The organism is Bdellovibrionales bacterium, from assembly GCA_018266295.1.
Taxonomy (GTDB): domain Bacteria; phylum Bdellovibrionota; class Bdellovibrionia; order Bdellovibrionales; family Bdellovibrionaceae; genus JACMRP01.
The window spans coordinates 571660-685526 of record JAFEAQ010000011.1; the positions used below are offsets into that span (position 1 = coordinate 571660).

124 protein-coding genes (2 of these 124 only partly in view) are annotated in these 113867 nt (G+C 48.2%); 55 read left to right on the forward strand and 69 right to left on the reverse strand.

All coding sequences use genetic code 11. The annotated features are described in order from the left end of the window. From JSU04_11480 to JSU04_11495, 4 genes are all read right to left on the reverse strand, one after another. Positions 1-461, reverse strand: the 5' portion of a protein-coding gene (locus JSU04_11480; protein MBS1970922.1) for a M56 family metallopeptidase. The gene continues 547 nt to the left of window position 1, outside the view; 461 of the gene's 1008 nt are visible here — the first part of the coding sequence; its start codon is at positions 459-461; its stop codon lies beyond the left edge, outside the window. Next, complete coding sequence (locus JSU04_11485) at positions 461-850, reverse strand: BlaI/MecI/CopY family transcriptional regulator (GenBank protein ID MBS1970923.1); 390 nt, start codon at positions 848-850, stop codon at positions 461-463. The genes JSU04_11480 and JSU04_11485 overlap by 1 nt, the downstream gene beginning before the upstream one ends. Before the next feature lie 123 nt (positions 851-973). Beyond that, positions 974-2011 carry an aminoglycoside phosphotransferase family protein gene (locus JSU04_11490; protein ID MBS1970924.1) on the reverse strand — a complete coding sequence of 346 codons (1038 nt, stop codon included), beginning with the start codon at positions 2009-2011 and terminating at the stop codon, positions 974-976. A 134-nt stretch (positions 2012-2145) separates the two neighbouring features. Beyond that, entirely contained in the window at positions 2146-2331 is a 186-nt protein-coding gene (locus tag JSU04_11495; GenBank protein MBS1970925.1) for a hypothetical protein, read from the reverse strand. A 111-nt stretch (positions 2332-2442) separates the two neighbouring features. Here JSU04_11495 and JSU04_11500 point away from each other — a divergent pair, with 111 nt between their 5' ends. The 5 genes from JSU04_11500 to JSU04_11520 all read left to right on the forward strand — a co-directional run bounded on the left by JSU04_11500 (position 2443) and on the right by JSU04_11520 (position 7996). After that, positions 2443-3225, forward strand: coding sequence for a helix-turn-helix transcriptional regulator (locus tag JSU04_11500; protein MBS1970926.1), 783 nt, complete (start codon positions 2443-2445; stop codon positions 3223-3225). A gap of 198 nt (positions 3226-3423) precedes the next feature. Then, a complete protein-coding gene (locus tag JSU04_11505) occupies positions 3424-4185 on the forward strand; it encodes a TIGR02147 family protein (GenBank protein ID MBS1970927.1) in 762 nt (253 codons plus the stop codon). Beyond that, on the forward strand, positions 4182-5402 hold the full coding sequence (locus JSU04_11510) for a hypothetical protein (protein MBS1970928.1): 1221 nt from the start codon (positions 4182-4184) through the stop codon (positions 5400-5402). The genes JSU04_11505 and JSU04_11510 overlap by 4 nt, the downstream gene beginning before the upstream one ends. 133 nt (positions 5403-5535) lie before the next feature. Next, positions 5536-6600 (forward strand): hypothetical protein, encoded by a 1065-nt coding sequence (locus JSU04_11515; protein ID MBS1970929.1) that lies wholly within the window; start codon positions 5536-5538, stop codon positions 6598-6600. 25 nt (positions 6601-6625) lie between these two features. Continuing rightward, the gene (locus tag JSU04_11520; GenBank protein MBS1970930.1) at positions 6626-7996 is read left to right on the forward strand and encodes a hypothetical protein; all 1371 of its coding nucleotides are present in this window, start codon (positions 6626-6628) and stop codon (positions 7994-7996) included. 50 nt (positions 7997-8046) lie between these two features. Here the strand turns inward: JSU04_11520 and JSU04_11525 are convergent, their stop codons facing one another. The 3 genes from JSU04_11525 to JSU04_11535 are packed head-to-tail and all read right to left on the reverse strand — an operon-like array spanning position 8047 to position 10890. After that, positions 8047-8838 (reverse strand): carboxymuconolactone decarboxylase family protein, encoded by a 792-nt coding sequence (locus tag JSU04_11525; protein ID MBS1970931.1) that lies wholly within the window; start codon positions 8836-8838, stop codon positions 8047-8049. Positions 8839-8849: 11 nt separating this feature from the next. After that, positions 8850-9830 carry an aldo/keto reductase gene (locus JSU04_11530; protein MBS1970932.1) on the reverse strand — a complete coding sequence of 327 codons (981 nt, stop codon included), beginning with the start codon at positions 9828-9830 and terminating at the stop codon, positions 8850-8852. A gap of 13 nt (positions 9831-9843) precedes the next feature. Beyond that, on the reverse strand, positions 9844-10890 hold the full coding sequence (locus JSU04_11535; protein ID MBS1970933.1) for an NAD(P)-dependent alcohol dehydrogenase: 1047 nt from the start codon (positions 10888-10890) through the stop codon (positions 9844-9846). 192 nt (positions 10891-11082) lie between these two features. Between JSU04_11535 and JSU04_11540 the strand changes: the two genes are divergently transcribed. Continuing rightward, complete coding sequence (locus tag JSU04_11540) at positions 11083-11976, forward strand: LysR family transcriptional regulator (protein ID MBS1970934.1); 894 nt, start codon at positions 11083-11085, stop codon at positions 11974-11976. A 1-nt stretch (position 11977) separates the two neighbouring features. Here the strand turns inward: JSU04_11540 and JSU04_11545 are convergent, their stop codons facing one another. Further along, entirely contained in the window at positions 11978-12481 is a 504-nt protein-coding gene (locus tag JSU04_11545) for a hypothetical protein (GenBank protein MBS1970935.1), read from the reverse strand. Between the two features lie 106 nt (positions 12482-12587). Between JSU04_11545 and JSU04_11550 the strand changes: the two genes are divergently transcribed. Next, positions 12588-14921 (forward strand): phosphoenolpyruvate carboxylase, encoded by a 2334-nt coding sequence (locus JSU04_11550; protein MBS1970936.1) that lies wholly within the window; start codon positions 12588-12590, stop codon positions 14919-14921. A gap of 8 nt (positions 14922-14929) precedes the next feature. Here JSU04_11550 and JSU04_11555 read toward each other — a convergent pair whose 3' ends face one another. Beyond that, complete coding sequence (locus tag JSU04_11555) at positions 14930-15781, reverse strand: SDR family oxidoreductase (GenBank protein ID MBS1970937.1); 852 nt, start codon at positions 15779-15781, stop codon at positions 14930-14932. A 104-nt stretch (positions 15782-15885) separates the two neighbouring features. On the opposite strand from JSU04_11555, the gene JSU04_11560 reads away from it, so the two are divergent. The 4 genes from JSU04_11560 to JSU04_11575 all read left to right on the forward strand — a co-directional run bounded on the left by JSU04_11560 (position 15886) and on the right by JSU04_11575 (position 19128). Beyond that, entirely contained in the window at positions 15886-16776 is an 891-nt protein-coding gene (locus tag JSU04_11560; protein ID MBS1970938.1) for a LysR family transcriptional regulator, read from the forward strand. A 210-nt stretch (positions 16777-16986) separates the two neighbouring features. Further along, on the forward strand, positions 16987-17817 hold the full coding sequence (locus JSU04_11565; protein MBS1970939.1) for an endonuclease/exonuclease/phosphatase family protein: 831 nt from the start codon (positions 16987-16989) through the stop codon (positions 17815-17817). A 309-nt stretch (positions 17818-18126) separates the two neighbouring features. Further along, complete coding sequence (locus JSU04_11570) at positions 18127-18504, forward strand: hypothetical protein (protein MBS1970940.1); 378 nt, start codon at positions 18127-18129, stop codon at positions 18502-18504. 141 nt (positions 18505-18645) lie between these two features. Then, entirely contained in the window at positions 18646-19128 is a 483-nt protein-coding gene (locus JSU04_11575; GenBank protein MBS1970941.1) for an Hsp20/alpha crystallin family protein, read from the forward strand. 69 nt (positions 19129-19197) lie between these two features. Here the strand turns inward: JSU04_11575 and JSU04_11580 are convergent, their stop codons facing one another. The 10 genes from JSU04_11580 to JSU04_11625 all read right to left on the reverse strand — a co-directional run bounded on the left by JSU04_11580 (position 19198) and on the right by JSU04_11625 (position 29756). Next, a complete protein-coding gene (locus tag JSU04_11580) occupies positions 19198-19581 on the reverse strand; it encodes a response regulator (GenBank protein ID MBS1970942.1) in 384 nt (127 codons plus the stop codon). Further along, positions 19578-20798: a PAS domain-containing sensor histidine kinase gene (locus JSU04_11585; protein ID MBS1970943.1), complete on the reverse strand. Its 1221-nt coding sequence runs from the start codon at positions 20796-20798 to the stop codon at positions 19578-19580. Before JSU04_11585 ends, JSU04_11580 begins: the two co-directional genes overlap by 4 nt. Positions 20799-20865: 67 nt before the next feature. Then, positions 20866-21390 (reverse strand): cysteine hydrolase, encoded by a 525-nt coding sequence (locus tag JSU04_11590; protein ID MBS1970944.1) that lies wholly within the window; start codon positions 21388-21390, stop codon positions 20866-20868. A gap of 39 nt (positions 21391-21429) precedes the next feature. Beyond that, a complete protein-coding gene (locus JSU04_11595; GenBank protein MBS1970945.1) occupies positions 21430-24228 on the reverse strand; it encodes a hypothetical protein in 2799 nt (932 codons plus the stop codon). 84 nt (positions 24229-24312) lie between these two features. Further along, on the reverse strand, positions 24313-25704 hold the full coding sequence (locus tag JSU04_11600; protein MBS1970946.1) for a DUF1254 domain-containing protein: 1392 nt from the start codon (positions 25702-25704) through the stop codon (positions 24313-24315). A gap of 187 nt (positions 25705-25891) precedes the next feature. Next, the gene (locus JSU04_11605) at positions 25892-26440 is read right to left on the reverse strand and encodes a DUF4142 domain-containing protein (GenBank protein MBS1970947.1); all 549 of its coding nucleotides are present in this window, start codon (positions 26438-26440) and stop codon (positions 25892-25894) included. Positions 26441-26594: 154 nt separating this feature from the next. Further along, entirely contained in the window at positions 26595-27629 is a 1035-nt protein-coding gene (locus JSU04_11610; GenBank protein ID MBS1970948.1) for a hypothetical protein, read from the reverse strand. Next, positions 27626-28420, reverse strand: a complete 795-nt coding sequence (locus tag JSU04_11615) for a TIGR02147 family protein (GenBank protein ID MBS1970949.1) — start codon at positions 28418-28420, stop codon at positions 27626-27628. Before JSU04_11615 ends, JSU04_11610 begins: the two co-directional genes overlap by 4 nt. Positions 28421-28498: 78 nt before the next feature. Next, positions 28499-29347 (reverse strand): hypothetical protein, encoded by an 849-nt coding sequence (locus JSU04_11620; protein MBS1970950.1) that lies wholly within the window; start codon positions 29345-29347, stop codon positions 28499-28501. 103 nt (positions 29348-29450) lie between these two features. Beyond that, complete coding sequence (locus tag JSU04_11625; GenBank protein ID MBS1970951.1) at positions 29451-29756, reverse strand: helix-turn-helix transcriptional regulator; 306 nt, start codon at positions 29754-29756, stop codon at positions 29451-29453. Positions 29757-29852: 96 nt separating this feature from the next. Here JSU04_11625 and JSU04_11630 point away from each other — a divergent pair, with 96 nt between their 5' ends. Genes JSU04_11630 through JSU04_11645 form a run of 4 tightly spaced genes read left to right on the forward strand, consistent with a single transcriptional unit; the run spans position 29853 to position 32258 of the window. Next, a complete protein-coding gene (locus JSU04_11630; GenBank protein ID MBS1970952.1) occupies positions 29853-31109 on the forward strand; it encodes an MFS transporter in 1257 nt (418 codons plus the stop codon). 40 nt (positions 31110-31149) lie between these two features. After that, entirely contained in the window at positions 31150-31542 is a 393-nt protein-coding gene (locus tag JSU04_11635) for a VOC family protein (GenBank protein MBS1970953.1), read from the forward strand. A 7-nt stretch (positions 31543-31549) separates the two neighbouring features. After that, positions 31550-31933 carry a DUF3565 domain-containing protein gene (locus JSU04_11640; protein MBS1970954.1) on the forward strand — a complete coding sequence of 128 codons (384 nt, stop codon included), beginning with the start codon at positions 31550-31552 and terminating at the stop codon, positions 31931-31933. Between the two features lie 46 nt (positions 31934-31979). Next, a complete protein-coding gene (locus JSU04_11645; protein MBS1970955.1) occupies positions 31980-32258 on the forward strand; it encodes a hypothetical protein in 279 nt (92 codons plus the stop codon). 134 nt (positions 32259-32392) lie between these two features. Here JSU04_11645 and JSU04_11650 read toward each other — a convergent pair whose 3' ends face one another. The 9 genes from JSU04_11650 to JSU04_11690 all read right to left on the reverse strand — a co-directional run bounded on the left by JSU04_11650 (position 32393) and on the right by JSU04_11690 (position 42433). Further along, positions 32393-33289, reverse strand: coding sequence for an IS1 family transposase (locus tag JSU04_11650; protein MBS1970956.1), 897 nt, complete (start codon positions 33287-33289; stop codon positions 32393-32395). A gap of 52 nt (positions 33290-33341) precedes the next feature. Then, positions 33342-34184: a hypothetical protein gene (locus JSU04_11655; GenBank protein MBS1970957.1), complete on the reverse strand. Its 843-nt coding sequence runs from the start codon at positions 34182-34184 to the stop codon at positions 33342-33344. A gap of 98 nt (positions 34185-34282) precedes the next feature. Further along, positions 34283-35806, reverse strand: coding sequence for a hypothetical protein (locus tag JSU04_11660; GenBank protein ID MBS1970958.1), 1524 nt, complete (start codon positions 35804-35806; stop codon positions 34283-34285). Positions 35807-36009: 203 nt separating this feature from the next. Beyond that, a complete protein-coding gene (locus JSU04_11665) occupies positions 36010-36363 on the reverse strand; it encodes a hypothetical protein (GenBank protein ID MBS1970959.1) in 354 nt (117 codons plus the stop codon). A 115-nt stretch (positions 36364-36478) separates the two neighbouring features. Further along, on the reverse strand, positions 36479-37945 hold the full coding sequence (locus JSU04_11670) for a lytic transglycosylase domain-containing protein (GenBank protein ID MBS1970960.1): 1467 nt from the start codon (positions 37943-37945) through the stop codon (positions 36479-36481). A 195-nt stretch (positions 37946-38140) separates the two neighbouring features. Further along, the gene (locus JSU04_11675) at positions 38141-39286 is read right to left on the reverse strand and encodes a patatin-like phospholipase family protein (GenBank protein ID MBS1970961.1); all 1146 of its coding nucleotides are present in this window, start codon (positions 39284-39286) and stop codon (positions 38141-38143) included. Between the two features lie 10 nt (positions 39287-39296). Beyond that, the gene (locus tag JSU04_11680; protein ID MBS1970962.1) at positions 39297-39776 is read right to left on the reverse strand and encodes a peroxiredoxin; all 480 of its coding nucleotides are present in this window, start codon (positions 39774-39776) and stop codon (positions 39297-39299) included. Between the two features lie 110 nt (positions 39777-39886). Continuing rightward, positions 39887-42028 carry an FUSC family protein gene (locus JSU04_11685; GenBank protein MBS1970963.1) on the reverse strand — a complete coding sequence of 714 codons (2142 nt, stop codon included), beginning with the start codon at positions 42026-42028 and terminating at the stop codon, positions 39887-39889. Positions 42029-42103: 75 nt separating this feature from the next. Then, a complete protein-coding gene (locus JSU04_11690; protein ID MBS1970964.1) occupies positions 42104-42433 on the reverse strand; it encodes a DUF1904 domain-containing protein in 330 nt (109 codons plus the stop codon). A 104-nt stretch (positions 42434-42537) separates the two neighbouring features. Here JSU04_11690 and JSU04_11695 point away from each other — a divergent pair, with 104 nt between their 5' ends. Together JSU04_11695 and JSU04_11700 are read left to right on the forward strand one after the other, a co-directional pair. After that, positions 42538-43107, forward strand: coding sequence for a hypothetical protein (locus tag JSU04_11695; protein ID MBS1970965.1), 570 nt, complete (start codon positions 42538-42540; stop codon positions 43105-43107). A gap of 91 nt (positions 43108-43198) precedes the next feature. After that, entirely contained in the window at positions 43199-43705 is a 507-nt protein-coding gene (locus JSU04_11700) for a hypothetical protein (protein MBS1970966.1), read from the forward strand. 2 nt (positions 43706-43707) lie between these two features. On the opposite strand, the gene JSU04_11705 is transcribed toward JSU04_11700, so the two are convergent. Continuing rightward, positions 43708-43956: a BON domain-containing protein gene (locus tag JSU04_11705; GenBank protein ID MBS1970967.1), complete on the reverse strand. Its 249-nt coding sequence runs from the start codon at positions 43954-43956 to the stop codon at positions 43708-43710. Between the two features lie 154 nt (positions 43957-44110). On the opposite strand from JSU04_11705, the gene lysM reads away from it, so the two are divergent. Continuing rightward, on the forward strand, positions 44111-44584 hold the full coding sequence (gene lysM / locus JSU04_11710; GenBank protein MBS1970968.1) for a peptidoglycan-binding protein LysM: 474 nt from the start codon (positions 44111-44113) through the stop codon (positions 44582-44584). Positions 44585-44706: 122 nt separating this feature from the next. Next, on the forward strand, positions 44707-45045 hold the full coding sequence (locus tag JSU04_11715; protein MBS1970969.1) for a hypothetical protein: 339 nt from the start codon (positions 44707-44709) through the stop codon (positions 45043-45045). Between the two features lie 36 nt (positions 45046-45081). Here the strand turns inward: JSU04_11715 and mtgA are convergent, their stop codons facing one another. Genes mtgA through ybaK form a run of 3 tightly spaced genes read right to left on the reverse strand, consistent with a single transcriptional unit; the run spans position 45082 to position 46795 of the window. Further along, positions 45082-45819: a monofunctional biosynthetic peptidoglycan transglycosylase gene (mtgA, locus tag JSU04_11720; GenBank protein MBS1970970.1), complete on the reverse strand. Its 738-nt coding sequence runs from the start codon at positions 45817-45819 to the stop codon at positions 45082-45084. Between the two features lie 17 nt (positions 45820-45836). Continuing rightward, on the reverse strand, positions 45837-46286 hold the full coding sequence (locus JSU04_11725) for a hypothetical protein (GenBank protein ID MBS1970971.1): 450 nt from the start codon (positions 46284-46286) through the stop codon (positions 45837-45839). A gap of 17 nt (positions 46287-46303) precedes the next feature. Further along, the gene (ybaK, locus tag JSU04_11730; GenBank protein ID MBS1970972.1) at positions 46304-46795 is read right to left on the reverse strand and encodes a Cys-tRNA(Pro) deacylase; all 492 of its coding nucleotides are present in this window, start codon (positions 46793-46795) and stop codon (positions 46304-46306) included. Between the two features lie 114 nt (positions 46796-46909). On the opposite strand from ybaK, the gene JSU04_11735 reads away from it, so the two are divergent. From JSU04_11735 to JSU04_11745, 3 genes are all read left to right on the forward strand, one after another. Next, the gene (locus JSU04_11735; protein ID MBS1970973.1) at positions 46910-47272 is read left to right on the forward strand and encodes a hypothetical protein; all 363 of its coding nucleotides are present in this window, start codon (positions 46910-46912) and stop codon (positions 47270-47272) included. A gap of 82 nt (positions 47273-47354) precedes the next feature. Beyond that, the gene (locus JSU04_11740) at positions 47355-47786 is read left to right on the forward strand and encodes a hypothetical protein (GenBank protein MBS1970974.1); all 432 of its coding nucleotides are present in this window, start codon (positions 47355-47357) and stop codon (positions 47784-47786) included. 80 nt (positions 47787-47866) lie between these two features. Further along, the gene (locus JSU04_11745) at positions 47867-48280 is read left to right on the forward strand and encodes a CBS domain-containing protein (protein MBS1970975.1); all 414 of its coding nucleotides are present in this window, start codon (positions 47867-47869) and stop codon (positions 48278-48280) included. A gap of 68 nt (positions 48281-48348) precedes the next feature. On the opposite strand, the gene JSU04_11750 is transcribed toward JSU04_11745, so the two are convergent. After that, positions 48349-49281 carry a hypothetical protein gene (locus JSU04_11750; protein ID MBS1970976.1) on the reverse strand — a complete coding sequence of 311 codons (933 nt, stop codon included), beginning with the start codon at positions 49279-49281 and terminating at the stop codon, positions 48349-48351. A 139-nt stretch (positions 49282-49420) separates the two neighbouring features. Here JSU04_11750 and JSU04_11755 point away from each other — a divergent pair, with 139 nt between their 5' ends. Beyond that, entirely contained in the window at positions 49421-49909 is a 489-nt protein-coding gene (locus JSU04_11755) for a hypothetical protein (protein MBS1970977.1), read from the forward strand. Here JSU04_11755 and JSU04_11760 read toward each other — a convergent pair. Further along, positions 49889-50548 (reverse strand): hypothetical protein, encoded by a 660-nt coding sequence (locus tag JSU04_11760; GenBank protein ID MBS1970978.1) that lies wholly within the window; start codon positions 50546-50548, stop codon positions 49889-49891. The two genes, JSU04_11755 and JSU04_11760, sit on opposite strands and share 21 nt — an antisense overlap. A 94-nt stretch (positions 50549-50642) precedes the next feature. Between JSU04_11760 and JSU04_11765 the strand changes: the two genes are divergently transcribed. The 4 genes from JSU04_11765 to JSU04_11780 all read left to right on the forward strand — a co-directional run bounded on the left by JSU04_11765 (position 50643) and on the right by JSU04_11780 (position 55187). Further along, on the forward strand, positions 50643-52112 hold the full coding sequence (locus JSU04_11765) for a lipase maturation factor family protein (GenBank protein MBS1970979.1): 1470 nt from the start codon (positions 50643-50645) through the stop codon (positions 52110-52112). 142 nt (positions 52113-52254) lie between these two features. Next, complete coding sequence (locus JSU04_11770; protein ID MBS1970980.1) at positions 52255-52392, forward strand: hypothetical protein; 138 nt, start codon at positions 52255-52257, stop codon at positions 52390-52392. Continuing rightward, complete coding sequence (locus tag JSU04_11775; GenBank protein MBS1970981.1) at positions 52386-53594, forward strand: DUF2817 domain-containing protein; 1209 nt, start codon at positions 52386-52388, stop codon at positions 53592-53594. Before JSU04_11770 ends, JSU04_11775 begins: the two co-directional genes overlap by 7 nt. A gap of 21 nt (positions 53595-53615) precedes the next feature. Beyond that, a complete protein-coding gene (locus JSU04_11780) occupies positions 53616-55187 on the forward strand; it encodes a glycosyltransferase family 39 protein (protein MBS1970982.1) in 1572 nt (523 codons plus the stop codon). A 51-nt stretch (positions 55188-55238) separates the two neighbouring features. Here JSU04_11780 and JSU04_11785 read toward each other — a convergent pair whose 3' ends face one another. Continuing rightward, on the reverse strand, positions 55239-55778 hold the full coding sequence (locus JSU04_11785; protein ID MBS1970983.1) for a DUF3465 domain-containing protein: 540 nt from the start codon (positions 55776-55778) through the stop codon (positions 55239-55241). 303 nt (positions 55779-56081) lie between these two features. On the opposite strand from JSU04_11785, the gene JSU04_11790 reads away from it, so the two are divergent. The 3 genes from JSU04_11790 to JSU04_11800 all read left to right on the forward strand — a co-directional run bounded on the left by JSU04_11790 (position 56082) and on the right by JSU04_11800 (position 57839). Continuing rightward, on the forward strand, positions 56082-56372 hold the full coding sequence (locus JSU04_11790) for a hypothetical protein (protein MBS1970984.1): 291 nt from the start codon (positions 56082-56084) through the stop codon (positions 56370-56372). 178 nt (positions 56373-56550) lie between these two features. Next, positions 56551-57252: a YqcI/YcgG family protein gene (locus tag JSU04_11795; protein MBS1970985.1), complete on the forward strand. Its 702-nt coding sequence runs from the start codon at positions 56551-56553 to the stop codon at positions 57250-57252. Beyond that, positions 57249-57839 (forward strand): urea carboxylase-associated family protein, encoded by a 591-nt coding sequence (locus JSU04_11800; protein ID MBS1970986.1) that lies wholly within the window; start codon positions 57249-57251, stop codon positions 57837-57839. The genes JSU04_11795 and JSU04_11800 overlap by 4 nt, the downstream gene beginning before the upstream one ends. Positions 57840-57854: 15 nt before the next feature. On the opposite strand, the gene JSU04_11805 is transcribed toward JSU04_11800, so the two are convergent. The 3 genes from JSU04_11805 to greB form a co-directional block, all read right to left on the reverse strand. Further along, on the reverse strand, positions 57855-58412 hold the full coding sequence (locus tag JSU04_11805) for a GNAT family N-acetyltransferase (protein MBS1970987.1): 558 nt from the start codon (positions 58410-58412) through the stop codon (positions 57855-57857). Positions 58413-58464: 52 nt separating this feature from the next. Then, positions 58465-59376, reverse strand: a complete 912-nt coding sequence (locus JSU04_11810) for an HNH endonuclease (GenBank protein MBS1970988.1) — start codon at positions 59374-59376, stop codon at positions 58465-58467. Between the two features lie 453 nt (positions 59377-59829). Continuing rightward, positions 59830-60306, reverse strand: a complete 477-nt coding sequence (gene greB / locus JSU04_11815) for a transcription elongation factor GreB (GenBank protein MBS1970989.1) — start codon at positions 60304-60306, stop codon at positions 59830-59832. Positions 60307-60631: 325 nt separating this feature from the next. Between greB and JSU04_11820 the strand changes: the two genes are divergently transcribed. The 4 genes from JSU04_11820 to JSU04_11835 all read left to right on the forward strand — a co-directional run bounded on the left by JSU04_11820 (position 60632) and on the right by JSU04_11835 (position 66625). Next, positions 60632-62476, forward strand: coding sequence for a FecR domain-containing protein (locus tag JSU04_11820; protein ID MBS1970990.1), 1845 nt, complete (start codon positions 60632-60634; stop codon positions 62474-62476). Further along, positions 62476-64101 carry a hypothetical protein gene (locus JSU04_11825; GenBank protein ID MBS1970991.1) on the forward strand — a complete coding sequence of 542 codons (1626 nt, stop codon included), beginning with the start codon at positions 62476-62478 and terminating at the stop codon, positions 64099-64101. Before JSU04_11820 ends, JSU04_11825 begins: the two co-directional genes overlap by 1 nt. Before the next feature lie 12 nt (positions 64102-64113). After that, entirely contained in the window at positions 64114-65943 is a 1830-nt protein-coding gene (locus JSU04_11830) for a HAMP domain-containing protein (GenBank protein MBS1970992.1), read from the forward strand. A 64-nt stretch (positions 65944-66007) separates the two neighbouring features. After that, positions 66008-66625, forward strand: coding sequence for a glutathione S-transferase family protein (locus JSU04_11835; GenBank protein ID MBS1970993.1), 618 nt, complete (start codon positions 66008-66010; stop codon positions 66623-66625). Here JSU04_11835 and JSU04_11840 read toward each other — a convergent pair whose 3' ends face one another. The 4 genes from JSU04_11840 to JSU04_11855 form a co-directional block, all read right to left on the reverse strand. Then, entirely contained in the window at positions 66626-67300 is a 675-nt protein-coding gene (locus tag JSU04_11840) for a hypothetical protein (GenBank protein MBS1970994.1), read from the reverse strand. A 175-nt stretch (positions 67301-67475) separates the two neighbouring features. After that, complete coding sequence (locus JSU04_11845; GenBank protein ID MBS1970995.1) at positions 67476-68741, reverse strand: ABC transporter permease; 1266 nt, start codon at positions 68739-68741, stop codon at positions 67476-67478. A 3-nt stretch (positions 68742-68744) separates the two neighbouring features. Beyond that, positions 68745-69437 (reverse strand): ABC transporter ATP-binding protein, encoded by a 693-nt coding sequence (locus tag JSU04_11850; GenBank protein MBS1970996.1) that lies wholly within the window; start codon positions 69435-69437, stop codon positions 68745-68747. Between the two features lie 6 nt (positions 69438-69443). Beyond that, positions 69444-69893: a DUF3299 domain-containing protein gene (locus JSU04_11855; protein ID MBS1970997.1), complete on the reverse strand. Its 450-nt coding sequence runs from the start codon at positions 69891-69893 to the stop codon at positions 69444-69446. 186 nt (positions 69894-70079) lie between these two features. Between JSU04_11855 and JSU04_11860 the strand changes: the two genes are divergently transcribed. Next, the gene (locus JSU04_11860; protein ID MBS1970998.1) at positions 70080-71327 is read left to right on the forward strand and encodes a histidine--tRNA ligase; all 1248 of its coding nucleotides are present in this window, start codon (positions 70080-70082) and stop codon (positions 71325-71327) included. Here the strand turns inward: JSU04_11860 and JSU04_11865 are convergent. From JSU04_11865 to lgt, 4 genes are all read right to left on the reverse strand, one after another. After that, positions 71324-72319 carry a hypothetical protein gene (locus JSU04_11865; protein ID MBS1970999.1) on the reverse strand — a complete coding sequence of 332 codons (996 nt, stop codon included), beginning with the start codon at positions 72317-72319 and terminating at the stop codon, positions 71324-71326. The two genes, JSU04_11860 and JSU04_11865, sit on opposite strands and share 4 nt — an antisense overlap. After that, entirely contained in the window at positions 72316-73161 is an 846-nt protein-coding gene (locus JSU04_11870; GenBank protein MBS1971000.1) for a TIGR02147 family protein, read from the reverse strand. Before JSU04_11870 ends, JSU04_11865 begins: the two co-directional genes overlap by 4 nt. 22 nt (positions 73162-73183) lie before the next feature. Beyond that, the gene (locus tag JSU04_11875) at positions 73184-74206 is read right to left on the reverse strand and encodes a hypothetical protein (protein MBS1971001.1); all 1023 of its coding nucleotides are present in this window, start codon (positions 74204-74206) and stop codon (positions 73184-73186) included. A gap of 220 nt (positions 74207-74426) precedes the next feature. Beyond that, positions 74427-75488 carry a prolipoprotein diacylglyceryl transferase gene (lgt, locus tag JSU04_11880; GenBank protein MBS1971002.1) on the reverse strand — a complete coding sequence of 354 codons (1062 nt, stop codon included), beginning with the start codon at positions 75486-75488 and terminating at the stop codon, positions 74427-74429. 121 nt (positions 75489-75609) lie between these two features. Between lgt and JSU04_11885 the strand changes: the two genes are divergently transcribed. Continuing rightward, positions 75610-76341, forward strand: coding sequence for a hypothetical protein (locus JSU04_11885; GenBank protein MBS1971003.1), 732 nt, complete (start codon positions 75610-75612; stop codon positions 76339-76341). On the opposite strand, the gene JSU04_11890 is transcribed toward JSU04_11885, so the two are convergent. From JSU04_11890 to JSU04_11910, 5 genes are all read right to left on the reverse strand, one after another. Next, positions 76338-77285, reverse strand: a complete 948-nt coding sequence (locus tag JSU04_11890) for a hypothetical protein (GenBank protein MBS1971004.1) — start codon at positions 77283-77285, stop codon at positions 76338-76340. The two genes, JSU04_11885 and JSU04_11890, sit on opposite strands and share 4 nt — an antisense overlap. A 3-nt stretch (positions 77286-77288) precedes the next feature. Then, on the reverse strand, positions 77289-77849 hold the full coding sequence (locus JSU04_11895) for a LemA family protein (protein ID MBS1971005.1): 561 nt from the start codon (positions 77847-77849) through the stop codon (positions 77289-77291). Between the two features lie 87 nt (positions 77850-77936). Beyond that, the gene (locus JSU04_11900) at positions 77937-78500 is read right to left on the reverse strand and encodes a hypothetical protein (protein ID MBS1971006.1); all 564 of its coding nucleotides are present in this window, start codon (positions 78498-78500) and stop codon (positions 77937-77939) included. After that, complete coding sequence (locus JSU04_11905; GenBank protein MBS1971007.1) at positions 78497-79546, reverse strand: hypothetical protein; 1050 nt, start codon at positions 79544-79546, stop codon at positions 78497-78499. The genes JSU04_11900 and JSU04_11905 overlap by 4 nt, the downstream gene beginning before the upstream one ends. Then, on the reverse strand, positions 79543-80388 hold the full coding sequence (locus tag JSU04_11910) for a hypothetical protein (protein MBS1971008.1): 846 nt from the start codon (positions 80386-80388) through the stop codon (positions 79543-79545). Before JSU04_11910 ends, JSU04_11905 begins: the two co-directional genes overlap by 4 nt. Before the next feature lie 201 nt (positions 80389-80589). Between JSU04_11910 and JSU04_11915 the strand changes: the two genes are divergently transcribed. Further along, a complete protein-coding gene (locus JSU04_11915) occupies positions 80590-81210 on the forward strand; it encodes a response regulator (GenBank protein MBS1971009.1) in 621 nt (206 codons plus the stop codon). Between the two features lie 28 nt (positions 81211-81238). Here JSU04_11915 and JSU04_11920 read toward each other — a convergent pair whose 3' ends face one another. Further along, positions 81239-81724, reverse strand: a complete 486-nt coding sequence (locus JSU04_11920; protein ID MBS1971010.1) for a hypothetical protein — start codon at positions 81722-81724, stop codon at positions 81239-81241. A 196-nt stretch (positions 81725-81920) separates the two neighbouring features. On the opposite strand from JSU04_11920, the gene JSU04_11925 reads away from it, so the two are divergent. After that, entirely contained in the window at positions 81921-82916 is a 996-nt protein-coding gene (locus JSU04_11925; GenBank protein MBS1971011.1) for a tetratricopeptide repeat protein, read from the forward strand. A gap of 153 nt (positions 82917-83069) precedes the next feature. Here the strand turns inward: JSU04_11925 and JSU04_11930 are convergent, their stop codons facing one another. The 4 genes from JSU04_11930 to JSU04_11945 form a co-directional block, all read right to left on the reverse strand. Continuing rightward, entirely contained in the window at positions 83070-83813 is a 744-nt protein-coding gene (locus JSU04_11930; protein MBS1971012.1) for a hypothetical protein, read from the reverse strand. Positions 83814-83941: 128 nt separating this feature from the next. Continuing rightward, on the reverse strand, positions 83942-84505 hold the full coding sequence (locus JSU04_11935; GenBank protein ID MBS1971013.1) for a hypothetical protein: 564 nt from the start codon (positions 84503-84505) through the stop codon (positions 83942-83944). Positions 84506-84561: 56 nt separating this feature from the next. Continuing rightward, positions 84562-85776, reverse strand: a complete 1215-nt coding sequence (locus JSU04_11940) for a methyltransferase domain-containing protein (protein ID MBS1971014.1) — start codon at positions 85774-85776, stop codon at positions 84562-84564. After that, entirely contained in the window at positions 85770-86417 is a 648-nt protein-coding gene (locus tag JSU04_11945) for a hypothetical protein (protein MBS1971015.1), read from the reverse strand. Before JSU04_11945 ends, JSU04_11940 begins: the two co-directional genes overlap by 7 nt. Before the next feature lie 162 nt (positions 86418-86579). Between JSU04_11945 and nrdR the strand changes: the two genes are divergently transcribed. Genes nrdR through JSU04_11970 form a run of 5 tightly spaced genes read left to right on the forward strand, consistent with a single transcriptional unit; the run spans position 86580 to position 89338 of the window. Beyond that, positions 86580-87146, forward strand: coding sequence for a transcriptional repressor NrdR (gene nrdR, locus JSU04_11950; protein MBS1971016.1), 567 nt, complete (start codon positions 86580-86582; stop codon positions 87144-87146). Continuing rightward, entirely contained in the window at positions 87097-87492 is a 396-nt protein-coding gene (gene nusB / locus JSU04_11955) for a transcription antitermination factor NusB (protein ID MBS1971017.1), read from the forward strand. The genes nrdR and nusB overlap by 50 nt, the downstream gene beginning before the upstream one ends. Further along, positions 87492-87938 (forward strand): hypothetical protein, encoded by a 447-nt coding sequence (locus JSU04_11960; GenBank protein ID MBS1971018.1) that lies wholly within the window; start codon positions 87492-87494, stop codon positions 87936-87938. Before nusB ends, JSU04_11960 begins: the two co-directional genes overlap by 1 nt. A 27-nt stretch (positions 87939-87965) precedes the next feature. After that, positions 87966-88502, forward strand: coding sequence for a GTP cyclohydrolase (locus JSU04_11965; protein MBS1971019.1), 537 nt, complete (start codon positions 87966-87968; stop codon positions 88500-88502). After that, complete coding sequence (locus JSU04_11970) at positions 88499-89338, forward strand: kinase/pyrophosphorylase (protein ID MBS1971020.1); 840 nt, start codon at positions 88499-88501, stop codon at positions 89336-89338. The genes JSU04_11965 and JSU04_11970 overlap by 4 nt, the downstream gene beginning before the upstream one ends. A gap of 19 nt (positions 89339-89357) precedes the next feature. Here the strand turns inward: JSU04_11970 and JSU04_11975 are convergent, their stop codons facing one another. After that, entirely contained in the window at positions 89358-90356 is a 999-nt protein-coding gene (locus JSU04_11975; GenBank protein MBS1971021.1) for a hypothetical protein, read from the reverse strand. A 151-nt stretch (positions 90357-90507) separates the two neighbouring features. Between JSU04_11975 and JSU04_11980 the strand changes: the two genes are divergently transcribed. Beyond that, positions 90508-91332: a TIGR02147 family protein gene (locus JSU04_11980; protein ID MBS1971022.1), complete on the forward strand. Its 825-nt coding sequence runs from the start codon at positions 90508-90510 to the stop codon at positions 91330-91332. A gap of 8 nt (positions 91333-91340) precedes the next feature. On the opposite strand, the gene JSU04_11985 is transcribed toward JSU04_11980, so the two are convergent. Beyond that, complete coding sequence (locus JSU04_11985; GenBank protein MBS1971023.1) at positions 91341-91844, reverse strand: hypothetical protein; 504 nt, start codon at positions 91842-91844, stop codon at positions 91341-91343. Between the two features lie 207 nt (positions 91845-92051). Here JSU04_11985 and JSU04_11990 point away from each other — a divergent pair, with 207 nt between their 5' ends. From JSU04_11990 to JSU04_12005, 4 genes are read left to right on the forward strand one after another with little or no spacing between them, the layout of a single operon-like run. Then, positions 92052-93572, forward strand: coding sequence for a hypothetical protein (locus JSU04_11990; GenBank protein ID MBS1971024.1), 1521 nt, complete (start codon positions 92052-92054; stop codon positions 93570-93572). A 14-nt stretch (positions 93573-93586) separates the two neighbouring features. Next, positions 93587-94939: a hypothetical protein gene (locus JSU04_11995; GenBank protein ID MBS1971025.1), complete on the forward strand. Its 1353-nt coding sequence runs from the start codon at positions 93587-93589 to the stop codon at positions 94937-94939. A gap of 10 nt (positions 94940-94949) precedes the next feature. After that, the gene (locus JSU04_12000; GenBank protein MBS1971026.1) at positions 94950-96071 is read left to right on the forward strand and encodes a hypothetical protein; all 1122 of its coding nucleotides are present in this window, start codon (positions 94950-94952) and stop codon (positions 96069-96071) included. Next, a complete protein-coding gene (locus tag JSU04_12005; GenBank protein MBS1971027.1) occupies positions 96068-97084 on the forward strand; it encodes a hypothetical protein in 1017 nt (338 codons plus the stop codon). The genes JSU04_12000 and JSU04_12005 overlap by 4 nt, the downstream gene beginning before the upstream one ends. Here the strand turns inward: JSU04_12005 and JSU04_12010 are convergent. Next, positions 97081-97986, reverse strand: coding sequence for a LysR family transcriptional regulator (locus tag JSU04_12010; protein MBS1971028.1), 906 nt, complete (start codon positions 97984-97986; stop codon positions 97081-97083). The two genes, JSU04_12005 and JSU04_12010, sit on opposite strands and share 4 nt — an antisense overlap. Positions 97987-98056: 70 nt before the next feature. Between JSU04_12010 and JSU04_12015 the strand changes: the two genes are divergently transcribed. Both JSU04_12015 and JSU04_12020 read left to right on the forward strand, forming a co-directional pair. Then, positions 98057-98782 carry a hypothetical protein gene (locus JSU04_12015; GenBank protein MBS1971029.1) on the forward strand — a complete coding sequence of 242 codons (726 nt, stop codon included), beginning with the start codon at positions 98057-98059 and terminating at the stop codon, positions 98780-98782. Between the two features lie 156 nt (positions 98783-98938). Beyond that, positions 98939-100045 carry a hypothetical protein gene (locus tag JSU04_12020; protein ID MBS1971030.1) on the forward strand — a complete coding sequence of 369 codons (1107 nt, stop codon included), beginning with the start codon at positions 98939-98941 and terminating at the stop codon, positions 100043-100045. Between the two features lie 61 nt (positions 100046-100106). Here the strand turns inward: JSU04_12020 and JSU04_12025 are convergent, their stop codons facing one another. From JSU04_12025 to JSU04_12035, 3 genes are all read right to left on the reverse strand, one after another. Continuing rightward, positions 100107-101537, reverse strand: coding sequence for an insulinase family protein (locus JSU04_12025; protein MBS1971031.1), 1431 nt, complete (start codon positions 101535-101537; stop codon positions 100107-100109). 3 nt (positions 101538-101540) lie between these two features. Beyond that, complete coding sequence (locus JSU04_12030) at positions 101541-102872, reverse strand: insulinase family protein (GenBank protein ID MBS1971032.1); 1332 nt, start codon at positions 102870-102872, stop codon at positions 101541-101543. Positions 102873-102982: 110 nt separating this feature from the next. Next, positions 102983-103498, reverse strand: a complete 516-nt coding sequence (locus JSU04_12035) for a flagellar basal body-associated FliL family protein (GenBank protein ID MBS1971033.1) — start codon at positions 103496-103498, stop codon at positions 102983-102985. Positions 103499-103671: 173 nt separating this feature from the next. On the opposite strand from JSU04_12035, the gene JSU04_12040 reads away from it, so the two are divergent. The 3 genes from JSU04_12040 to JSU04_12050 all read left to right on the forward strand — a co-directional run bounded on the left by JSU04_12040 (position 103672) and on the right by JSU04_12050 (position 105973). Then, complete coding sequence (locus tag JSU04_12040) at positions 103672-104700, forward strand: L,D-transpeptidase family protein (protein ID MBS1971034.1); 1029 nt, start codon at positions 103672-103674, stop codon at positions 104698-104700. Between the two features lie 72 nt (positions 104701-104772). Beyond that, on the forward strand, positions 104773-105330 hold the full coding sequence (locus JSU04_12045; GenBank protein ID MBS1971035.1) for a hypothetical protein: 558 nt from the start codon (positions 104773-104775) through the stop codon (positions 105328-105330). A 100-nt stretch (positions 105331-105430) separates the two neighbouring features. Continuing rightward, the gene (locus tag JSU04_12050) at positions 105431-105973 is read left to right on the forward strand and encodes a hypothetical protein (protein ID MBS1971036.1); all 543 of its coding nucleotides are present in this window, start codon (positions 105431-105433) and stop codon (positions 105971-105973) included. A gap of 80 nt (positions 105974-106053) precedes the next feature. Here the strand turns inward: JSU04_12050 and JSU04_12055 are convergent, their stop codons facing one another. The 5 genes from JSU04_12055 to JSU04_12075 form a co-directional block, all read right to left on the reverse strand. Next, the gene (locus JSU04_12055; protein ID MBS1971037.1) at positions 106054-106233 is read right to left on the reverse strand and encodes a hypothetical protein; all 180 of its coding nucleotides are present in this window, start codon (positions 106231-106233) and stop codon (positions 106054-106056) included. A gap of 39 nt (positions 106234-106272) precedes the next feature. Continuing rightward, positions 106273-107013 (reverse strand): rhomboid family intramembrane serine protease, encoded by a 741-nt coding sequence (locus tag JSU04_12060; protein MBS1971038.1) that lies wholly within the window; start codon positions 107011-107013, stop codon positions 106273-106275. A 30-nt stretch (positions 107014-107043) separates the two neighbouring features. Next, entirely contained in the window at positions 107044-107538 is a 495-nt protein-coding gene (locus JSU04_12065; protein MBS1971039.1) for an HIT domain-containing protein, read from the reverse strand. A 123-nt stretch (positions 107539-107661) separates the two neighbouring features. Continuing rightward, on the reverse strand, positions 107662-108636 hold the full coding sequence (gene sppA, locus JSU04_12070; GenBank protein ID MBS1971040.1) for a signal peptide peptidase SppA: 975 nt from the start codon (positions 108634-108636) through the stop codon (positions 107662-107664). Positions 108637-108727: 91 nt separating this feature from the next. Continuing rightward, complete coding sequence (locus JSU04_12075) at positions 108728-110524, reverse strand: 30S ribosomal protein S1 (GenBank protein ID MBS1971041.1); 1797 nt, start codon at positions 110522-110524, stop codon at positions 108728-108730. A gap of 221 nt (positions 110525-110745) precedes the next feature. Here JSU04_12075 and JSU04_12080 point away from each other — a divergent pair, with 221 nt between their 5' ends. Then, positions 110746-111999 carry a hypothetical protein gene (locus tag JSU04_12080; GenBank protein ID MBS1971042.1) on the forward strand — a complete coding sequence of 418 codons (1254 nt, stop codon included), beginning with the start codon at positions 110746-110748 and terminating at the stop codon, positions 111997-111999. Positions 112000-112008: 9 nt separating this feature from the next. Further along, a complete protein-coding gene (locus JSU04_12085) occupies positions 112009-112365 on the forward strand; it encodes a phage holin family protein (GenBank protein MBS1971043.1) in 357 nt (118 codons plus the stop codon). A 7-nt stretch (positions 112366-112372) separates the two neighbouring features. Here the strand turns inward: JSU04_12085 and JSU04_12090 are convergent, their stop codons facing one another. Next, positions 112373-113104, reverse strand: a complete 732-nt coding sequence (locus JSU04_12090) for a L,D-transpeptidase (protein ID MBS1971044.1) — start codon at positions 113102-113104, stop codon at positions 112373-112375. A 328-nt stretch (positions 113105-113432) separates the two neighbouring features. Next, positions 113433-113867 carry the 3' portion of a (d)CMP kinase gene (locus tag JSU04_12095; GenBank protein MBS1971045.1) on the reverse strand. 219 nt of this gene lie beyond the right edge of the window, so 435 of the gene's 654 nt are visible here — the last part of the coding sequence; its start codon lies off the right edge, out of view; it ends in the stop codon at positions 113433-113435.

Sequence of the window (113867 nt, forward strand, 5' to 3'; positions counted from 1 at the left end):
ACTGGCAATAGGATGCGCGGGCTTAAGAAACCAAAACTTGCCGGAGCGAGAGAGTCATCGACTCGCAAGTATTCGCTTTCTTGACTGAGGGTGGATTTTTTCAAAAATCGCTGAAATCGCGCTATACGAATAAAATCCACGGCGCTGAAAGCGACAACTCCGACCAACCAAACAAGAGCCACGATTCTTGTGACACCAAAAGATCCCTGCGCAGAAGCAAAACTTCCGAAACAGCTGTCTTGAATATCCTGATCCACACTTAAAAGAAGGACCGTTCCTAGAATCATCGTTCCTAAGACCGTGACCAGAGAGATACGGGCCACTTTATTGTAAAGCCCGCCGGAGATTCTTCTTAAAAAAGGTTGCAGCAACAAGAACACGCCAAAGATGATGACTGAAGAAACAGAGGTGATGATTAAAAGTTTCCAGAGGAAGTCTGAGAAAGTTGCAAGAGAAGGCATTAGCGAGCTCCCTTCTTCTTATCAAATTCTTTTACAATATCGCGGAGCTTTTCGATTTCTTCCGCCGACAAACCTTTGGCACCCGCGAAGTGATTCAGCAACGGAGTCAGTGATCCGCCCAGCGTGCGCTCAACAAATTCAGCGACTTTGCCCTTCATCACAGTTTCGGCTTCGATTTTTTCTGAATATATAAAGATGCCGTCAACTTTATTGCGGGCGAGATAACCTTTTTTACGAAGGCGCTCCATCACCGTCAAAATCGTCGTGCGGGCCAGACCCTTTTGCTTTTCAAAATACTCAGCCACATCGCGAACCGAAACCTCTCCTTGTTGAGAGATGTACCGAAGGATCTGGGTTTCTTGCTCGCCTAAACTAGGAAGGTTCTTCACGCACACTCCTTGACTACACTTGTAGTTTATAGAAACTACAGCTGTAGTCAAGAATGAGGATTAGCAATCCAGACTTGAGACAGTCCGGATTGCTAAGTGGTTGATTTGATTGAATGACGCTCCCTAGATCACAGTCACCTGACGGAAGAAGGCCGCAGCAATAGCAGCCCTTCCGCCATCGGATGTCAGCGACAATTTCCCTGCGGCAAACTGCGCGAAGCACTCCGACAGTGTCAGTGGGGAGTTCACATCCACCGTTTGCAGGTCTTTGATCAAACTCAAAAACAAAGCTCCATAGACGACGCGCGAATAGTTCCGCAGCGCCTGAAGAGTCTGCTGTTTTTCAGCGCTGAAATTTTCTGCCGTTGTTCCATCCAGAGCCGCCGCCATCGATATCACCGCGACGTCCGGCAGGCTTAAGAAGTTACTCAGCGTTGCCAAATCCATATAGGGATGATCGAGCTTTGAAACTTCCCAGTCGACAAACCATAAACGCACCTCGTCCCAGAGGACATTGGCAGGGTTTAAATCTCCGTGACTGAATACTCGACGGCGATCCGCGGTCATGGCTTCGCCCGCTTTATGGATGTACTTCACAAAGTCCGACGCCCCCACCGGAAAGCCAGGCCGTTGATATTGCGAAAGCCACACCTGCCGGCCCGCAAGGACTGAGTCTTCGGCTGCCGGCAGAGCATAGGGCTGCATTTGCAAAGTCCGAAGATTCTGCACGAGGCTTTTAAAAACCAGCGGCCGCTTTGCCGGATCCATCAAGGCCGAACCGAAATGTGGGCCTTCGATTTGTACGGTCAAAATGGCTTTTTCTTGCTCGTCGACGTGAAGAAGCCGAGGCGCGACTCCGCAACCCGAGGCTAAACGATAATTCGCGAGCGACGTCGTCCAATCGGCGGGCGAATGCGCGTGAAAGCGCACGACGAACTTTCCTTTTTCGGCTTTTACCGCAAAGACAGCGGCGCCCGACATGCCTAATGTCAACGGGGTTACGTTTTCCACCTTGCCACAGATGTCTGTGGGGCAGATTTTCAATGGATCAAATGAAGAGTTCACGAGGATCTCCTTTGGTTTTGTTGCCATCCCGCTATCGGCAACCAAAAGAGTTGAATCTATCGAAAGATACGGAGTGAGCTTCTCTTTGACGGGCAAGGCACCTCCGCGGCACCTAGATCTTGAGTATAGCTAAACCCGGGAAGATTCTCAAGCCCCTGTCTCAAAGGATCTAGAAAATAAAGAGCCGGCTTTTTGAGAATGAGAGATAAAAACCGGCTCTTTAGAAAGCACTACTTTGCAAGAGTTCCTGCAAGGATCTGATGGACGATCGCAATAGGATCGCCGCTGCCAATGCCGCCATTGCCGCCACCGCACTCTGCTGGCTTCGGCTTACTGCAAACACATGGATTGCAGGCTGCGCTTGCAGCCTGACCGACCAAGATCGATGCCATCACTGCTAGAATCATTTTTGTCATAAAAATCCCCCTTTTGATAAAAACAGGAATAATTCACTTTGACCCCTTCATGAACCCGTTTTATGAAAGGGTCAAATTTTGACCCTCCGGACCCCAGAATGAGGCCCTTTTATGAAGATCGAAGAAGCAAAAATCAAAAACAGCCTCAAAGGCCTGATGAAACAGCAAGGCATCCAGTATAACGATTTGGCGAAAACTCTTCGCGTATCAACTGCCACTGTCAAACGACGCTTGAATAAAGGAGAACTCAGCATCTCAGAACTCAGTGAAATTGCCTCGTGCCTGGGGACTTCGTTTTATGAACTCATCGAAATAAGCAAGCAGAACACTCAAGAGGCCTACTTGTTTTCCGAAGAACAAGAAAAGCTCTTTGCCGGTGATTTGAGTTACATGATGCTATTTAGATCCATCCTCATGGGTCTTAATTTCACTCAGCTAAAGAGCGAATTGAATTTAAAAGAATCTGACCTGCGCAAAAAATTGCGCCGCCTCGAAGAGGTCGAATTGATTCAGCTCATGTCGCGGGACCGGATTTCATTGCTGGCGCGCTTTCCGTTTAAATGGCGCGAAGATGGTCTTCTGCAAAAGGCCTACTACCAAATGAATCTGCAATCGATTTTTAGCTATATCGCCAGCAATTATAAATCCTCGACCTACAACGAAGAGACCGGCTCCCTGTGCAAGCCCTTTGAGTTTTTACTCACCGCCAATCACAAAAAAGACTTTTCGCGGGACCTGATGGAGATTTTAAAGAAGTATCAAAATCTGTCCCTTATGGAAATCAACGCCAAAAGCAACAAGGCCGCGGCGGTTTCAGGGATTCTGCAACTGGATCAATTCTCGGTCTGGAATGTTGAAAACTCAAAATCAGGGCCCTTCTCGAGTTCTCGGTGAATTTTATAGCGCTAACAAATGTGGAGCTTTGAAGTAAATCGAACAGAGTATCGGAAATAAAAGATACACTTTTGCCACGTTCTCCTGCGCTCAGGAGAACGTAGACACCAAATATTCCACAAATATTTCTCTGGTACGGCAGAAACTATTTGCCGCGCTTTTCCGTTAACGCAAAGATTTCGCAGGGGGATTCTTATCATGACCAGTCCGTTGGAAGTATTGCTTAAAAAGAAACTCAAAGACATTCAGACGAAAAACACCCGTTTTTCAATGCGCTCGCTGGCCGCAAAGATTGGTATTTCCCCGGGAGCTCTCGGCGACCTGATGAAGGGCAAACGTGCGCTCAGTGATTTCTATGCAGAAAAGATCGCTGCGGGTCTTCATTTGAAAGAAGAGGAAAGAAAAGCCCTCTTTGCTGCCGTCACGACCCGTTCACGCAAGTTCGGCAAACAAAAAATCCTCGCCGAGAATGAGTTCAGCATGATCACCGACTGGGAAAACTATGCCATTTTGAATCTGATGAAAACCAAAGATTTTCGTAGCGATGTAGCCTGGATCGCCGAACGCTTGGCTATTCCCGAGAGCCAAGTTAAAAAATCGGTAAAAGTGATGATGGATTTAGATTTGATTATCTCTCGCCAAGGCGAGTGGATACGAAATCACAACAGCATTTCCACCACGCGAGAAATTCCAAGTCGCTATATTGTTGAGGCTCATAAAAAAGACCTTTTGAAGGCCATCGAAATGTTAGAGAAAACTCCTCTGTCGGCCCGCTCCTACACTTCGATTACGATGCCAATAAATACCGCTAAGATCGAGGAAGCTCGCAAATTGATCCGCAAGTTTCGCCGTAACCTGTGCCTCCTGATGGAAACAGGGCCAAAAGATGAAGTTTATAATCTGAATATTCAACTTTACCCTGTGACCAAATTACAATCGAACGAAGGAAAAAGATTATGAAAACTCTGGTTTTGGCAATTCTCACTCTGTCCTTTTGCCACGCCTGGGCCATCGGTGACGAAAAAGAAAACGGCGGCGATGTCATTGTCTGTGGAACCGGCGATTCCAGCAGCTACGAACTACTGGATCTCTACGAGGCCAAAGCTCTTCATCGTCTAGACCTGGTACCGCCACAGGGCACGGCGCTAGCTGACATTTTTGAACAAAGGATGAAAGCACTCGAAGGAATCGATGCGACCCGTGCGGCTCTTTACCGAGGATACATGGCAAGCTTCATGGCTGAAGCGCGTTTTGTTCCTAACAGCGATTTCACCGACATTCCTGACGAAGGCTTCAAAGCTCCCCCGGCCGGATGCACTCTGCGCCAGATCGTCGTTCAATACGATATTCCAACTCCGGATGGTGTGCGCTATATGGTGAATCAAGATCTTTGGAGCCATCTTGATGAAGAAAATCGTGCGGGCTTGCTGATTCATGAATTTATGTACCGTGAAGGCCGCTTTGCTCAAAACAACTTCCGCACCTCTTCGGGAGTTCGATATTTCAATGCCCTAGTTCACTCAACGAAAATAGCTCGATTGAGCCTGCAGGAATATATCGTTGAGATGCGCGCCATTGGTTACCAAGAAGTCGTGGTTCAAGCAGAGCCCGTTGTTCTCTTCGTCTGGAACGCAGACAAACCTCAAAAGATCGTGCAGGACATCGAATTTCATACAAACGGTAAAGTTGCAAAAGCGACGTTAGCAAACCATTTCTTTCTTCCGGGTGTGAGCAAAGACGAAATCACTTGTCACAAAGCCATCACCGACGAGCACAGTATCTACTTCTTTGAGTCCGGCAATATCGCGACTATACATATTGGCTGCGGCGACGTGGCCTATAGCTTTAAGTCAGGTGACGTCAGCGGATTCAGCTTTGGTTCTACTTTTACCTATGACGATGCCGGACATATTTACAATATATTTACCGAGAATAGTCAGGCTGCGATTTTTAGATACTGGTCTTCAAAAGTTCATATCAGCGGGATGCTGTTCGAGAAACCGAGTTTTGCTTCCGTGACGTTCTATGAAAATGGCCTGCCCTCAATGGTCGAAACCAGCACCACGAAGCATTGGTTTTACGAAAAAAATCAGCAAAGTCAGTGGCAGAGTTTTGTTCCGCAATATGGCCGCGTGATGCTCACTCCTGACGGTGATATTCAGACAGCCGCTCATTAAGTTTCGCTCGTTATCAAGAGTTCCGCTCCCCGAGCGGAGCTTTTCGTTCCCCGCAAATCTGCCTGGTACGAAACCACTGTCTAGAATTGAGTCAGTCCCTTCTCTCTAAAATGTTTCTAGCTATCCTAGATGCATGATCACTAAAACAAGTTTACTTCCTCTGTACATCACCTTGTGCGCCCTCTTTGTTGCTGTCGACTCCTCGGCGGCGATGATTCCCATGGCCTTCTGGCGTCCGCAAGTTCTCCATACAGTTACTTTGACGTCGGGAACCTCTTGGACAGTTCCTACGGACTGGAACAACGGCAATAACTCCATCGAATGCATCGGTGGTGGCGGTGGCGGCGGCGGCGGCAATGTCGATGGCGGCGCAGGTGGCGGCGGCGGCGGAGCTTACGCCAAAGTCAATAATATTGGACTCACTCCTGGAAATCTTGTTTCCTACCAAATCGGTAGCGGCGGCAATGGCGCTGCGGGCTCCGCTGCCGGCGCAAACACAGGCGGTGCCGGTGGCGACACATGGTTTGGTACGACATCGACTGTCCTGGCTAAAGGCGGTGGCGGAGGCTTCGCACTTCTTGCAAATGGCACCAGTGGCGGCGGAGCCGGCGGAAGTGCCGCCAGCAGTGTCGGCACACTCGCCTATTCAGGCGGCAGCGGCGGAAATGAAATTCTCACCTCGGGCACCACCACAGATGGTGGCGGTGGCGGCGGCGGAGCGGCCGGGCCCCTTGGCAATGGCGGTAACGGCGGCCAAGGAGTCAGCAGCGGCGAAGGTGCGGGCGGTGGCGGCGGTAACGGCGGAGGCACGAATGGCAGTACCGCCACCAACGACAACGGCGCCGCTGGAGGAAAAAATCAAGCAGGCTCTGGCAATGGAGCGGGCGGAACCTCGGTCACTAAAACCGGCAGTGCCGGCACGAATGGCGGCGGCGGTGGCGGTGGCTACGGCGTCTGGAATGGCGCTTCGACTGGGTATGCCGGCGGCGCAGGAGGCGCAGGCACGGACCTTCTTGCAACGGCAGGAAGCGGCGGCGGCGGAGGTGGCGGTGGCGGCACCAACGGCACCGATGGAGCGGGCGGCGCCGGAGGAAACTACGGAGCCGGTGGTGGTGGTGGCGGCGGTGTCGGTTCGACTAAAGGAACCGGCGGCAACGGTGCACCTGGCGTGATCGTTATTAAATATTATTCTTACTAGATCTTACAACTGAGGGGGACCTTCGATGAAGCAACTGATTTTCACTTTAGCTCTGCTTGCCAGTGCTAGCACGGCTTCTGCAGCCAAAGTTTCTAAAATGGTGATCCTGTCTAAAGCACAGTCAATCCCGCTGGGGCAATGTTCCGGCGCAGTCAACGTTCAGTCACAAAGCAGTGCCTCGGTTGCGACGGCCGTTACTAAGGACACTCTGATTTATTTCACAGGTTCGAGTAAATCGCTCAAGTTTTATGCCGATGCAACCTGCTCCATCGCCGTTTCAAAAATCACCCTGCGCTCAGGAAAGAGCCAAGCTAACTTTTATTTTAAAGGCCTCACGGCAGGCGCACAAACAGTGATCGTCGCGACGATGAATTACATGGATGATCGCCAATCGGCCAATATTCTCAGCTCGGCAGCACCGACGCCGGCTCCATCGATGACACCGGCACCGACGGCAACTCCGGCTCCTGTGGCGACGCCGGCGCCGACGCCAACTCCCGCATCTACTCCTACTCCTGCCGCTCCGGTCACAGCAGGACGCTCGGTCCCCTCACCGCTTTATGGCGTGACTCTTGATGACGTGTCGAATGTCTCAGCCCAAGTAACATCGTTGCAATCGCTGGCGCAAATGCCAACGACACGTGTGGTGTTTGATGGCGGCGTGAATCCGTCTTATTACACCGGTCCGGTTCAAAAACTGCGTTCGGTCTCATATATCATGGGACAGATTCTTGATTCGACAGAAATGGGTAAACTCACGGTAGCTCAGTATCAGCAGCGCACCCAAAGCTATGTCGATGCGATGAGCAGTCAAGTCGACATTTGGGAAATCGGTAACGAAGTCAACGGTGGCTGGCTCAGCGCAAATACTCAAGCACAAATCCGCGCGGCTTATAATATTGTGACGGCCGCCAAAGGCGCTACGGCTGTGACTTTCTTCTATGAAGGCGAACCCACGGATGCGAAAAACTGTATCGATAAAGCCAACACTGGCAATGATATGTTCACTTGGATTCGCACCAACTTCCAGCTGGACTTGCCACCTGAGCAGCGCAATCCAGAAAACGAAAAAGTTCGCCTAGGTCTGACTTATGCTCTGATTAGTTGGTATCCGCAGCAATGCAACGATATTCAACCGAATTGGTCTCAGATCTATGCCAAGCTCGCAGAGATTTTTCCGAATTCAAAAGTGGGCTTTGGCGAGATCGGTACCGAAAGCCCCCAAAATGGCTCGGCCTATGAAGTGAACCTGATCAAGCAATTCTATCCGATGGCGAAAACCACGCAAATGCCTGCAAGCTATATCGGTGGTTACTTCTGGTGGTACTATGCTGAAGAGATGGTGCCGTCGACGAAGACGCCGCTCTTTAATATTCTGAACGACGCAATCAAATAGCGCTCCCTCCATATGCGGGTTGCCATGGTGGCGCCCGCTTATGGATCTTTTCACCCAGGGTCTATGCTCGGAGCCAATTCATTGACACAAGTAATGGCATTCAGAGTTCTCGGATATCCCACCCACGGCAGAAGCTGAGTGATCACGTTCAGCAGGACTCCCCGGTCATTGCCGACGTTGAGATTACCGCGAACATGCCCTTTGATTTGCCCTTCAGTCCCGCCCATCGCAATAAGAATTGCTAAAGTCACAAGCTCACGGTGTTTAAGGTCTAAGCCTTTACGCGTATAGAAATCTCCGAAGCAATGCCCTGATAGAAATCTTTGAATGTGCATAAGGTCTCTGGGCGAATTCACATACATTTGATCAATCGCCGACGACCCGAAGATCTCTTTTTGTGTCGCAAGACCTTTATCAAATCGTGTTTCACGCGTCGTCGTTGATTGTCCTTCGATTGGCAGCTGAATTTTTCTATTAGCAAAAATCTCATTCGTCGCATGCAAGAAATCAAAAGCCTTCGCCATGCCAACGTAGGCGGTTGCTTGATAGAGAATCTCTTTGATGGCAACCGGAGTGACACCCGCATTGAGTGCCGCCCCTATCATGATTTTGTACTCAGACAGAGCCCCGCTGCCAATGGTTGAAGCGACTATCACCATGATCCGCGTCTGCTCGTCGATTTGGCTGAGTTCAAGAACATCATCAAAAGCCCAGTTATCGAAAATCGCAATCAACTCAGGATCCGTTTCTTTCAAAACCGACTTATAGTTTGGAAACATTGCTTCGTGATTTCTGTGAGCAGCCGCTGTCAGCTGCTCACTGGGACGTGGACTTGAACTCATAGCTCACCTACCTAACGGTCAATGCGTTTTTGTAAATTCTCTGGGTAACGTTCGCCCTTCACTTCGAGTTTTGCAGCCGCTGTGTTAATGGCCTCAAGCTCTGTAGGACTGAGTACGACATTGATGGCTGCCGTGTTTTCTTTCACGCGAGAGATCTTTGTCGTTCCAGGAATCGGCACGATCCATGGCTTTTGTGCCAAGACCCACGCCAAAGCCACTTGCGCTGTCGTCGCTTTCTTTTCTGCTGCTACTCGTCCCAGCAAATCAACAAAGGCGTGGTTCACGGCAAGGTTCTCGGGCTGAAAGCGCGGAACGATATTGCGGAAGTCCCCCGTACCGAACTTCGTATCAGCCGACATTTTTCCTGTCAGGAAACCTTTACCGAGAGGACTAAACGGCACAAAGCCAATGCCAAGCTCTTCAAGAACCGGCAGGATCTTCTCTTCAGGTTCACGCCACCAGAGAGAGTACTCGCTCTGAAGCGCTGTCACCGATTGCACCGCATGGGCTTTACGGATATTGGCAACGCCTGCTTCAGAAAGACCAAAGTGTTTTACTTTGCCCTCTTTGATGAGATCGCGAACAGTTCCCGCGACATCTTCCATCGGCACGTTTTTATCCACTCGGTGCTGATAAAATAAATCAATCGCATCAACGCGAAGGCGCTTTAATGAGGCCTCGCACACCTTGCGGATTTGCTCCGGTCGGCTGTCGGTTTCACTCCAAGCATCATGTTTAAATCCGAATTTTGTCGCAATGACGACTTTGCCTTTATAGGGGGCAAGGGCTTCACCTACGACTTCTTCATTCACAAAAGGTCCATACACCTCGGCGGTATCAAAGAACGTGACACCTTCATTGTAAGCAGCTTGAATCACTTTGATCGCATCTGCTTTTTCGAGTTTTTCGGCATAGCCAAAGCTGAGGCCCATACAGCCAAAGCCGATGGCAGAAACTTCAAGACCGGATTTTCCTAATTTTCGCTTTTGCATACTCTGCTCCTTGTTAAATTTGCCCCATATCCATCACGAAACGATAACGAACATCGCTTTTCAGCACGCGCTCGTAAGCTTCGTTGACGAGGCTCGGTTTGATCACTTCGATTTCCGGAGTGATCTTATGTTCGGCGCAGAAATCCAGCATTTCTTGCGTCTCTTTAATAGAACCAATCACCGACCCCGCATAATTTCTTCTCATCATAATGAGCGGAAACGGATGAATCGAAAGCGGCTTCTCGGGCGCGCCAACGGAGACCATCGTTCCATCCATCTTAAGCAAACTGAAATAACTAGCCATATCAAGCTCTGACGATGAGACCGTGTTAATGATCAAGTCAAAAGTCAGCGCATTCTGCTGAAACACGTCGGGAGTTTTTGTCAGAAGAAATTTGTGGGCCCCCAATTTCTGAGCATCTTCACGCTTGCTTTCGGAATGACTCAGTACTGTCACTTCAGTTCCCAGGGCGGCTGCGATTTTGACTCCCATATGACCAAGACCACCGAGGCCCATGATGCCGACTTTTTTGCCTGGTCCCGCCTTCCAGTGAGTCAGTGGCGAATACAAAGTAATGCCCGCACACAAAAGGGGCGCCGCCTTCTCCAGTGGCAAAGAGTCCGGAATTCTCAAAACGAAGTCCTCATTCACAACAATCACATTCGAGTATCCGCCTTGCGTGATTGCCGAGCCGTCTCGCTCCTGCGAACCATAAGTCATGGTGTTACCGGGGATGCAGTACTGTTCAAGTTCTTGCTTGCAATGGTCACACTCACGGCAAGAATCCACCATGCAACCAACGCCTACATGATCACCGACTTTATATTTTTTGACACTCGAACCGACGGCACGGACGACACCCGCAATTTCATGACCAGGCACCATCGGGAAGGCAGAACCAAATCCCCACTCATCGCGAGTCATGTGAATGTCTGAGTGGCAAATGCCACAGTACTTAATATCGATCACCACGTCGTGTGGTTTTGGATCGCGTCTCTCGAATGAATACGGTGTCAGAGGCGCCTTTGCTTTTGGGGCTGCCATGCCTTTTGCTTGGATCATGATTTACTCCTGGGTGGAAAGGATTCGATTCCCAAAGCATACGCCGAAGATCTTCTAAGAAATACGCCCTCTGGCTTCACGTACTTTGAAGCTCAGCTTCATAATGGTCCCGCATTGCGACGTTTAAATTAATATTATTGTTACGCTCCTCTGGGGTTTGGAGTACAAAAGACCTAAGAGGTGCTCAAAATGGATAAAGATCGCTTAAATGGGCTGATCGCCCTCAAACTCGTCGCTGAAAAAAGAAACTTCTCAAGTGCGGCTGCAGAACTCGATGTTTCGCCCTCCGCGGTCAGTCAGATGATCCGCCAGCTTGAAAGCAAACTCGGCGTCACTCTGCTGGTGCGGACGACTCGTACGACGAGCCTCACGGAAGCGGGTCAAAGATTTCTAACGCAAATGGGGCCCGCGCTTGAGCAAATCCTTGTGACGATGGATGAGATCAGCACTCTGGGGACAAAACCCTCGGGGCTGCTCCGTTTAAATATGCCACGGGCGATTTATCCGGTGTATCTTGCGCCGATTATTTCAAGCTTCACAAAAAAATATCCCGACGTCACTTTGGAGCTCTTCTTTGAAGACGTCGCTTCGGATGTGTTTGAGCAGGGCTTTGATGCCGGCATTCGCCTGTCTGATATTTTAGCCAAGGACATGGTCGCAACCAAACTTTATGGACCGGTGAAGTTTATCACCGCGGCCTCGCCCAAATACCTCGATAAAGTGGGACGGCCCAAGCACCCGAAGGATCTTCTCAGTCACAACTGCATTCGCATCCGTCTGGGCAGTGGCCTCTATGACCGCTGGGAGTTTGAACACAAAGGCAAAGACTTCCAAGTGCAAGTGAAGGGCTCGCTGATTTTCAGTGATTCTCTTTTAATGGTGGATGCCGCAGTCGATGGTCATGGGGTTATCTATGCCAGTGAAGACATCATTCGCGACAAAGTGAAGTCCGGAAAGCTCGAAGTTATTCTCAGTCCGTATGCCGCTGAGAGCGAAGGGTTTTACCTGTATTATCCGAATCGCGAGCAAATGTTACCAAAACTGCGCGCCTTTATCGATCACATCAAAGCGCAAAGCCGCTAATTTATTTTTTAGGTTTACTCACCATCGCGAGAAGAAATTTATTCTCGCGTTTTTTATCGGTCTTCACCGCTTTGGGGGCCGCTTTCTTTTTCGGTTTTGCCTCCGCCGTCTTTTCTTTTGGTGGAGCTTTGAATTTCACCGGAGTTCCCAGCAGCGGATTGTGCTTATTGATCTCGCGAATCATCTGACGGACTTCTTCTTCGAAGGAATCGGTGTTGGCCGGAATATAGAGCCAGTCTCTGTTCGCCGGATGATTTTCTAAGAACGAGTACTTCAGGAAAAAGGCACTTTGTTTTTTATACTCAATCGGAAAGATCGCACCATTCCAGATTTCAAAAGGATAGACGACACCCTTGTGTTCATTGGTGCCATTGCGTTCCTCGACCAAAATGAGAACCATTTTCTGATCCATGAAATACGCCATACCACCATGCTTAGGGATGGCCTCGAGCCCCGGCGGCAAAAGTTCTTCAATCCAGTAGAGGTTGTCTAAAATCTCGTTCATAGTTTCTTCCCAGAAAGAATCTAGCAAACTCCCTGGACCAGAGCTATCCAAAAAACTTCGCATGACGGCCTCCGCACCTCGGCGTTATAAAATGAATGGAGGTCCTATGATTGCCGATCTATCCCCTGTGTTACGACATCTCGTGAAAGAAACCGTCGCCCTCTTCGGCGAGGTCTTACAGCAGAAGGTCGGCCCGCAGAAATTTCAGCGCATCGAGAAGCTCCGCCAAACCATGGAGTCCCTGCGCGGCCGTGAGCGAGCCACCGAGTTTAAAACGCTTCAGCGCACCTATCAGCAGCTTGCAAAAGTCAGCGCCCAGGAAAAACTCGAAATCGCCCAGGCCTTTGCGCTGATGCTTGAAGTGATGAACACCTGTGAGAATGCTTATCGGAGCTTCCGCATTCGTGAACGCACGCTGACTCAGCCGCTTCTTTCTGAAAACAAACCTGAATCTATTATCTTCGTTCTGACAGCCCACCCCACCGAGGCCCGGGCGCCACAGAATATTTTGATCTTTCATCATGTCCTGGGTGTTCTCACTGAGGTGCTGTCGCGGCCCCACACCGAGCTGCAAGACAATGATCGCAGGATCTTGCGCCATCTCTTTGCAGTGGCTTGGGATACATCGATGGTGCGTACGCATAAGCCCCAAGTGCGCGACGAGGCGGAGCATATCTTTTCGACTCTGCTACGGGATGAAGCTCTCTGTCCCCTGCTCCGGGCGCGCCGCGAGCTTGCGCCGATTTTTGTGCGCAGTTGGGTCGGCGGCGACAAAGACGGCCATCCCGGAGTGAATGAGAAAGTCTTTCGCGAAAGCCTGCAGGTTTCACGCCGTAAGATTCTGATTTTTATTCATAAGCGCCTGCATTCGGTTTTGCAGATCCTTGAGGGTTCGCACTTCGCGGAACTTAAAGACCGCATTCATCAATTCAACAAACTTCTTCGCAGCATCGAGCACGTCCGCAGTGGTGATGGCGGCCGGGTGGTGAAAGCTGATAAAGCTCTGCAAAGCTTGATAGCGCTCTACACGAAAACCCTCGGCAGTGTTCATCCGGAACTCGAGGAAGTTCGCGGGCTGCTAGAGATGTTTCCGGCCCTGGTAGTACCGCTTGAGTTCCGTGAATCTTCGGACCTCTTGATGTCGAGTCCCACAGGCCGTGGCCTTGCCATAGATCGGATGTTAAAGACGCTGGCGCAGATCTCCCGCGGCGGAAAGCCACGCTATTATGTCGGTGAATTCATTATCAGCATGGCGGATACGATAGATCATGTGAAAACGGCGGCCTTTCTTGTGAAAAAGAATCTGGGGGCTCTTTACCTCCCGATCGTGCCGCTCTTTGAACAAGCCCATGCGCAAGACAAAGCTGTCGTCATTGCTGGCGAAATACTGCAAGATCGCGAGCTTCATCATGCGCTAAAAAAATACTGGAACAATCATCTCGAGATCATGCTCGGCTATTCGGATAGCTCCAAAGAAAGCGGCGTCCTGCCGAGTCGCCTCAAAGTGGCAGAGACCATGTATGCGCTGGACGATTTCTGCCGGAAGAAAAAAATCCAAGCGCAATTCTTTCAAGGCTCCGGTGGCAGCAGCGATCGTGGCGGTGGAACGATCGAAGAGCAAACCTCGTGGTGGTCTTCATCGTCTTTGAAAAACTACAAAGTCACTACTCAAGGTGAAATGGTTGAGCGCAGTCTGGCCAACTCGGAGATCACTTGGGGGCAGATTGAAAAGATCGCTTATCACGCCGGTCAGTGGAAGAAAGCCGAAAAAAGAAAACTCATCAAAGTCCAAGCGGTGGATGAATTCGCCGGAAAAGTCGCGCGCCACTATGAATCGCAAGTCGCCTCCGCTGGTTTTTTGCGCGTGGTTGAAAAGGCAACGCCCTACAGTTTTTTAAGCCTGATTAAAATCGGCTCGCGCCCGACAAAACGCTCGACCTCGGTTTCCGTCGCGGGCCTTCGCGCGATTCCGTGGATCATGTGCTGGACCCAAACTCGCATTCTCTTCCCGGTGTGGTGGGGCATCGGCAGCGCCTGGGACGAATCCAGTCCCGCAGAGCGCCGGGTGCTGAAGCACGCCTACAAAACTCATCCGGTTTTTAAAACTTATATGAATGTGCTAGGTTTGACGCTGGCGAAATCAGAGCTAGCTGTGTGGAAAATGTATCTCGAGGAAAGTGCGCTCAGCCGCGATGAAAAGACTCAGGCTTGGCAAGACTTCTCCGCTGAACACGACAAAGCCTGTCGCTGTGCCGTGGCCGTTCTTGGTACAAAAGATTTCCTCAGACATCGTGCCTGGCTGGATGAATCCATCCGGCTTCGCTCACCCATGATTCATCCGCTCAATTTATTGCAAATCCTTGCAATGAAAAACAAAGACGCCAATCTCCTACGAATCACCGTCGCGGGGATCTCCAGTGGCATGATGGCCACTGGATAAGCTCAATGCTATTTCAGCGACACCTTCACGACGTCCGCAAGGGGCGTCGTCTTTCTGCCGATGAGCTCGCTGAGCTCGTGGCCTTCGTGATAAAGACCGCCCACCGCCGCTGCCGCATCGGACTGGGCGAGCACTCCGGCAAAGCCCTCAGGCAATCCCACCTTCGTCAGAAAGGCCTTGTAGTCCGCCTCGGGCAGATTGTTGTACTTCACAGATTTTCCGGATTGTTTGGCGATTTCAGCCGCAAGCTCCGTGAGGCTGTAACTTGTATCTCCTGCCAACTCATAGATCGCTTTTGGTTTTTCCATCGTCATGACTTTCGCCGCTGCTTCGGCATAATCCTGACGAGCCGCTGACGAGATTCGTCCGTCTTTCACAGCTCCGAAAACAGCGCCGTGCTCGACCGCTGATTTTGCCGACATCGTGTAGTTCTCGGTGTACCAGCCGTTACGGAGGAAGCTATACGGGATGCCGCTGTCTTTAATCATTTGCTCAGTGGCTTTGTGCTCTTCGGCCAAAACCAGGTTCGAGGTGTCGGCACGAAGAATGCTCGTGTAAGCAATGAGTTTTAATTTTCCGTATTTTTTCGCGGCATCGATCACAGTCTTATGCTGCTTCAAGCGCGAGCCGACTTCGTTTGCCGAAATCAGTAAGAGCTTATCCACGCCAGTAAGAGCCGCGGACCAAGATTCGGGATTGTTGTAGTCCGCCACGCGCACCTGCACTCCGAGGTCTTTTAAGCCCTGAGCTTTTTGCGGGTTTCTGACGGCGGCGATAATTTGATTTGCTGGTACTTTTTTAAGTAGTGATTGAATGACTAATTGGCCAAGCTGACCTGTGGCACCGGTGACGAGAATCATAGACGAACTCCTTTTAAACGTTTCTAGTTCGTCCTCAGTATAGTTTCTTATTTCGTAGCAATATATCCCTTTATAATGAATACACTGTTGCATATAATGAAACAATGGACCGATTAACTGCAATACAGGTGTTTATAGAAGTCGCAAAGACCGGAAGCTTTACTAAAGCCGCGGACAATCTCGATATGTCTCGTCCGATGGTGACCCGCTACATGACGGCGCTCGAAGAATGGGCCGGCGTGAGCTTGCTGCAAAGAACCACGCGCAATGTTTCCGTCACTCCCGGCGGCGAAGCTTACTTAGAAAAATGCAAACAGATCCAGGATATCGCCTTTGATATCGAGGTGAAGTCCAAAGCCAGCGCCACCCAGCCGCGCGGCGCGATCCGTGTGGCGGCAAGTGTGTCGTTTGCCCAGTCGCAGTTTAAGATGCTCGTCACAGATTTTCTGAAAAAATATCCCGAGATTACGATCGATATGATCGTGTCAGACCGGCCGGTCAACCTGATTGAATCCCACGTTGATTTTGCGATTCGCATTTCTAATAACTTGGATCCGAGCATTGTTTCAAAGCAGCTCGGTGTATGTCGCTCATGCCTCGTCGCTTCGCCGGAATATATGAAAGAACACGGAACCATTAAAAAAATCGAAGATCTGAAGAAACACAAACTCGTGGCTCACAATCATTTTAAAAGCCACCGTCTCGTTCTTCGTAAAGATGGCCGCACGGAGGAACTTGCTTTCACGAGCCCTTTTAGTTCGAATGAAACTTTGCTTTTACTTGAAGCCGTCACTGAAGGCCTCGGCATCGTGATGTTACCGCGCTATCTGGTGCAAAAACAGATTCAGCAAAAGCGCCTGGTGCAGATCCTCCCCGACTGGGAGTTGCCAGAGATCGGCCTGCACATTGTTTTTACCAACAGAAAGTTCATCGCGCCTCAGGTGCGGCTCTTTATCGACTATCTCACCGAAAAAGCCCGCAGTCAGAGCTGGTAAAACAAAAAAGCCCCGGGGTCGTTTTCATGGGCCAACTTGATACCGCACGGGCCGTTTCGGACCGCTTATATTGGCTATGACGTCATTGGAGCAAAGCCGCGTCGATCCGTCACAAATAAAGGATGGGCTGCTGAAGGTCAAAATCGCTTTTGGTTTTGACTCGGGTTTGTCCCCCCGATAAGCCTCTGGGATCCGGGGGGAGCTTCATCTATGAAGACTGCACGCATTTCTTATTTTATTTCAATTTTACTCTTTGTTGGATTTCAGTCGTTCGCGTTTGCGATAGACTCGCTCACGCATTTCGGCGCCGAAACGCCGGCGCTCACGGCGGTGCCGAAAGTTTTCCGCGTTCTTGATTGGAACGTGCATAAAGGGGCGAACAAGGCTTTAACCACAGATTTTGCAACCATCGGCCAAGGCGTTCACTTCAGCCTTTTCCAGGAAGCGGTTGAAAACGATCTTTGGACGGCGAATCTGACCCAAGCTCAGCCCATCCTTCGCTGGTCGCTGGTGCGTTCTTTCTTTAGCCAAAAAGAAAGTGATTATCATGGCTATACCGGCGTGGCCTTGGGTTCGATGGTGGCATCGCTTCAAGAAACGCCGCTGATTTCAACCGTGACGGAGCCTTTTTCAAATACTCCAAAAACCGCTCTAGTGGCGGAATACGCTATCGAAGGTTCCGCCGAGACTTTGCTTGTGATCAATGTACATATGATTAACTTTGTCGGCGACGGGCCTTTCATCACTCAGCTGGGGCAAATCATCGATACGGCAAAAAATCACAAAGGCCCGCTCTTAATGGCCGGCGATTTCAATACCTGGAGTGACAGCAGAATCTTCCGCCTTGCTCAAGCCGCCAAGGCCCTCGGAACCGAGCGCATCCCAATGGACAACTACTACAGTTCTCCGATCATCTATCCTTACGACCATATTTTTATTCGCGGCCTCAAAGTGCGTTCCGCTCAGACACTTAAAAATATTCAAACTTCAGATCACTTGCCTCTCGTCGTGGAGCTCGAAATCGTTCCACCGCAAGGTTAATACACTGGCGGAGCTCGATTGAAGCTCCGCATCCAGACCTCTCTCTCGGCCTTACGAAATCCAAAAAAAAAATTCTTGCCGGGACTTGACACTAAAATCAGAATTGTCAAAATTTTTAGTGAGATTCAATTTTCTGTTTCATTTCTAAATACAAACCGAAAGGAGGAGGACTATGAAACAGCATAAAGAGATCGAATTCCATCTTCTCGCGGTTCCACCGCCCTTATAAATATTCATTCTTTCATTTTTAGTATTCACTTCGGTCTATCACTTAGGCCAAGGACAAACTTTTTCTAAAAGGAGGTCTGAATGTTTAAGGATGAAGTTTCTATTCAATATCAGGGATTCCATCCCTCTGAATTTACTCGCTCACACGTGAGTCTTGTCATGAGCGAGCTTCAAGATGAGGCACCCTATGGAGCCACCCTCAAAGGGATTTTTATGCGCAGAGAAGATCAGTTCAAAGCAACGGTCACTATCTACTCGTCTGCGGGAAAATTCTTTGCGACCGCCACCGGGCGAAAACTCAAGAACGTAACGGATCAAATACTCCGTCAGATCCGGCGGCAACTGGAGCAATGGAAATCGCGCAGATCGCGCTTTTACGAACGTGAAAAACTCCCTCGTGGAGCGAACAATCAACAGATAAAGGAGGTGTACTATGACTCGTCAGACAGCGTGGCGTAATATACTGGATAACTTGTTTGTTGCTGTCGTTTTAACAGCGCTTCTATCCGTCGCCACTGGTTTAGTAGCTTGACAAAATATTTTTTGAACTAATTTTTTTATTAGAAACTATTGAACTCTATTTCACAAAGGAGGTTTGAAATGAGAACTACAATGTTAACGCCTTATTGGAAAAATGCCGATCTTACTTCAGTACTCTGGAATGAGATGGACCGCTTTTTCACGGACTTCGGTATGTCACCTTTCACCTCAGTCTATGATGAGCGGGCGTTTTCTCCGAGATACGACATCAATGAGACCGCCGATCACATCTTATTCAGTGTTGATCTTCCTGGCATGAAAAAAGAGGATATCAAAATAGAAGCCGTCAATAATATGTTGACCGTTTCCGGCGAGCATAAAAAGTATGGCTTCTTTAAACGCAGTTTTCCTCTCTCAGCCTCTCTTGAGATCGACAAAGCAGAAGCGCGCTATGAAAATGGCGTTCTCGAGCTTTATCTGCCAAAGGCAGAGTCAGCGAAACCACGACAAATCGCCATCCAAACCGGCCAAGGCGGTTTCATTGAAAAACTATTGAGCTCTAGAAAAAACAATCAGGAACTCAAAGACGTGAAGGTCTCGTGAGAGTGACTTCACATAATGCCATCCCGTGGCCTTAACGGCCACGGGATTCTACTATCAAACATGAGCCCACTATCCGACCGACATCGTCGCGTATTTTTCAGCAAAGTCACAAAGCTGTTGCAGATCGACGGGCTTGCGTAAAACTGTTACTACGTTTCCCCGCACATTCATCTGCGACGCCGTCACCACGACAATGGGAATATCTTTAAAACGCGCATTCTCGGGATTTTCTTGCAACTCATGAATAAATCGATGTCCATCCATCACAGGCATCATCAGATCAAGAAAGATCAGCCCCGGCAGGGTCTGTTGACGATGTAGCAACTCCAGCGCAAGCCGGCCGTTTTCAGCGGTCAAAACCGGAAACCCCTCGCCTTTAAAAACTTCTTCCATGTACATGCAAATGGCGGCTTCATCCTCAATAATCAAAACCGCTTTTTTAGAAAGGCTCATAAAACCATCTCTTTCTCCACCGGCAAGATGACAGAGAACTCAGCTCCCTCACCTACTTCGCTCTTAAGGTGGATTTCTCCGCCATGAAGATGGGCAATGCTTTGTGAAATATACAAGCCAAGCCCCATGCCGCTGACCTCATTTGCGCTAATCGCGCGCTCGAAACGTTCAAAGATCCGCAGTTGATCGCCCTGTGAAATTCCCTTACCGTGATCTTTTACGATGATGCAAATCCGGTTTTGTTCCGGTCTTAAAGAAAGATGCACCGGTTTGTTATCGCCATATTTGAGAGCATTGCTCAGCAAATTCAACAAAACCTGCTCGAGACGGAACCAGTCCCAGTGACCATATAAGGACTTTGTCTCTGACAGATCGAGAATAATATTTGTATTTTCGGTTGCTTCACGAAAGCGCTCCACGACATCGCGAACAAGTTTGCACAGATCAAAATACTCATACGACAACTTCAAACGCCCTTCGGCAATCTGGGTGGCGTCGAGCAAATTATCCACGAGCTGATTCAAGCGGCGTACATAGCTAAGCTGCTCAGCAAGGCCCGCGGCGATTTTCTCGGGGGTAAAGGACGACGGATAATTGCGTTGTAAATCGCGCTGACGAAGCTGAATCTGCATATGCAAATTAGTCAGCGGCGTTTTCAGCTCATGGCCCGCGATTGTCAAAAACTGATCACGGGCCTGAATCGCCTGTTGCAAGGCTTCTTCACGCAGTTTGCTGTCGGTAATATCAAAAACGACTCCGGAAAAGCGCTCGGGAGTTCTAGACCCTGGCGCAAACGCACAGCGCCCCCGGGACAAAACCCAGCGAAGCTGTCCCGGCTCTGGAAAGATACGATAAGCGAGTTCGTAAATCCCGTTTCCTTCAATCGCATTATTGATCGCGGCATTCATGAGCCCCACATCTTCGGAATGGACTTTACTCTGAAGGATGGAGCGACGATTGGCATACTCATGGGCGGTGACGCCCCACAAATCCAGCATTTCTTTGGAACAGCTGACTGAACCGTCTGCGAGATGAATATCCCAGGTGCCCATGCGACCTGACTGCAATGCAAACTCTAGATTATCGTGAACGAATTGGATCTGTTTATCGGTGTACTGGCGCTCCTTCAACTGGCGGTAGAAAAACCAAGCCACGGCGACCGCCACGAAAGTCGTCATACATGAAACTATCGATAACCAAGAAATTGAACTATCCACAGACCCCGCTTATTTTCGTCAAAGTATAATTTATATTTCCTCGACTAAATTGCAGTTGGCAAGTGACTTAAAGGCTGAGCTCCTCAATTCGCCACAGAGTCACAACGGCGCCGAGTTCACGATTGATGCGAGCCCGAATGTCCGCAGCTGTCTCGCCAGGCTGATCGTAGGTACTATGAGCGTCACTCACCAACGTGACGCCAAAACCAAGTTCAGAAGCCTTTTTACAGTTTGCGGCTATACAAAATTCTGATTGAAGGCCGGCAACGATCAACTTTTGAATGCCTTGACGGCGAAGACGGTCCAAAAGATCGGTCTCAGTGAACGCGTCGTTCTGAGTTTTCTGCAGGATGATATCGCCATTTTGTAACGCGAATTCCGGATGAAGGAGCCACCCCTCGGTACGGGGCTCGTCAGGCTCACCGATGCCGCCGTTATTTTGAATGAACACCACTTGCGTTCCCGAGGCGCGAGCCAAAGCAAGAAGCTTCACCAGTCTGCTTAAAACCTGCTCGGCTTCGAAAACCGGGTTCTTCGGGTCAAACATGTTCATCTGGGCATCAATCAATAACAAAGCAGTGTCTTTATTCATGCCATGAGCCTAACAATAATTCCTATACTTGCCAAACGCTTACAACCCCAATGAAGAGCCCACAAACACTTCAAAACGGTTTTCGTTATCTAAAAGACGTTTGACGGAGCGAAGCCCCACAGTCAAAGGCAGGAAGCGCAGGATTTTCGATTCCAATAAAAGCTCCGCCCCATAGCTATTGAGAGTTTTATTTTCGAGTGCGCCGTTCACAGAGGTTGAATCATAAAAGATATTTCCATAGGCGCGGAGCAAGTAATACCACTGTGGAATATTGAAATTGTCGTAGCTAACCGGAAATGTGTAATTCACCGAGTACTTTTGGTAGCCCGGCACATCTTCATAGTCATAACCGCGCGAGAAAACATAACCGGCGGCGTTTTCTTGCTCCGGCAGAAACCTATATCCCGTGGCGCCCTGCTTCTGTTGATCATAACTCAGCTTGAAACCATCGTGCTTGAAAAACCCCCGGGTCTCAAGAATCGCCGTTTGGAAAAGCCTGTATGAAGACAGCACCGATTTTGACGGCTGCTCGGCATTGTCGTACTTTGCCAAATAGGCCACTGCCCAGGGCGCTTGAATGGATCGCGCATTCGGGTCTTTGCTCCACGCCAAAGTAAGGCTGCTTGAAGTTTTATAAAAATAATTGCTGCCGGAAAGTTCAGCCTCGTTGAATTTGTAGTCCTTGGTATTGGTGTAAGCACCGGATCCTGATAAGCTCACCGCAAAATTATAAAGTCCGCTTTTGTACTGGTATGGAATCACCATTAAAAGGCCCGCAGTGTCTTCCTTCCACTGTGTTTTATCTTCCGTATCGAAGTCTTTAACGTTGCGTTTTCGCTCTTCAGCTTGCACAGAAAACAGCGGATAGTATTTTTTAAAATCAAAACTAAAATCGACAACTGAGCCTTTTTCTTCAGGACTTGAACCAACACCGGCGCCAAGGCTCAGCGTCCGCAAGTAGTTATCTGTTTGGACTCCGAGGCTGCCACCACGGCCCAACAAGAATCCCCAGGAATGGGGGATGAAAAGCTGGCGGTCCAAATCACCGTAAGGTTTCGGCTGATACTTATCGGCGTTTTTTGTATACAGTGCCAATTGCTCGGGAAATTTCTGCAATGGGAACTTATTGTAATTATCCGACGGGCCGTTACCAAGATAATTGAAATCCACCAACTCTGTTGCAGGTAGGGACTCGCAGGCCGCAAGCGGCGCTGACATGATCTTTGTCCCATAAAAATCCATTTCGCTATAAAAAACTTCTTTCCCATCTGTAGAGGGCGTAAAGGAACTCAGCTTCGAACGCGTGCAACGGGCAACGCCATTCTCACCGAGACGGAAGATTTCATTTTGACCTTTGTACTGAGCTTCGAAGAAAAGATTTCTATTTCCGTCTACGAAAATTCCATAAAGCAGGTTGCGGCTCCCCTGCAGAAAGGTCTTCCCGATTTTTTTATCTTTAAGGCTTACTTCGACGATGGATTTATAACCGGTTTTTGTCGAGACAATGGCGACCGCGTGTTCGTCATCTAAGTAGCGCGCCTCTGCCACCTTCATATCCGGCAGCGAGAACGTCTGTAAAAGATTTCCTTGAAGATCGTACTCGGAGATATTCCACGATTGGTCTTCGCGAAAATCTGTTGCAATGATTTTGTTTTCAGTCGCGTTGAAGCTAGGATTATAAAGTCTTTGCCCGGAGGTGATTTTACTTTTCTGGCCATTCTTAAGATTGATGAGAAGCAAATCAGAACTGCTTTTGTGCGCATAGCGGGCGTCAGGTAAAAACTCCGTCGTCACGGCATGCCTCGGGCCATATGCCATCGACATAAAGTCTTTGCTGTAAACAAGCTCTGTCAGTTTTTCTGATACACCATTTTCCTCTTTCATCAGGGCCGGCGAAGAGTCTAAATCCTGGTGAATGTAATAAAGCTTATTCCCCTGTTTATAAGGCGATACGTTATCGCGATACTCCACCGGCTCCTGCCCCGGCGGCATGTCCGCCGACCATTTTTGACGAAGATCAAACATGGCTTCGCCATAAAAGGCTTCAAAGCTCTGCCCCGTCACCCGCTCGAAAGAGCTGTACAAGCGAAACGGATTTGGAAAGCGCGCGACATCGGCAATCACTCGTTGCCAAATATCATCGCCATACTTCTGAGTTGCATATGAAATCAAAGCATAGCCGTAGACATACTGATTCGGCAGATCCGTTTTATAAGTGCCGTTCAGAAATTCATCATAAGACGGAACGCGGTCGCTCAATACCAAGGCCTTTAAACGCGCCATAAATCTGGGTGAGCGTCCCCGGCCGGCATCCGTGTACTTGGTTTCAGCCCAAACGGCGTCCCCTTCCATGTACCACGACGGGAGCGACAAGAAGACCGCGACGACTTCCCCCATATCTCCCATAAAATAATAAAAATATCGAGTGCCGTTGCGGTTAAAGTAATCGAACTGATTAACGTGACGGTATTCATGAATCGACAGAGTTTGATACCACTCCGTGGCGCCAACGTACGGGAAAAAGATCGAAGATGCATACCATTCACTTCGTCGCGGCGCCAATGTCACATAGCCGTTCGGCAGTGCCATCTCGGGACGGAGTATAAGATTAAATAACTTTGGCTGCTGAATACCGTAAGTCTGTCCAACAAACTGAGAGTAATGCTCCACCAGATTGGCAATATAGATAGATTCTGCCTGAAGATAGTCGGGATAAATCAAACGAACAGACTGATTTTCAATCGAGTGCCAATTTAATGACGGCGAGCTTTGCATTAAATCTAAATTCGCATGGGCAACAGAAGATCCCAATACCAAACACATCAACCAGCGTTTCATTCAACAGTCCCCTCAGATGAAGCTATGAATAAACGCTATGATTTTTTAAACTTAAAATCATCTATTATCGTGATAACGCAGAAGCTACATTTTACTCAGCTTCTGCAAGGGTTGCTTCTGAATATCCGGCATGGGCCATGCCTGCATCAGCACCGGCTTTTCAGGGCCGTAAAGCCTGAAAAGAGCGAACCAAGTTTTTCCCGGTCGGGTATAAATCCAATTCGCCTTTTTGTCCTTAGGCTCATGCGGGCCAAAGACGACATCGATAGTACCATCGTCATTGGCTTTTATTTTTTGATAAGAATCTATTCCCACTTTAGGTGAATTTTCAAAAAAGCCGCCCGTCTGTAAATCATAGACATTCAGAGCCCAAAAAATCTCAGACGGAACTTCAGCAGGAATCCGTAAAGAATAATTCTGCTCTCCACGCAGAACCATTCCCTGTGCGTCTTTGAATGCTTCAAGGTATAAAGCTTTCTCGCCGAGTGTTGCCGGTGGCGCAAAAACCAAAAAGAATGCAACGGCTCGCGCGCGGTAATCGAAAGTCTTTTCGGTTTTAAAACTAAAACGGCTTTTACTTCCCGCGATAAGGCTTTCATTCAGCCCCCAGTGTGAATTCTTAAACCAAGGGACCAACGCACCCGCAGAGCTATCTTGCAGATGCTGATGAACTTCTTTCATCGCCGCGATCAAGATCCCCGTTTGCCGATCAGGATTAAATTTTCTTCCCTTCTCAATGCCGATCGCTTTGAAGGCTTTTGCCATTTCCGCATCTTGTGCCAATGAAGGCTCTTCGGCAAACATTCGCGCAAGACTCGTAAAGAAGTTTCGATCAAACGAAACCAAAGCATTAAAATTTTTCTTACGAAGATCGATAAACCTGTTCATGGGCGGCTTCTTCGCTTGGCTCAAGGGATAGACTTTGATTTTGGCCGAAAGATCCATCGCCTGCTGAAACTCTTTGGCCGTGACTTCGATGGCCAACGGATCAGGAATAACGCGAAAGAGCGAGTAGCTATTAAAGGTCTCTGGCTTCACAACCACATAACCCTTTGGTAGGGGCTTATTATAACCTGGTGGTAAAATTAAATACTTGGCGCCATCGAGATCAACATCCTCCATCGGCGTTTGCCAGGCGTTATTAATAGATCCAAAAATTTCAGCATCTTTTGATTCGGGAATTTCGACGACCACAGGACCGTTCTTGGTATTATAATTCACGTACAAAATCAGCACGCTCGAGTTCGGAGTCGTCATTTGGTTCTTAGCATCCAACGGCAGATAGACAAGATCATTGTATTTTGCGTGGGCGTCACGGAAATAGGCTTGGCGGACAAAGTCCATGGCGACCATCGGATATCCCCAGAGAGCAGCATCCACTGCTTTCTGCTGTAAACTCTCAATAGGTTTTGCAATAGCGATGGCCGAAACAAGGCCAACAAAAATTCCCGCAAGTGCTCTTTGAAACCGCAACATGGAGCCTCCTGGCTCCATAGGTTTTCACAAACTCACTTTGCGGCAATATGTTTTAAGACAAAATTACATCGGAATGCTTTTATATTAATCACATATTCCACAAGGAAAAACGCCCGCAGTAACTTCTTCGCGAAGACACTGCGGGCGCCAGGTGTTGTTGGTTGTTTACTGAAGCTGATTTCGCGGACTATGGCTGATTCAAAGAGGCTTGGATCGCTTGAGCCTCTTTGAGGTGACTTTCCACAGCGGCGCGTGTGTCAGTCAGATAAGCTTTAACATCTGCATTTTGTGCATTAGGAATCAAAGACGTATCGAGGCTTGTCAGCAACTCTTGGTGCATCATCACCTGACCGTCAATGTATGATTTGTCAAAGTCCGCATCTTTGGCATTTTTTAAATTATCGATCGCTGCATCGGCGTTCTTTTTAAGTTCACGGCTCGCATCGCTGTCAGCGCGGGCGATAGAACTTTTTACTTCCGTCTCTTTGATTTTCAGATTATTAGCCGTGTGATCGGTGACCATCTTAAGGCCGAAGTCTTTAACTTCTTGTTTTTGACCTTTTGTGATTGCCACTTGACCGGCATTGATTTCAGCGTCGTTCGCTGTTGCCAAGAGACCGAGGACCTCTGCATCGCTAAGGGGTGTCGCTGGAGGTGCTGGTGGCGTTGCCGCGTGCGCTGAGAATGCCAAAGCCGTTGCTGTGATAAATCCGAAAAAACCTGTCGTGAATTTCATACTCTCTCCTTTTTTAAAAAATTTAGGAGAGCTTGTGGGAAAATTTCAGGGGACGCAAATTTTCACGGACATTCTGTGATAAAACATCCGTAAATTTGTGCTAAGTCATCTTCGATATTTAGATCTCTTAACAATGCATCTTAAACACGCAGATCTAAAATCCGACATAACCCAAAAGTGCTTTTGATTTCTTCGAACGAAGGGGGAAGCTCATAGAATACTCGCCGCGCTCTTTCGTGAAATCAACATAGACATCGTCGATATCCACTTTATTCCAGCTGATATCAAAATCAGTGTCCGTTGAGAAAATCACCGGAGGGACCGAGGTTATAATCAACGGCCTTTCCGCAAAAGCACGAAAGAAAAGGCTCTGAGATTTTGCCTGGGATATTTTTAATATCTCCATGGCAAGCGCGGGATTACAGGCCGATTGAATCTCTGACAAACGACGACTTTTATCATGACTGAGACACTGCAGATAATCCCGTCCCAAGATATCTTTTAACAGCATCTGACCTTGGAGCTGACCTGACTTCAAGTCAAAGCGCAAACTCGCCGGCAAAAGAGTGTCCTCCATTCCGCCGGTTTTAAAAACACGGTCAAAGGCACTAAAGAAGCGGTAATAGTTATCCGGATTTTCGGCGTGTTCAAAATAGGCCTGGGCCGCCATCTCGAAGCGCACAACATCGGAATAGAGCTGCGAAACTCCGATCCACGAAGCTTCATGCAACAAAAGCGCTGCTTGCTCGGTTTCTTTCTTGAGTTCATAGAAAGTCGGAAAAAGCGCCGTGATCTGCTGGCTCGGGCTTGTCACCGCAAAAAGCACCAGCGACGACTCCGGCACACCTGCTAAATGAGAATATTCTTTTAATAAAGTACTGAGTTGCTCCGCGCTCAGTTTGCTCTGATCCAACTTATAGTAACTACGCATCTGAGTCGGATAGACCAGCGAAAGCATGTGATAGCGATTTTTCGCCGACATCGGCCAACTCATAATCTGATCTGTAAGGTACTTCATCCCCGGAATCTCCGCAGCCATTAACTCGGTCGGCACCACCGGCACCTTTGCAGAGTAAAACGTCAGATATCCACCGTTGGCTTTGATACCGCCGCCGGCGTTCGGCAGTTCTTGCCAGCTCCAGCCGTTCATCGTCGCCAAGAAAACCCCGAGGAAAAAGAAGTACTTCATTGCCTATCCTTTGTGTTTTCGAAAAAACAAACCGAGAGCGTATAGACCGCATCTTTGTCATCATCAGCACCGAGTTCTTCCGCTAGCTGACGGCGGAAATGACGGATGCGCTCTTTCGCCAGGGCGATTTTCTTTTTACTCAACGCCATGGTGACGACTGAAAACTCACGCTGATTCAGCTCTTGATCCTCGATGGCCTCCGCTGCCTGTTCTAGGACGGTTCTGTAGTGTTGGCGGATGGTCGCGGACGGAATATCCTGGGCCGCCGTGTGGTTTGCAACCACTTCATAGCGGTCTTCGTTTCGCGTAATGAATCCTTTGTTCAGTAAAAACTCGAGCGCTTCGCCGATTTTCACTCTCGACATGCCCAGACGCCGACCCAAGGTAAGCGCCGAGTGATCTTTCAAGCGCGTCGACAGAAGCTCCATCAGCGGTAGATAATGCCATTCCGAAAGCAGATTCAATTGTTCAGGCTTCAGCACCTTCACATTGGCGAAACGGGTTTTAAGACGATTTTCAGCCAGACGCTTTGCCGGCCCGGTTCCCGCACACTCGATTTCAACCAAATCTAGAAAGAGTTCGCTGTCGTTGCCCTTGAGATCAAGCTTTTCAACGAGAGTCGCCGCGCGATCGGTAGATAGCTGGCTTTTCGCTCTTAAGATGTCACTGAGATGTGTGCTGGAAAGTCCCAGATCACGGGCGAAAGCGCGCAAAGAATATGCTGAGTTCTTTGCCTGACGCCTTTTAAATTCTGTCTGGAGAATTGTGCGATAATTGAGATCAAGAAGCATGGTTCTTCATCCATGCCTCTAAAGATCTTGTCAAATAGTAAGGATTTTAGACTGTTCCGCGAATACCCGGCTTCGCTGTTAGCCGGCTTCGCTTCGGGCCACATAATCGAACATCTCTTTACGGCCTTTATAGCTGCACTTACCGCTGCTACTGCAGCTGCGGGTCGCGCACTTGCCGCGAAGGATTTCGGGCGCAGAGGAATCGTTTTTCGCAACACAGACTTTTTTAAATCCTTCGTCGCCTTTAACGCTCGCAATGGCACGAGCTGCCGCAGATGGTGCCGTGACTTTCTTCTTAGATGGTTTTGCCGGTTTTAAGGCAATCGACATAGCCGGGGCTGCGGCTTCTTCCTCGGTGAACTTTGGTACCGGAGTCGGAGTGGCTTCTACAACCACCTTTTTCTCAGGCAGTGGTGGCAAAACCGCAGAAGGATCCGTGTCCACTTCACTCGCAGATGCCGTCGAATCAGCCGCTGCGACCGCAGCAGGCGCGGCGGCTGGAGCTGGAGTCGCGACATTCGCAGCGGATTTTGCAGCTTTTGTTTTTAATTTCTTTTCCTTTGCCGAGTGTCTCTTAGGAGACGGTGCCGAGTCCCCGTCCGCAAACATATTTGAAGTCACGAGTTCGGCATATTGCTCAAGCACGCGAATATCGCCCTTGACTGAGCAATCAGTGTTGGAGCCCTCAGAGCAGATTTTTTCAACGCACTTTCCGCGCAGCACAGGATTGGCTTCACGGTTCTGTGTACCAATACAACGAGTGACGACGATTCTCGAGTCATCATTCACCCGCTGAGCCTTACAAATTTTTGTCTGGTCTTCGCCGTCGCTAAAGCAGCTCGGCACCACTTCCGCGGCTCTTTTAGGCGTAAAAAGCGAACAGGCCGATAAGCCTAAACTTAAGGCAATAAGTAGTGTGTATTTCAATGAGTGCTCCTGCTGAGGTCCTTCACTATTGCACCAAGAAAGTGTTTATCGGTAAAGCGACGAGTGCGTCCTGTCCAAAAATGAAACAAGAATTCTGTACGCTCTACTTGGTAGAAACAACCAGCTCGAGCAAGCCCGGAAATCTCTTTTTGAGCTCCGTGGTTCGGAGCGAAGTCATACGGCGGGTGCCCTCCTGCCGAGTCCGAATAACGCCGGCCTCCCGCAGGATTTGCAGGTGATGCGAGAAGGTCGCTTTGGTAATTGTATAGTCGAAGGTGCCGCAGGCTTTCTCTTCGTCAGGGGCGGTCAGTAGCTGCTTTACAATAGAGATACGCACAGGATCGCCGAGAGCTTTCAGGACCTGTTCCAAAGTAATACTTTTTAAGTTCGGATGACTAATAGTTTCCATTGTTAGATAAATATCTAACAATCTTCTTGCCCTTTTTCAAGCCCGGGATTAAGTTTTTATTGTTCGATGCTTGTCTAACAAGCTGAAAGGCTCAATGTGGCACACTCTCACTCTCCTGCTCACGCTAAAAATCTTTCTTCTGGCTTAACACTTCTTCTGGGCGCTGCGGTCGGCACGATTGCCGCCAACCTCTACTATGCCCAGCCACTCGTCGCCCTGATCGCAAAATCACTGAATCTCGACCCGGCGATGGCGGGACTCGTTGTCACGCTCACACAAATAGGTTACGGACTCGGCGTCCTCTTTATTGTTCCCCTCGGTGACTTGGTTGAAAACCGTAAGCTTATTCTCAGTATGCTAGGGCTTGGGATTCTCGCGATTCTTTCACTGGGCGTTGCGACTCAGCTCATTCCCTATTTTGCAGCGGCCTTTGCCGTGGGCCTCGGCGCCTCCTCGGTGCAAATCATCGTCCCCTATGCGGCTCACTTGGCGCCAGAACATGCGCGTGGTCGTATTGTTGGTAATCTCATGAGCGGCCTTATGCTCGGAATCATGCTGTCGCGCCCGATTGCAAGTTTGCTGACGGATTTATTAAGTTGGCATGCGGTGTTTTTCTTATCGGCGGCGTTTATGACAGCCCTCGGAGTGGCTCTTTATAAGTTCTTGCCCGAGCGTCACCCGAACTCCGGAGCCCAAAGCTACTCGGCGTTGATTGCCTCGATGGGACATCTCTTAGTGCGCACGCCGGTGCTTCGCCGTCGCGCGATTTATCAGGCTTGCATGTTCGGAGCGTTCTGCCTGTTCTGGACCGCAACGCCGTTGCTGCTTTCGGGCCCTGAGTTTCATCTTTCACAAACGGCCATTGCGCTCTTTGCACTCGCCGGAGTTTCTGGCGCGATCGCCGCGCCATTTGCGGGCCGCTATGCCGATCGTGGCTTCAGCCGAAGCGTCACCGCCCTTGCGATGATCGGCGGGATCGTCGCCTTTTTACTGACTCGTCTGTTTGAGCCCGGATCCATGACGGCCCTAGCACTCTTGGTGATTGCGGCGATCCTGCTGGATGCAGGTGTGACGGCAAACTTGGTTCTTGGCCAGCGTGCGATCTTCTCACTCAGAGCAAAATACCGTAGCCGCATGAACGGTCTTTATATCGCCACCATCTTCATCGGCGGCGCGATGGGCTCTTACTTCGGCGCCTGGGCGTTCTCCCGTGGAGGCTGGCCGTTGACAGCTTTTGTTGGCTTGCTTTTTCCACTCAGCGCACTTGTTTATTATGGAACTGAATGGGTTACAGGATTCCAGAAGACATCCGCGGCCGTGAAAGCACGCCGCGTGTCCATCCCTGAAGCCTAGTGACTTGTACATCCCCCAACGGGCGCGCTATCATTGAAGAATGAAAATTGATCGCCTAGATCATCTTGTTTTAACGGTGAAAGATATCGACGCCACCTGTGAGTTTTATCAAAAAGCTCTCGGGATGGAAGTCGTTACCTTTAAAGGCACACGCAAAGCGCTTTCTTTCGGACAGCAAAAGATAAACCTCCACCAAGCCGGCAAAGAATTTGAACCAAAAGCAGAGCGCCCCACACCCGGCTCTGCGGATTTGTGTTTTATTACAACGACTCCGGTTCACGAAGCGCAAAAACATCTCGAATCTCAAGGCATTAAAATCATCGAAGGCCCGGTTGAAAGAACCGGCGCGACCGGCCCCATTTTATCGATCTATTTTCGCGATTCCGATTTAAATCTTATTGAAATTTCAAACAACGTGAAGACTGAGAAGTAGAAATATTATGAAACAAAAAATCACAGGCTTTCATGTCGATGTTGAAAATCACTGGGTGGCGGAGCTTGAATGCGGTCACAACCAACACATGCGCCATGATCCCCCGTGGATGGAAAGACCTTGGGTCCTGACACTCGAAGGACGGAATAGCCGCTTGGGTCACGTACTGAACTGTGTCCGCTGCGATGAGATGGCGGACAAAGCCGGCAAAGCCGTTCTCGAAGCCGCTCGCTCTGCTTTGATGGAGGCTTATGAAGACGGCGGCATGAGTGGCCTCTGCGCCGAAGGCCGCTGGGATTTAGCCCTGGATGCACTGAAGAAACTCGACCTTAAGACTGTACTAAACAAAGCGCTCAGTTCCGACGAAGACGCAGGCTCGAACAAGTCCTAGCAGAAATTTTCTTTTCGCTCTCAGTGGGACGCGCTAACATAAATCCATGACGACAAGATCTATTCGCTTTCAGCCAGATCCTTTAGACCACGCATTGATTGATTTTAATTTCGAGGGAAAAGATTTTTCTCCGACAGCCGTTGCCCTCATCCGCAATGAGTCCTACACCGGTTGTTCTTTGGTGATCAACACCAGTCAGACACTCACTCCAGGACAGAAAATCAAAGTCTCGGTCGGTCGCATCGGCGTTCTTCCCTGCAAGATTGTTTGGGGTAAAGAGCTTGAGCCTTCACTAATTCAAATCGGCGTGCAGTTCTTAGACTAAAAAAACTGGCCCCTTTAAATGTTGATGGAAAACTACTAGCTCCGAAGGTCTTCCTATATCCTGATACCCGAAGGGCAGCGCAGCTCATCGAGGCACTGCCTCGATCTCCGCTTCCTGACGGCCATCCAGGCATTTTAAATAGTTCGGATTTTATTTATAAGACTTAAATTGTGATAAAGCGCATAGAGCGCAAAATGCAGAGATAATCTCTCAGGCTTTTTCGTCGTACACCAAGTCCTACGAAATAACCGATTCATATTCGCTCGGGCCATGGCAAAGGAATGATTAAGGCTAAATAGTGGATCAAAGCCTCCGGCTTTAAGTTCGCCCTGGCCCACGACGCAGCCTCGACGTCCTTTATATGTGACATGTTTACTCATAGGAAAGTGAGATTTAAGATCCCCTCCGTAATGAGGATTCTGGTCAGACTGAAAAAGTGCATCTCCCTCAGCGAACTCTTTTAATTCACTAAAAAGCTCGTGCCTTGCTTGAGGTCTTTCATCTTTTCTCGCCCCATATTTTTTACGAGAGACTTTGGCGAGTAAACCCTTTGCTGGCATTTTTGCGACTCTAAATCCCAAGATCCTTCGCGAGTGTTCTTCAACCGCCATAATTACAGATACTGGCTTACACTTTGAATGTTCAAAGGTCTCTAGGTCATCAAATTGCACCGAGGTGGCTTTGGGGAATTTTCTATTTTGTAAAAGTAGATAATCATAAGCAAATAGTCCTATGAACAAAAACTTTCTCACAATGGTTTTGCGATTTACACGAAGAACCTTAGCAAGCCGTCGCTGCGAGAGACCACTCACGTAGAGTTCGTAAAGAGGTCCGTTTAAATGACGCTTTTTTTGGTAATAACAGCGGCTCAGCTTTGCTTCAGAAAACGTTTTCTTGCAATCAAGGCATCGGTAGCGCTGCAGGCGTTTAAGATCACTTTTGCGGGTAAAGTGGCCGAAACAGACGACCGATTTCGGAGAGTCGGACGGATCTTTTAGTTGAGATGTACAATAAACACACTGGGGATGCATGAAGAATGGCAAGAGCAAGACTCTTGCCATCAACATTTAAAGGGGCCAGTTTTTAGTAGTTACAAATAAAAATCGCCCCATTGCCGGCAGCACTAGCCGGCGTTTTAAATCCGCCGCCACCACCACCGCCGTAGTTACCGCCGTTGCCGCCGATTCCGTTAGCTGTCGCCGCTCCGTCGCCGCCACCGCCGCCGCCGCCACCACTACCGAAGACGAGTGAAACATCAATATTAGAACCATTGCCACCGGCTCCGCCATTGCCAGTTCCTGAGCCAGGCCCTGCCGTACCACCAGCTCCGCCGCCACCACCGCCGGCTCCGCCCGCACCACCCGTGCTGATTCCCCCCGTCGTACCATCACCCCCGGCACCCGTGGGACCACCGGCACCGCCGCCGCCTCCGCCCATCCAGAAGACTCCTTGGCCGGCCCCTTTTCCGCCTTTGTATCTCACAGAACTTGTTGATGGTAATGAAGCTGTATCAGAACCGCCAGCGCCCCCTGCGGTCGATGTGCCATTGGCGCCACCTTTTGCAACCATGATTGCACAATTGAATATGCAGGTATCACGCTTTGAAGCCGTAGGGTCCCCACCAATACCAATTTGGTATGTGATGGTTCCAGAAAGGCTTGCGCCCATTATTTTTATGTAAGCCCCACCGCCGCCACCGCCGCCGCCTTCACCGGAAGTTCCGACGCCGCCGGCTCCGCCAGCGCCGATCATCTCTACTTGAAAATTGGTGAGCCAGCCTCCCGGGATGGTCCAAGTGGTTCCGTTTGTTAGTAGAACCTTATTCACACACACGATCGGTGTTGGAGTGGGGCCTTTCCAAAATGCGAAGGGAATTGTTGCGGCGAGAGCGCTTTCCAGCCACAGTACTACGTTCAACAAATTCATCTTTATATCGTAGCACGCAGGAAAAATGCTTCCATCCTCATAAATTTTTTATCGTTCCCTGTTTTACAAACGTAAAGAGGGAACGACCGAAAAATAGACTACTGATTCACGCACGAACGTATTTGCTTGCGAATTCCCTGGACGAAGTTCCAGCGCTTTTGCGCTGCTGGATTGGCTTTCCAGCTATCGAGATGATCATAAAGAACTTTGGCATACTCTGAGGTCACTAACATTTCTGGCAAGTACGGATTGTTCAAACAGAACAATTGCACGGCCTCTTTGATCTCAAGCCCAAAGTAGAATTCGAAATGATCCGAGAATTCCGGAGTGTACCAAAGTCGTTTGAACATCTTCACTCGCAACGAAGGATCTTGAGTGTTTAACAACTGATCCAAAGTCTTCTGCTGAGCTGTTGTCGTCGGCGTCTCTGGATAGCGCTCAGGTGTACACGAAGTTAAATGTGTCCAAATCTCAGCCGCCGTTGGCGCAACGTAAGGCTGCGGATAACTCTTATTGTAGATCGGACAAGCCATCGTCATGATCGCTGCAAGCTTTTTCGCTTTGCCAGAAAGATCCGACTTATTCACGCAGTAGTTAATCACAACTGTTGCGCCGGCCGGAATATTCTGTTGAATCGTCACAGTTTGGCCTGACAACACGAAAGGAACTTCCATTCCATTCACTGTTACTTTCACAGAAGACGGATCGACTCCATCATGAGTCAAAGTAAATGCCGCATTCGCACTCGAGCCTTCACCCAACACGAGTTTCTGCAACGAAGCACCGATCTGGCTCTTATCCAAATCAATCGCCGTGCCCTTGCTGAGTGAAATCATATCTGTATAACCATAACCGATTTCATCGCCATCAGCCGACGGTGCCGGAGCTTGAGCATGAATAATTCCAGACACAGCTAAAGACTGCGCCCCTTTAAGAGTCTTTAAACGACTTGTAAGACCTTGAGCCGTCAAACCTTCACAGTCACGAATACGTGCCGCAAGTTTTGCAGGATCGGTCTCTGCAGGAACTCCTGCAGGTGTGATCGCACAAATATCTCGTTGATCGGCAACGAAGATCACGGTCAAAGAAGCTTCTGCGCGGAACATGCCATCAGCTTGCGAAGCCGCGAGAAGTCCCGGAGTCGTTATGCCGTTAAATAAAGAAAACATTCCCTCTTCACCACCGCCTGCGTTGGCATCCTGAGGCAAAGAGCTCAGCTTATGATTCATGAATGTGTTCATCTGTGATGAAGTCAGCATTTTTGATTTCAAAACAGCTGGTTCGCCCGTGGCTTTAAACATCGCTCCGGACTGAGTAGAAAGACTTCCATGGGCCAGCATCACACCGACATTAATATCGGCACCCACAGGCAGAGAATTCATCAGTTGAGAAATGCCGGTTTTTATTCTGCCAAGTTCATCAGTCATTGAATCCGATGTATCGACAACGAAAAGGATATCCATAGGACTCGAACTGCCGACAGGCACCGTGTAAGTCTCTTGATAGCAGTCGCTACCAACAGTGACACAGGTGTTGGCACTTTTATTACGGGCCTCCACGGGTTGGACTGCGGTCAGCAGAGTCAGCACAGAAAAAATGGCAAAATTGAACTTCAAATTCATCGGGAACCTCACTTCCATATAAAGCTTGCGACTTACCAAGCAAAGAGGTCGCCACGATGGCCTTCAATTTAAGGGGTGCTCCCGAGAATTCATTGAATAGCAATTAGACACGAAACCCAAAAGTGTTATCAACGGACAACACTTTTGCCCGTTCCCTACAGAGTGGCCTCGGAGAGGGAACGGTATCAAAGATGAAGAAATTCTTAGCGAGCAACAGTCGTTCTGCCCTTGCTACATTTGAAGTGCATGTAGACGTATTGTTCTTGCGACTGTGTAGATGAAGTCGAAATGTGGTTATTAGAGACATTCGAGTTTGAATAAGTTTGTCCGGTGAATTCACGCTGAGAGTTTTCGCCCATCAATTGAGGACGGCCTGGGCTGCAATAAGCATTCATCTCTTCAACGGCCTTCGCGCGATTTTTATCACCCATGAACCAAGCAGTGCTATAGCGAACGGTCCCGCCGCGAGTGGGTCTATAGTCTTTTTTAACCATTTCTGCGCATCCAGAAAGAAGCAATAAAGCGACAGGTAATAAGAATTTAAAAGATGTTCTCATAAGCACTCCTGTTAGATGACTGAACAAGAATGCAAGCCACGGACCGGTTGAGATTAAATAAATCCCAAGCGGCCTAGATCAAAATGAGACACTGACGAATTGGGGCACGGAGGTGCTACATTCCAGACAAAGTCTGAGCGCCGGCTGTCGGCTTCGGCAAGATCGCCTGATAGACCTTATAATTACGGCGCACTAGGCGCACGTACTCGCGGGTCTCAGTGTAAGGAATCATCTCTACGAAGAGATCGATGTTTTTCGTTTGATAGCGCTTCTGCCACTGGCGAACCGCCGCGGGACCGGCATTATAAGCCGCTAAGGCGAGTTCTACAGAACCGAAGTCATTAATCAGCTGAGCGAGGAACTCAGAGCCTGCATGAATATTCACATTCGGATCAACGAGATCCTTCTGCTTCTTCACGCCGAAGTTCTTCGCAGTCGGATAAATCAGCTGCATTAAACCCGCTGCCCTCGCACGACTACGAGCCATCGGATTAAACGCACTTTCCTGACGGATCAAAGCTTTCACCAGAACCGGGTCCGTGTTTTTGCTGTTTTCTAAAATTTGATTCCAGTAACGAACCGGGAAAAGCAGATTGGCCACTGCCGGAGTCGCCATCTCAGGATGTTCGCCGAGGAATTTATGCAGCGTTTGGAATACCGGCAGATCGGCCCCAGCAAAATTCATCATCACCAGCATCGAAGTCTGAAACGGCACAGGCAAAGCGCGCAATTTATCGTAATTGATTTTGCTTGCCAGATACTGAATCGTCTCCGGCTGGTTCTTTTCATAGAGCTCGACAAACGACGCCAGCAATCGGTCCCAGTCTTCAGATCCGCTCTTCGTACCGAGAGTCCAGCGATAACTGCCACGCTCTACATTTTTGGCATCGCCGAGCAAAATCCCGTAGCCGCCCCACGGATTGCGCTCTGCCACATTCGCCGCACCACCCGAGCAGAAACTGCGCAAGTAATTCAAACGATCACTCACACCACGCTCGACCGTATCAGGAAATTTACCAAGATATTCCGTCGCTTTATTACAATCACCTTTTTGAATCGCAAAGACGGCCAGTTTAAACAGGCTTTCCTGGCGCGAGAACGCCTGGCACACCAAGCCTTTTTCATGCAACGCTTGCGAAGACGCCATCGCCCCTTCTTCTGGGAAATCGATTTCCAAAGTCATCGCCATGGCTTGAGCTTCCACCGCTTGACCACAATGGAAGTTCTCACCCTGCAATTGCGTTGCATAGTGCGCACGGCGCGCCGGAGTCCATTCACGGAATTTACGAATAAACGCTGTCAGAACATTGCGATCTTTAGGAATCGCCTGCGTGATACGCTCGGCACGAATCGCTGTCGGCAATTGCGCCGCAGGATCACGGCCATTCAAGCCGTCATAACTTTTTGCTGTCACTTGCGTTTTCAAATAGGCCACTGTCGGTGTGGCACCTTGCTGGAGTGCTTGGTCTAACTCCACCGCTCCATCAGATGCGGGGATCAAGACGGGAACCGCCGCCGGACGACGTTCTTTGCTGGCACAGGCCGAAACAACCAAAAGCGAAGTGATCAGTATTTTGCGCATAAATACTTATCGGCAGAATGCGATTTTCTTTAAGGTTTTACCGACCGTACAACAAGAGGATAACAGTTCTTTTGGCGGCTTCTGCATCACTCAGAGACGGAGTGATCTTTTTCATCATTCCCGAGATCGAAGACGTGGTCTTCGTCCAGTGGCCTTTAGGCTGGACAGCCCCGGCTGAGGAGAAAAAATCGGAGCCTAGGAGAAAAAATCGATGATTTCGTCTTTTCTTTTCATCGTATCTTCGTAGCCGGCCTCCAGAAGCGTTCTGATGTACTGGGGCTCAAAAGAGAGATAACTCAATAAATCAGTACCACGATCTTCCTTAAGTCCAATGCCCTTTAGCAGAAATCGCAATGTTGCCGGAAGTTGCGACAATCCAACCTCGGACATTTGACCAATTTCCACGGTGGGCTTCATCACCAACACTGGAATATTTCGGAGGTGATCCTTGCCCCGACCCAACTCTTCCTCACTCATCAGGGACACGGTCCGGTTGATCCGCGCTAGCCGCGCCAGATCCGCATCCAGAGCATCGAAAAAAAGACCATTCAAAATAGTTCCGGCGATCTCTCCGATAGTCACGTGACCGACATGCTGATTTTCATTGGTCGACTCGGCACTCGGACCGCGAATCCCGATCACGAGCAATTTCTCGGCACCCATTCGAACCGCAGCACTCAGAGGCGAATTCAAGCGCACCATGCCGTCGCCATAGTGATATTCACCGATTTTTTTCGGCGGAAAAAAGATCGGAATCGATGACGAGGCAATCACATGCTCCGCCTTCAATTCTGCCCGCACACTAATCCGGTTCAGAGTTTTCCAATCCTCGATGCTCCCATTGCCACCATAGAACGTCACCGATTGGCCTGTCTGATAATTGACGGTGGTCACCGACAGAGCATGCAAGGCGCCCGTTCTCAAGTGCTCGCGCAAACCGTGATAGTTAATCTTAGACTCGATGAACTTCTGCAAGGGGGCTGTATCTAAAAGATAGTTGATCTGCTTGTGATTTTGGTGAACGCCGCCCAGACTGCGGTCTTTAATCCATCGCAAAGCCATGGAGACCACATTGGGAATTTCAGTATTAAAAACTTTTTCTGTGGTCAGGCCAGCCCATTCATCCCACATACTTTGCACAGCCCGCTCGAAATTTTCAGTCCGGCCGGCAAGCCAAGTCCCGTTAATTGCTCCGGCCGAATAGCCGGAGATCACACGAAATGGATTTGTTTCGAAATTCGTAATCGCCGAGATCGCACGCAAGACCCCCACTTGGTAGGCCGCCCGGGCACCACCGCCAGTAAGGACTATTCCTAAGCGTCGCTTCGTGGGATCTCGCATAGAATACGCGCTATTTTTTAGCCTTCAACTTAGAAATCTCGCCGGCAATTTTTTCCGAATCGACCACGGGATCCACGTCTTTCTGGATCGAGCGGATTTTCAAGTCTGGATCAACAATGTAAGTCCAGCGCTTTGACATCTTCATGGCTGCCATCTTTGTACCGTAAAGATCAATCACGTGATCATCCGGATCTGCCAGCAGGTTGAAATTCAAGTGATGAGTTTTATGAAACTCCGCTTGCTCGGCAACGGTGTCCGCACTGATGCCATAGACATCGGCGCCTTGCGCACGAATTTTTTCGATATTATCGCGGAAGGCGCAGGCTTGTTTGGTGCAGCCCGGAGTCCCCGCTTTTGGATAGAAATACAGAACGGTCCATTGACCTTTGCGCGACTTCAGATCGAAGTCTTTGCCTTCATGAGTTTTTGCAACAAAGAGAGGAGCTGGATCATTCACTTTGAGTTCTGCGGCATGAACGGATTCGAGCATAAGAAAACCACCTAGAAGGGACGTTAATAGGGCCAAGTATTTCATACGGTATCCTTTCAATAAATATATTGAAAGATCTTGGCCCGATTACTAACAAAACACAAGATGGCTTAATTGTCGGCGTGCAGCAGTTGGCGACGCTTTCGACGGAGATATTTAAGTACGTATTCCGTCAAAGTATTAAGACTATTCGTCATACGATCAGCTTCAAAAAAGATGCTGCCGTAGGCTTCCGCCGCTTCCGATCCGTCTGTCTTTGCTAACGCAACATAGGCCGCCCGGATATCCGGAAACTCACTGTGTGGAATATCACGGCCACGCAGGGCTTCTGCTTGCAAGCTCAAGGTTTTTTCGACGTGTTCAGAAAAAATCAAAAATGCTTTTCGCTGCTCTTCTGACAACGCACTGAGATTCGCGGCCTCAAGTGACATCGAGCCATGGGCAAATCGGTTTGCGGCGACCGTCATGGCGCTCAGGACCTGGATGTCTTCCACATCCGCGCGGCGTTCGACGGTAAACCGCCCAGAGGCTGCCAAAAAGTTGGCCCGTGTCACACGTGACTGCTGACGAATGCGATCCACTTCCAGTGGCGCTTGGTCCCGATAAACCACCGCATGAAGATAATCACGATAGCCTTCCAGCATCCGCGCGATCACTTCACGGAGTTGCAAGTTCTCAGAGGTCGGCCACAGCCAGTACACTATCAAAGCCACTGCCCCGCCGAGCAGAGTGTTAATCCCACGGGACCAAATCACATCTTTGGGCGCCACGCCCGTCAACGCCAAGAGCACCACCACAAAGCCCGATACACACATCGCAAACACACCGTAGTTGCTCGACCCCGCCCAACGGATCAGGAAAGTAAAAATAAAAATCAACACAACGGCCGAGACCGGACCTGCCGGCAAGTAGTGAAATAAAAAGGTCGAAATCACAAGGCCGATCAAAGTCCCACCAACACGCAAGAAACTGCGAGTGACTGTCGAAGCATAGTCCGGCTTTAACACCACCGCAATCGTCATCGGCAGCCAATAAGGACGTGGAATCTTCAGCGTGTGACTGAGCATCTCCCCTAAAATCATACACACTGCCAAGCGAACCGCGTGACGGAATCCCGGAGATTGAAAAGTCATATTGGCGCGAATAGCGGCCAGACCACTCCAGTAACGCAGATGAATCGGCTTCTGTGATTCTTTCTTTGCCGCAGCCTCCATCCCTTGGGGCGTGGTCTTTTCAGTCAGTTCAACAATCGCGCGCAACTGCCCGGCCATCGCTTCAAGCTGATAAGTCAGGTCATTTAAAACGGCGGTAAAAAACGGGCTCTGCTCAAGATTCTTTTGTTCGCCGATTTTGTCGATGCGAGCTTGAATTTCGGCGATGTACTTCGGCCCAACACCACGAACCGGCCCGAAATTGATGACTTCAGCAACGGCCTTTAAAAGCTGCGAGGCAAACCCGAGGGCCTCGTTAAGTAATACGGCACTGCCATGGGACTTGCCGTCACGGGTCAGCCTGCGCCCCAAGCGATTCAAAGAAATCACCGTCACGCGAACACGCTCTGCTTGGCTAAGCAATGAGCGATAGCGGCGCGCTTCCGGATCGGTATCCCCGGCCAAAGCGGCCAGTTGCGCCTGAGTTTCGATCGACTGGGCACTTCCTGCCGGCGCACTCGTCGTTTCATCACTGCTGACAGCAAGCATGGCAATTTGTAAATACAGATTGCTCAAAGCCCTGCGCTCGGGTTTGTACTTTCGTATTGGCCATAGAGCCACACTGATAAACGCCTGAAGGCAACCGCCGAAAAATGCATAGGCACTGAGTTCTAAAGCAACCAAAGGAGTGAGTCCTTGTGCAGAGAAAATCAAGTAAGTCGCCACAACGACCACACCGATATCCGCGGCGACATTATCAACGACCACGAGCATCGCGCAGAAAAAGGCAATCACCACAAGCATGACAAGAAAAAGCACGGAGTTGTTCGCCGACACCGCGCCCATGAAGACGGCCAACGCCGAAAACAGCGATGCTGTCAGCATGCGCTTGCCGCGAGTTGAATACGAATCCGATTTATCCGAGAAGCAAACGTTCAGCGCACCGATTGCAATCGACAATCCTGCTGCCGGTGACGACAGGAAACTACCAAGCACCATTGAAAGTGCCACACCGAGCGCACTCCGAAAGCCAACCCAGGCTTCCATTTTTGTTTTATCGAAGGTGATGATCTGAGACCAGAGAGTGTTCTCTTTTGCCATGAAGGTAGAATAAACCTTCTCTCCGTGACATACCAATTTGGTTTTTGTTAATTTTTGTTAATTTCAATTAACAAACTAGAAATGACGGCCGTTCTCGTAGTACTGCTCTTTGGGGAGATGCTGAAAAACCACAATCACATCTTCATACTTTCCGAGCCGCTTCAGATGGTCGGTAATAATTTGTGCAGTTCGATCCTGAATGTTCTGTGGCCGCGCGAACATCAGCACTTCGACGAAAGGATAGGACTCCGTCTTTGCTCCTTGAGAGAAAAACTGCGTGGCAATACTTTCGAACGTAAAGTTGTCTTCGCTGGTCCCCATTTCCTGCGCGAGCTCTTTACAAAGTAATGCGCTAAGTTCTTGAATGTACTCACTCTTTACTGCGCGGAAGCGTATATGTGGCATTGCTGCACCTCGTAGGCTCTTATACATCTATTTTCTTTTGGAAAAAAGCTAATAAACTGAGGTCTATTCTTTCACGACAAGTGAAACAGAAAGGATCTTCTCCTATGAAAAAGTTCGCTTTTATCGCCCTCAGTATGGTGCTTGCAGCCTGTGCAAATCCTAATAAGGCCAAAGACCTCGACACAAAAGTCGACATGACCGCTCCGGTCAATGCTGGTGGCGTGATCGGCGTCAAAGACGGCGATATGGTTTATCAAAGAAAAGTGCAAATGAACGAAGAGCTTCGTAACCTTGAAACTGAAGTTTATAATCTAGAAGCCAAAGTTTACGGCGGTCCTCGTTACTTGGACAACCGTGGATTGTATGGAGTGCTGAAAGACTGCCGCGCTGAAATGAGCGAGAAGTCCAACGGCGGCGACGGGAAGCTCTTGTGGACTGAAAAACGCGAGTACGTAACCGCCGAGGACGATGTCAGCAAAATCGGAGTTGAAGACAAGAAGAAAATCGTGGGCGTCTCTGAAGAATACTTAAAAGACCGCCTCGAAAGATTCAAAAACTACCGCAAAGTTTTGATGGATCGCCAAGAAGAGTACGAAACAAAAGTGAAAGTTTGCGAACTCGAATTGAAGTCCAAGCAAAAAACAGCCGCTAAGAACAAAACAGCCGACGAATAGTAGATCAATTATTCGTCAAATCTCTGGCAGGATTTCGTCACGGGACAACTCCCGTGGCCTGGAATAGATTCGAAATCCTCAAGGAGGTCCCATGTTTTTACTGAACCTGCTGTTCGCAAGCAGCCTGGCTCATGCTGCGTCTTTTGATAAGATGATCGGCACATACCAGATCACGGACTGCAAAGAGTCCTCGGATCATTACTCAGGCAATAAATTCTGCAACTATGACAAGCTCTCGATCGGCGTGAATTCGATCGCAACCGTTTTTCACTTCTTCACAGTGAATGATGCGACTCACGCCCATGAGGTCACGGCTTACCCACTCGACGCCAAAAGCAACATCGGCTATGAGTACCAAGAGATCACAAATATCTATGCGTCTCTCGCGCGCACAATGAGCACTGGAAATCCCAAATACGACTATAATACGACAACGACGATCACGCGCATCGCCGAGCAAAATTATCTACTGGTCACACAAAGCGAGATGCCGGGATTTAACCAACATCAGAGTTTTGTGATCCACATGACAAAGATCAGCGATATCTACGAAGAGATGCCGCCAATTCCACCGGATCCGAATGATCCACCAGACTGAGTTTAAGGAAAAATGGTTTCGTTATACTTTACTTCAAGGTAGTTACGAACACCTTTGACCCCCGGAGACCTTGCCACAAGGTCTTCGGCGATAAAACGCATTTCATCGTCAGGCACGGAACCGACAAGGCAGACTTCACCTTCTTCGAGGTCGAATTGAATATTCGTCGTATCGACTTCTATATGGACTCGCAACAAATGCGAAAGATCATCATACATTTGCTCGTCCCACGAATGAAAACCGAAGCGCATAGAAAACTCCTTTATATCGAACTCATTCTAAGCCAGTGATGACGAATTCCTGTGGCGAAGTTTTGAAGAAAAAGCGAAAGCACGTCCTCCAGAACATCCAAGGCTCTTGCTAAACTCTGAAGTGAAAACTCTATTCACGAGAAAGGATTTATTTATGGGATTGGTTAGTTTCTTCAAAAATGCGGGCGAAAAACTTTTCGGCACGGCGAAAGAGCCTGATGCTGAATCCATTAAAAAATACATTCAGTCGCAAGGTCTTTCTACCGAAGGACTCGACATCAGCTTCGATAAAGGCACCGACACTGTGACAGTGGCGGGCCAGGTGGCGGATCAAACAACTAAAGAAAAAATTCTTCTTTGCTGTGGCAACGTTCAAGGCGTGGCAAAGGTGCAGGATAATTTGAAAGTCTCAAGTCCTTCCCAAGAATCTCAGTACTACACCGTTCAGAGTGGCGATACACTTTCAAAAATCGCGGCTCGCTTCTATGGGGACGCAAAAAAATACAATCTGATCTTCGATGCAAATCGTCCGATGCTCTCTCATCCGGACAAGATTTATCCCGGACAAAACCTGCGTATTCCTCCCCAAGGCGTGAATCAGGAAAAAGTCATGGAACAGCATCCATAGTATGGAAGATTTCAGGGGCAAATTGACTCCGAAGGAGAAGGTGGTGTCATTCTATCTTCTCCTTTTTTCCTAGTGTTTCTTTTCGATTGGCTTTTTCCGCAGTAACAAATATTGCTAGCGCCATGAAAAACATTCTTTTGATTTCTTTATTCTTGGTTTTAGGTGCTTGTGCAAAGAACGGTCACGGCGATAGCGACACATCGGTAGCGACAGTTCCTGCTCCGAACGTGAACAACAACGTTTACCAAAATGGTCCACAAAATTCTGGGGCACGTCCTGGCCAATATCCTTACGGTTACAACTACAATGACAACGGCTGCACGACAGGCCCTCAGCAATATCCAACGCTGAATCACTACTGCGAAGGTCTTCGTAACGATATCCGTAACAACCGTTGCGCGATCCAAGCTCGTTACAATGACTTCCGTCAATACTGCCAAGGCCGTCGCTGGCAGCGCTAGAATAAATTTCCAGGATTTAGTAAACAGATCGCTTGCTTATTGAGTGGCGTCGTCGTCAGAAGAGCCGAACTTCAGAAAATCCCACATGTTCGCTTCTTCGACCTTCGGAACATTCGGAGAGACGCGATACAAAATGCGGCGCTGGCGGGCCAGCACATAAGGTGATGGACGATCTATGCGGAAGCGATTTGGATTCGGCAGAACCGCCGCCATCATAGCTGCTTGCGACGGTGTCAGCTTCGCAGCCGGGCGATGGAAATAGCGCTGAGCAGCCGCTTCAACTCCATAAACTCCCGGGCCGAATTCAATCACGTTCAAGTAAACTTCCATGATGCGTTCTTTAGACCAAATCGACTCAATCAAAACCGTGAAGTAAGCCTCAAGCCCCTTACGAACCCAATCACGGTTCGGCCACAAGAACACATTCTTTGCCGTCTGCTGACTAATCGTGCTCGCACCCTTTTTACGCTTATGAGTTTTATTGTACTTCATGGCCTTTTCAATGGCCTCGAAATCAAAACCCTTGTGGTCGTAGAAACGATAGTCTTCGGCTTTTAAAACTGCGCGCTGAATGCTTGGCGAGATCTGCTCTATCGGCACCCAGGTTTTGTGCATGCCCACGAACTCAGGCTCAAAGATTGACACCGTGGTACGGATGACCATCAAAGGCGTCAGGTACACCGGCATAAATGCATAAAGCAAAACAGCACCCAGGCTACTGAGGAAGCAAAAAAGAACGGTGCGCAGAATGAGAGATTGCCAGGTTCGCTTCATAATTTTCGGGTTAAGAACTAAGCTCCGCGTTTGCTGGCTGTCAGAACTAATTCGCCAGCGCGAATTTCTAAAATAAACTTATCGCCTTGAGAGCTTTCAAACTCCGTCCAATAGTCCTCAGACGCCGGCAGATTTAAATCGCGAAGACTTATTTGGGCCTTTACTGACTTTGGCATAATCGTCACATGGGCTGACGGCGCAAAACCAAATGTGCAGCTTGCAGAAGTGTCACCCACACCGCATTTGATACGGATACTGCCATCGCTGGTGGCCGCGACCAAAGAGCCTTGGCCGCCGAGCATGTCGACGAATTGCTCAAGACGCAAATCGCCCTGGCGGGTGTTTACAAGTACAACGACTTTGTTAGGTTTATGGAAAACAGCGACAGAGTCAGAAGCTGCAAAAGCCGTTGTAGAGATTTGCAAAGCCATCAATACTGTGGAAACAGCCGCAAAAACGAATTTCATGACAGAAGCCCCTTCAATCACCCCTTAATGCCGACACTGACAAGCGTCGGTTTAAGGACCCGGATCAATTCTTGTGGGGAGAGAGATACCAAATAACCCCGACGCCCGCCATTAATAAAAATCCTTTCGAGATCCAGGATGCTTTTTTCAAGGTAAACAGGCATTTTCTTTCTGGTTCCAAACGGTGACGTCCCGCCGACCTGATAGCCCGAATGTCGCTCAGCAACCTCGGGTTTACAGGGGCTCACCTTTTTTACCCCCAGCTCCCGAGCCATTTCCTTCGTAGAAACCTGCATATCCCCGTGCATAAGGATAACCAGGGGCTCTTTGGCGTCATTTTCCATGATCAGGGTCTTAATCACAGCGTGTTCCGGAACCCCGAGCTCGCGGGAAGAAACCGAGGTCCCACCCTTTTCCTCATACCTGAAAAGATGGCTGGTAAAATGCACCTGATGATCCAAAAGTTCTCGAACGGCCGTGGTCATCGGGGGTTTTTCCTGGTCACTCATACTTACCTCAAAAAATCTCTTTATAAGACGTCAATTTGTTTATCATTTATAACAAGTCTTAAGTTTAGCATAAAGGCCTCCGACAAATCTCTAGACCATAGGGGAAGGTGACTCATGAATTTACCGTTAAAGATGATGTCGGCAATGTTTCTGACAATGGCATTGATGTTTTCTGGCGAAGCCGCATTGGCGAAAAAGAAAACAGCCCACAAAAAGAAGTCTAAGACTGACGTCAGCATGAACTTGAAAAAGAAAAAGTCCAAGTCTGCGAAGAAGTCTTCAAAGGCCAAATCTCACGCTTCGAATAAGAAGTCTAAAAAGCAGCATACTGCAAGCTACAAGAACGCTTCAAAGTATATGAGTAAGCGTGCACCGGCGAGTGCCAAAAAGCATGCAAAGAAAAGCTCTTCGAAGAAAACAAAAATGAGCGCTAAATCCAAGTCAAAAAAGAAGCTTCATAAGTACTATAGTTCATAGAATCGGTACAGAATCTTCCTTTTTAAGAAATCTCCTCAAGTCATGATGATTAAAAAATCAGAATCACTTGAGGAGGCTTCTTATGAAATTCATCATCTTGGCATTCTTGCTTCAGGCATTGGCGCTTCCTGCTTCCGCAGCAATCCTATTTCCAACGACTCGCCCGGCGCTCGGCCTCCTTTGCTCTGCCACCGACACCGATTTTAAATTTGAAATGGTCATCAACCAGTTTACCGGCGATCTCTTCGAAGGCACTTTCATTCTCAGCGAGAACAGCAAACAAGTCCCCTCCACAGTCAAACAATACAGCAACTATAACAGCAACGTGCTTATTATCGTCAGCACCGGCCCGCAAGGCGATGACGATGATTTGGGCTACGTCATTGAACTCAATAAATCATACGATGGTTCTTACTATGGCAACGCCACGAAGTACGTCGCCAATCCCCCAGGCACACGCGATGAAAAGGGTGACACCTATGTTCGTTTAGAATGCCAATCAAGTACACCTTGATTTCGTAAAATCATCCACAGTTCGCAACATTTATGGATCTTGTCGTTTGTTAAAATAAAACCGTTCACAAGGAGGATCTTATGTTAGTCAGGGAAATAATGCGCGACAAAGCCGAAGTGATTCACTTTGACCACTCGGTCGAAGAAGCCGCGCAAATGATGAAGAAAGGCAATTTCGGTTCCCTGCCCGTAGAGCAGAATGACAGAATGGTGGGTATGATTACTGACCGTGACATCACGATTCGCGTCGTTGCGGAAGGACTAGATCCCAAAGAAACCAAAGTCATCGATTGTATGACTGAAGGAATCAGCTACTGTTATGATGATGAGGATGCAGATGCCGTCGCTCGAAAAATGGCCTCTGTCCAAGTAAGACGTTTACCAGTCATCAACCGAAATAAAAGACTTGTAGGCATCATCAGTTTAACCGACATGGCCCGAAATGCCAGAAACGAAAAACTCACTCAAGAGATCGTATCCCAAGTGGCACATTAGAGCGGGTGCCCCTTGTTCGAGAGTTGCGGATCCCCTATGGGCCGCAACTCTTCCTATTTTAAAAAACTCTACAGCAACGAGAACACTGTCGAAAGATTGACGGTGGTAGTGTCCATCGCCAACTTGCCCGGATAGAAATTCAAATATGGAGATACAAACACTGTTTTCTTAAACGCATAACCAAAAGAAAGCTTTTGAGTCACCGTCTGTGGTACCAACGCCGTCGTATTATCCTTCGCGCGTGGATTCCAGAAAGCAAATCCCAAGCTCGTGCTGAGGCTCGCACGGTCTGAAAAATTATATTTCAGAGACGGCGACAGAATCCCCGTGTAGCGAGGCGTATTGCCATCAGTCGGCTGATAATCACGGTTATAGACTTTATAAAAGAACATCAAATCCACGCCGCTTGTAAAGCCGCTAGTGCCTAGGTCAAACAATGTGGAACCAATGTAGTTCAAACCTCCGGCAATTCCCACCGCCTGATAAGTCGGAACTGTTTCAAACGAAACACCAAAGGCATTTCTCATTTGCACATCACCCACACGGTGAAACATATCGTAACCGATCTGGGGCGTGTTCACGTCCATACGGTTCATGCCATGGAAAGGATAAAGAGCGCTCAAACCCCCGCCCAAGAAAATCGCCGAGTTTGAATCCAACCGATAACGACCGCTGATGTTGCCTTTGATGTTCGTCGCATTCACCCGTCTCATGTTATCAGGGTTCGGCAGATCCTTCTCGAGCGGTTTGCCAATCGTAGGTCCATTATAGCCGAGATCCAATTTAAAGCTATAACGAGACAAAGACCCCAGATCCGCACGCATCTTCGCATCCGTGATCTCGCGCGTGTCTTCGAATTTTTTATTCTTGATCTTCACATCCGAGGTCATCGTTTGCGTTTCGCTCGATGTCGCAGGTTGCGGCAATGTCAAAGTCGACTGAGCGTGCGCAGTGCCCATAAGCGCAAAATAGAACACCAGAAGCTGAATAAGAGCTTTCAAGAAAACCTCCGCAGGTTGTGTGCAACCCTTAACTAGTAAGCCCCTCACCCGTTGTCAATGCGGGGTTCAATACGAAAACAGGGTGAAAACTCAATGACAACAGACCGAGTCCTGTGCTTAAAGTGTGGAGGGAGGCTTCATGACAGCTCACGGACACCACGAATCCACACTTCAACTGCGCAAAGCTCTGCTTAATTTGCAGAAGGAACTCTTAGGCCATCTGAAAGAGATCTTTGAAAAAGAGAACGGCCGCAGTGTAGGACCTGGAGAATGGTTGCAAGTGATCATGGTGGCACAACGCTTCGCTTGGTTGCGTGAATTGACCTCTTTGGTCGCTGACATTGATCTTTTAACAGAATTACAAGAAATCACTCCGGAGCAAGCCGGTGTCGCGCGCTCTGAAGTTGAGCGCATGTTCTTCCATCCGGAATCAACGTCTGAGTTCAACAAGCACTATCAAAACCTGATGAAATCCGGAGCGCCATTCGTCGTATCCCACGGCCATCTCCGCGAAAGTATGAACAAGTTGCCGAAGCCGCCAAAAGAATACTCGGTGGAAGAGGCTGCAGAAGCTCGCAAAGTGTGGCACCAAGAGCACCACGAACAATCACGCAAACGCCGTTCTTAATTTTTTCGCGTATTTAAAAAATAAATTATCTTCGCCAAGCACCTTCAGGAGCTTGGCTTCGGCCTCTTCTGCGGAAATTTCTTGCGATTGCAACCAAAGCTCTTCAAACAGCGTGGCTGTGGCCCCCACATTCAATGACGGGAAGCTGGAGTCCTCTGTTTCACCAAAGCCCACAAGAAAAAGATAATTCCACAGCGGCTTCAAGGTCCGGTTGTACTGTCCCTCAAGAAAACGCCCACGCAGGCCCAGGGTTTCCTTCAAAGTTGGTGTGGATTGGGGTGAATCCATCAGCAAAGCATCCAGGGCTTCCTGTGAAGGTCTTTCGAGAAAAATTTTTCCTTGGGATGTGCCGAGATAAGCCAGAAGATTTACGAAAATTTCTTTGGAAAAAAACGTCGCACGATTCCGATACCATTTCGAATAAACGACGTCATGACTTTCAGAAAGCTCAGTGCGCAAACCCCACAACTCGCCAACACGATTGTCACCGCCTTCATCCCATTCCCAACGCATTTCAGAGCGCGGATAAAGACACGACCAGATACTTTTCGGCTCTTTGCGATTATCAAGAGGATACACCAGCAGACATCCTTCTTTTTCAATCGCCTTGATGATCTTTTGACGTTTTGATGTCTTCATGAGGGCACACTAGCAGTTGTTACTTATTCACACCAGAAGATTCACTTGTAAGTTTTAATACGCATCTTCTAAAATTATTTGCGAGGTGCCAACTATGAATGAAACCAGCTATGCCATGTCCGCCTGGGTCCTTTCAAAGGGCATCGCATTTTGTTTTATACTCGCGTTTCTCGCTCTCATTCCACAAGTCATGGGTCTCTATGGAAAAAACGGCATTCTTTCAATTCAGCAATTCATGAGAGTGCTGGAAGAACAGACCGGCCCACAAAGATATTACGAGTTACCGACGATTTTTTGGTTTAATGCAAGCGACGCATTTCTTTACTTTATCGGCGGCCTGGGGCTTGCCACTTCGACGCTGGCACTGATGGGATTTTGCCCACCGCTCATGATGATCACCGCATGGGTTTGCTATTTATCCTTTGTCAATTCTGGCCAGGACTTCCTTGGTTTTCAGTGGGACTCACTGCTTTTAGAAGTCGGTGTGCTCGCAATCTTTCTGACGCCGTGGGGATTTGACTGGAAACCATGGACTGCCTACGAACCCTCCGTGTTTGTACGCTGGCTCTTTTGGATTTTGCTTTTCAAATTAATGTTTCTTTCCGGTGTTGTGAAAATTCTCAGCAAAGACTTTTCGTGGCGCGACTTCACCGCTTTGAAATATCACTACTGGACACAGCCCATCCCCAATCCCCTGGCTTACTTCATGGATAAATTGCCACTGTGGTTTCAAAAAGCCAGCTGCGTGCTGATGTTCTTTATCGAACTCGCAGTTCCGTTTTTAATTTTTATTCCGGGACCTCTGCGCTGGCTAGCGGCGGCTTTGATGATCGGCCTGCAGTTGTTAATCGTTTTAACCGGCAACTATGCATTCTTTAATGTCTTAAGTATCGTCCTCTGTCTTTTTCTCTTGGATGATTCTATTTGGCGGCTGTTTCTACCGAAAATCTTTCCAGCTATGACCGTCGTCACCGACAATCCTTTCTTCTATGAATCAATGGGTCTTGTGCTGGCTGTGCTAATGATACCGCTCAATCTTTTCTGGTTCGGCCTTGCTTTTCGCGAAAACTCAAAACTCCTCAACCCGGCCATTCCGATTATTCGGGCGATTTACAATTATCGTTTTAATTCGAGCTACGGTCTTTTTGCGGTGATGACGAAAGATCGCCCCGAATTGGTTTTACAAGGCAGCAATGACAACGAGATCTGGGTGGACTATGAATTCCGCTACAAGCCCAGCCGCCTTGATAAGATGCCGCCAATTGTGGCTCCTTATCATCCGCGTTTAGATTGGCAGATGTGGTTTGCCGCCCTCGGCACCTTTAGTCAGAATCTATGGCTGCAAAATCTGATGGCACGCATATTTATGAAATCAGAGCCTGTAATTGATCTGCTCAAAAACAATCCTTTTCCAAATGCTCCGAAGTACATGCGTCTGGTAAAATACCAGTACAAATTCTCAACAACCAAAACTTTGTTCGAAAAGGGCGAGTGGTGGACACGCGAATACATCGGTTTGTACTCGCCTATATTTGAGAAGACTGACTTCGTTCCCGAAGAATAATCATTTCACTTTCATTCAGCCAATGACGCATAGGGTTAGCGGGGTGCTGGGTGAGAACTCTAAAATGCTCGTTGTGGGCCCTCATGGGGTTCGATAGAATGATTGCCATTCATGGACGAATCAAAACACAAAGGAGTTTTATATGGAAACTAAGATGATCCAGAATAAAACAGAAAAAGAAACGACGCCAACAACTCTGATCACTGAAAAGCAACAACCTGCACCTACTGAACGCCCTCCAGCACGCCGTCGTAGCCGCCGCCGTTTGCCAGCTTGGTAAGACTCTTAATTTTAAGCATCATTTCTGTTTTAACGATGAACTCTTCGGCGTATGCCGAAGAGTTTTCCGTTTCTCAACGCCTTGAAAATTTCAAATCGACATACGAAGAGGCCCGCTCCGCATTTCTTGCGAACCTGGAAACTCTTAAAAAATCAAATCCCGGAATCGAAATCCACGCGGTTCAAATCCCCACTCGCACCCGCGAAACCTTGATGATGGATGTGGCTTACTTGCCGCCGAAATCCGGCAAGAAAGAACGCCTATTAATTCTGACTTCAGGCATGCACGGCATGGAAGGCTTTGTCGGAAGTGCTTTGCAAAATCAGTTCATCCAGGAAAACTTCTGGAACATGCGCGATGAAAACCTTGGGATTCTCTTTGTTCACGCCGTGAATCCTTACGGCTTTAAGTTCATGCGCCGGGTGACCGAAAACAACGTCGACCTCAATCGCAACTTCGATACGGATAACAAACTCTTTTCTCAGAAGAACGAAGGCTACGAAAAAATCAGCTACATGCTGAATCCGCCGGACATTGCCCATGCGGGATTTTTTGATCGCCTGGGTTTTTACTACGAGTGCGTAAAAGCCATTGCGAAATACTCCATGGACAGCCTTCGTCGCGCGATTCTGCGTGGTCAGTATGAAGAATCCGAAGGTCTCTATTTCGGCGGCAAAGACTTTGAGCCGCAAAAAGATCTGATGGAAAAAGAAATCCTCGCGGTCGCTCCAGGGTATGAGCAGACACTCTTAGTTGATCTGCACACGGGCTACGGCCAACGCGGTCATTTACATCTGTTTGCCGACATGGCGCCATCCATGGACGCTGAGTACCTCAAAAAAGTGTTCAATGGCTATGACATGGATTATGGCCAGAAGAAAGATTTCTACGAAGTCTCTGGTGGCTTTGTTGTTTTCGGCGCGAAGGTTCTGCAAAACAAATCCCGCTATGCCGGCATCGTCTTTGAGTTCGGCACTCTCGACAGCCAAAAAACGCTAGGCTCACTCGATTCCCTTTATCGCATGGTGCGTGAAAATCAAAAATTCCACCACGGGGCTCAGAACAAAGAACAACATGATGAAATCACTCGCTTGTTTCAAGAGATGTTCTATCCGTCAGCCCCTGAATGGCGCGAAGCTGTCGCCAAACAATTCCAAGAAGTCCTCACGCTCGGTTTGAAGAATCAAAAAGCATTGAAATAGCCCCTAACTAGTGCTAACTCCGTGGGATCACTTGTGAAAGGACCTCGCGTGCTGGCTGAGTTTTGGAAAAAATCCAACACCTTACAAAAGGTATTTGTCTTCTTCGGTCTGAGCATTCTCTTCCGTATTTTCTTTGCATCCGTTGTGGGCCTTGCCGACGACGAAGCTTATCACTGGAGCTGGACAAAAAATCTTTCCCTTTCTTACTACGACCATCCGGCGATGATAGCGTGGCTTGAGGCCATCAGCACATCCATCTTGGGCGACACTCGTTGGGGTGTGCGCTTGCCAGCCTTCTTGTGTTATCTCGGCACGGCCTATCTTGCATGGAAACTCGCCCGCGAAGTCTTCGGCATTTGGGCCGCAAACTTCTGTGCCTTCTTGATGCTGTGGACGCCGCTTTGGGGTTTTGGCGGCTACGTGGCTTCGCCTGAAACTCCGTTCATGCTTTGCTGGGTCGCTGCTGCTTACGTCTTCTGGCAGAACGTGCGCGAAGACGGCAAGGCCTGGCCTTTGAAAAAAACCTGGCTGTGGCTTGGCGTGATCATGGGCTTGGGGCTCAATTCAAAATTCATTATCGCTTTACTGGCGCCGGGTTTTGGTTTGTATCTTTTGATGACGCCAAAACACCGCAAAGATTTGCTGTCGAAATGGCCATGGACCGGGATGCTAATCGCAACCGTGATCTGCTTACCGATTTTTATTTGGAATCTGCACTATGACTGGCCGGGTTTTAGATACCAATTCCATGACCGTCACACAACAACCGAGTTCAGCTTCAATCGCTGGCTCCAATTCTTTACAGCACAGATTCTCTTTTATACGCCGGTGGCTTACGGTTTGATGCTCTACACTTTCGGTTATTCATTCGTAAAACGCCAAGAAGCGCGCTGGCGCTGGCTGTTCTGCATGACGGTGCCAAGTATCGTGATGTTCTATCCTCAGCCGTTGTGGGCCGAGTACAAGCCGCACTGGAGCGGTCCTGCATTCTTGCTGCTCGCGATGGGCGCCGGAGCTCTGTGGTCGGAAGGCGTTGAGTGGCATGGCAAAACCAAGATCAAACCTTTTAGCAGTAAAATCACTTGGGGCATTTTAGGTTTCATTCTTTTAGTGAACCTGATCACGTACTTGCCATTCGTATATCCATGGATGCCGAAAGCCGCGCGGGCAATCAACCCACAGGCCGAGTGGCACCCCAAATATGATCTTAGTAATGAGTTCAGCGGCTGGCCGGAGCTAGGTGATTACGTCAATCGCCGTCAGCGTGAAATCCATGCTGAAAGTGGCAAGAAACCTTTTATTGCCAGCAACCGCTACGAAACCACCGCTCAAACTTACTGGGGCACGAAGCAAAAGACCTATATGCTCAGCACCACAAAAAGCCAATACACGGTGACGCAAACTCCGCAAGAGATGGAAGCTCTCCATGGCGACACGGCTCTCTTTGTAACGACAGACAAGTATCCGACAGATCCGATGGGTTGGGCAAAGTTCGACGAGTGCAAGCCTGAGGAATTCAAAACTTACCGCCACGACGAAGTAGCGCGCATCTTTAAAGTTTGGATCTGCACAAACTTCCAAGGCATCAAATAAAAAACCCCGGTTCATCACCGGGGTTCTACGCAAGGTAAATAATTTTACGACTTACTGGTGGCGAGGTCCATCGCCGCAGTATACTTTGCCATTCACTTCAACGTAGCCATCCGGACGATTCTGGCGTGGGTCGTAGTGCAGCCAGTGCAACAGAGCTCCCTGGTTGGTCCAAATGAATTGGCCACCCATAGAAACGACGTCACCGACTTTCAGAGGAATGTATTCACACATATCTAAATTATAAACGGCTTGCATTGTCGCGCCGTTAGAAAGACGAACCACCCATTTTTGGTGTTCCAAACCGTTGCGGTCGTCAGGAAGAAGCTTCGTCACAACCATACCTGAACCTTCAACGAAGTCGAGGCGACGTTTGCTGTTCACCGCTGCAACGATTTTCGCATCGCCGCCTGTCGCTGGTTGGCCAGACTGAACAGGGCCATCATTGTTTTGATCTTCAGAATTTTTTGGATAGTTGTGTTTATCGCGGTAGTCTTGATTGCCATTTTTGTTGCCGTGCTGGTAGTTATCACCGCGCTTTTTATAGGCTACAAAATCATCGGCCTTTGCAACTTGGAAAGAAGTTAAAGAAATTAGAACAACACCCAGGTACAATGCCAGTTTTTTAGTCAATCAAGCCCCCTCTGCTTATTGATTAATTGCGAATGGCGAAACTCTCCCTTGGGTCGAACAGTTTTTCAACTTTAAACTTTAAATGCATATAAAAAGGCAAGAAACGCATTATAAGTAACGTGGCGCTTCTAGCACGTGTAATTATTGCAATATCTTGCTTGAAATCTGTGAAAAAAAACTTAATCTTGTTTCGAATAACAAAAGTTTTGAAGGAAGAAGGCCATGGTGGCCGGTCCTAAATAACAAACTAAAAGGGGAATAACTATGAAAATGATCCTTTCTGCGATCGTTACTTTGTCTGCAGTTGCTGCTTTCGCTAACCCAACTGCTCCAGCTGCTCACGGCACAACTACTACAGCTCCAGCTGCAGCTACTACTGGCACTACTGCTACTGGTACAACTGCAACTACGACTACTACTACAACAACTACTAAAGAAGCTAAAGCGACGACTACTAAAGGTATGACTAAAGAAGAAGCTGAAAAAGCTTGCGCTAAAGAAGCTAACAAAGAAGCTTGTGTAAAAAAACACATGGGCACTGACAAGAAAATGTAATTTGCTCTTTCACGAGCAAAGCATTTCTTAGCTTTGAAAAGCCACTCCTTCGCGAGTGGCTTTTTTTATTTCAGCGACTAATTCCGCCGTCCCCTCTTCACTTAAGTTTTTTGCTCTTTAATACAATTGAGAATTTCTCATGACATAGTTATGACGAGAAGATCAATTGTGACCCTGTTTGTGTTCATTTAAATTAACCATGTTTATGGACACAAATATTGAAACCTCCATCTCTTCCCTTCTCCTGCAGAAAAACTATCCTTGTGTAGCTGCGGTCCAATCTTTTCTCAAAAAAGACTACATCGTCGGCACCTATAAAAACTTTGGCGACGGCACTCACAGTTATGAGCTGGGAATGGCGCTGCTGGATTTTAAGAAACGACAACAAAGTTCCAAATCTCCCTTTATGAGTTTCTGGGCCGTCTTTGAAGACGATTGCGAACTCGATGAAAGCACATTTGAAATCCGGATGTGGAGAGAGCTTTCGTTTCTAACTTCTTATGAGGAGTTCACAGCAAGCTGGGATCCTCATTTTAGTAAGGACCCCAAGGACAAAAACTTTTGTTTTAGTCTGCATGGAAGCGCTTACTATGTCCTTGGCTTGCACCCGCACAGCTCCCGCCTGGCCCGGCGTTTTCCATACCCGGCGCTGATCTTTAATCTCTACGATCAGTTTCGTGCGCTGATGAATGACAACAATGATTTTGCGAAGATGGTTCATATCAACCGTCGTCGCGAACAAATCTTCCAGGGGGATCTAAATCCCATGGTCGAAAAATATGGTGAGACTTGGGAGTCCATTCAATTTTCCGGTCGAGAAAATCCGCCGGATTGGAAGTGCCCTTTTCAATTTGCATTACAACGAGAACAACAACAATGATTAGACAAATACCACCGCAAAAGGGAACGTGTTTTCCTTTGAAGAAGGGCCATCACCTGAAAGTGATTACGCCCCAGCATCAACAAGTCTCAGACTTGTTTTGCTTTAACGCCAACGATTACCGCGAAAGCTTTTCAGCTGGCAGAACCATCGACTACAACGATTCGATTTTTCTGAGCACAGGGCACACGCTGTACTCCAACCAAAGCCAAGCCATGCTCACGATCTGCGAAGACACCTGCGGCCGTCACGACGTCTTGCTCACTCCGTGCAGCCTGAGGATGTTCCAAATCGTCGCAGGCGATGACGACTACTACCACCCAAGCTGTCACGAAAATCTCGCAAGACATTTTGGTCCTTTCGGCATCGATGAGCACGAAATCTCAACTACGTTTAATATTTTCATGAACGTGAAGCTGAACAACAAGGGCGCGATCAAGATCAATCCACCTCTCGCCAAAGCGGGAGACTACGTGGTTTTTGAAGCTTGTATGGATTTGTTAGTGGGACTGACCGCCTGCTCGCACGAAGAAACCAACAACCGGGTTTGTAAGCCGATTCACTATCAGATCTATGTGCCGCACTGAGCGCTGTGGCACAGGTTAGCGGACCGCCGTATATACTAGTCCATCGACCCATTTGCCATGTTCTGTAGGTAGAAAATGTTTTCTCACACATTCTTTTTTCATTCCGGCAGCCTTCGCAATTGCAATAGAAGCCTTATGGTCTTTTTCCATTACGGCTTCTATTCTTTGCAGACCAAATGATTCAAAAGCCACTTTAAGGAGTAATTTAGCAGACTCTTTGGCATAGCCGCGGCCGCGCTGGTGATTATGAATGTGATATCCTAAGTTCGCCCATTGCATGGGATTGCGTTGAAGAATGTAAATAGAAATATTGCCAAGGTGATCTCCCGATTTCTTTTCGAAAATCCCGAAGATATAACATTCATCTTTTTCTGCTGCCTTTTGATGAGCACGTAACCTTTTTTGAAATGCAGCCTTTGTTAAATACTTTTTGGGGATTGGACCATAATCAAACTTATCCACGGGTTTACTACGTGAAGCCATTGCTTCAGACCACTTTAAGAAGTCTTTTAGTTTAAATGCACGAATGATAAGCCTGCGGCTTGAATATATTTGGTTATATGGCTTCTTCATTTTCATATTATTGCAGACTGTGAACCATGATTGTATGCAATTCAATACAGGTTTAATGCACTTCGAAACTGCTTTTAAAAGCATTGTCAACCCGACAGAGCAGCTGCATGTTTTCTATCGTTGCCTTGCCGCCTTTGCTAAACGCAACGATGTGATCAAACTGCAATTGGAACCTCGACTCACATCTTTCACCGTTAGTGTGAATATGTTCGCACTGGTTTTGGGCTCGCTTTAGGACATATCTCTTCACATCTCTCGGAATGTATCGAGTCCCGTCGGTTAAACTCTGCGTCGTCATTTCACCGCTTTCGGGGCTTTTCTGATTCACTCCCCTTTTCTTTTCTGCTTTTTCAATAAGTGCATCAAAGGCGAGACTTAGTAGCTCTTCGTGACTTGGGTTGATGTGTTCATGGGAAATCAGGGATTTTAAATAATCCATTTTTTCTATGAGCTTATTTGTGACCGTGGATCTTATTTGGTAATGAGTTTCAGTCAGCAGACGAATCTCGTCATGAGGTAAGGCAGTTTCCGGGTTGCATCTCGCAAAGAACTCTTTAGCTTCTGTGGTTGTTTTGTCTTTTAAACTTTCAAAGATCTCAGCTTTGTTTTCTTGGCTTAACTCTTCACCTGTAAGCTTTTGATGTTTTTCTATAAAACTATGCGCGAGAGCGATGTTTGAAATATTAAGTTCTCCTGACTTTAAGCCTTCTAATACTTCAGGGACTTCTTCTAAAATCTTTAACACCTTGATTCGGCTATACGCGGTTGTGTCACTCATTTTAAAATGCAAAATTAAACACTTATATAAACTCTCGTAGCCCAATAATAAATATAACTTTCGGTCTTGGATTTCTTGTAAATGCCAGATTAAAACTTGAACGATTTTTCTTTCTTCTTCCACAACGCGCTCAGTACTTAAAAGAAGATCTTCATTACTCAAAGATTTAATTAATTCTTGGTTCATAGCATTCACCTCCGAGAATACTTTTTCTGAAAGAGGTATAACACGTGTTTTTAAAACCAATTTTTACGCCCTATTTTACCATTACAGAGAAAGAAAAATTCGACCTATCTCCGGAGACTCGCACAAATAAATCCATTGCGAGCACACCCGCTAATAGCTCAGAACTGCCTTTGAGCAGAGCCTCTCAACACCTGAATCCCGCGGCGAAATCCCGCCAAAACAACTGTCAAATATATTCATTAAAATAAGTTTATACCAACGCGGAGTTTAACCGACGGTGCCGCAAACGCAATTCTCTCAAAAGGTTTATCGAAATTTTTTGTAGTCACAAAACTGGCGAGAAACGATCCTAAGTTTACAGAGATCTGCCGGCTCGGGCGGCCCCCCAGGGAGGCGAAGCCCACTCCCGATTAACAGGATGTAGAAAGAAGTGCGAACCGAGAACAAAAAAACTTACTTATACTCAATCTCTTCGATTGTGACGTACTCTTCGCCGGTCGGCTTTTGAATCGCCACCTCGTCACCGACTTTTTTGCCGAGCAAGGCGCGAGCGATTGGCGATTTCCACGAAACTTTACCGGCCTTGGCGTCGAATTCGTCTTCGCCGACGATTTGGTAAGTCACTTCTTTTTCGTCTTCATTCATGATCGTGACCGTCGCGCCAAACACGACCGTCGCGGATTTCACGGTTTTTGGATCCACCACTTCCGCCTTGTCAATGCGGCCAATCAGAAAACGCACGCGCTTGTCGATTTCGCGCAGACGCTTTTTTCCGTATTGGTAGTCGGCGTTCTCCGAGCGATCTCCATTGCCCGCGGCCCACGTCACGACTTCGACGACCTTCGGTCGCTCCACATGCATGAGTTCGTGGTACTCCGCTTTGAGTGCAGCGATGCCAGTGGGAGTGATGTAATTTTTCGACTGATCCATTGCCATAATGGGAGATCTTAGCCGCTCTTCGCCACATTGGCCAACTCTGTTTGAACATCCCGCGCATTCGTCACGATCACCCACAAACCTCTCAGTCGCTCGACCAAAGCAGGGCTTCTGCACTCCTACTCGGATCCTGCGCCCGGACCCAGTCCGCAAAGTCCGCCGAAGAACCTCCTGAGAGCCAATTTATTGCTTTCCACAAATCGTTTTCTCCAGTGAAAAGTCCAGCCCTCGAACGCGAGCACTTTCGCCATAGACCTTTGGCTAACTATGCTAAACTATTGAGATATTTTAGCCGAAACGAAATCTGAGGAGGTCTCTGATGAGATCGCAATGGAAAAGATTATTGTGGGCTGCTGTGCTTTCAGGCTGCTGCTTGATGGCAACCTTTGCCTGGTATTATCTCACAAAAACAAATTCGCACACGAATGAGAATGAAAAACCTCTCGCCTTCGTAGGAAAAACGCACGAAGAAATTCAGCGTCGTCCGGCCACTCGTCTCCTCTGGCAAGAAGTTGCGACGGGTGAGCCGCTCTACAACGGCGAAGCGATTCGTACCTCCGACAAAGGCGAAGTTCGCATTCAGTTTGCGGATTCCTCACGCTATCTGGATTTGGAGCCGGATTCTTTGATCGTCATTCAGCAAAACAAGGGTGAAATTGCCTTAGACTTGATGGAAGGTAGTCTCTTCGTTGCCGCCGCAAAAGAAGGAACCGACGGCGCTGGCACATCTCTCGTTTTGAATTCAGCATCCGGTAAAGTTGATTTGAGTAAAGCCTCTGCAAGCTTGTCAAAATCCGGCGGTAGCCAAGTCGATGTCCAAGTCCTCGAAGGTTCGGCTTCGATCAAAGACAAAAACGGCACCAACAAAGTTCTTTCAACCGGTGCTGCGGGCGCGTTGGGTGCCAACGGTCTTCAGTTCAACAAAGCGGATTTACAAATCATCTCTCCCACTCCGGGCAAAGTGGCGTACGTCGATGCGGATGAAAAAGACAATCTCACATTCAAGTGGAAGGGCTTCCCTGCGGGCTTAAAAGTTTCTTTGCACACGGGTAACAGCCGTAAAGACATGAAAGAGTGGACCGCCGTGACGGCTCAAGGCGATGAGAGTTTCAAGACGTCTCTGCCGATTGGAAAACCCTACTGGAAGCTCGTTGCCAAAGATCCTCGCAGCGGCAAAGTCGTTGCTGAAAGTTCCGTCTATCGCACCGACATCCAAGCTCGCTATGCTCCGACAATGGTCTTCCCAATGGCGGATGCGAAGATTCCAGTGAATAAAGCTCCTTTTGATATGTCCTTTAAATGGGAAAAAGGTGATGAGACTTCACACATCGTTTTGGAAGTTGCAAAAGACCCGGGCCTCCGTCAAAAGGTCCTGACAAAAAACTTTACATCTGAAGACGGCTATACTTTGCCATCATTAAATGAAGGCGAATACTACTGGCGCATGTCTTCTTATTATGAGGGTTCTGACAAGCCCGTTCTTGGTAAGATTCAGAAATTCACGGTCTCAAAGGTCGAAGAAAAACCGGTTGCAAAAGATCCTGTCGATATCAAGTGGCTGACTCCGGAAGATCGCATTCAATTTTACTTAGATAATCCTAAGTTGGATCTTTCTTGGGCGGTGAACCACAATGAAGACGTCGCTTCTTGGCGCGTGAAATACTTCGAGGAAGGCGATGATCCGTCAAAATTGCAGACCATTGAAGTCAAAGAAAACAAGGCCGAACCACAGATCACAAAACCGGGCCGTTATATCGCATCTTTGGAAGCGATTGATAAAGAAGGCCGCGTGATTGGTTCGGCTCCGCATAGAAAAATCGCAGTGGCACCACTTCCACTCCTCCCGCCACCGAAGTTGCTGCCTCTTGAAGGGAATCTGACGGCGCAAGCTGATGGCCGTACGGAATTAAAATGGGAAAAACTGGACGGCGCGAAAGAGTACATGCTCACCATCTCGAACAAAGACGGTAAAGAGCTGAAGACTTTGAAATATACAACAAATCAAACGGCATTGAAAAACCTCATGCCGGGTGAGTATCAGTTGAGAATCTCGGCGGTAGACCAGCATGGTCGCACCAGCGAAATCAGTGCGCCTCGTAAATTGATTGTTCCTGATAAGAGTAACTTGAAGGCACCGACTTTAAAGAAAATTAAGGTTAATTGATGCGTCTAGTGTTCGGAATCTTTATCACTCTCACTTTGTTGACGGCCGCGAAGAGCGCGCTGGCGGAGACCTATCGCCGCGACGTCAGCTTTGAGTTTGAAGAAGTAACCGACGCTAAAACTTATGACGTCGAGATCCGCTCTGTCGCTAAAGACGGCACTCTCGGCAAGCCCATGATTTTTAAAACCAAAGAAGCCATCTGGTCCGGCAAACTCGTACCGGGTAAATATACGATGTCATTGCGTGCTCGTGACATGCGTGGTGTTCCAGGTGACTGGAGTCCGCCGGCGGAATTTAACGTGAATTTAGACCCCGTAAAAATCAAATCCCCTCTGGCAAAAGCACAGATCAAAGGGAATGACGCTGAAGAGATCTCGCAGAAATTCGAATGGGAACCGGTCAACGGCGCCGGCGAATACCGTTTCGAGCTGACTTCCGAAGACGGCAAAACACAAATTATTGAGACCGTGAAAGACACTCACTTTACTGCGAAAGTTCCGGTGGCGAAAAATTATACTTGGAAGATCACGGGTTTCGGTCAAAACGATATGCAAAGTGATTCTGTCACGGTCAGCGAATTTGCCGTGATCGGTAAAAAGATTTCCGCTCCGAAAATCACGGCTCCGGAAACAGAGTTCGTCCGTGAAATCAAATGGTCACGCCCTGACAATGTTGACAAGTACGATCTGACTTTAAGTCGTATCAATCCAGCAACAAAGCGCTGGGAAAAAGTGTTGGTCCAAGAGGAGGTAAAGGATGAAACCTTTAACTTCGACGAAAAGCACCCTGGCGGCACTTACCGCCTTGAGGTCAAAGCTAAAGGGAACATGCGTACGGACTCAGAAACGGCAAAGATCAACTTTAAGGTGATCAACGGCAACCGCTCACCGGCTGCCGAGTATACGGCCCTTGTCAGAAAATCCATCGACCGCCTCACCGGCTGGTACGGGATTGCGAGTTACCTCATTACAAAAATTAACTATCATGGTGAAACTCTCGAAAATAATGCGAAGACGACAAACAGCGTGCTCGGCGGTACTGGCCGTGTGGGCGCTGGTTACTTCAGCCCGAATGATATCTGGGGCTTTGTCGGTATCGTTGATATGAGCGGCTTCATTATGTACGGTTCAAACCACACCTACTCGTCTATCGAGATGAACGGCATTCGCCGTTTTGTCGTCGGCGATCTCGGTGAAGCACGCGTTCTTGCGGGTCTTTACTATAAAGAAATTCCGCAGCTCATCGGCACTCCGGCGGTCGGTACGAACGGCACTGTTGAATTCTCGCAAACAGCTGTCGCAGGCCCCCATGTCGGTGGCGAGTACTGGCATTCCCTTTCGCCGAAGCTTGGATTCCAGGTGAATGCACACATTTATTACAACTTATTTACGATGAAGACGCCGAACGGCAACTCCGCAGATCCGCGCATGTCTTATCAGCTGGGTTTGATGGGCAGTTACCGCTTCAACAATCGCTTCACGGGTCTCATGGGTTTGACTCAGAAAATGGATCAAGTGGCTTACAAAGCGAATAAAACCGGGGCAACTACAGAAGCACCGGGTGATTTCAATACGACACAAATTACTGGACAGTACTTGAGTTTCTTTGCGGAATACGGATTTTAGGAGAGGATGCATATGAAGATACCTATTTCAACAAAACTAGTTGGGGTTACAGTAGCTCTGCTATTAGTGGCGACAGTTCCGATTGCTCTACAAACTTCAAAGATTTTTGCAAATAGCTCCATGCAACGTGAGGAATATGCCAATCAGGCGTTCGCCGCATCCCGCGCGACTGAAATTGAAAATATTCTTTCTTCGTTGGTCGATAAATCCAAAATATCCGCTTCGATCCTCTATAAAAGCGTCACGAATCCTGCCGCCACTTCGACAGATGAATTCGAACTGAACTTTACCAAAGATAAACGTTTTATTTCTGTTGAGATTTTAAAACTCCAAGGCCCCACAGTCGAGCTGATCTCTCGTCGTGCGAAGGACGACTTCTTGAAAACCTTTAACCTCGGTCCTGAATACATCACGCGTGTTCGTGATCAACAGAAATTCCCGATTCGTTCTGTGGCGCAAGGTTCTGTTGAAATCCGCAACGGATCATTCGGCAAAGGTCCAGCGATGGTCACGATTGGTCTGCCGTTGGTAAAAGACCAACAAGGCCGAATTACGCATGTGGCTTTGGTTGATGTGGATCTTTCTGTTTTGCAAAAACCATTTGGCGAGCGTTCTGAAAGAACGTTCTTCCTCGTAGACCGTAACGGCGAATTGATTGCTCACCAAGACGAGCAAAAAGCGATGGCTCGCTTGAGTATGGCAGCCTCCCCGATCGTGCAAAAAGCAATGAAAGAGCAAACTCCTCGTCGTCAGATGCGCTTCGTTGATCCGGATACCGGTGCTGAGTTCATCGGCGCTTACAATAAAACTTCTTTTGGTGTGACCGTTATTTCGCAAATTCCTCAGGAGCTCGTTCTCGAGCCTGCGCAAGATGCAAAACGCCAAGCCTTCCTGATTACAGGAATCGTGTTGTCCTTAGCCTTGTTCTTTATCTTCGTCTTCTCAATGACACTGACTTCTCCAATCGAGAAGCTTGCGGGACTGATCGAGATCGTTTCTAAAGGGAATTTCGACGTGAAAGCAACCGCGCACGTAAAATCCCACGATGAAGTGGGCGATCTTGCCAAAGCCTTTGACCATATGACGGACGGCTTGAAAGAGCGCGATAAAGTGAAAAGCCTCTTTAGTAAGTTCCACGGCTCTTCTGTCGCGGAAGACTTGATCAATAAAGATATCGGTGTTGGCGGTCAGTCGAAAGAAGTCGTGGTCTTCTTCTCGGATATTCGTGGTTTTACAGCGTTCTCAGAGAAACGTAAACCAGAAGAGGTCGTTGCGATGTTGAATGAATACTTTGCTGTCATGGTGGGTATCATCAATAAACACGGTGGCGTCGTGGATAAATTTATCGGCGATGCGATCATGGCGATCTGGGGCGCTCCGAAAGGCTCGGACCGCGATCCCCACAATGCTTTGCGCGCTTGTATTGAAATGCGCCGTGGCCTTGAAAAATTGAATGAAGCACGTATCGCCCGCGGCGAACCGGCTCTGATGATCGGTATGGGTCTGCATGCAGGCACAGCGATCTCTGGCACCATCGGTTCTGACGAGCGTATGGAGTACACCGTCATCGGTAATACGGTGAATACCGCTTCTCGTATCGAAGCCTCGACAAAAGCATTCGGTGCGGATTTGCTGGTGACTGATGATGTAATCTCGCGCGTGGGTGAAGAGTTTATCGTTGATTACGCCGGTTCTGCCGAAGTGAAAGGCCGTTCCGATGCACTGAAAATGTATAAAATCCGTGGCTACGTTGAAAATGGCGAAAAGCACATCGTGGCAACTCCGTATTCTGACTACGAAGCAGAAGGCGCGGATAAAGTAAAAATCAAAGACGCGGCCTAATCAGACCGCGCTATCGCTTGCCCTCAGAGATTCCGCGTGAGATGACGGAATCTCTGGAGGCTTCATGAAGCTTATTATCGGTGATAAAAATCTATCGACTTGGTCTTGGCGCGTTTGGCTCGCTTTGCATTCTTACGGCATTCCGTTTGATGAGGTCGTGATTAAACTCAATCAAGACAACACCACTGAAGAGATTTTGAAATACTCCCCGACAGCTCGCGTGCCTTTCCTGATTGATGGTAAAAATGGTATCTGGGATTCTTTGGCTATCAACGAATACCTTAACGACAAGTATCCTGAAAAACAAATGTGGCCAAAAGATATCAACGAGCGTGCTTGGGCTCGCGCGGTGGTTTGTGAAATGCATTCGGGTTTTGCTGATCTTCGCAAGAAAATGCCGGGCGATATCAAAAAGCGCCTGACTCAGTTCGACTCCTCTTCAGTGGCTGGCGACGTTGCCCGCATTCAAGAGATCTGGACTGAATGTCGCAAGGCTCATCAATCAAAAGGACCGTATTTATTTGGTGAATGGAGTTTGGCGGATTGTTTCTATGCGCCGGTGGTCTTCCGTTTTCAAACCTATGCAGTGAAATTAGAAGGCCTGGCTTTGGAATACTCTAAGGCCATGCTCTCACACCCTTCGATGAAAGAGCTTGAGAAGCAGGCCTTAGCAGAAGTTTAATTACTGTGGCTTCGGAGCTGGTGCAGGAGCCGGAGACTTTGGCTTTGCAATCACGTAAGCGTTACGACCCCATTGAGGGCTATCGTCTTCACCGTGGCAAGCGCCGCCGATTTCATAATAAGTCGTGTAGCCCACTTTCAAAGAAGCCGCTGATTCAATGGCAGGAACCAAAGATTTCGGCCAAGTGAAAATCACTTCATTCCCTTTGATATCGACTTTGATATTGTCTTCATAACGTAGACCGCCGTCTTTTGAACAATCTGAGGCTGCACAATCTTGCATACGCACGCTTGGATAAGCTCTGTGTGATTCATTATTCGCATCGAGTGATAGGAAAATGCGATAGTCCGCATACATATTTGGCCAAGCAACCGATTCGGGATCATAAGGCTGATAGCCTACCGGATGGCCTTTTTTATCTGTCTGATTAACGTCGATCCAGAAGTAGTATTCTTTATAGCCGAAAGTATTGTCGATATTCTTCGACATCTTCATCGTCGCTACAAAGTTCTCGCCTTCTCGGGAAAAGCTGGTTTCAACCATATCAGTCCCCACATCGGGGCAAGCTGTAATGGAGTTATCGATGTCGCCAACGGGATCCGTCTTAACGTTGTCCGCGGCAAACGCGTGGGCTGTTGTCAAAAATGCAATTACAAACAATTTCAAGTTTTTCATAGTTACCTCGCAAGGGTTTGCCCAATATCTTGCGAAGTTCGGGCCTGGCTCTGCTCTTTTAAGTTAGAGCTCAGGTGTCTAACAACTTTCATTGACGCCAATTCAGGGGAGCACCCACCTTGAGTGCGTCCTGAATTGAAACATTATCGAAGACATTTTAAGAGGGAAAACGGGCTTAAATCTTAACGCTGAGGCCATCTTTGAGAGCCATCTTTTGAGCGCGATATGCCGGGATCAAGCCGATGAGAATACCACCAACTAGAGTTGCCAAGAGGTAAACAATCTCCGTCGTACCGAGGGCCCCACCTTCGAGGTAGAAACCGAATTCCACTTCAAGCCAAGGGCGCAAGATCGCAGTCCCGATCATCGCAATCGCGGTCCCTAACACAATCCCCGCCAGAGTCAGAAGTGTCGATTCAAAGACAAGGAGAGCCAAAATCTTGGTGGTGCTCGCACCGAGCGCACGAAGAATGGCCATCTCACGGCGACGTTCGTTCAGGCTTGTGGTCAGCGCAATCAGCATCGCCATGAAACCAACAGCGACCACCATCCACGAGATGGCTTTCAGCACCTGCTCGACGTAAGAAAGACTGTGCCAAAGCTCACTCAGAGTCACCCCTGGAATGATCGCGAGCAATGGCTCTTCTTTGTAGTTATTGATCTCACGCTGGAGTCGCAACGTATCGATGCGCGACTTGGTTCTTAAGAAGAACGCCGTGATCTGATCAATCTTGATATCTTCTTTTTTGATCTTATCAGCCCCGATCGCTGTTTCAGGAGTTGGAGCTGCGCCATCTTTCCAGTCGATGTGCATGGCTTCGATTCCCTCGAGGCTCACATACAAGGACTGATCCAGGGCCGTGCCTGTCGGCTTCATGATACCGACCACCGTAAACGGTTTGTCGTCGTGCTTTTGAATGCCTTCACCGTGAGTCACACCGTGGGCGACGACGATTTTCTGACCGAGCTTATAGCCGAGCTTGCGCGCGACATCGGCACCGATGACAACATCCCAAAGGCCCTCGAGAGTTTTTCCCTCTTGCAATTCGATCTTGCCATCGCCACGGAAACGATAATGATCAAAGAAATCATTGGTCGTACCAACGACGCGGAAGCCACGATGCCCGTCGCCTAAAGAGTACGGAATCGTCCATTCAATCGCCGGATTCTTTTTGATGTCCTGATACGTCTGATAGGAAATATTGTGAGTGGCATTTCCCATATTGAACACAGTATATAGAATCAACTGTGTCGGGCCACTGCGCGCGCCAACGATCAAATCTGTCTGACTGATGGTTTGTGTGAAACCGTCTTCAGCGGCACGCTTTGCGCGCTCCACAGACAAAAGCAAGGTCACACTGAGCGCAATCGAGATCACTGTCAGGATCGAAGCCAACGAGCGATTTTTGAGGGATTTGAGAGCAAGATTTAAAAAGACCATGTCTTACTTCCCCTTCCCGGCGTGATTGATGGAATCCAACGCCACCGAGCGCGAGAACAAATGCTGAATACTGCGGTCATGGCTCACAAACAAAACGGTCGTCCCGAATTGCTCGCACAGCTCAAACATCAATTCGAGGAATTTCTCGCGATGATCCATATCAAGGGACGACGTCGGTTCATCGGCGAGAATAAACTCCGGACGGCCGAAGAGCGCGCGAGCCACCGCGACCCGCTGCTGCTGTCCCACGCTAAGCTCCGTCACTTTTTTATCAACCAAAGTGATGATTCCCAAACGCGTGCACAGATGGCGAAGCACCGATACCGGGTCTTCGCCTTTCAGGCGTTCTTTGCGTGAAGGACTGAGATGAATTGGCAGCTCAATATTTTCTTGAACGCTCAAGTAAGGAATTAAATTGAAGCTCTGAAAAATATAACCGAGATGCTCGGCGCGGAAATGATCGCGCTCTTTTTCAGAAAGCTTGGTCAGATCACGGCCGAGGATTTTGACCTCGCCCTGTTCGGCCTTTAAAATGCCGGCAAGAATTTCTAAAAGAGTGGTTTTCCCTGAGCCGCTCGGACCATAGAGATAAACGCGTTCACCTTTTGCGACACTGAACTCAGGAATTTGCAAAGTATCATGAGTCGCGTTCGCATAGCGGAACTGGAGATTTCTGACTTCGATGAGTTTGGACATGTTGAATTACCTATAGGGTTCAATGCTATCCCCGACGAGTTCGAAAGAGGCTTCACCGTACATGGATTTTTTCGTGACCAGGTTCAAAGTGCCATAGACCCAGATCGGGCCAAACGCCACTTCAGTTCCTGCGCGCATTTTGACATAGACCATTTGATTCGGCGGAGGTGCCGGAACATGAATACAAGCCTGCGGGCTTGGCACGAGCAAAAACTCGGTCACGGCCTTCTGGCTGTCTTCGAGGGGCACCATGAAACCCGGGATTTTGATCTCGCGACCGTTCAGGGCCTCAAGCTCCGAACCCGCTTTGCCGCTGACATAGTCCATGGTTCCGAGCAAACGCCAGTCGACCTCGACTCCGCCGCCTTTAGCTCCGCCACCGAAACGATGGAAAGCCAAAGCTCCAATAACCACAGAAAGCACTAGTATTCCGCACGCGATCATCCACTTTTTCATACCCACCACTATCCCCCCACCCCCACCAAAACGCAACTCATTTGCAACTCCGAAAAGGTACCAGGTCGCTTTTCGGAATTGACATTCTGACCTATGAGAAACCCCTCCGACTTACTGCCCCTTGGAGCGTTGCGTCCCGGAAAAGCGACCTGGTACCTTTTCGGGGTTCTATGGTAGGTTGCGGGGATGAGTACGAAATTCCAGAGGGTCCGTGGGACTCGCGATTTGTTGCCAGAAGATAATGTTAAATTCCGTTTCGTGGAGTCCACAGCCCATAAGCTTTCTTTGCTCTACGGCTATGGCGAAATCGAAACGCCGATCTTTGAATTCTCTGAAGTCTTCCATCGTACTCTCGGCGAAACTTCCGACGTCGTCAGCAAAGAGACTTACACGTTTGCAGACCGAGGCGGCGATAGCATCACTCTTCGCCCTGAAGGGACTGCGGGTGTTGCGCGCGCGTTCGTGTCGGAAGGCATGGCGCAAAACTTGCCATTGAAGTTTTACTATTCAGGCCCGATGTTCCGCTACGAGCGCCCGCAAAAAGGCCGCTACCGCCAGTTCAAGCAACTCGGTGTTGAGTGCCTTGGCGTGGATTCCCCGCTCGCAGATGCTGAGTGCATTGCGATGGCTTGGGATTTGCTCAATCAAATCGGTATTGCCGGCAAATGCCACTTGGAGCTCAATACTTTGGGCGATAACGAAAGCCGCGCGAACTACCGCGATGCTTTGGTGGCTTACTTCAGCCAGCACAAAGAAAAGCTATCGGCTGACAGCAAAGTACGCCTTGAGAAAAATCCATTGCGTATTCTCGACTCTAAAGACGAAGGTGATCGCGCTATTATTGCCAATGCCCCGTCTTTGCACGATCACTTGAATGAAACTTCGAAAAAATTCTTCGATGATTTGCTGAAAGCCATTCGCTCATTGGGCATTCCGTGCGAGATCAATCAAAAACTCGTGCGCGGTTTGGATTACTATTGCCATACGGTTTTTGAATTCGTCACCGAAGAACTCGGCGCTCAAGGCACGGTTCTCGCTGGTGGACGCTATGACGGCCTCATCGAAATGATGGGTGGACCGAAAACTCCGGGCGTCGGCTGGGCTGCGGGTATAGACCGCCTTTCAGACCTCGTTCCTGCTGAGAAATATCAAAAGCACGAAGCCTTGCTCGCGATCATCCCAGCAGATGAGACCGGCGAAGCAGAATCTTTGAAAGTCGCACACAAACTTCGTTCACACGGTTTGAAATGCGAAATGATTATCTCAGGTAAAATGGGTAAGCGCTTCCAAAAGGCCGACAAGATGGGCGCCACACACGCGCTGGTCATGGGTGAAAACGAAGTCAAAGCCCACCATATCGCGGTCAAAGATTTGAAATCAGGCCTGCAAGAAAATCTCTCTGCAGACGAGCTGATTAAAAAACTCAAACACTAGAAACAACGATTCAGGGAGACATTAACGATGCTCCCATCGTACTTCGTAAGCCTTCCCTCTCCACACGCAGTAAAGGCTAAAGTCTCCGTTTTTCCGACATACAAACTTCCCAGCGCTGTTGGGCTGACATTCGTTCCGGCCAAAAAGGTCGTCGTGATAGAACCCGACACCGGCAAGCAGCAGGTATTGCTATGAACCAAACCGCTCAGAGTCGACGTCCCAATTACTTGCAAGCCATTATGGTAAACTGTCACCGTACCCGACACGGAACGCGACGTTGCACCAGATGAACTCTCGGTAATATTCAAAGTTCCATACACGGTCTGATCAAAGTCACCGACAACATTCACGCGATGGCCGAAAGTAATTTGGTCACGAGCGCCCACGCTATTGAAGCTGACCGACACACCATAACCACCATTCACGATGGTCGCGAGTGTTGCCGAATCAAAATTAGACAAATTCGTTGTATGATTATCGATGGCTAAATATGTGCCCGCAGCACTCTGACGCACTAAAGACGACGGAGTGGTTGAACCCGAAGCAGTTACATACTGACGCTTCAATGTTGAGTTCACCCCCGGATGCGGGAATGTTCCGCAGCTCGCAGTGCCTGAAGACATAATTAAAGCCTGTGTCCCTGTGAAACTTGCGGTTGAACCAGAAAATTTACAAGAGCTGTAATTCAGCCACATCGTTCCGCCGCTCGTAGCACAACCAGTTCCGGTTGTTGCAAAGGTTGGACAGACTCCACCTAGCGGAGATACCGTTGCAGCCGTGCTCATCACCTTCATCTCGCTCGCACCACCAGAAGCAGAACTGCTGAGAGCTCCACCAATCGCGCCAGCCACCGCACCCGATGCCGAAGTATCTTCAACGAGTGGATTACCAGTCGTCGTTCCACCTGAGCCTGAAGAAGAGCAGGCCACTTGCATCCCAAGCAAAAGACTTACAAAGGCCGATAATAGATTTTTTGAAGTGCGCAAACTCATGACTTACTCCCATTTTGCTTTTGCGTCAGCGGAAACAAAGCCACTTCCATATGATAAACTGTTTCTCCATCTTGCTCCGTCGCAGTGAGGGCCTGGATTTTTTGAATCGCTTCCTCGGCAATCGCGCGGGCTTTCAGAAAATTCTTTTCACTCAGAGAACACGTATGCCCCATAATATTGCGTTCCTCGCGAGGAACTTTGTCAATGGCCTCGCCGGCCAGTCGCATGATTTCCCGATGAAAGTGCGACAGTCCCACTCGATAGATGCCACCTTGGCAATTCAAGGCTTCTGTCGGAGCCAGGATCTTGCCGTTCTTACTCCGCTCGAGGAATTTGTATTTGAATAAAAACTCCAGCGTGTCCTTTACTTCTTTCAGCGATACTTGAAAGCGTAGCTGCTCTTGAATCCATTCTGGATCATCTTTAAAACCTTTGAGCGTCGCCATTTCACGGATTGCGACATAATACCAATGGGTCAAGTACTGATAAGCCGCCGTTTCACGCTCGTTATGAGAGCGGAACTGGCTGAACTTTTTCATACGCTCGAGCGCCATCACTCGAGCATCGTGGGAATCCGACGTTCCCAGGACCAGTAAACAATCCAAGAAAGATTGCTCGTTTGCATTCAAGTTCAAGTGTGGAATCATTTTCGCTAAAGCTGCGGCCGAAATCGGGCGAGTGCCATTCAAAACCATCGGCAAGTATCCCGACGCAAGACCTGCGGCCTTCGCCAGTGAACGCAACGAAAAACGAGATTGAGTGGCTTTTAAATAAGCCACCCAGTCCTTCAAAAATGCCAGATGATCGTGGTATGCGAAAATATCTGGTCGTTGCGTTTTCACGTTCATTCCCCCAACCCTCTTCCTAGAAACAACGATGCAAGCTGACGTTAGAAACGGCGCCTGTTGTTGAAGTGTAAGTTGCAGTTCCGCAACCCGTAAACGTTAATGTTTCCGTTTTACCAACAAGTGCGCTACCCAATACTGTGGGGCTCACGTTGCTGCCGGCTGCAAACGAAGTCGTGATTGTGCCTGACACCGGCAAGCAGCAAACATCTTCATGCACAACATTCGAGAATGTTGAAGTTCCCACTACACGCACACGGTTGTGGTACACAGTGACCTGACCACTCACTGTGCGCGAAGAAGCACCGTTACCTTCTGTCACTGACAAACTCCCCGTCACAGAGTGATCAAACACGCCTGTTACATAGGTGCGATGGCCAAGTGTAATGCCGGTTCTTGCTCCGCTTGAGTTGAAACTCACTGCTGCACCATAACCGCCGTTTTGAATTGTGTTGATAGTTTGACCGTCAAAGTTGCTTAAGTTACTTGACGTGTTGTCGATCACACCCGACCAGTTATCTGCAATGACCGTCACAGAGCCCGGAGTATTAGAGCCAGAGGCTGAAACAAATTGTCTATAGAGAGTGCCGCTCGCGGGTGGAGTCGGAAAACTTCCGCAGGTCGCTGCGCCCGAAGATTTGGTAATTTTCTGAACACCCGTCCAAGTTGCATAGCCTTGGAAAGTGCAGCCTGAGTATGTCAGCCACATGCTGCTGCCACTTGCAGAACAGCCTGTTCCAGTCGTTGCAAAAGTTGGACAAAGGCTCGAAGCCATCGCTTGAGCAGGCTCAACCGCTTTTGCCACCATCATCCAGAAACCATGCACGGGATCTTGCTCGCGCATTTTATAGATCGCCAAAGAGCCATTGGCACTTGTACCACTCAATGCTCCACCCACAGCACTTGCTGCGGCACCTGATGCAGACTCATCCGCCGATGAAGACGAAATGTCGTCTCCCGCCTTCTTACCGCAAGCAGTAAGAACCAATGCGACCACTAAGATGCCCATGACTGATTTCGTATTCATTGATTTCAAGTTCATAAATCCATCCTTCGTATTCAAAAGCCTTTGTATCGGCCACATAAAAAGGATCTCACGGAACTCTATTTTGATCAATATTGTGATCATTTATAAAATTGAAAATGGAGTTAATTCAGTAATTTCATATAGATATATATGATATAAATTATATCAAAATAAGAATTTATACTTTATTGTGATCAATTTGCGAATCGATTTTAAGGACCGGGGACGGCCCCTTTTACTTGCGACCCAAACGAATGCTGTGACCTTGGCGCCAGCCTGGGATATTGAGCGAATTCGATCTCATCCACAGGAACATCATGCTCACACCGATCCCGAACATGCCGATGCTGAGCCACTGCCCCCGCGTGAGGCCCAACCACTGATAACCAATTTGAATATCTGGCATACGGAAGTACTCATCACCAATTCTGACGAGCGCATACAAAATAATAAACGAAGCGGCGATAAAGCCCGGCTTGCGACCCTTTCTCCACAGGAAAAAGAGGATCAAAAACATCAATAAGCCCTCGCCTGCCGCCGCAAAAAGCTGTGACGGATAACGAGCCGTCAACAACGGCGCCAGAGCCTCTTTCACACCGCTATTGCCTTTTTGCACTTCAAGCACGATTTTTTGCAAAGTTTCATAGACCTGAGCCTTCGACAAAGTGTCGAGCTGGAACTTTTCAAGCATCCCGAGCCACTGATCGGGAGTCACATTCACCTTCTCCGTCACATCTGTCAGGGTTTTAAGCTTATCAAAGTCTGTACTTGGCCAGTTCAAAATATCCTGGGGAAACTTCACCGCCAGCGGATAGCCCTCGGGAGCCGGACGCCCCACAAGTTCGCCATTGATGAAGTTGGCGATACGTCCGAAAAATACGCCGATGGGTCCTGACACAGATACGAGATCTAGCAAATACAGGAAATTCACACCATAACGGCGCGCAAACAAAATACACGCAACCACGATTCCGATCATGCCACCGTGGCTGGCCATGCCGCCTTCGTTCACGGCGAAGACTCCCCAGAATGGGAAATCGCCTTTGAATTTTAAAAACAAATCCGGCGCATAGAAAAGCACATAGCCCAAACGGCCGCCGACCAGAGTGCCGATCGCAACGTAAGTGATAAAATCACCGACCATGTTTGGGTTGAGACCCGCACGCTGACGATACGTCAACCAACGAATCAGCAAGTACGCGCAGATAAAGCCAAGCATGTACGATAATCCATACCAACGAATACCGAAATTTTCGGAAAACTGTATAGCAAATGGATTCAAATCATGGATGTACATACAACCCCAGTCTCAATCTTGGACGAACAGATAAAATCTTAGACCTAACTCCCCCCAAAGAGCAAAATTAAAAATGGAGGATTTTATGAAACGTTTCAACCACATCCTCATTTTGATACTGCTGGCTTTTGCTTCCACGACCTTCGCGGCCGGATCCAGCGGTGGAGGCGGCGGCGGCAATAGCGGCGATTTCCTGCAAAGGGCCGAACGGCGCCAGTCTCAGCGCTGGACCCTGCAAGAATGGCTCGCGCAAAAAGACCGCAACAACATGATGGACATGTGGCTTTCCATGAATTCGCCATCTCCCTACGAATTGATGCTTGGCATCTCATACAATAGCTACAGCCAGGAAAGCTCAGCGGCGGCAGGAACAACGAACAAGTACACCTCTTACCAGGGCACTTTTTCTGCCTATGCCCAGTTTGTGGGACTCACCGCGGAGTACGAGAACAACACTCAAGAGGGCTTTAACGACCTGAGCGGCCTTTTCAACCTGCGCCTGCTCGGAAGCTCCATCCAGGGCTCTTATCTGACCTTACACTATGGAATGCGGACACATACACAAACAAACCCTCAGGTGGCTCTCCGCCAACAATTTGCCCAGGCCAGTTTACAAATGTATGTGATCAAGCAATTTGGTTTTGATGGGCTCTATCGCTACTACATGCCCGTGACCGATGACACCCTTGGCGAGGTTAAAGGAAATTTGACCGAAGCCGGCGCGTTCATCGACTTTAAAAATTTCCGCGTGTTTGGGACTTGGTACAAAGAGGTTCAGAATTCAAACTTGAGTAGCACCATCACCGACAACACCCGCACCGGCATCCGCAGCGGGCTGAAGATCTTCTTCTAAAGGCCGATCTGCTTAAAGAAAATAAATAAACCGGCTCCGACAAGCGCGAGGCCACCCCAAATCCCTGCCATCGAAATAAAGGCTGCGCGCTTCACTAAATAACCTTGATATATATCAGCAAGAATCAGTCCATGCTCGGATTCAGCCGTGATTTTGCCGCTGACTTTGACGGACTGAACTCCGCCAATACGTAAGAACGCATTTGCAGCAGCTGAATAGCCGTTGATAAGTTCATCTTCTGAAAGTTTGCCGTCGCGATTGGTGTCAAACATCACCCGCTGATAAGCCTGTGAGTTCATTTTCTTGAGCTGCCCCGAATACGAAGCAATATCGCCGACAGCCACTGCGTGAGTTTGATCGGCACTGGTACGAAACTCGCCACGCACATACACCGGACCGCCAGCTAAAAGCTTCGCCTCGATCACGCGCACATTGCCGCCAGTGAACGAGTTCCAAAAGCCGGTGCCACCATTAAAGTAGCGAGCCGCCATCGGAGCCGCCGCCGCAAGAAACTCCATTTGGACAGAGGACATTTTATTGCGAGGAATTGTGCGCTCCGTGATCTCGAGCTGAGCATTCTCAGGATGCACGAGGCATGCGCCGCTTTCATCAAGCACCAGAACCTCATCCGAGGTCGCATAACTATACACTGTATGCCATGACGAGCTCTTACCGCTGCGACGGTACTCTTGCACTCGAATACTCCAAAAACAAACAGGACGGCCATCCAGACATTTACGTGCAATCGTCGGCCAAGCCTGCCCTTCGACTTCGACAAGACCTTGCGGAGCCGAAGAGATTTTACTGCGAGCAGTGTCTTCGACTTTTCGCTTGGTCAGAAACTTCTTAAGGCCAAACGCGACACTCATGCCCCCAAAGAGCATCAAGGTCAACGCGACCTTAAAAACCTCTTGTTGATCTCGTGCCGCTTCGACGAAGTTCACAGATTATCCAATGTTCATTTTTAAAGACGGACGTGTTGTTTCAGACGCCGGCGGATGATACATCGGCTTTTCCGTATAGCCGAGCATGTTTGCAAAGAACATATCCGGAATCTGGGCGATGCGCGTGTTAAAATTCGTCACCGTTTCATTGAAGAACTCGCGGCGATCGGCAATCAAACCCTCGAGCTCAGACACGCGGCTTTGCAATTGCACGAAAGACTGATTGGCTTTCAGATCAGGATAAGCTTCACCCAAGGCAACGATCCCTTTCAGGGCCATCGACATTTCATTCGATGCCGCGATTTTCGAATCGATAGAATTTGCCGCCGAATAGTGATTACGGGCTTCGATCACTTTCTTCAAAGTATTTTGCTCATACGACGCATACTGCTCGATCACTTCGATGAGCTGCGGGATTTCGTCAAAGCGTTGTTTGAGAATGACTTCGATATTGGCCCACGCGCGGTCCATTTGATTCTTTTGGCTGACGAGCCCGTTGTAGACGGAAACCCCCATAAAAAGAATGACGAGCACGACGATTCCGGCAAAAACTGCTGCGAACATAGGTGGTCCCCCTTGGCCTAAACTAAATCGGCGGAATTCACCCAAAACTGTATGATTTTCGAGAGCGAAATCTCAATCTGAGATGCTCTAAAAAGCGTATGAGAACGCGATCACAGCATTGGTGCCCGCAAGGAAATTCAGGACACCACGTACGTTACGGTCTTGCTCGTGAGAAGCGCTGTAAAGGTTCGCTACGGCGATGAGAGAGTGCGTGGCAACCTTGATCCAACGGGCTCTGTGGCGCTCTTCTTTCTCCTTCTCGAGGAATCTTTGAAGCAACTCTGCCTTCTGACCTGAAGTGAGATGCGCCCCTTCAACAGCATAGAAGAACGAATTGTACTCGTTACCGTTCCAGTAATTAGTCGCACCATAACCGATGGCTGCCACTCCCACCGACTGAGCGATGGCATAAATCCCGCGGCTGAAAGAATCCTCAGAGTTGTAATAGCCGGCGACACCACCAATCGTCGCAATGGCACCGCTAATCATGTAGCTCATGCCGCGAATGCGGTCTTCTTCTTGGCGCTCTTTCATGTAAGTCTGAAAGGAGTTCCATTGCACAGGCCCCCCGTAGTCGGAATCCGCATCATCGGCGCGGGCCGCCGTCACTACCAAGAACATCATCATGAAAATCAGCAAAAGCTTTTTCATATGATGAACCCCAGCTCAAGATAAACGGTCTGCAACTGGTCTTGTTCGCCTAAGAGATTTTCATACTTCTTACGCCAGTAAGTCAGGCCGCCGTTCCAGTCATCGTAGTGCAAAACAAAACCCAGCGAGTATTCGCGATCGGAATAGCTCGCAAGTCCCTGCATCGCTCCGAGCTTATAGGAGAAACCCAAGTGCGGCAGATCTTTGAATTCTTCGGTATAAGAATTCACGCGCAAATTCAGACCGAGTTCTAACTCTCCGTAAGCCACTGGCGGGCGAACCGAACCCGCAAAGTTCCAATCAGGGCTCGCCGGGATCTCATCAAATTTTTTATCAACGAAGCCTGAATTCTTGATCGTCAGTCCCAGTTGCGGCTTCCAGCTCTTGTCGGCGAATTCGTAGAGTAAACCCGGCTCGAGATAAAGGGCGCGCTGATTCTTGGTTTCAAAATACTGCGAACCCCCTGATGCCAGAGCATCGGTCAAAGTGAATTCGCTTAAAATAAACCTGCGATCCACGCCGCGAAGCTGTACACCCCAGAACCAGTTGTCTTTGCCATTTTCGCCGGCGAAGCTTGCCACTTGTGCTGAGAGTGTCTGCTCTTGCCCCGTGTAGAGAGTCACCACCGGCAATGCGGAGTTACGGATCAAAGCATAGTAATAAAGACGATAAGGAGCAAACTGCACACCCCAGGTTTCACGCAGGTAACTTGCTTGAATATTAGCTTCAGCTTCCGCACTGGCTTTTTGGCTAAAGAGCTTTTCAACAGTTGCGGGATCTCCAGAGCCATCCAGCAGCTTCGTCACTTCATGCACATAGGAAACATTATTGCCGAAAAAAAACTGCGTTTGGAAATGACTGCGGCGTTCTTTTGCCGTGAACGCGGGATTGCAAGGCAGTCCCTCGATGAGCGCATCCATCCCGAAACAAGCATAGCTCAAAGTGCGGCTGGTAAAATCCGAATTCCCCAAAGCAATCGAGCGCGGCACCTCAAAGGCTCGCGCTTGTACACTCAGCAGAACTAAAAGCAACGCTAGGATTTTCATGGCCGGCACATCCGTTTTTTGCGGAGCTCGTCCACCGCTTGTTGGGTGAACCCATAAACAGCCTGCACAATATTGCGGGCCCCCTCGAGATCCTTACGTTCATCCGGATAAGCAATAATCAAATCATCCAGGGTTTCAGTCAGATGATACGTGATCGGATTAAGCCAATTCAGAATTTTCTCAAAATCAAATTTGCAAAGCACTTCAATATGGCCCGCCAGAAGTTCTGCAATCGCCGCATTGAACTGATCCCATAAACCTTGCGAAGCTGTAATATAGGACTTAAAAAGAATCAGATTTAAAATCGCGCGGTACAAGCGCCCACCTGGAGTTTGCACCGTCTTCAGAGTTTCAGCCGCGATCTGCACATCCGCCAGCGCGGCTCCCGTCACAACCGGAATCGCATCGACGCGGTCTTTGTAACGCTCCCACACCGACAACGCATTGACGATGCCGCCGAGAGCATTTAAGTCACGTGGGTCGATATCGCCTTTTGCTTGTTTTGCAATTTTCTGCAGGCTTTCAATGGTGGCATTTGTCGGAATGGAATCTGGCGGGACCAACGGCGCATCAAAGCCGATCACAAATCCCCAGTAGTTCTCGACGCGAATTCCCCCGCGGGCGGCGTAGGCTGACGCCAAGGCAACCTTCACTGAAGGGCGCTGATCTTCCAGCGCAAGCTTTTGCAGCTCGCGGATCGCGCCATCGTAGTCGCCTTTATCAATAAGCTGGTAATTGGCATCCAAAGGATCGCGATCAGGCTCGGTTTTGTCTCTTTGACAACCCCCGGACACAAGCAGAACTGTAAGGACCCCAAGGGCCAATTTCATATACTTTTTCATGGCTTCGAACTTCAAAAACAAAGCAAACCCAGGGCCAACTGAGGGCTGTTTAAGAACGCGACGGAAACCGGGGGCTTGTAAGGAGTATAGGACCGATCAATCTTTAATCACTCTGAGACAAGACCGTAAAGATAAATTGATTGCGGTAGAGTCCAGTTATAACCGAAAAGAAGAGCAAGGAGCAACGGTGTGGGATCATCCATGAAGGGCTTATTAATTAACGATAATGAGAAGCCAACGATCGCTTTTTGTGATGATGAAAAAGACATCACGGAAGTGTACGCCGCTATTTTGTCGGAGCACTATAAAGTGCTGACCTTCAACCAGCCGGAAGAGCTTCTGAAATTCCTCGAGTTCCACGAAGAGTGCCCTTTCGAAGTCCTCATCACGGATTTGAAAATGCCAAAGATGAGTGGCTTGCAATTGATCGAACGAGCTCATCAAAAGGGTTTCCAATTTCCATCCATTTTACTCTCAGGCTATCTCGACAAAAAGAACCTGATGACAGCCGTCGGTTGCGGCGTCATGCGCGTCCTAGAAAAGCCGGCAGAGATTCCGCAGATTCTGGCGTGCATCGATGAGCTGATGACAGAAAACCGCATCCTCAAAACTCGTCGCCAAATGCGCGACATCATGGCAAAACTGCGTGAGTCTTACTCTCACATCCGTTTACTCTTGGGCGATGAACTGCAAAACTACACCATCGATCCGCAATCCAATATGGAGACGCTGCTCGAGTCCCTCGAGAGCCGTTTGGATGAGCTGCTTGCGGTAGAAAAGCAGCTCAAAGAAAAAAGCGACAATATCAAGAAGGCTCTTTAGAACCGAAGTCCTGCGAGTCCTCCCCTGCTTATAGGCTATCACAATCCAACGATTTAACGATTTCAGTGATGCGCTTACCCGTCACCTTGAAAAGCTGATCTGGAGTTCCTACGAGAAGCTTGCCATTTTGGATCGCGACCACTTTTTGAGAGGACTTCACCGGCACGGTTTTCATTTCAACTTTTTTGGCGTTAATCTCAGCAATTGCCGCGCATGCCTTTTCATCAGCCGCAAAAGGAATGTATTCACCGGGTTTTAACTTAGAAGTCGTCGTCAGTAAAAGAGGCCCGTTAATGACCGCTCCATTAATATAACCATTCGCATCGTCAATGAGGCCCCCACTCACCATATAGATGCTGCCAGTTTTAACCTCGGAAGAGCCGACAAAAGTGAACTCATAGCGATTACTCTCTTCCGCATAAATAGATTGCAAATGCGTGATGGAAGGAAACATCTCGGCCTGAACGGCCGTCGCAGCGAAGGTCAAAATAGAAATCATAAATAGTTTTTTCATAAGATCTCCTAAATATGCCGAGATACTATTCAAAATTTAAGCCACTCCTAAAAGTCTCTAAATCCTCCGCCGTTCCACAACTGACAACTCCCTACTCATTTATGAGCGAAGAATGTTATCCGCGTTGCTCCAGGCAACGTCGAGTCCTGCTCGGAGGCTTCTTGCCCACCCCCTTATTCCTCTCTAAAATAAATCCATGTTCAAAAAAATCTCTGCCCTGCTTTTACTTGTGCTCGTGATTTTCCTTATCGGTCTTTTTATTTCACGATCTCAATCGGAAGTTTCTACGACTTTTGTTTCTCCGACGGTGAGCGCTTTTCGTCAGACTCTGACCAAAGAAAAGTCTACGACGACGGCACCGAATCCAGCGCCAACAATGCCAATGATCGGAGAAAACCTCCCCGAAGAAGATTGCTGGAATAAGCTCAGTGCTCAAGTGCAAGAAGGCGAATTCGTCCGTCAAAACCGCGAAGCTTGGCAAAGTCTTGTCGGCGAGTGGTATTACGGTCCGGACGGCGATGCTCTGAATACCCCAGAGACCTCTGCACCTGGAATGTTCATGCAAGCGCTCCTCTTTTCAGGCCAACTCTATGGGCAGCTCCTCTATGAGTCACAAGAGGAACGCGCCCTCGATCTTTTTGAAAAAGTTTATGCTTTGGATCCCGGCAACTCTGCGCCGCTGATTTACGCGGCAATGATCGAGAGTAAAAGAGGCAACGAAGCCGAAGCGCAAAGACTGTTCGCCATGGCTCAAAATTCGAATAGATTTGATACTTATATTATGACCGTCTCGAAAAGCATCTTCAGCCAGGTACGAAGCTCCTCGGATCTGATCCAGGCCTATGCTTTTTGGTCGCATCTACCTGGACCTGACTATGCCGCAATCACAAAATATTTAAAAGCCCGCGACTCTCGAATCTTTGCCGAGCAGATGACTCGGGCCGGACTGGATGAAAAAAATGTCCTCGCAGATATAGATTGGTTTGCCCTCGAATATGCGGTGGGGTTCGCTATTGAAAACAAGCTTAACCCAAACAATAAGCTTCCCAATTACAAAGAAATCGTCGAAAAGAAAAATCAACAAAGCCCTTTTTCAAACGAGAAAATGCTCGCCGCCCTAAAGAAGAAATGCGACCTCTCCTCCCTCGACGAATTTACAAACGAATTTCGCGCTTACATGAATAAGAAGTAACCAGAGCGCAGATTGGCCGAAGTTTTTTATGTTCGGAGCAAATTTGAAGTGAAGGAAGTGCCAGGCCTTCCTTGAAATCCCTGCTTCGACCACATAAAAAAACCCGGGACAATGCCCGGGTTTTCGAATTCACAACAGGAATCAGTTAAAAAACTATTCCAAGTGCTTCATTGTGTTGTCGCCACCAACATAGAAAGTCTCAGCTTGTTCTACGTGGCTCATAACAGTCTTGATGTTCCATTTCATCAACATTTGCATACCAGCAACTGGATCTTCTTTAGTACCCATGTTGAATACGCTAGGAACTTCTGCGTTTGCAGTGATGTTGAAACCCCAAGAAACGTTCAAGTCAGCTGGAGCGATCGTCGCGTTAGTAAGGAACTTACCGTGACCGTTCAAGTTACCACCAGCAGTGAAAGTCACGCGGTAAGCGAAATCAACGACGTTCATGCCGTAAGCATTTTCGTATTGTACGCGGTAAACTTTAGATTGAGGAATTTGCCAACCAGCCAAATCAGACCAGCATTGCAAACCTGCAGGAAGTGCATTTGCAGTGTAAGTAGTGATGTTAACAACCGGACGACCAGTCTCAACAAGAGCCCATACTTTTTTACCGAGATTCACGATTTTATCGAGAATGATATTTGCTTGATCGATTGGATCCAAGCTGATGCCAGGAACTGTATTGTCGAATGGCTTCACGTTGTTTGGTGCTTGGTTCGCGTTGCAGTCTTCATAAAGACCCGCTTGTGCCAACTGGTGATTTTTAGCAGCGTACTGCTCAGTCACGTCAGTCATTTTTACTTTTGCAAGAGTGTAGTATTTTGCATCTTTGTCAGCAGCTTGTGCATTCAATGCCAAAGCAGAAACAAAAACCAGTGAAAGAATTTTTGTCATTAGCGCCCCCTAGGTTTGGTTTAGTTGGCGCTGTTCTAACAGGGGCCTTGTTAATTTCAAACTTTTTTTAGTTTTTTAATTATGATGCCTTGTATTAGAACGGCTTATACGTCCGAAACCCGGACAGACTAAGGCTTCCAAGTCATACTGAACATAGGGAAAATCCACGTCTTTGTGGCATCGTTGTTTGATTCCACATTGCTGACGGTCTTTTGGGAGTAATTCGCCCCATAGTAGTTCAGGCTCACACCCATGTAAAATTTTTCACCTAGTGGGATTTGCGCCGCAAACTGGGCAAGGTAACTGGTGCCTTCCCATTTCTCATCGGTCGCTCCTGTGGCGCCATAAGTCCCCTTGGCAAGGTAACCGTACGCCAAGGTCATGCTGAACATTCCTGAGCGGTCGATATTCCAACGAACCGCAGGCCCCATATCCATCGAGGAATACGTCGTCGTCGTTGAGCCCTGAACTGAGGTTTGCGAAATCCCGTAAACCGTCCACCCGACATTCCACGCTTTGCGACTGTCCAGGTTGAAAAGGACATCGGTATTATAAAACGTCGATGTATTACTATTATCCGTCGTCTTGTGAAGAGTGTCGCCGCTGTAGGCAAAGCCCAAATCAAACTGCATATCAGCCAACGCCGAAACGGAAAACAGACAGCAGAATAAGAAAAATAAAATCCTTTTCATCTGCAATCTTTATCGGAGTGCGTGACTGATTTTAAGACAGGACCTGGGCCTAGAACTTAGGCCTTACGCTCAAGACTTGCTCCGTAGAATCCGTCGAAACCTTGCTTTTGTGGTGCAAGGTGAATTTCCTCGGCCAACTTCCAGTCTTGGCCATGCTTCGCGAGGAACGCCTGAACCTGACGCTCGTTCTCAGCCGGCATCACGCTACATGTGGCATAGACCATCATTCCGCCCGGCTTCACCATGCGGGAGTAGTTTTCTAAGATCTCAGCCTGAAGTTTCTGCAGGCGCTGCACTTCCGTCAGCGACAATTTCCATTTCGTATCCGGATTGCGGCGAAGAACCCCCAGCCCTGAGCAAGGGACATCGAGCAAGAGACGATCTGCTTTACCCACGAAGCTTTCAAGCGCCTCGGGAGATATCGGCTGCGTGCTCACCACCTTCACGCCGTTACGTTCAGCACGTTCCAAAAGCTTACTGAGCTTGCCTTCATTCACGTCCATCGCCACCAAGCGGCCGCGGTTTTTCATGAGCGCCGCCAAGTGCAGAGTTTTTCCTCCGCCACCGGCGCAAGCATCAATCACGGTTGTATTTGATTCCGGTTTTAAAAGTGGCGCCACCATTTGCGAGGCCGCATCTTGAACTTCAAAAAGTCCCTGTTTGAAAGCTTCCGTCGTCGCAAGATTTTTTCTCTCCGCCAAGCGCAAAGCTGTCGGCAATCCATCCACTTCAACGACGTGCACGTTTTCAATTTGCAATTTACGAATCAGCTCTTCGCGAGTGGCACGAAGAGTGTTCACACGCAAGAAAACTTCCGCGGGCTGGTTCAGAGATTTAAGCATCGCATCCCACTCTGGTCCGACCTGCTCCCGACCATAATCATACAACCACTGAGGAACGGATTCGCGGATCGCCACTGGATATTCTCGGCGGCGGCGCTCTTCAAAACCTGCTCTATCAAAGGACTTGAGCTCCGCCCATTCAGGAATTTCATGGTAGGTTTTCAAGCACCAGGCGGCCCAGATTTGCCAAACGTGATCGCGCGTGATTTCTATCTCTGTCGGATCAAAACCGGCGAGCACACCAAAATAGCGCCACCAGCGAACGATCTCGTAAGTGCTTTCAGCGACAAAGCGGCGATCGCGGGCGCCCCACTTTTTTTGAGATTTGAAAGCACACTCAAGCACCTTATCGGCGTGAAGGGACGTCGTGAAGATTTCCTCCACGATGTGAACGATATTATCTACGAGATGACGATGTAACTTTAGAATGTGAAAACCGCTCCTGCCGAGAGGAAGGTGCCATTAAATTGGCCCTGGTCCCATAACTGCAGGTGGTTTTTTAGACCAGACTCAATGAAAAATCCAGCATTCTCGAAGACATCGAAAAATCTCGCCCCCGCGATCAGCTGATAATCCAACGACAATGAGGCTTCATGATCGGTCTGACGGAAGAACACGCCCGGGCCGATACCGAAACCGAAATAGAGCGGAAACTTCGAAGCCGCATCCGGAAAAGTAATGAGTGGCAAGATCGACATCTTCAAAGGCTTCTGCTCGCCCTCGCCATCGACTTTGTATTGAATGAAATCAATGCGCAAATTGAGGTCCATGGAGTTATGCCATTCACCGATGCGGTAAGTGAGGCCCGCCGTGAAGTCCCCCACATCCGTTTGTTTATTCGGAGTGCCCCACTCGTAAGAAGTGGAGCTCATCATTTTGCCATAGTGAATGGCTAAGTAATGGGCACTATCGCTGCCGGAAGTGCTCTTCGTCGCTGGCGCGTTGTTGGTTTCTTCCTCTTCGCTCGCATCGGGACTGCGCTTTTCGAAGTATTTGGCTGCCGCACCACGGCCTACGCGAGGCGCCTCGTCAGCATGGGAAAAAGACTGGAACCCTAGGAAAACAATCAGAAAAGGAAGAAGTTGTTTCATACTTTTATGATATGCAAAGTCTCGGCGCCATGTAAGCAAATGACTCACATGGTCACACTATGGGTTTTCTGACGGCCTTGATTGACGCCCCTTTCACGGTTTTCGTAGTCTAGAAACTAGTAGGAAACGAGACTTTAGACCATGAAATGTCCTTATTGCAGTCACAGTGAAGACAGAGTTTTAGACACGAGAGTGCAGAAAGACGGCTCGATTCGACGCCGTCGCGAATGCCTTGAGTGCAAAGCTCGATTCTCAACAATGGAAACATTGATGTTGAGCTTCCCGTTCGTGATCAAAAAAGACGGACGTCGTGAGCCTTTCAGCAAAGAAAAAATTCTGAAAGGGTTGCAAGCTGCTTGTCAAAAGCGCCCTGTGAGTCTCGCGCAAATCGAAAACGTTGTTGAACGCATCTCTTCGTGGATCATTAGCCGCGGTGACAATGAAGTCCCTGCTCGCTTGCTCGGTCTGCGGGTGATGGCGGAGCTGAAACAACTCGACGATGTCGCCTACATTCGTTTCGCCAGCGTCTATCGGACGTTCAAAGATGTTCAGGAGTTTGTAGAAACTCTCGAAGATCTGGAAATGATCGACCTTGCTGATCCGAACAATCCGCAATTGCCATTAACCTCTGTGAACTATTCTGGAAAGCCTGAAGAAGATGAGAAGACAATCCCGGGAACTCGCACTACAAGTCCTCTTTCAAACTGAGTTTGCGCCGCAAATTTCTAATTCTGATTTGATGGAGGTCCTTGGGGCTGCCGTCGAACCTGAAGTGGTGACTTTTGCCACGGACATTATCCGTGGTGTTCAGGCACAAAAATCAGCGATTGATTCTAAAATTCAATCTGCCAGCGCTCACTGGAAACTCGAGCGCATGGCAACCATCGACCGCAATATTTTGCGTATTGCGGTTTACGAAATGCGTTTTGCACCGAATCCACTGAAAGAAAACATCGTTATTAACGAAGCTGTCGAGATCGCGAAAAAATTCGGAACGACCGAGTCTGCCAGCTTTGTGAACGGTCTTCTGGATCAGGTCGCTAAGGCTCACTGATGAATATTTTGTCTTCGGCGAGTGCCTTTAACCCTGGCTCGGATCTCTGGATTGTTCCAGACTCTGCCAGCTGTCATTGGGTACAGAAGCTCGACTGGTATCTGAATTTTCAGATCGTCAAAAGCCAAAGACATCTCAGCCCTGAAACACGCAATTTTACAAAATACATTCAAAAGGAATCTGGTCTCGAGACTTATGAGATCAGTTTGCCAAAAGACGCGCCTTTGATGATTACCTCAGAGGCCTTCTTTCCGAATAAGTGGGTTGTGGTCGTTCCAATGACCGCGAACTTCGGCATCTGGGTCCGCGAAGTTTTAGGCATCTGGGAAAACCTGAAACAGCCGTCTTTGCGCATTTTCCTGCCCACTGGACAAAATGCCGGGTCCTTCAACAAAGAGTGGCAGAAGCTTCATAACTTCGAAGATTTCACCGTCGTGCTTGATTAATCTCCTCAAACTTGAGGAAATAAGAGCATGAACATCATCACCCATCTGCAAAAACGCATTGAATCTATTCTTGATCACGATCTGGAAACTCCGAGTGAGGAAGTTCTTCTTGCGAAGAAAAATTTCGAAGTGCTCACCGATCCTCGCCTGCTCCGCGGTCTTGCGGAAAGCCTGCCAAATGACAACACCGACAAAGCGGTGATCTTGTTTTCACGCTTGGCTTTGTATTTTGATGCCGGCGTGTTTTTGGAAGCTGACAAAACTCAGTGGGAACCGCAAGCGCAGTTTCATCGTGGCCATGTGAGCGTGTTGAAACCGGCGCAGAAGAAAAAGATTTCTCTGCCGAAGTCCGACCTGATGAGTGTTTTGCGCACGGATGCAAAACCTTTATTACAAAAAATGGATTTAAAGAATTTGGATGCGGAAGGAAGAACGGTTTGTCTGTTCATTCGTCCGGGAACTGACTTTGCATTTTTATTATTCTCTTCTTTGCCGGATCTTTGGTTGAAAGACCATATCCGCGCAGTCACAGAAGCTATTCACCGCGGAATTAACAACGAATGACTATGACAACGTGGACGATTTATATTTTGTCGGATGGTACGGGCGAAACCGCTGCTACGATGATTCGTGCGGCTCTCGTACAGTACGCCAACAAAGATATTAATATCGTCCGTTGTAAAAACGTCCGCACTGAAGCGCAGATTGAATCCATCATTGACGAATGCTTCGAGCGCCGTGGCTTTATCGCCTACACCGTCGCGAGCCCTGGTATGCGTAAAAAGATTCACGAGCTCGCCTCCGCGAAGGGTCTGCCTTCTTTCGACTTGCTGGGACCATTGCTGAATACACTCGACAGTTTCTTCGGCGTCGAGAATACAAGTACCGTGAACGTGCTTCGCACGGTGGACGAAACTTACTTCAAGCGCATTGAAGCCATCGAGTACACAGTTAAACACGACGACGGAAAGACACTCACGCATTTGGATAAAGCAGACATCGTGCTCGTTGGCATCAGCCGCACGAGTAAGACACCGCTTTCGATCTTTCTAAGCCACAAGGGCTGGAAGGTTGCTAACGTTCCTTTGGTTTTGAATACACCATTGCCAGAAGAATTGTTTAAGGTGGATCAGCGTCGCGTGGTGGGTTTGATTATTGATATCGATAGTCTTCACCGCATTCGCAAAAACCGCCTTGAGAAGTTCGGTCAGGATCCTGGTGGCGAGTACGCATCGGTTTCACACATCGTCAAAGAGATCGAGTACGCGCATCAGATCTTTAAGGTGAATAAACGCTGGCCGGTCTTTAACGTCACTGAACGTGCGTTGGAAGAAACTGCGGGAGAGATCGTTCGTATTATCTCTGCCCGCTTAGGTTTGCCGGACTCAGTTCTGTTCTAACCAAGCCCGACCCTTTATCTTACGGAGTCTGCACAGAACAATTTAGCGGCTGCTCCTCTACGCTCGTAGATGGATAATTTTGCGAAAGCCAGGAAATATAATATTTAGGCATTTGGTATCCAGGAATGACTTGCCCTGAATTATAATCTTTGAGAGCTTCCCATCGCTTCGTGATGGTTACAAGATCTCCATCTTCAAAATTAGAGCTGATCGTCATGGACATTTTAGTGCTACTTCCAATTCGGTCCTCGCCTTTAACAATGGGGAATGTCTTAGCCTCTGTTAAATCGAATTCACCGTTGGAACCAAAGATGATTCCTTGCGTTTCGCTCATACGAATATGCCCACCAAGCACTTGAAAATTCAGTACCCATGAATCTCCCTGAGGATATGCGACAAAATAATTTCCTTTAGCAAAACACTTAAGACCATTTTGCGGCATCTGAATTTGCGGTTCATTCCAAACAGTACCAGGGTCAAAAAGGCTTGCAACAACATGACGTGATCTTTGGGAATCAGTAGCACCATATAGGCGCGCTGCTTTATAGACAGCCTCGTGCAAAATCAGTGCGGCGCGATTCGACTCTGTCATTCGATCCCAAATATCCCCATTCACCAAGATATTTGTGTCAGAAAAATAGTTAGCAAGCTGCTCGGCCTGACAACCCTGCGGAAGCGCTACAACCAAGGCGTCGTCGACCGGCTGAAGCTCCACGCCATGAACTAGCCGCATATTCTGTTGTACACTTTTCGCATAACCTTCAATAAGTGGCCTTACACTCTTCGGAATAACTCCGAAAGCATGATTTAACTGCGTTTCCATCGTCACTTTGTTGAAGACCGGAATATTCAGACCGTAAAGAACTCTTCCTTCGTAAATATCCAAAGTTTGGGCCGATGCGATCGCCCCGGAAGGATCACGACAAACGACACCCTTACCTCCACCGCCGCTAATAGCACCGGTAGCATGTGCGTGCATCCCTGCGAGTAACAAACCTGTCACAAAAATCTTCTTCATAACTCCCCCGTTTTTATTTTTACAGAGCTATCCTTGTCTCTGGCAACTTTAGTATCGATGTCTCGCAAAAAAAGAATAGATTTAATTTATAAAATAAGTATATTTAATTTTATAAATTAATAAAATTAAAACCATTTCGCGAGATGTTTTCATGGACTTAAGCATTTTTGATTTTAAGAGTTATAGACCCTACCTTCTGAAGGTTTTCGGCGACAAAGATCAAAGAAAAGGCCTCAAGTCTCAAGCGGCCAAATCAATTGGCTGCCATACTACACTGATATCTCAAGTACTCCACGGACAAGTGACTTTAAATTTAGAACAAGCAGAACGCATGAACGAATTTCTTGGCCACAGCGAAGAAGAATCTCACTACTTTCTTTTACTTGTTCAAAAAGAACGAGCCGGCACAAAGTCTCTCGAAAGCTATTTCTTGGCGCAAATGACCCAGGTTTTAAAAAATCGCCAGAATATAAAAAAACGGGTTGGCAAAACAGACTTTATTTCAAGTGATGAAGAACTTCGCTATTATAGCTCTTGGCAGTTCGCCGCTATTCATGTGGCTCTTTCTATTCCGGAGCTTTCAAATCCAGAAGCTCTCTCGAAAAATCTAAATGTTCCTCTCCAGCAAGTGCGCGCGATTCTTGAATTCTTGACTCGAATAGGGCTGGCAAAAGCCAAAGACCTTCGCACTTTTGAAATCGGGCCAAAACATATTCACCTAGGATCTGATTCACCTCAAATCCGTAATCACCACCTCAATTGGCGACTCAGAGCTATGGAGGCCATCGATCACGATCCTAAAAATAACCTGCACTACTCCTCAGCCGTCACCCTTTCACGGGAAGACGTTGCAAAAATCAAAGAAATTTTGATTCAGAATCTGACGACTATGAACAAAGTTATTCAAGTATCAAAAGAAGAAGAAATATACGGATTAAATTTCGATTTTTTTAATCTCACACCGAAAAATATCTAACAAAAACACTATTGAAATTTCGAGAAGAAAAACGCGGGAACTGGATTTCCGCGATGTGCACACGCCTTGGCCACGCTATGGGCGTCTTTGAAGATTTCTGCGTGGATCGCACTTGATTTCATTGCCCAGAAAATCTGAAGATAATCCGCTCCGCTGAGTTCACAGAAACCTGTTTTAACGTAGCAACCTGCGTGACTTTCAAAACCGTCGCCCTTAATTTCGCTACAAGTGCGTCGCGAATTTTCAATATCTGCTTTTGCGAATTCTTCCATCAAGCAAACACGTACACGGCGAAGCCATGTATGGGCTGCCGGTGAATAGTTTTTTTCGCTGTGGAGATAGATCTGACAGAACTTAAAACCAAATCCAACTGGATAACCTTTTGAGCCGCAATGATGAGATTTTTCTTGGCACAGATAAAAACCGCACGAGTCGACATTCGGCTCGCAAACATCGCTGGCCATTGAGACCAGCGGGGCTAATAGTAGGAACAAGCCAAGGATGAATTTCATGAATTGAGAATTTAATCGATTTTGTCCCCACCCGCATCCGGGGCCTAAGATTTTGTAATGATTATCTAAACTAAATCCTGAGTCTGTCCAAAGTTTTAACAGCCCAGTGACAATATGAGGATGGGCCGTGGAGTGTCCCGATGCTCCCCCGCTGGAGTCGCTTTAAAACTCTGGAACCGGGCTTTCTTTTTGCTCTAACCCGTTGGTATGAAGACACACTTCTCAATCACTGCTATTGTCCTTTTGTTCAGCTTGCATGCTGTTGCGGCCCCATTCTCATTTCGAGACACTCGCGATGAGCTGATCTACCGCCAGCTCTTAAAAGAGTTCCCCGTAGAGGTTAAAGGCTTCGATCAAACCAAAGAGCCACCAGAGGTGGTTGCTGCCTTTTCCGCAGACTGGGCGGCCTTTATTAGCGGCAAAAGACCCCTCCCACCGAAGTGGCTCGAGGGCTATAGCTGGTCCCGTTATTTAAATGCCTTCCTTTTTGAAGGCTCCTCTGCGCCTTTAAAGATTATGCCGGATGATAATGAGCGACTGAAAGTAAAGATCAATACAACGGCGGCTCATTCCATTGAGGATGCTGCCCACTATTCTGAAGAGCGCGTTGGTGGTGAAATTGCCAAAGCTTTGCAGCAGAATAAAATCACCGCATCTATTTACGGTGGGACGAAAGAATCCGTCGCCAATGCTTTAAAAGTCGACGGCAAACAGATCAAGTATCTGCCATCCCCTTATGATGCTTGGGGTATTCACAAGGCTTACATTCCTTCGACAGCGACTCTCGATAAGAAAGCACGCTACCTGATGGTTATTCCACCTTCCCGTCAGTATGTGATTCACTATGCGGCTATTTTTAACTTCCTTAATATCAACGTTGAAAATGCGATCCTGAATCACACCGATCAGCGTCGCCAAGTCGAGCGCCTTCGCCTCGAGTTCCAACGTGTGGCTCTGCAACTCCCAGCCCCAGTGGATGTGCTTGCCTTGGGTTACTATAATGTCATTCAAGAAAACAAAGATGGTTTGAAGGCTATTTCCCCGGAAATTCCGATGAGCGACGGCCTCACAGTGCAAATGATCGAAGAAACCCGCATCGCTGACAAACCGGTCCGCTATCTTATTATTAAATCTGATATGGCCATCTGGGGCGAAAGCAGCTCCTTGATGGTTGAAGCCGCCATGAGCTTAAAACCAAGAGCCGTCGTATTTATGGGTTCCGCCGGCGGTATTCGCGAAACAACTCGTCACTATGATATTTCTGTTCCTTCTTCTTTTCAATTGGGCGACCGCACCATTGATATTAAAAACGCGGCGATGGAGGGAATGTACGCTGTTTCAGGCCCTTGGCGTTCAACCGTCGTAGACGTCAAACACGGGCACACCAACAGCCCTATTGAGCAAACCAAGGCTTATGTTGAAAAACGCGTGAACTCTCAGATTGATTCTTACGATGTAGAGCAGAATCTGATCGCCGAAACCATCGCGGAGTACAATAAGAAAGCGGCAATGCCGGCATCTTTCATCGCTTTAAACTTAATTACGGATAAACCTAGCAGCTACACCCATGACTGGAAATCTGACCATGATTTGAGCCGTGTAAATAAAGAGCTCAAAGCCGATGCTCGCCGCCGCGCTGTGAACTTGGCTCTCATGTCCGTTCGTAGTTCAGCAACGATTAGTAAAGCTTTATCAACTATCACTTGTGACCGTGCGCTTTTGCCATAATCAGAGGAAATATTATGAACACTGCTTCACTCAAAACTATTTCTAAAAAAATGACCCTGATGGGGCTTGCGTTCTTGCCACTCGTGGCCTTCGCGCAAGAAAAGAGCGCTGACGACATCCGCCGCGAGCTCATCGTAAAAGCATTCAATACTTATTCACAAGAATTCGTGGGCACTCTTACTGCGGACGACGTCAAAATCAAGGACGGCATTGGCCGCGTCGATGTGAATAAAGAAGTAAAATACTCCTATTACATTCAGACCGAAAATCCCGCAGATCCCAAGAGCCCGATCACTCTGATTCCAATGGCAACGAGCCGCTATGCTCCGACTTATTATCAAACCGACGAGTGGTGGGATGCTCATAAAGCTGAAATCGACGAAGCCAAGCGCAAAGGCATGCGTCCGCCTCAACAAGACTCAGCGGAAGTGGCAGAGTGGTTGAAAAAGATGAAACTTTCTACGAACCCGATAGTTTTGCAGATTGATGCAAAACAAAAAGTTTCAAGCGTTCGCTTGCAACAGTTTCTTTCCGAGTACTACATGAAGAACTTCGTTCAAGACGGCAAAGTTGTTCTCTATCGCGGTGGTGAACGTGCGACCGAGACCGGCGACTGGTTGCGCGGCGTGCGCCCAAAAGGCTCTCGCTACTGGACACCAACCGCAAACTATGGCTGGAGATACGCACGTAAGAACGCAACTTTCTTACAAGAACTGATCGACGGAAAACCGCCTATTTATGTGTTTGAAGTTCCGTTGGCAGAGTTTAAACGCCTGACTCAAGAAGGTCGTTGGCCGGATTTGACTTTAGGAACCGAGCTGACAAAGCAAGCACATAACAACTTTGATATGCGCGGCACTTTCACTGACAATATCGGTGGCGGTTTGGATTACATGGGTATCGGTAAGATCGGCGTTGAGTTCGAAATTCGCTCGAACTCTGCCGGCGCGAACTCGATGTCTCGTTACTTTAAGCGTGTGGTCACAATTCAAGAATTAGTTACTGACCGCGTGAAAATTATCCGCGAGACTTCGGCCCGCGTTCAACAAATGCGACCGCAGAATGCAGACGCCACTCGTGCTGCGTTTCTTGCTCGTGAAGAAAAAACAATCTTAGAAGGTAAGCTCCTTTACGCGGTTCAGAATGGTTTTTCGCAAGAAACGGCGAAGTACATGCTGACAGCGATGCAACAGGCCCGCGGTCCGGCAGAACTCACGGACTCTTTGAGTGGCGAGAACTTCATTAGCTTGATTCAACAAAGAATCGCGAGACTTGCTTCAAGACCGGCTCAGATGAATGAAGAACTGCAAAAGCTTGAAGCGGCATTTGCTAAATCTGCAATGACTTGCAACGGCGTATTTCACTAAGGCCTATGCCATGAGAAGCCTCAAGTTTATTTTTATGATTTTGATTCTTCTGTCTATCGCAAATGCAGCGATGGCGCAGGAGTATATTTTCAAAGTCGACAACATGAACCAGGTTTGGATCACTCCACCTGGTGCTTCGACATTCCTAGCCGGAACCATCGAGACGATTCCCAAAGGCACCCTGCTCTATCACTGGGGTAAAGCCACTCCAGAACAAGCGAAGGCATGGGATGAAGCCGGTAAGATCTCACCGGACCTCTTGGAGCGTCTAAAGCAGGGCCAAGGCTTCGTCGGCGGTGGCTTCTATGTTTCAAAGGATCCTACCGACTCTAGCTCCTACGGCAATGTTCAAGTTGTCGTTGAGCTGACAAAAGATATCCAAGTGATCAAGAGCGAACCAGGCGTCACCTGGGGCATGAGACTCTGGCCAACTCTGGAAAAAAATGGAATTTCAGGAGTGGGAGTGACTCATACACACACATGGATGAATATTATCGATGCTGAAGCCCTTACAAAAGAGTTCGTGGCAACGAGCGAATTTTATAAAAAGAATCACCTCAAACAGCTGACAACGCGCGAACGATTCACCGACTTTATGAGTAAGTTTCCTGAATTGGAGGCGGATCCATTTTATCAAGAGTTCGGACAAAAAATCGACAAACTTGCTACTGACATCATGTCGACAGACAGACCAGCAGCCATTGCCGCATTCACGGAAGTTTTTGAGCACGGAAACGATTTAAGCAAAACGAAGGCTCTCAGCAGTACTTACATGAATCAAAGATACGCTGCCCTAAGCGATAAGAAGACCGTGGATTACGCATTAAAGGCTTTAAAAGGGAACAATACATTGGCCCAAGAGGCCCAGTATGCTTTGGCTTATCTCGTCAAACAGCCCCGACAAATCAATAACTATGTTTTTGCTAATGCAACGAAGAATCTCTTACTCATGACTGATCTTTTAGCGCCGATGAAACATCAGCTGTCATCTGATAGATATTCCGCACTTCTCCAGGAAGCTAAATACTATTTAGCGAAAGAGAATCCTTACTACATTAGAAAAGCCATCGAAGATCTAAAAGAAAAAGGCCGATGGAATCCGCCAATGATGTGTGAGCTGGTCTTCCGATGAAACACTTGCCTCTTTCCATCCTCATTATTAGCCTCTTCGTTTTTTTGGCATCCTCACCAAGCCAGGCACAATCCCCGCGCGTTGAGATTGTAAGTAAAAACGGCGGACAAGAGGCATGGCTTCACGACGGACGTGTAGAAACTCTTCTTGGCAAAATTGAAGTTTGGAAAAAAGGCATGTTCTTGTTTCACTGGGGCGACGCCACACCCGAGCAAGCAAAAGCTTGGAACGATGCCGGCCGAATCTCTCCGGAACTTTTAGGCTATCTAAAAACACAGGAAGGATTTTCCGGCGGAGGATTTTATGTCTCGACCAGTCCGGTCGACTCCCATGGCTATGGCAATACTCTTGTGGTCATTGAACTTCCAAATGACATCCGCGTGCTCAAATCCCATGTGACCGGCACGATTGATTGGAACCGATTGCATTCTCAACTTGAGGGCTTTCATATTTCTGCCATCACAGTTTCCCATATGGAATCCTGGGCGACGATTCTCGACTCTGAGGCACTGACAAGAGAACAAGTTGCTGATGCACAGTTTTTTAAAGCCTATCATTTCAATAAAATTCCAAGAGCCGATATGCTTGCAGACTTCGAAAAAAAGATTCCCGGCTTAAAAAACGAACAAACTTACAAAGACCTCGTTACTGAGCTAAAGCAGTTAAAAAAAGATCTTAAGTCCACTGATATCGAAAAAGTAACCGCGGCCACGGAGAAATTGATTTCAAGGGGTGAGCAAAGACTGATTGAAGAAAGCCTTTTTGAATTTCGTCCGAAATACGCCAATGAAGAAACCGTGGATTTAGTAGTTCCGCTGCTGAAATCAAAAAGCCGTCTTTCAAGCTCGGCTGTACAACTTCTTTGGAAAGTCGTGAACAATAAAAAAGACCTCAGAATGTATACCTATACGAGCATCTTGAAAAACAGCGAAGAAGAAAACATCAGAGCCTTTGCCATCAAAGGCCTCGAAAAAATGAATGTCTTTATGTGCAGCCAGGTTTTCAGGCCTTAAGCTTTTTCCTGAGTCGCAATTGTTTGATATAAAATCTCTGCGAGCTGACGTGCTTCCGATGTTTTGCGGAAGTAGTAAGTCATGTCAATTTCGTAGTGGAACTCTTTGACGTGAACGTGATTCAAACGGCCTGAACGCACTTGCTTACGAATAGAGTGCGCCGGCAAAAATCCCCAGCCCAATCCAGATTCGATCACGCGTTTTAAAGTTCCGACATTTGAAGATTCAAAAATCGGTTTTGGATTAATCCCCGCTTTACTCATCAGACTTTGTAATTTGTCATTAAATCCAGGGAACTCATCAACGAAATTCACGAGTGGAAAGTGACTGAGTTCTTTGGCCGCGATCTGCGCTGGAATGTCCGTTTCTTTGCCAGAAACAACAAGCCACATTTCTTCTTTCAGCAAAAACTTTTCTTCAACGCCTTCAAGCTCCAAACCAAACTCTTCTTGAAGCTGCGGCAAAATCAAAACGTCGAAGTTGCCTTTTTTGAAACCCTTCACAAGTTCATCACCGGATTTGTATTCGACTTTGATTTGCAGATCTGGATTGTGGCGCATCAATCGGCCCATCAATGGGCTCATGATGTGAAGACCGATGGAGTTCAAAGTTCCGATACGAATTTGGCCTTTCAGTTCTGCGCCGATAGATTTGATAGCGATTTCCGTTTGCTGTGCCAATTGGAGAATTTTACGAGCGTGCTCGAAGAGCACTTCACCTTGTGGAGTGGCCTTAATTTGACGAACGCCTCTGACCAGAAGTTCAACACCTAGATCTTCCTCCAGGTTTCTGATCTGCTGACTGACCGCTGGCTGGGTCAAATAGAGTTTATCAGCTGCTGCGGTCATACTGCCTTCGCTAATGACGGTAACAAAAGTCGTAAGCTGATAAAGGTTCATCATGAGTTTTCTCCTTTGATCAGAGCCCTATTATTCCTTATACTTATATCTAAACCACGATTGAGGTCCAAACATGAAGTTTCTCAACTATTCTCTGATTGCTTTGCTGCCTATCTTACTCACAAGTGTGGCTCAGGCCAAACCTTTTCGTAATGCCTATATCTCCTTCGAACTTCCCCCTTCTTGGAACTGTAATCTAGAACAAACGGAGTGGGTTTGCCGCAGTGAAAGCTCTAAAGAATCCAAAGAGGCCATCATCATCCTCACCGCAAAAGAAGTTGGACCAACGGATTCTTTTCCACAATACGAAGCTCACTTAAACAGTCCGATCACAATGAATTTGAAAACCGGTGGGACCGCAGAATCTAAAATCGTCTACAAAGCAAAAACAGTTCAAATCAACGATCAACCGTGGATTGACGGCCTTCACATGGGGAGCGAAGTTCCGAACTACTTCACTCGTTACTTGGCAACAATCAAAGGCCGCATTGCTGTTCTCGTGACATTCAGTGCGCACAAACAGTTCTACACAAAATACAGCAACGACTTCTTTAAAGCTGTGATGAGCTTGCGCGTGATCGAGACTAAGAATCTCAATAACAACCCTGAAATTCGCCCGGGCAGCGGCGGTCCTCTTGGCCCGGGCAGCTTCCAGAACGCCATGCCGGCAGATATGGCGAACCCCGACGATATGGGTGGCAATGGCGGTAAGGGCGGCAATAAGATGATGCTCTTGCTGGTCGCGGTGATCCTCGCGGCAGCCGGTATTTATATCTTCCTGAAGAAACGCAAAAAGTAAGACCTTAGACCAGGTCAGGGTGTCTAATCCACCGACACCCTGACTGATTTCGTCCCCTCGTCGAAGCCTTTGTCAGTAAAACTCCTTCTAATTTCCAATAGTTGAACTCATGTTGGCGCCCCGTTTGCTATGAATTCCTGCAAACGAGGTATCGTTATGCTTTTCCAAGTACGTACTTTCCTAATGGCTTCTTTGCTTTTGGCCTTCACAAGCCCTGTGATGGCTTCAACACTCCACAATTCAGAGTCTACCGACCAGGACCTCATTGTGACCAATGTGCGCGAGACCTCGCCGGCATCAGACATCCTGCAAGCCAGTGATCCTGCACTCTTGGATCAGGACTTTGCATTTACTTACGACCCTAAAGACTTCGACGGTGAAACAGATACCTCCGGCACCAAGGAACAACTGCTCAAATCTTTACGCGAAGAAATGAACACCGCTCGCGATCAGAAAGATCTTTATGTCCCTCGCGCGCCTGTGAGCGCCGAGCTTCTCGAAAAACTTTCGAGTCTTTCTGAGCCGGAGTTGCAATCCTTTTTGGGTAAAAAACAAAAGTTCCTCGAGAGAATGGCAAAAGCGCTTCTCTTCTTGCGCTTGAAACCGAAGTTTGTGAATAAGGTTTTGGCAGAAGTAAATACCAAGTTTTATAACTCTTCCCGTCTGATTGCCAATAGCAACTCCGCGGGCGTTGCTGTGATGTTCTCAGTTTCTGGGGGCCTTGCCTTGCCGAGAAAAATCGTTGAGAAATTGCAAACCCGTTCGCTCGGAAAATTTATTCCAAAAACCGGAGGCTTCGCTTACTTGCTTGGTCTTGGTGTTGGCATTTCCCGCACGATGAAAGAAGACGGACGTCCCCACTGGGTTCTCGACGTCTTCGTTGATACAGAGAAATTGAAATCAACTATGACCGGCATGCTGGAAGTCTCTGCAGCCGGCACTTACGGAGTGGTTTATGAATTGCGCGAAGGCCACTTCAAAACACAAACCACAGAAACTTCATACGGTGGCGTGGCCGGAGTTTTCCGCCAAGGCACGAACCAATTCGGTTGGGCGGCTTCAACGGGCATGAGCTTCCCACCAGCAATCGGCGCGATCCTCGTTTTCACAAACGAAACAAAGCGCCACTATATTTTCAGATTGGATTTCACGAAGTTTGCGGGTGACCGTCTTGAAACCTCGAAGGCCTTCATCCTCTCTTGGATGCAAAGAACCGGCATGAAAACAAAAGCCTCTGCGCTGAACTGCTCAGAAGTGTTCTAATAAAAAAGCCCACACCTCTTCAAGATGTGGGCTTCATTAAAATCTAAAAAATTATTCGCGACTATTTCACTTTTTCAACAACTGGTTTGTATTCCTTCAGCTGATCGCCGACTTTCTTTTCGTCAGCATAGACAAGCACGCGGAGCTTCTTTGCATCCAGATGCTTTTGAATTGTCTGGTTTACATCCGCTAATGTCATCGCAGCGACATTCTTATTGAAATCCTGCAAGTAACTGAGTGGAACGCCATAGTAATTCAAGATCAAAATATTATACGCCAAGCGGTCCGCAGTCTCGATCGCACGTGGGAATTGACCGAGCATTTGCTCTTTGGATGCTTTAAACTCAGCTTCAGTCAGACCCTTTTCTACAAAGTCAGTAAAGACCTTCAAGCTCTCGTCGAGAGTTTTGCCGATCGTTTCGTTCTTCGTGAATGTATTGATGGCAAACGCGCCACGATCGGCACGAGCATCAAAGTAAGAGTAAATAGAGTACGTCAAACCGAGATCATCACGTACATGCTGATTCAAGCGGCTACCGAATTCTCCACCCAATGCCACGTTCGCCAAACGCAATTTCAAGAAGTCCGGATCGTTACGGCGAATACCGAACTCACCGATACGGATTTGAGCCTGCTGCAAGCCCGGCTTGCTCAGCACTTTGACTTCCAAACCTTCGATAGGCTTTAACTCCGGTGTCGTGAAATCGCGGATCGGCTTACCTGACCACTTTTTGAATGCCTCGCCCACTTTTGCCTCGAAAGCCTTATCAAAGCGGCCCACCACGGCAAGTTGTGCATTGTTTGGACGATAGTTATTCAAGTAGTGCCGGATAATATCCTGCTTCGTGATCTTTTTCACCGAAGCCGGAGTTCCCGTGACATCATTTGCATATGGATGACCTTTGAACAAGAACTCATCAAACGCGTCGTTCGCGTAAGCAGAAGGGTTATCCACCTTCTTCTGCTGTTGAGCGATCGTCTGAGCTTTCGCACGAGCCACCTCAGCATCCATGAACGCCGGGTTCATTACGATGTCGGAATACAAAGACAAAAGCTTATCTGAAGAGTTCACCAACGCGTCCATCGCAATCACTGTGAAGTCATTGCTTGGCTCGATATTAATTTCAGTTCCGAGCTGACCGAGCTCATCGGCCACCACGGTGGCGTTTTTAGACTGGGTCCCCTGCTCAAGCAACTGGGCTGCCAAATTGTTGAGACCTTCCTTGCCTTGTGGATCTTGACGGGCTCCTACTTTCACCAGCATTGTCATGCTCACACGCGGTAAAGTGTTATCCGTGATAAATAGAATGCGCAAGCCGTTTTCAAGTTGCACTTCGCGCATCGGGCGGAGTTTAAAGCTCCCCGCAGAAGCGGCCACGGCAGGCTTTTCTTCTTTATTCACAATCTCGGTTTTCTTTTCAGCAGAACCACAAGCCGCCAATGTCGTTACGACCATCAAGCTTGGAAGAGTTTTTATTGCAAACTGTTTCATGGACTACTCCTTCTTCGCTTTCGGCTCAAGAACGACGATCGATCTTTGATTTTGATTGAGGTATTTATTAGAAACGTCCTTCACCTGCTCTGCAGTGACAGCATTGTACTTATCCAGATCTTTGAAGAGATTCTCGTACGAACCCGTCATGATCTCATTCACCGCCAAAGCGCGCGCTTTGCCGTCGATTGTTGTCAAACCATCGACCATTTCTTTCATGACCTGAGTCTTCGCTTTTGCAAGCTCTTCATCGGTCACAAGCTTATTACGCATTTTCCAGATTTCTTGATACACAAGATCGAGGCTTTCTTGCATTGCTACACCTGGCTTCAAGTTCACACCCACGGCAAAGACACCTTGGTCTTGCATAGTGGAATCATACGAATAGGCGGATGTCGCCGTTTGCTTTGCATAGACAAGGCGCTTGTACAAGCGGCTCGAGCTGCCATTGCCAAGAATGTTCGCGGCAAGATCCAAAGCATACATATCCGGATGCGCATTCGGCACACCACCGAAAGCCACCGTGAATGAAATCCCTTGAACGTCTTTTTTCACGCTCGCATTTCTTTGCGTATCTTGAGTCGTCTCGCGCGGATACTCACGGCGAGGCATCGGGCGATAGGCCACAGGGCCGTAATACTTCTCGATCAATCTCTTTGCTTCAGAAGTTTTAAAGTCACCCGCCAAAACCAAGATCGCGTTGTTCGGCACATAGTAAGTGCTGTGGAAATTTCTGAGAGTCTCGATTTTGTAGTCAGAAATATCTTTCATCGTCCCAATCACCGGCCAGCGATAGTTCGAAGTCTTAAACACCGTGCCCATCACTGTTTCCATCAACAAGCCCATCGGGTTGTTGTCAATACGCCAGCGACGCTCTTCTTTCACGACTTCACGTTCGCTCTGGAGATCATCCGGATTCAGGTTCAGGTTGCTCATGCGATCAACTTCGATCTGCATCATCATCTCAAGCTTTGAACTTGGCAAAGTCTCATAGAATCCAGTGTAGTCGTAAGTAGTAAACGCATTGTTAACGATGCCGTTCTCATGCAAGATGCGGTCGAAAGACTTGCCAGGATAGTTCTTTGATCCCTTAAACATCATATGCTCGAGCATGTGAGCAGAGCCCGTAATACCCGGAGCCTCGTCACGCGAGCCGACCTTGTACCATGTGTGGTAAGAGATCAGTGGTACCGAATGATCTTCATGCAACAAAACAGTCAGGCCATTTTGCAGCTTGTACTTCGTCACCGGCAGATTGATTTTCAGATTGTCTTTCTCTTGTGCGTGAGCCAAGGAAAGCATAAAGAAAAGAACAGACCAAACAAGGTGTTTCATAGGGACTCCCAATAATGTATTTATTTTAAGGAGTCCCGAATCAAAGGCAATGATTTTACAGGAAGCTGGCGGGCCTAAAGCCGAGTCTATTGAACCAGATAACCTGCGTTCTACTGAACGACAAAATCAGAGAAGAAAACATCTTTCACGACACCCTCATGGAGGATGCTGTTTACTTCCATTGCGATGGTATCTTTGAGGAAGAGTTTTCCCTGAATGCTTTCGAGTTCATTGAAGGTCTTATCATTCAAAACACGCACGATCTTGTCACGGGCCTTCGCGCGGCTGTCGGGGCTCATGATTTCCTCGTAACCCTCTTTGCCGAGCATCTGCAAACTGACCTCAAGGCGGATACTGCGCTTAGGCTCTCCGTCCAGGTTCACTGTGAACTTTTCCATTGTGAAGATATACGGAGCGTAACGCTCATCCTCGGACTTTGATGACATCTCTGCTTCCAAAGCAGCTTCCGTGATTTTAGGGCTCTCCCACGCCATTGTGGAAGAATAGACCAAGAAGGCTCCGCCACCTAAAACACCTAAATTCAGCACCGCGAAGATCGCCGTCAGAATCATACCGGTATTTTTTGGCTTCTCAGGCTGCTGTGCTTCGTCTTTTTTCTCTGCCATAAAATCCTCGTTTCCTAAGGATTATATCGGCGTTCGTGACCTAGGTCTTAACAACCTAGGGCCTGGTTTTAAGCAAAAATATTTAACAGAAATTGTCGAAACTTTAAACAGGCCTGGGCCTCTGATAGAGCAGTATTGACAATACCTTGAGAGAATCATTCTAATATCTATATATGACCAGAAGATTCTATACCGGGATTATTTCGTGCGTTGCTGTAACCGCATCATGGGGACTTGTTACCTCGTCAGCTTTTGCCGCTGAGGAAACCGCACCCATTTCTCAAAACAAGACAAACACGGACCTGCTTCCTTCAGACCTTCTGCAGATTTCAAGCACCGAGGCCTTTAGCAAATACGTGTTCCTGGTCGACAAATCAGAACGCCATCTCCAAGTCTACGAGCGCAAAGGCGAAACCATCGAGAAAATCCTCGACTTCCCGTCTGATATGGGAAAAGCAGCCGGCAACAAAAGCAAGCGCGATGACTTCCGCACTCCAGAGGGGATCTACTTTTTCGAAAAGAAATTGAACCAGCCTGAAATTCCTTACAACCTCTACGGCGAATTGGCTTTCACCACAGACTACCCAAATATCTTTGACCGCCGTGACAGCAAAACCGGCTCTGGGATCTGGCTCCATGCCGTTCCCGACACGGTTCCATTGACTCGCGGCTCCCGCGGCTGCGTGGTAGTTCGTAACGAAGTGATCCGTAAGCTCAAAGAATATATCAAGCTCAAAGAGACTCCGATCTTGATCTTCGATAAAGTCAGCTACGTTTCCAAAGAAGAACACGACAAGCGCCGTGTCGCTTTGAACGAGTTCATCGAGGGTTGGAGAAAAGCATGGCAGTCCCAGAACATTGATGAGTACATGAAATACTATGATGCTCAGTTCAAAGCTCCTGGCTTTAACTATGACAGCTGGAAAGCCCATAAGAACAAACTAAAGAATCAGTACGAATACATCAAAGTTCAGCTCTCTCAACCCTTCTTGCTACTTCACAAAGATCAGCTCATCGTGAAGACCTTCCAACGCTACGAATCCAATGGTCACGCCGACTTCGGAGTTAAAACGCTCTATGCAGTCAAAGCTGACTCGGGGTATAAAATCATCCGTGAAGAATGGGTGCCAGTTCGAGAGAGTGTTGCCAATACAGCTTCAACAGTTTCTACGACCACACAACCCGCCGCTCCTACCAACTAATTTATTGTTGAAACTCGCATAGAATCCTCCTAGAAAGTGGAACCTTTCCACCGACCTCTAGGAGGTTTTTTTATGAAATTTTTAGCTCTCGCATTCACTCTCTTGAGCTTGCAGGCTCACGCAGCAGTGACCCAAGATTTCCTCGAAGTTCATGCCGCCGATCTTAAAGATCAAAACCTCATCCACATCCGCGACGTCGGTGTCGGCTTGATCAATACCCACAAACTTTCAACTCACCAGAATTCTTGTGGCGAAGCCCTCACGTTCCGTGGCCCGCAAGATAATATGAATCCAAAAAGCCTCCGCACTTGGATCCATGGCATCGGCGCTGAGTTGGCGGCCCTGAATCAGGATGAAGACTTGAAGTTGAATGCCGTGAAATTGACCTATAAAGATATCAACGAGAAGATCACTTTGCTGGCGGATAGAAACCGCCTCCTCGTCGATAAGTACGGCGTTGCCCAGTTAAGCACGGCCATTGCCCGCGAAGTTCAGAAAGACACTAAAAACTACTATGTTCTATTTGGCGACTATTTGGATGGTCAGACAGGCTGGATGACCGCCGTGATCCTCGTGAAGCTCTCATCCGGCGAAGCCGTGATGTTTGCGAACTCAAATGACTGCTTTTAGTATTATTCTTTTATTGAATAACAAATAGAATTCTATTCATTTCATATCCACATCGCCCTTTGATAAAAGGTCCCTCATCAACAAAACACGTGAGGGACTTATGAAACTTTTTAATCAAATTTTAGCTCTGACTCTTGTTACTTTCGCAGGCTTCACTTCTGCTCAAGCCGCTACTCCAGCAAACAATATCGAAACTCTTGTAAAAGCTTTGGCAAAAATCACTGACAGCGGTGTCTATACTTACAAATTGCAAAAAGGCACAACGGCTCGTGCATTGATCGAAGAAGCTTACATGAAAGAAAATAAAATCTCTCAACTCGATGAGGATTTTGAATTCTCTGAGAATGTTGACAGTATTGAATACGCTGACGGTAACGGTTATGGTACTGCGACTGAAACAGCGACTCTCAATGCGATCTACGGTTTGCTGGATGCTTCTCAGCCAGATCTAAGCAAAGGCGATTACAACCTCATCACTTCACAAGCAGAAACTCTTCTTCAAAAACTTTCGCAAGAAGGCGCCGTATTCGGCTACAATGCTGGCGGCTCAGGTGTTTGCGGCGTGAGCTATGCAACGATCTACGTGATCGACGTTAAAACCAAAGTGATCTACGAACTCACTTTCGTTAGCGGTGCTTGCTAGTTATCGGAAAATAGCCAGACCAAAATAAAAAACCCACGCTATAAACGTGGGTTTTTTATGATCACTTAAAAACGAAAGAACTAGTGTTGTTCTTGGCTTTCGCTGTCAGTGTCTTCAGACAAATCGATATTGTGAGCCATATCAGGCAAAGTCTTCAAGTAAGCTTCGAGTTCTTCTTTCGTCAACTGACCGTTGTTGATATACCATTCAGTCAAACGTTTATCGAATTTCAAGTTCTTCATTGCTTTAGCTAGAGACATTAGCGGACTCCTTATCAAAGACCCATTATATATAAGAATTCAGTTCCAATATCTAGGACCATTATCCGATTTTTTCGGATTTTCATTGTCTACTACAAGACGCAGATTACGGCCCTTCTTCTTACTCTTTTTAAAGTTTTCGTAGTTCTTCATGCGGCTCATGAGCAATAAAGCCACGTAGCCCGAAGCTAAGCCCCCAATGTGGGCCAAATAAGCCACTTCCCCGCCGCTGACGCCAGAAGTCAGCATGGAAGCGATCTGAACCACCCCCATCACCATTACGAAATAGCGCATTTTCATTGGGAAAAGCATGAAGAAGTAGATAATACGCTCGCCGAACAAGATCCCCTGAGCGAGCATCAAACCAAAGATGGCACCCGAAGCCCCGACCACCGGTACCATCAACCCCGCCTGGGAGCCCGTCGCCGCCGCATAAGCCGCCATCCCGCCACAATACAAGATCGCAGCCCCAATCCCTGTAAACAGATAAAAGAACAGGAAGTACTTCCCGCCCCAGCGCTGTTCCAATTCGGCGCCAAAGAACCAGAGCATCAGCATGTTAAAGAGGATATGCGTGATCTGCATCGAGTGCAGGAACATATAAGTGAAAAGTTCCCAAACGTGGAATTCAAAAATAACCCGCGCCGGAACCAGGCTCAGATAATGTGTGAAAGGAACTTTGAAAAAGCCCTCCACCAAAACCTGGAAAACAAACCAGATTGCCACGTTCACAATCACCAGCCACTTCACGACTGGAGTGAACGGAAGTGCCATGCTCATTTGTGGTCCACGATTCATGGAGATTCTCCTCTACGACTTCCTAGTAAAATAACTCAAAAGGCGGTCATACGTCTGCTCTAGACTTTCAACAACGACCTTAGTCTCGGCAATCAACGGGAAGAAATTCAGATCCCCCGCCCAACGCGGAATCAAATGGTAGTGTAAATGGTCCGGAATTCCGGCCCCTGCCACTGCGCCATGATTCAGGCCTACATTGACTCCACCAGGTTGATAGGTGTCTTGCAAGGCCTTCATCGCCAAACGCAAAGTATCGTTCAAATCTGCATAAGCTTCTTTGCTAAGTGCCAAAAGATCGCCTTCGTGCTTTAGTGGAATGATCAAAAGATGCCCGCTGTTGTACGGAAACTTATTCAACACAATCATCGAATATTTCGATTTATAGACACAAAGAGTTTCAAAAGACGGCTCGCTTTTGGCGGCTTTACAAAAAACGCAGCCTTCCGGCTTCATCAATTTACGGACGTACTTAAATCGATCCGGGCGAAAGAGCACATCACGTTCCATCGGCCAAAGATCTTTAGCTACTTTTAAGAAAGCCTCTTTCGGCGGCTGAAGCTTTTTCACTGCAACCGGCTTTGCTGTCTTTTTCGCAGATGTTTTCTTTGCGGCTTTCTTTTTTGCCAAAACTTACTCCCAGAATCCCGGCATAATCAGCATCGGCTGATTCAAACCTTGAACGCGCAAAACCTTACGAATGGACGCCTCCATTCCTTTATCGCTTGAAAACTTCGAGAAGTAACGAGCCGCCTCTTCAGCAGAGTTCAAGTCATCGTCATCTTGTTGCTCCAGCAAATCCCAGAAGCTTGGCTTCTTTTTAGGCGCTTCAAAAAGTTTGTAATCCGTCCCAAGATTGGCCGCTTCTGCCGCCACCTTGATGGCATCATCCAGAGTTCCCAATTGATCGGCAAAACCCAAAGCCACAGCTTGCTTACCGGTCATTACGCGTCCGTCAGCATATTGGCTCACGACTTCGTCTTTCATCTTACGTCCGTCAATCACGGCTTGCTTGAACTGACCATAAACGTCGTTGATCAAATCTTGGAACAAAGCCTTTTCATCGGGTCTCATCGCGCGGTATTCAGCGCCCGAGTCCTTGAACTTGCCGGAGTTGATCGAGAAGCGAGAGATCTTTGCCCAGTCATAAAGTTTTTCAAGATTCGCAAACTCCATGATCACGCCGATCGAGCCCACCAGCGCCCCCGGAGCCACCACGATTTTATCGCACGCAACCGCCGTGTAGTAAGCGCCACTCGCAAGCAATCCCGATGAAGAACAAATCACAGGTTTTTTAGTTTCTTCTTTCAACGCTTTGATCGCAGCATAGAGCTCTTGTGAAGGACCAACCGCTCCGCCCGGAGAGTTGATATTGATAACGATCGCTTTGATCTTATCTTCATCTTTGTATTTTTTGAGCTTCTTCAGGAACTTCTTGCCGTTCATGATCACGCCTTCAAGATCCAATTGAAGAATGCTGTTCTTAGAAACCAGCATCGCTTCTTCAGAAGACTTCGAGCCAACCATTCCACTGATCCATTTCACAGTGCTCACAAGACCAACGATCACAAGAATAACAATGATAAAACGTACGAAAGGATTTTTCATAGGAACTCCATTAAGGAGTCTATTCTAGCAGCCAAAAAAAAAGGGAGTCCATGTGGACTCCCTTTCGTGCTGCTTAGCGCAAGAAAACTAATTAGTTTTTACCATCAGTTTTCATGTTTTTGAGCTGATCTGCGAACAAATCGCCCAAAGTCGACTTAGATGTCGCAGTCGCTTTCTTCACGTAATCGTCAACGTCCGCTTTTGATTCACGGAGTTTAACAAGTTTAGAAGAAAGACCGATCTTACGAGCGTCTTTATCGATAGAGATTACTTCTGCTTTCAAAACAGTCCCTGGTTTTACGAACTCTTCAGTGCTGTTGATTTTGTCAGTTGTAAGCTCAGAAATGTGGATCAAACCTTCGATATCAGATTCCAACTCAACGAAAGCACCGAAGTCAGCGACTTTAGTTACTTTAACATCGTGTTGTGTGCCGATAGCGTATTTGTTCTCGATGTTTGACCAAGGGTCAGACTCAAGCTGTTTGATACCCAAAGAGAATCTTTCGTTCTCGATGTCTACGCCCAAAACAACCGCGCGAACTTTTTGGCCTTTAGCGTAGAGTTCGTTAGGGTGATTTACACGTTTAGTCCATGAGAAGTCAGAGATGTGAACAAGGCCGTCGATGCCTTCTTCGATACCGATGAAGATACCGAAGTCAGTAACAGACTTAACTTCACCTTCAATGATTGTTCCTGGAGCGTAAGATTCTTTCAACTCAACCCAAGGGTTAGCTTGGAGTTGTTTCATGCCCAAGCTGATGCGACGGTTTTCAGTGTCTACTTCAAGAACGACAACTTCAACTTCTTGATCAACCGCTACAACTTGAGATGGGTGCTTCACGCGCTTAGTCCAAGACATTTCAGAAACGTGGATAAGACCTTCGATGCCTTCACCAAGTTCTACGAATGCGCCGTATTCAGCCAATGAAACAACTTTGCCCTTAAGCTTAGTGCCTGGAGGGTAAGATGCTTTTACAGATTCCCAAGGATCAGGATGCAATTGCTTCATGCCCAAAGACACGCGCTCTTTTTCCTGGTCGTATTTCAATACTTTTACTTGGATTTCGTCGCCCACTTTCAACAATTCTGAAGGGTGCTTTACGCGGCCCCAAGACATGTCTGTGATGTGGAGAAGACCGTCCATACCGCCCAAGTCAATGAACGCACCGTAATCAGTGATGTTCTTAACAAGACCTGTAACGATTGAACCTTCTTTCATAGTATCAAGAGTTTCTGCTCTGAGACTGTCACGTTCTTCTTCAAGAAGAGCGCGGCGAGAAAGAACGATGTTGCCACGTTTTTTATTGAACTTGATAACTTTGAATTTGTACTTCTTGCCGATGTAAACGTCCATGTTGCGAACAGGACGAAGATCGATTTGTGAACCAGGCAAGAATGCTTTAACGCCGATATCAACGCTCAAGCCGCCTTTAACCTTAGCAACAACAGTACCTTCAATAACTTCTTCGTTCTCAGCTGCTTTAGAGATATCAGACCAAGCGCGAAGCATGTCGGCTTTGTCCTTAGAGAGAACGATCATACCGTTTTCGTTTTCGATACGGTCGATCAACACTTCTACAGTGTCGCCGGCTTTTACTTCACGTACGCCGTCAACAACGCGGAATTCGTTGATTGCAATAAGTCCTTCAGACTTATAGTTGATGTCGACAAGAACGTAGTCAGATTGAACTTCGACAACTTTACCAGTAACAACGTCACCGATTTTGAAATCTTGGTCTTTCATGGACGCTTCGAAAATCGAAGTGAACTCGCCTTTGTCTGTGTTTCCGTAGATTCCTGGGTTAGCAGCAACTTTAGAATCTTCTGCGTCCAAGAAAGCTAGAACTTTCTGCTTTTCTTGAGCGGCTTTGTTTAATTGTTTCCCCATAGTAATAATATGTACCTCCCACGAAATAGGTCCTCTCGGTGGCTTGCCCTGGGTGTTTAAAGGCTTGCCGGGTCCTACCCGTTTAATTATTGAAGAATGGTTGTATAGGCCCGATATCATTGAGTCAATGCGGAAAGTTAAACTCTGCGTTGTTAGACGTTTACGTCTTAATTTCATCAGCCATTCCAGAGGGGTTCACAGCCTTCCTGTAAACACAAGAAATGCGATTTCTAACTCTGACAACCGCCCTGATTTTGACTGCCGTGACGGCCCAGGCCCGGAGCTACCGGACCGAAATCCTCTCTGCCCTCAAGCACTTAGAGAGTTCTCAAGCCAAAACCAAAGGCGCTTACGAGCCCGGCCAGTGGCCCACTGTCGTGACGGCCATCTTGGCCCCAAGCCTCCTGGGCGTCGGCCGCTGGGGAAAGCCCTATCCCGAAGCCACGATCTTTACCACCTCGACGATTATTAATGTCCTTCGCCAAATCGAAGAGGACGGACCTGAGTACCGAAATGAAATCAATCCCCTTATCAACCGGGCGATGGCGGGCTTTCCGGCCCACGCGGACCCGCCATTCTACAATTTCTACCCCCTCCGCCAACGCAACGGAGCCTGGGTGCGCGGGCCAAGGAATTTTTATCTAGCTCCCTACCTCCGCGGCCTGGCCAATGTTCCACCGGACGCCGATACCAACTCCGTCACTTACCTGGCACTGCGGAGACCAGTGCCTGACAAAGTGATGGCGGCGTTTGCGCGCTTCCGCGATCTCGATCGTAAGCCGCACTACTATGATAAGGATTTAGGTATTATTAACTCCGGCGCCTTCATGACCTGGTTGATGGACGAAAAAGATCCTCAGATGCCACGCAAGTTCGGTCATCCCGAACTCGGCCAGCGCATTCCCTTCGGCACCAACGACGTTGACTGCGTGGTCAATGCCAATGTTTTAAAGCTGCTCGCCTCGCAAGGAAAAACCCGCACCCCTGGCTATGAAGAAGCCTGCAGGCTGGTGAAAGACTCCATCGACCGCAATCAACTTGGCACTTGCGGCATCTATTACCCAAGCAACTATCAGCTGACCGTGCAGGTCGCAGAGATTGGAAATCTTGGCGGACGCTGCCTGCAAAGTTACGAAGCCAAAGTTCTGCAGTATGTGCTGGACACTCAGCACCCGAATGGCTCATGGAGCAACTCTCCGCCAAATAGACCCGACCGCATTCACGCAACGGCTTTAGCTCTGAACGCTCTGATGATGCTCGGAAACCCCGCCAACCCAGAACATCGCCGCAAAGTACGCGGTGGTATCGAGTATCTCCTCAGCACATCTCGGCGTGATGAAAATGGAAATTTATACTGGAAAGGCCAGGTGTTTTTCTCGGCCGTGGCTCAGGCGCGATTTTCAGTTGTCTGGAGATCAAGTTCCTATACAACGGTGCTGGCGGCTCGCGCGCTTCAGCTCGCCGAAAAATATTAAGGAGGACCCATGTCTGGTATTTTAATTCAATGGATCGTTTCAGCTTTGGTATTAATGGGGACCGCGTACTTGCTGCCAGGATTCGAAGTGCGCAGTTTCGGAAGCGCCCTTTTGGCGGCGTTTGTGATTGGCTGCGCGAATGTGCTAGTAAAACCGATTTTGATTTTGCTGACGTTGCCAATCACCCTGCTGACCCTGGGTCTTTTCCTATGGGTGATCAACGCGATAATTTTAAAACTGTGCGCAGCGCTGACGCCGGGCTTTGCCGTGAACTCCTGGGGCACGGCCTTTTTAGGGGCGCTGATCATCGCCGTCCTAAGTTCTCTCGCGTTCTGGCTGCTGACACCGCCTCCGGGGGCGGTCTAAGCGCCGGTTACTCGGCGCTGTTGTCCTCAACAATGATGATCGTGTTCCAGGATTTTTTAGTCTTTACGTTGCCCCAAAGATCTTTTGCGATTTTACCTTCGCGGGTGAACACAGGGACTTCGCCCTGTCCTTCGCCAAGAACGAGATCATAAACGATTTTCGCGTTCTTCTTTTCAAGACGAACGCAGCCACCGGACGCGCGTGAGCCGAGCTCTTTATAATGATCCGGAGTCGTCGCGTGAGTCGCAATCCCACCCACGAAGAACACAGAGTATTCCATCCAGGCTTGCCACGTATTTGACCAGTACTTTTCAAAAGTCTGCGTTGGCGCGTACCAGCCCACTGGAGTTACCGAGAAATACTTGCGACCACTTTTCGCGATTTCATCTTTTTCACGGCCGGTAGAAACCTTAAACGTATTCATCAAAACACCACGATGATAGAGCTTCATCGTTTGTGCACTGGGACCCTTCACCGCTTTATTCACAACCACCACAACTGGGAAGTACTGGAGCAGATCGAGCTTCGCTGTTTTATTGTGCTGCTCAAGTGACAACGGCAGGACTTGGTCCATTTCTATAGTCGGCTGTTCAAGGCCGAGCTCCGCCGCGACTTCATCTGGAGAAGCCACATCTTGCAAAGAATCCTGCTGAGGATTTGCATGCACGCGAATGCCATTTTCAGGTGAACAAGCAGCTAAGAAAGAAACCGTAGAAAGAAGAATCAACAAAGAACGCACAGAACCCTCCGGGACAACAAGATGAGATGGCTCTAGCTATCAATTATTGTGAATTTTCTGCAACGGAATTATTACGAAATCGGCACAAGTTGTCCCGATCTTATGGCGCGTCGTCAGAACTGCGGACTTAAAATATTCTGAGACACGTTCGCCCAGTGAGAGGAACAGCGATGGCCGTGCACAAACAACTCGAAGGGTCCTAGTGTACGGGAACCTGACGGCCCGGACGGCCGTCAGGAAGCGGAGCTCGAGGCGGAAGCCTCGATTGCATGGACGCAGAAATACCTGCGGAGCCACTACCAAACTATAAATTATGAGCAGAGATTAACTAAATCTTCCCGCGGACGAAGTTTTCAACTTTCGCCACAACCTCATCGAGGTTCAGCTCAGTGGTGTCCACAACAAGCGCGTTTTCAGGAACGGCCAACGGAGCCGCTTTACGAGTGGAATCCTGGTGATCGCGGACTTTTTGCTCTTCTTGCATCTTCTCTTGATCAAGTCCGAGTTCCGTCGCACGGCGAGCCGCGCGGTGTTCACTCGAAGCCGTCAGGTAGATCTTCGCTTGAGCCTGTGGGAACACCACAGTGCCACAGTCACGGCCCTCAGCCACGAGCCCCTGAGGGCCGGCGCTGCAATTGCGTTGAGCATCGAGCAAGGCTTTTCTAACTTCAGGATAATGAGAGATTTTACTAGCGATGTTGCCGACGTCTTCGTGAGAAATTTCGTCTGTCACATCTTGGCCTTCAAAGAAAACTTGAGTGCG

Coding starts and splice junctions, on each gene's coding strand:
- JSU04_11505 (MBS1970927.1), top strand. CDS start 3,424: ATGACCAGTCCGTTGGAAGTATTGCTTAAAAAGAAACTCAAAGACATT.
- lgt (MBS1971002.1), bottom strand. CDS start 75,488: ATGTACATCCATGATTTGAATCCATTTGCTATACAGTTTTCCGAAAAT.
- JSU04_11915 (MBS1971009.1), top strand. CDS start 80,590: ATGAAGGGCTTATTAATTAACGATAATGAGAAGCCAACGATCGCTTTT.
- JSU04_12055 (MBS1971037.1), bottom strand. CDS start 106,233: ATGTCTCTAGCTAAAGCAATGAAGAACTTGAAATTCGATAAACGTTTG.
- JSU04_11735 (MBS1970973.1), top strand. CDS start 46,910: ATGAATTTACCGTTAAAGATGATGTCGGCAATGTTTCTGACAATGGCA.
- JSU04_11840 (MBS1970994.1), bottom strand. CDS start 67,300: ATGAAAAACTTGAAATTGTTTGTAATTGCATTTTTGACAACAGCCCAC.
- JSU04_11860 (MBS1970998.1), top strand. CDS start 70,080: ATGAGTACGAAATTCCAGAGGGTCCGTGGGACTCGCGATTTGTTGCCA.
- JSU04_11925 (MBS1971011.1), top strand. CDS start 81,921: ATGTTCAAAAAAATCTCTGCCCTGCTTTTACTTGTGCTCGTGATTTTC.
- JSU04_12060 (MBS1971038.1), bottom strand. CDS start 107,013: ATGAGCATGGCACTTCCGTTCACTCCAGTCGTGAAGTGGCTGGTGATT.
- JSU04_11695 (MBS1970965.1), top strand. CDS start 42,538: ATGAAAAAGTTCGCTTTTATCGCCCTCAGTATGGTGCTTGCAGCCTGT.
- JSU04_11990 (MBS1971024.1), top strand. CDS start 92,052: ATGAAGACACACTTCTCAATCACTGCTATTGTCCTTTTGTTCAGCTTG.
- JSU04_12040 (MBS1971034.1), top strand. CDS start 103,672: ATGACCAGAAGATTCTATACCGGGATTATTTCGTGCGTTGCTGTAACC.
- JSU04_12030 (MBS1971032.1), bottom strand. CDS start 102,872: ATGAAACACCTTGTTTGGTCTGTTCTTTTCTTTATGCTTTCCTTGGCT.
- JSU04_11595 (MBS1970945.1), bottom strand. CDS start 24,228: ATGAAACGCTGGTTGATGTGTTTGGTATTGGGATCTTCTGTTGCCCAT.
- JSU04_11510 (MBS1970928.1), top strand. CDS start 4,182: ATGAAAACTCTGGTTTTGGCAATTCTCACTCTGTCCTTTTGCCACGCC.
- JSU04_11895 (MBS1971005.1), bottom strand. CDS start 77,849: ATGTTCGCAGCAGTTTTTGCCGGAATCGTCGTGCTCGTCATTCTTTTT.
- JSU04_11935 (MBS1971013.1), bottom strand. CDS start 84,505: ATGAAAAGGATTTTATTTTTCTTATTCTGCTGTCTGTTTTCCGTTTCG.
- JSU04_11500 (MBS1970926.1), top strand. CDS start 2,443: ATGAAGATCGAAGAAGCAAAAATCAAAAACAGCCTCAAAGGCCTGATG.
- JSU04_12000 (MBS1971026.1), top strand. CDS start 94,950: ATGAGAAGCCTCAAGTTTATTTTTATGATTTTGATTCTTCTGTCTATC.
- JSU04_11670 (MBS1970960.1), bottom strand. CDS start 37,945: ATGCGCAAAATACTGATCACTTCGCTTTTGGTTGTTTCGGCCTGTGCC.
- JSU04_11835 (MBS1970993.1), top strand. CDS start 66,008: ATGAAGCTTATTATCGGTGATAAAAATCTATCGACTTGGTCTTGGCGC.
- JSU04_11765 (MBS1970979.1), top strand. CDS start 50,643: ATGAATGAAACCAGCTATGCCATGTCCGCCTGGGTCCTTTCAAAGGGC.
- JSU04_12020 (MBS1971030.1), top strand. CDS start 98,939: ATGCTTTTCCAAGTACGTACTTTCCTAATGGCTTCTTTGCTTTTGGCC.
- JSU04_11855 (MBS1970997.1), bottom strand. CDS start 69,893: ATGAAAAAGTGGATGATCGCGTGCGGAATACTAGTGCTTTCTGTGGTT.
- JSU04_12085 (MBS1971043.1), top strand. CDS start 112,009: ATGTCTGGTATTTTAATTCAATGGATCGTTTCAGCTTTGGTATTAATG.
- JSU04_11660 (MBS1970958.1), bottom strand. CDS start 35,806: ATGAATTTGAAGTTCAATTTTGCCATTTTTTCTGTGCTGACTCTGCTG.
- JSU04_11690 (MBS1970964.1), bottom strand. CDS start 42,433: ATGCCACATATACGCTTCCGCGCAGTAAAGAGTGAGTACATTCAAGAA.
- JSU04_11740 (MBS1970974.1), top strand. CDS start 47,355: ATGAAATTCATCATCTTGGCATTCTTGCTTCAGGCATTGGCGCTTCCT.
- JSU04_11725 (MBS1970971.1), bottom strand. CDS start 46,286: ATGAAATTCGTTTTTGCGGCTGTTTCCACAGTATTGATGGCTTTGCAA.
- JSU04_12015 (MBS1971029.1), top strand. CDS start 98,057: ATGAAGTTTCTCAACTATTCTCTGATTGCTTTGCTGCCTATCTTACTC.
- JSU04_11495 (MBS1970925.1), bottom strand. CDS start 2,331: ATGACAAAAATGATTCTAGCAGTGATGGCATCGATCTTGGTCGGTCAG.
- JSU04_11755 (MBS1970977.1), top strand. CDS start 49,421: ATGACAGCTCACGGACACCACGAATCCACACTTCAACTGCGCAAAGCT.
- ybaK (MBS1970972.1), bottom strand. CDS start 46,795: ATGAGTGACCAGGAAAAACCCCCGATGACCACGGCCGTTCGAGAACTT.
- JSU04_12010 (MBS1971028.1), bottom strand. CDS start 97,986: ATGATGAACCTTTATCAGCTTACGACTTTTGTTACCGTCATTAGCGAA.
- JSU04_11665 (MBS1970959.1), bottom strand. CDS start 36,363: ATGAGAACATCTTTTAAATTCTTATTACCTGTCGCTTTATTGCTTCTT.
- JSU04_12025 (MBS1971031.1), bottom strand. CDS start 101,537: ATGAAACAGTTTGCAATAAAAACTCTTCCAAGCTTGATGGTCGTAACG.
- JSU04_11800 (MBS1970986.1), top strand. CDS start 57,249: ATGATTAGACAAATACCACCGCAAAAGGGAACGTGTTTTCCTTTGAAG.
- JSU04_11580 (MBS1970942.1), bottom strand. CDS start 19,581: ATGAGCCTTTCTAAAAAAGCGGTTTTGATTATTGAGGATGAAGCCGCC.
- JSU04_11515 (MBS1970929.1), top strand. CDS start 5,536: ATGATCACTAAAACAAGTTTACTTCCTCTGTACATCACCTTGTGCGCC.
- JSU04_11560 (MBS1970938.1), top strand. CDS start 15,886: ATGGACCGATTAACTGCAATACAGGTGTTTATAGAAGTCGCAAAGACC.
- JSU04_12005 (MBS1971027.1), top strand. CDS start 96,068: ATGAAACACTTGCCTCTTTCCATCCTCATTATTAGCCTCTTCGTTTTT.
- JSU04_11565 (MBS1970939.1), top strand. CDS start 16,987: ATGAAGACTGCACGCATTTCTTATTTTATTTCAATTTTACTCTTTGTT.
- JSU04_11770 (MBS1970980.1), top strand. CDS start 52,255: ATGGAAACTAAGATGATCCAGAATAAAACAGAAAAAGAAACGACGCCA.
- JSU04_11910 (MBS1971008.1), bottom strand. CDS start 80,388: ATGAAAAAGTATATGAAATTGGCCCTTGGGGTCCTTACAGTTCTGCTT.
- JSU04_11900 (MBS1971006.1), bottom strand. CDS start 78,500: ATGAAAAAGCTTTTGCTGATTTTCATGATGATGTTCTTGGTAGTGACG.
- JSU04_11655 (MBS1970957.1), bottom strand. CDS start 34,184: ATGAATTTGTTGAACGTAGTACTGTGGCTGGAAAGCGCTCTCGCCGCA.
- JSU04_11825 (MBS1970991.1), top strand. CDS start 62,476: ATGCGTCTAGTGTTCGGAATCTTTATCACTCTCACTTTGTTGACGGCC.
- JSU04_11705 (MBS1970967.1), bottom strand. CDS start 43,956: ATGCGCTTCGGTTTTCATTCGTGGGACGAGCAAATGTATGATGATCTT.
- JSU04_11600 (MBS1970946.1), bottom strand. CDS start 25,704: ATGTTGCGGTTTCAAAGAGCACTTGCGGGAATTTTTGTTGGCCTTGTT.
- JSU04_11550 (MBS1970936.1), top strand. CDS start 12,588: ATGATTGCCGATCTATCCCCTGTGTTACGACATCTCGTGAAAGAAACC.
- JSU04_11745 (MBS1970975.1), top strand. CDS start 47,867: ATGTTAGTCAGGGAAATAATGCGCGACAAAGCCGAAGTGATTCACTTT.
- JSU04_11555 (MBS1970937.1), bottom strand. CDS start 15,781: ATGATTCTCGTCACCGGTGCCACAGGTCAGCTTGGCCAATTAGTCATT.
- JSU04_11590 (MBS1970944.1), bottom strand. CDS start 21,390: ATGAATAAAGACACTGCTTTGTTATTGATTGATGCCCAGATGAACATG.
- JSU04_11575 (MBS1970941.1), top strand. CDS start 18,646: ATGAGAACTACAATGTTAACGCCTTATTGGAAAAATGCCGATCTTACT.
- nrdR (MBS1971016.1), top strand. CDS start 86,580: ATGAAATGTCCTTATTGCAGTCACAGTGAAGACAGAGTTTTAGACACG.
- JSU04_11700 (MBS1970966.1), top strand. CDS start 43,199: ATGTTTTTACTGAACCTGCTGTTCGCAAGCAGCCTGGCTCATGCTGCG.
- JSU04_11985 (MBS1971023.1), bottom strand. CDS start 91,844: ATGAAATTCATCCTTGGCTTGTTCCTACTATTAGCCCCGCTGGTCTCA.
- JSU04_11975 (MBS1971021.1), bottom strand. CDS start 90,356: ATGAAGAAGATTTTTGTGACAGGTTTGTTACTCGCAGGGATGCACGCA.
- greB (MBS1970989.1), bottom strand. CDS start 60,306: ATGGATCAGTCGAAAAATTACATCACTCCCACTGGCATCGCTGCACTC.
- JSU04_12050 (MBS1971036.1), top strand. CDS start 105,431: ATGAAACTTTTTAATCAAATTTTAGCTCTGACTCTTGTTACTTTCGCA.
- JSU04_12065 (MBS1971039.1), bottom strand. CDS start 107,538: ATGGAACGTGATGTGCTCTTTCGCCCGGATCGATTTAAGTACGTCCGT.
- JSU04_11960 (MBS1971018.1), top strand. CDS start 87,492: ATGAATATTTTGTCTTCGGCGAGTGCCTTTAACCCTGGCTCGGATCTC.
- JSU04_11810 (MBS1970988.1), bottom strand. CDS start 59,376: ATGAACCAAGAATTAATTAAATCTTTGAGTAATGAAGATCTTCTTTTA.
- JSU04_11525 (MBS1970931.1), bottom strand. CDS start 8,838: ATGAGTTCAAGTCCACGTCCCAGTGAGCAGCTGACAGCGGCTGCTCAC.
- nusB (MBS1971017.1), top strand. CDS start 87,097: ATGAGAAGACAATCCCGGGAACTCGCACTACAAGTCCTCTTTCAAACT.
- mtgA (MBS1970970.1), bottom strand. CDS start 45,819: ATGAAGCGAACCTGGCAATCTCTCATTCTGCGCACCGTTCTTTTTTGC.
- JSU04_11875 (MBS1971001.1), bottom strand. CDS start 74,206: ATGAACTTGAAATCAATGAATACGAAATCAGTCATGGGCATCTTAGTG.
- JSU04_11610 (MBS1970948.1), bottom strand. CDS start 27,629: ATGAAGTACTTCTTTTTCCTCGGGGTTTTCTTGGCGACGATGAACGGC.
- JSU04_11715 (MBS1970969.1), top strand. CDS start 44,707: ATGAAAAACATTCTTTTGATTTCTTTATTCTTGGTTTTAGGTGCTTGT.
- JSU04_11640 (MBS1970954.1), top strand. CDS start 31,550: ATGAAACAAAAAATCACAGGCTTTCATGTCGATGTTGAAAATCACTGG.
- JSU04_11995 (MBS1971025.1), top strand. CDS start 93,587: ATGAACACTGCTTCACTCAAAACTATTTCTAAAAAAATGACCCTGATG.
- JSU04_11865 (MBS1970999.1), bottom strand. CDS start 72,319: ATGAGTTTGCGCACTTCAAAAAATCTATTATCGGCCTTTGTAAGTCTT.
- JSU04_11570 (MBS1970940.1), top strand. CDS start 18,127: ATGTTTAAGGATGAAGTTTCTATTCAATATCAGGGATTCCATCCCTCT.
- JSU04_11635 (MBS1970953.1), top strand. CDS start 31,150: ATGAAAATTGATCGCCTAGATCATCTTGTTTTAACGGTGAAAGATATC.
- JSU04_11520 (MBS1970930.1), top strand. CDS start 6,626: ATGAAGCAACTGATTTTCACTTTAGCTCTGCTTGCCAGTGCTAGCACG.
- JSU04_11830 (MBS1970992.1), top strand. CDS start 64,114: ATGAAGATACCTATTTCAACAAAACTAGTTGGGGTTACAGTAGCTCTG.
- JSU04_11645 (MBS1970955.1), top strand. CDS start 31,980: ATGACGACAAGATCTATTCGCTTTCAGCCAGATCCTTTAGACCACGCA.
- JSU04_11820 (MBS1970990.1), top strand. CDS start 60,632: ATGAGATCGCAATGGAAAAGATTATTGTGGGCTGCTGTGCTTTCAGGC.
- JSU04_11965 (MBS1971019.1), top strand. CDS start 87,966: ATGAACATCATCACCCATCTGCAAAAACGCATTGAATCTATTCTTGAT.
- JSU04_11790 (MBS1970984.1), top strand. CDS start 56,082: ATGAAAATGATCCTTTCTGCGATCGTTACTTTGTCTGCAGTTGCTGCT.
- JSU04_11970 (MBS1971020.1), top strand. CDS start 88,499: ATGACTATGACAACGTGGACGATTTATATTTTGTCGGATGGTACGGGC.
- JSU04_12075 (MBS1971041.1), bottom strand. CDS start 110,524: ATGGGGAAACAATTAAACAAAGCCGCTCAAGAAAAGCAGAAAGTTCTA.
- JSU04_11650 (MBS1970956.1), bottom strand. CDS start 33,289: ATGCATCCCCAGTGTGTTTATTGTACATCTCAACTAAAAGATCCGTCC.
- JSU04_11530 (MBS1970932.1), bottom strand. CDS start 9,830: ATGCAAAAGCGAAAATTAGGAAAATCCGGTCTTGAAGTTTCTGCCATC.
- JSU04_11905 (MBS1971007.1), bottom strand. CDS start 79,546: ATGAAAATCCTAGCGTTGCTTTTAGTTCTGCTGAGTGTACAAGCGCGA.
- JSU04_11760 (MBS1970978.1), bottom strand. CDS start 50,548: ATGAAGACATCAAAACGTCAAAAGATCATCAAGGCGATTGAAAAAGAA.
- JSU04_11845 (MBS1970995.1), bottom strand. CDS start 68,741: ATGGTCTTTTTAAATCTTGCTCTCAAATCCCTCAAAAATCGCTCGTTG.
- JSU04_11675 (MBS1970961.1), bottom strand. CDS start 39,286: ATGCGAGATCCCACGAAGCGACGCTTAGGAATAGTCCTTACTGGCGGT.
- JSU04_11625 (MBS1970951.1), bottom strand. CDS start 29,756: ATGGAAACTATTAGTCATCCGAACTTAAAAAGTATTACTTTGGAACAG.
- JSU04_11605 (MBS1970947.1), bottom strand. CDS start 26,440: ATGAAATTCACGACAGGTTTTTTCGGATTTATCACAGCAACGGCTTTG.
- JSU04_12080 (MBS1971042.1), top strand. CDS start 110,746: ATGCGATTTCTAACTCTGACAACCGCCCTGATTTTGACTGCCGTGACG.
- sppA (MBS1971040.1), bottom strand. CDS start 108,636: ATGAAAAATCCTTTCGTACGTTTTATCATTGTTATTCTTGTGATCGTT.
- JSU04_11680 (MBS1970962.1), bottom strand. CDS start 39,776: ATGCTCGAATCCGTTCATGCCGCAGAACTCAAAGTGAATGATCCAGCT.
- JSU04_11615 (MBS1970949.1), bottom strand. CDS start 28,420: ATGCTTCTTGATCTCAATTATCGCACAATTCTCCAGACAGAATTTAAA.
- JSU04_11545 (MBS1970935.1), bottom strand. CDS start 12,481: ATGAACGAGATTTTAGACAACCTCTACTGGATTGAAGAACTTTTGCCG.
- JSU04_11685 (MBS1970963.1), bottom strand. CDS start 42,028: ATGGCAAAAGAGAACACTCTCTGGTCTCAGATCATCACCTTCGATAAA.
- JSU04_11540 (MBS1970934.1), top strand. CDS start 11,083: ATGGATAAAGATCGCTTAAATGGGCTGATCGCCCTCAAACTCGTCGCT.
- JSU04_11980 (MBS1971022.1), top strand. CDS start 90,508: ATGGACTTAAGCATTTTTGATTTTAAGAGTTATAGACCCTACCTTCTG.
- JSU04_11805 (MBS1970987.1), bottom strand. CDS start 58,412: ATGAAGAAGCCATATAACCAAATATATTCAAGCCGCAGGCTTATCATT.
- JSU04_11920 (MBS1971010.1), bottom strand. CDS start 81,724: ATGAAAAAACTATTTATGATTTCTATTTTGACCTTCGCTGCGACGGCC.
- lysM (MBS1970968.1), top strand. CDS start 44,111: ATGGGATTGGTTAGTTTCTTCAAAAATGCGGGCGAAAAACTTTTCGGC.
- JSU04_12045 (MBS1971035.1), top strand. CDS start 104,773: ATGAAATTTTTAGCTCTCGCATTCACTCTCTTGAGCTTGCAGGCTCAC.
- JSU04_11850 (MBS1970996.1), bottom strand. CDS start 69,437: ATGTCCAAACTCATCGAAGTCAGAAATCTCCAGTTCCGCTATGCGAAC.
- JSU04_12035 (MBS1971033.1), bottom strand. CDS start 103,498: ATGGCAGAGAAAAAAGACGAAGCACAGCAGCCTGAGAAGCCAAAAAAT.
- JSU04_11930 (MBS1971012.1), bottom strand. CDS start 83,813: ATGACAAAAATTCTTTCACTGGTTTTTGTTTCTGCTTTGGCATTGAAT.